Source organism: Nocardioides aromaticivorans (assembly GCF_013408525.1).
In the GTDB taxonomy this organism is placed as follows: domain Bacteria; phylum Actinomycetota; class Actinomycetes; order Propionibacteriales; family Nocardioidaceae; genus Nocardioides; species Nocardioides aromaticivorans.
Genome location: NZ_JACBZM010000001.1, coordinates 737,936 through 849,745 on the forward strand (window position 1 = coordinate 737,936; position 111,810 = coordinate 849,745).

General features: G+C 72.7%; 111 protein-coding genes and 2 tRNA genes (2 of these 113 only partly in view). 48 read left to right on the forward strand and 65 right to left on the reverse strand.

Translation table 11 applies throughout. From position 1 onward, the window contains the following. The 3 genes in view from BJ993_RS03440 to BJ993_RS03450 are tightly spaced (at most 39 nt apart) and all read right to left on the reverse strand, a layout consistent with a single transcriptional unit that may run on beyond the window. Positions 1-451 carry the 5' end (the start) of a glycosyltransferase family 2 protein gene (locus tag BJ993_RS03440; protein ID WP_179647738.1) on the reverse strand. 452 nt of this gene lie to the left of the window's left edge, so the window shows 451 of its 903 coding nt (coding positions 1-451); it begins with the start codon at positions 449-451; its stop codon lies off the left edge, out of view. After that, positions 448-1,356, reverse strand: coding sequence for a glycosyltransferase family 2 protein (locus BJ993_RS03445; protein ID WP_308645461.1), 909 nt, complete (start codon positions 1,354-1,356; stop codon positions 448-450). The genes BJ993_RS03440 and BJ993_RS03445 overlap by 4 nt, the downstream gene beginning before the upstream one ends. 39 nt (positions 1,357-1,395) lie before the next feature. Further along, on the reverse strand, positions 1,396-1,797 hold the full coding sequence (locus BJ993_RS03450; protein WP_179647740.1) for a hypothetical protein: 402 nt from the start codon (positions 1,795-1,797) through the stop codon (positions 1,396-1,398). Positions 1,798-2,014: 217 nt separating this feature from the next. Here BJ993_RS03450 and BJ993_RS03455 point away from each other — a divergent pair, with 217 nt between their 5' ends. Further along, the gene (locus BJ993_RS03455) at positions 2,015-2,779 is read left to right on the forward strand and encodes an inositol monophosphatase family protein (RefSeq protein WP_036541287.1); all 765 of its coding nucleotides are present in this window, start codon (positions 2,015-2,017) and stop codon (positions 2,777-2,779) included. 49 nt (positions 2,780-2,828) lie between these two features. On the opposite strand, the gene BJ993_RS03460 is transcribed toward BJ993_RS03455, so the two are convergent. Continuing rightward, positions 2,829-4,241: an LCP family protein gene (locus BJ993_RS03460; RefSeq protein WP_308645462.1), complete on the reverse strand. Its 1,413-nt coding sequence runs from the start codon at positions 4,239-4,241 to the stop codon at positions 2,829-2,831. A 68-nt stretch (positions 4,242-4,309) separates the two neighbouring features. Continuing rightward, positions 4,310-5,323, reverse strand: coding sequence for a threonine ammonia-lyase (locus BJ993_RS03465; RefSeq protein WP_179647742.1), 1,014 nt, complete (start codon positions 5,321-5,323; stop codon positions 4,310-4,312). 88 nt (positions 5,324-5,411) lie between these two features. Here BJ993_RS03465 and BJ993_RS03470 point away from each other — a divergent pair, with 88 nt between their 5' ends. Beyond that, complete coding sequence (locus tag BJ993_RS03470) at positions 5,412-6,287, forward strand: LysR family transcriptional regulator (protein ID WP_036541281.1); 876 nt, start codon at positions 5,412-5,414, stop codon at positions 6,285-6,287. A 10-nt stretch (positions 6,288-6,297) separates the two neighbouring features. On the opposite strand, the gene BJ993_RS03475 is transcribed toward BJ993_RS03470, so the two are convergent. Continuing rightward, positions 6,298-6,801 carry an acyl-CoA thioesterase gene (locus BJ993_RS03475; protein ID WP_179647744.1) on the reverse strand — a complete coding sequence of 168 codons (504 nt, stop codon included), beginning with the start codon at positions 6,799-6,801 and terminating at the stop codon, positions 6,298-6,300. A 23-nt stretch (positions 6,802-6,824) separates the two neighbouring features. On the opposite strand from BJ993_RS03475, the gene BJ993_RS03480 reads away from it, so the two are divergent. Together BJ993_RS03480 and BJ993_RS03485 are read left to right on the forward strand one after the other, a co-directional pair. Continuing rightward, on the forward strand, positions 6,825-8,024 hold the full coding sequence (locus BJ993_RS03480) for an LCP family protein (protein ID WP_036541276.1): 1,200 nt from the start codon (positions 6,825-6,827) through the stop codon (positions 8,022-8,024). Positions 8,025-8,060: 36 nt separating this feature from the next. Next, positions 8,061-8,924: a crotonase/enoyl-CoA hydratase family protein gene (locus BJ993_RS03485; RefSeq protein ID WP_179647746.1), complete on the forward strand. Its 864-nt coding sequence runs from the start codon at positions 8,061-8,063 to the stop codon at positions 8,922-8,924. 39 nt (positions 8,925-8,963) lie between these two features. On the opposite strand, the gene BJ993_RS03490 is transcribed toward BJ993_RS03485, so the two are convergent. From BJ993_RS03490 to BJ993_RS03510, 5 genes are all read right to left on the reverse strand, one after another. Then, complete coding sequence (locus BJ993_RS03490) at positions 8,964-9,107, reverse strand: DUF1059 domain-containing protein (protein WP_179647748.1); 144 nt, start codon at positions 9,105-9,107, stop codon at positions 8,964-8,966. A 98-nt stretch (positions 9,108-9,205) separates the two neighbouring features. Further along, on the reverse strand, positions 9,206-9,781 hold the full coding sequence (locus BJ993_RS03495) for an LPXTG cell wall anchor domain-containing protein (protein ID WP_036541272.1): 576 nt from the start codon (positions 9,779-9,781) through the stop codon (positions 9,206-9,208). A gap of 82 nt (positions 9,782-9,863) precedes the next feature. Continuing rightward, a complete protein-coding gene (locus BJ993_RS03500; protein ID WP_179647750.1) occupies positions 9,864-10,664 on the reverse strand; it encodes a class E sortase in 801 nt (266 codons plus the stop codon). Positions 10,665-10,775: 111 nt separating this feature from the next. After that, on the reverse strand, positions 10,776-11,333 hold the full coding sequence (locus BJ993_RS03505) for an LPXTG cell wall anchor domain-containing protein (protein ID WP_179647752.1): 558 nt from the start codon (positions 11,331-11,333) through the stop codon (positions 10,776-10,778). 193 nt (positions 11,334-11,526) lie between these two features. Then, positions 11,527-12,681: an acyl-CoA dehydrogenase family protein gene (locus BJ993_RS03510; protein WP_179651936.1), complete on the reverse strand. Its 1,155-nt coding sequence runs from the start codon at positions 12,679-12,681 to the stop codon at positions 11,527-11,529. 95 nt (positions 12,682-12,776) lie between these two features. Here BJ993_RS03510 and BJ993_RS03515 point away from each other — a divergent pair, with 95 nt between their 5' ends. Both BJ993_RS03515 and BJ993_RS03520 read left to right on the forward strand, forming a co-directional pair. After that, complete coding sequence (locus BJ993_RS03515) at positions 12,777-13,466, forward strand: TetR/AcrR family transcriptional regulator (protein WP_179647753.1); 690 nt, start codon at positions 12,777-12,779, stop codon at positions 13,464-13,466. Further along, complete coding sequence (locus BJ993_RS03520) at positions 13,463-13,912, forward strand: CoA-binding protein (RefSeq protein WP_218864591.1); 450 nt, start codon at positions 13,463-13,465, stop codon at positions 13,910-13,912. Before BJ993_RS03515 ends, BJ993_RS03520 begins: the two co-directional genes overlap by 4 nt. Here the strand turns inward: BJ993_RS03520 and BJ993_RS03525 are convergent. The 7 genes from BJ993_RS03525 to BJ993_RS03555 form a co-directional block, all read right to left on the reverse strand. After that, positions 13,887-15,056 carry a heparan-alpha-glucosaminide N-acetyltransferase domain-containing protein gene (locus tag BJ993_RS03525; protein ID WP_179647754.1) on the reverse strand — a complete coding sequence of 390 codons (1,170 nt, stop codon included), beginning with the start codon at positions 15,054-15,056 and terminating at the stop codon, positions 13,887-13,889. The two genes, BJ993_RS03520 and BJ993_RS03525, sit on opposite strands and share 26 nt — an antisense overlap. Next, the gene (gene purE, locus BJ993_RS03530) at positions 15,056-15,544 is read right to left on the reverse strand and encodes a 5-(carboxyamino)imidazole ribonucleotide mutase (RefSeq protein WP_036541263.1); all 489 of its coding nucleotides are present in this window, start codon (positions 15,542-15,544) and stop codon (positions 15,056-15,058) included. Before purE ends, BJ993_RS03525 begins: the two co-directional genes overlap by 1 nt. Positions 15,545-15,578: 34 nt before the next feature. Further along, positions 15,579-16,757, reverse strand: a complete 1,179-nt coding sequence (locus tag BJ993_RS03535) for a 5-(carboxyamino)imidazole ribonucleotide synthase (protein WP_179647755.1) — start codon at positions 16,755-16,757, stop codon at positions 15,579-15,581. Positions 16,758-16,820: 63 nt separating this feature from the next. Next, positions 16,821-17,147 carry a winged helix-turn-helix domain-containing protein gene (locus tag BJ993_RS03540; protein WP_051931480.1) on the reverse strand — a complete coding sequence of 109 codons (327 nt, stop codon included), beginning with the start codon at positions 17,145-17,147 and terminating at the stop codon, positions 16,821-16,823. Positions 17,148-17,252: 105 nt separating this feature from the next. Beyond that, on the reverse strand, positions 17,253-18,215 hold the full coding sequence (locus BJ993_RS03545; protein ID WP_242530303.1) for an adenylate/guanylate cyclase domain-containing protein: 963 nt from the start codon (positions 18,213-18,215) through the stop codon (positions 17,253-17,255). Further along, positions 18,208-18,729: a PH domain-containing protein gene (locus BJ993_RS03550; protein ID WP_179647756.1), complete on the reverse strand. Its 522-nt coding sequence runs from the start codon at positions 18,727-18,729 to the stop codon at positions 18,208-18,210. The genes BJ993_RS03545 and BJ993_RS03550 overlap by 8 nt, the downstream gene beginning before the upstream one ends. A 48-nt stretch (positions 18,730-18,777) precedes the next feature. After that, the gene (locus BJ993_RS03555; protein WP_308645463.1) at positions 18,778-19,602 is read right to left on the reverse strand and encodes a biotin--[acetyl-CoA-carboxylase] ligase; all 825 of its coding nucleotides are present in this window, start codon (positions 19,600-19,602) and stop codon (positions 18,778-18,780) included. A gap of 67 nt (positions 19,603-19,669) precedes the next feature. Here BJ993_RS03555 and BJ993_RS03560 point away from each other — a divergent pair, with 67 nt between their 5' ends. The 3 genes from BJ993_RS03560 (at position 19,670) to BJ993_RS03570 (ending at position 21,970) form a co-directional block, all read left to right on the forward strand. Then, positions 19,670-21,283 carry an acyl-CoA carboxylase subunit beta gene (locus tag BJ993_RS03560; protein ID WP_179647758.1) on the forward strand — a complete coding sequence of 538 codons (1,614 nt, stop codon included), beginning with the start codon at positions 19,670-19,672 and terminating at the stop codon, positions 21,281-21,283. After that, positions 21,280-21,543 (forward strand): acyl-CoA carboxylase subunit epsilon, encoded by a 264-nt coding sequence (locus BJ993_RS03565; protein WP_051931477.1) that lies wholly within the window; start codon positions 21,280-21,282, stop codon positions 21,541-21,543. Before BJ993_RS03560 ends, BJ993_RS03565 begins: the two co-directional genes overlap by 4 nt. Before the next feature lie 73 nt (positions 21,544-21,616). After that, a complete protein-coding gene (locus tag BJ993_RS03570; RefSeq protein ID WP_179647759.1) occupies positions 21,617-21,970 on the forward strand; it encodes a DUF4345 family protein in 354 nt (117 codons plus the stop codon). A gap of 31 nt (positions 21,971-22,001) precedes the next feature. Here BJ993_RS03570 and BJ993_RS03575 read toward each other — a convergent pair whose 3' ends face one another. Continuing rightward, positions 22,002-23,117 (reverse strand): epoxide hydrolase family protein, encoded by a 1,116-nt coding sequence (locus BJ993_RS03575; protein ID WP_036541254.1) that lies wholly within the window; start codon positions 23,115-23,117, stop codon positions 22,002-22,004. Positions 23,118-23,212: 95 nt separating this feature from the next. Here BJ993_RS03575 and BJ993_RS03580 point away from each other — a divergent pair, with 95 nt between their 5' ends. Genes BJ993_RS03580 through BJ993_RS03590 form a run of 3 tightly spaced genes read left to right on the forward strand, consistent with a single transcriptional unit; the run spans position 23,213 to position 26,974 of the window. Continuing rightward, positions 23,213-24,211, forward strand: coding sequence for a helix-turn-helix transcriptional regulator (locus BJ993_RS03580; RefSeq protein WP_179647760.1), 999 nt, complete (start codon positions 23,213-23,215; stop codon positions 24,209-24,211). A 10-nt stretch (positions 24,212-24,221) separates the two neighbouring features. Next, entirely contained in the window at positions 24,222-25,892 is a 1,671-nt protein-coding gene (locus BJ993_RS03585) for a DUF885 domain-containing protein (RefSeq protein ID WP_179647761.1), read from the forward strand. Beyond that, positions 25,889-26,974 (forward strand): DNA glycosylase AlkZ-like family protein, encoded by a 1,086-nt coding sequence (locus BJ993_RS03590; RefSeq protein ID WP_179647762.1) that lies wholly within the window; start codon positions 25,889-25,891, stop codon positions 26,972-26,974. Before BJ993_RS03585 ends, BJ993_RS03590 begins: the two co-directional genes overlap by 4 nt. A gap of 2 nt (positions 26,975-26,976) precedes the next feature. On the opposite strand, the gene BJ993_RS03595 is transcribed toward BJ993_RS03590, so the two are convergent. Beyond that, positions 26,977-28,218 (reverse strand): hypothetical protein, encoded by a 1,242-nt coding sequence (locus BJ993_RS03595; RefSeq protein ID WP_179647763.1) that lies wholly within the window; start codon positions 28,216-28,218, stop codon positions 26,977-26,979. Further along, entirely contained in the window at positions 28,211-28,723 is a 513-nt protein-coding gene (locus BJ993_RS03600) for a sigma-70 family RNA polymerase sigma factor (protein WP_308645464.1), read from the reverse strand. The genes BJ993_RS03595 and BJ993_RS03600 overlap by 8 nt, the downstream gene beginning before the upstream one ends. A gap of 90 nt (positions 28,724-28,813) precedes the next feature. Here BJ993_RS03600 and BJ993_RS03605 point away from each other — a divergent pair, with 90 nt between their 5' ends. Further along, positions 28,814-29,413, forward strand: a complete 600-nt coding sequence (locus BJ993_RS03605) for a Maf family protein (protein WP_179647765.1) — start codon at positions 28,814-28,816, stop codon at positions 29,411-29,413. Further along, on the forward strand, positions 29,389-30,711 hold the full coding sequence (locus BJ993_RS03610) for a hypothetical protein (RefSeq protein ID WP_179647766.1): 1,323 nt from the start codon (positions 29,389-29,391) through the stop codon (positions 30,709-30,711). The genes BJ993_RS03605 and BJ993_RS03610 overlap by 25 nt, the downstream gene beginning before the upstream one ends. Here the strand turns inward: BJ993_RS03610 and BJ993_RS03615 are convergent, their stop codons facing one another. Genes BJ993_RS03615 through BJ993_RS03630 form a run of 4 tightly spaced genes read right to left on the reverse strand, consistent with a single transcriptional unit; the run spans position 30,712 to position 34,844 of the window. Next, positions 30,712-31,911 (reverse strand): acyl-CoA dehydrogenase family protein, encoded by a 1,200-nt coding sequence (locus tag BJ993_RS03615; protein WP_036541239.1) that lies wholly within the window; start codon positions 31,909-31,911, stop codon positions 30,712-30,714. It lies immediately after the preceding gene. Positions 31,912-31,960: 49 nt separating this feature from the next. Continuing rightward, positions 31,961-33,109: a dTDP-4-amino-4,6-dideoxygalactose transaminase gene (gene rffA, locus BJ993_RS03620; protein ID WP_179647767.1), complete on the reverse strand. Its 1,149-nt coding sequence runs from the start codon at positions 33,107-33,109 to the stop codon at positions 31,961-31,963. Beyond that, positions 33,106-33,891 carry a sulfotransferase domain-containing protein gene (locus tag BJ993_RS03625; protein WP_179647768.1) on the reverse strand — a complete coding sequence of 262 codons (786 nt, stop codon included), beginning with the start codon at positions 33,889-33,891 and terminating at the stop codon, positions 33,106-33,108. The genes rffA and BJ993_RS03625 overlap by 4 nt, the downstream gene beginning before the upstream one ends. Then, positions 33,888-34,844 carry a glycosyltransferase family 2 protein gene (locus tag BJ993_RS03630; protein ID WP_179647769.1) on the reverse strand — a complete coding sequence of 319 codons (957 nt, stop codon included), beginning with the start codon at positions 34,842-34,844 and terminating at the stop codon, positions 33,888-33,890. The genes BJ993_RS03625 and BJ993_RS03630 overlap by 4 nt, the downstream gene beginning before the upstream one ends. 121 nt (positions 34,845-34,965) lie before the next feature. Here BJ993_RS03630 and BJ993_RS03635 point away from each other — a divergent pair, with 121 nt between their 5' ends. Then, positions 34,966-37,182 carry a hypothetical protein gene (locus BJ993_RS03635; RefSeq protein WP_179647770.1) on the forward strand — a complete coding sequence of 739 codons (2,217 nt, stop codon included), beginning with the start codon at positions 34,966-34,968 and terminating at the stop codon, positions 37,180-37,182. Continuing rightward, positions 37,179-38,399, forward strand: a complete 1,221-nt coding sequence (locus BJ993_RS03640; RefSeq protein WP_179647771.1) for a lipopolysaccharide biosynthesis protein — start codon at positions 37,179-37,181, stop codon at positions 38,397-38,399. Before BJ993_RS03635 ends, BJ993_RS03640 begins: the two co-directional genes overlap by 4 nt. Here the strand turns inward: BJ993_RS03640 and BJ993_RS26475 are convergent. Further along, positions 38,368-40,365 (reverse strand): acyltransferase family protein, encoded by a 1,998-nt coding sequence (locus BJ993_RS26475; protein WP_179647772.1) that lies wholly within the window; start codon positions 40,363-40,365, stop codon positions 38,368-38,370. The two genes, BJ993_RS03640 and BJ993_RS26475, sit on opposite strands and share 32 nt — an antisense overlap. A 158-nt stretch (positions 40,366-40,523) precedes the next feature. On the opposite strand from BJ993_RS26475, the gene BJ993_RS03650 reads away from it, so the two are divergent. After that, positions 40,524-42,320 (forward strand): acetyl/propionyl/methylcrotonyl-CoA carboxylase subunit alpha, encoded by a 1,797-nt coding sequence (locus tag BJ993_RS03650; protein WP_179647773.1) that lies wholly within the window; start codon positions 40,524-40,526, stop codon positions 42,318-42,320. A 25-nt stretch (positions 42,321-42,345) separates the two neighbouring features. Here BJ993_RS03650 and BJ993_RS03655 read toward each other — a convergent pair whose 3' ends face one another. Further along, positions 42,346-43,533, reverse strand: a complete 1,188-nt coding sequence (locus tag BJ993_RS03655; RefSeq protein WP_051931579.1) for a GGDEF domain-containing protein — start codon at positions 43,531-43,533, stop codon at positions 42,346-42,348. 169 nt (positions 43,534-43,702) lie between these two features. Here BJ993_RS03655 and BJ993_RS03660 point away from each other — a divergent pair, with 169 nt between their 5' ends. The 3 genes from BJ993_RS03660 to BJ993_RS03670 are packed head-to-tail and all read left to right on the forward strand — an operon-like array spanning position 43,703 to position 46,085. Further along, positions 43,703-44,185 carry a PH domain-containing protein gene (locus BJ993_RS03660; protein ID WP_242530306.1) on the forward strand — a complete coding sequence of 161 codons (483 nt, stop codon included), beginning with the start codon at positions 43,703-43,705 and terminating at the stop codon, positions 44,183-44,185. Then, complete coding sequence (locus BJ993_RS03665) at positions 44,182-45,657, forward strand: PH domain-containing protein (protein WP_179647774.1); 1,476 nt, start codon at positions 44,182-44,184, stop codon at positions 45,655-45,657. The genes BJ993_RS03660 and BJ993_RS03665 overlap by 4 nt, the downstream gene beginning before the upstream one ends. Next, positions 45,654-46,085, forward strand: coding sequence for a type II toxin-antitoxin system PemK/MazF family toxin (locus BJ993_RS03670; protein WP_179647775.1), 432 nt, complete (start codon positions 45,654-45,656; stop codon positions 46,083-46,085). The genes BJ993_RS03665 and BJ993_RS03670 overlap by 4 nt, the downstream gene beginning before the upstream one ends. 3 nt (positions 46,086-46,088) lie before the next feature. On the opposite strand, the gene BJ993_RS03675 is transcribed toward BJ993_RS03670, so the two are convergent. Next, complete coding sequence (locus BJ993_RS03675) at positions 46,089-47,003, reverse strand: AurF N-oxygenase family protein (RefSeq protein ID WP_179647776.1); 915 nt, start codon at positions 47,001-47,003, stop codon at positions 46,089-46,091. Between the two features lie 63 nt (positions 47,004-47,066). Between BJ993_RS03675 and BJ993_RS03680 the strand changes: the two genes are divergently transcribed. The 5 genes from BJ993_RS03680 (at position 47,067) to BJ993_RS03700 (ending at position 50,725) form a co-directional block, all read left to right on the forward strand. Continuing rightward, positions 47,067-47,765 (forward strand): TetR/AcrR family transcriptional regulator, encoded by a 699-nt coding sequence (locus BJ993_RS03680; protein ID WP_179647777.1) that lies wholly within the window; start codon positions 47,067-47,069, stop codon positions 47,763-47,765. Then, positions 47,762-48,046, forward strand: coding sequence for a DUF4873 domain-containing protein (locus BJ993_RS03685; RefSeq protein WP_179647778.1), 285 nt, complete (start codon positions 47,762-47,764; stop codon positions 48,044-48,046). The genes BJ993_RS03680 and BJ993_RS03685 overlap by 4 nt, the downstream gene beginning before the upstream one ends. A gap of 34 nt (positions 48,047-48,080) precedes the next feature. Then, entirely contained in the window at positions 48,081-48,482 is a 402-nt protein-coding gene (locus BJ993_RS03690) for a DMP19 family protein (RefSeq protein ID WP_179647779.1), read from the forward strand. A 125-nt stretch (positions 48,483-48,607) separates the two neighbouring features. Beyond that, entirely contained in the window at positions 48,608-50,038 is a 1,431-nt protein-coding gene (locus BJ993_RS03695; RefSeq protein ID WP_179647780.1) for a hypothetical protein, read from the forward strand. 36 nt (positions 50,039-50,074) lie between these two features. After that, complete coding sequence (locus BJ993_RS03700) at positions 50,075-50,725, forward strand: hypothetical protein (protein ID WP_179647781.1); 651 nt, start codon at positions 50,075-50,077, stop codon at positions 50,723-50,725. A gap of 18 nt (positions 50,726-50,743) precedes the next feature. Here the strand turns inward: BJ993_RS03700 and BJ993_RS03705 are convergent, their stop codons facing one another. Next, positions 50,744-51,280, reverse strand: coding sequence for a helix-turn-helix domain-containing protein (locus tag BJ993_RS03705; protein ID WP_179647782.1), 537 nt, complete (start codon positions 51,278-51,280; stop codon positions 50,744-50,746). Positions 51,281-51,357: 77 nt separating this feature from the next. On the opposite strand from BJ993_RS03705, the gene BJ993_RS03710 reads away from it, so the two are divergent. Beyond that, the gene (locus BJ993_RS03710; protein ID WP_179647783.1) at positions 51,358-52,545 is read left to right on the forward strand and encodes a benzoate/H(+) symporter BenE family transporter; all 1,188 of its coding nucleotides are present in this window, start codon (positions 51,358-51,360) and stop codon (positions 52,543-52,545) included. A gap of 6 nt (positions 52,546-52,551) precedes the next feature. On the opposite strand, the gene BJ993_RS03715 is transcribed toward BJ993_RS03710, so the two are convergent. Together BJ993_RS03715 and BJ993_RS03720 are read right to left on the reverse strand one after the other, a co-directional pair. Further along, the gene (locus BJ993_RS03715; protein ID WP_179647784.1) at positions 52,552-53,730 is read right to left on the reverse strand and encodes a calcium-binding protein; all 1,179 of its coding nucleotides are present in this window, start codon (positions 53,728-53,730) and stop codon (positions 52,552-52,554) included. A 31-nt stretch (positions 53,731-53,761) separates the two neighbouring features. Further along, positions 53,762-54,919, reverse strand: a complete 1,158-nt coding sequence (locus tag BJ993_RS03720) for a SpoIID/LytB domain-containing protein (protein ID WP_179647785.1) — start codon at positions 54,917-54,919, stop codon at positions 53,762-53,764. A gap of 59 nt (positions 54,920-54,978) precedes the next feature. On the opposite strand from BJ993_RS03720, the gene valS reads away from it, so the two are divergent. Further along, positions 54,979-57,597: a valine--tRNA ligase gene (gene valS / locus BJ993_RS03725; protein ID WP_179647786.1), complete on the forward strand. Its 2,619-nt coding sequence runs from the start codon at positions 54,979-54,981 to the stop codon at positions 57,595-57,597. Then, complete coding sequence (locus BJ993_RS03730) at positions 57,597-57,878, forward strand: hypothetical protein (RefSeq protein WP_179647787.1); 282 nt, start codon at positions 57,597-57,599, stop codon at positions 57,876-57,878. Before valS ends, BJ993_RS03730 begins: the two co-directional genes overlap by 1 nt. 25 nt (positions 57,879-57,903) lie before the next feature. Here BJ993_RS03730 and clpX read toward each other — a convergent pair whose 3' ends face one another. The 4 genes from clpX to BJ993_RS03750 all read right to left on the reverse strand — a co-directional run bounded on the left by clpX (position 57,904) and on the right by BJ993_RS03750 (position 61,141). Then, positions 57,904-59,181 (reverse strand): ATP-dependent Clp protease ATP-binding subunit ClpX, encoded by a 1,278-nt coding sequence (clpX, locus tag BJ993_RS03735; RefSeq protein WP_036541694.1) that lies wholly within the window; start codon positions 59,179-59,181, stop codon positions 57,904-57,906. Between the two features lie 135 nt (positions 59,182-59,316). Beyond that, positions 59,317-59,922 (reverse strand): ATP-dependent Clp protease proteolytic subunit, encoded by a 606-nt coding sequence (locus tag BJ993_RS03740; RefSeq protein WP_036541696.1) that lies wholly within the window; start codon positions 59,920-59,922, stop codon positions 59,317-59,319. A gap of 11 nt (positions 59,923-59,933) precedes the next feature. Continuing rightward, positions 59,934-60,539: an ATP-dependent Clp protease proteolytic subunit gene (locus BJ993_RS03745; protein WP_036541699.1), complete on the reverse strand. Its 606-nt coding sequence runs from the start codon at positions 60,537-60,539 to the stop codon at positions 59,934-59,936. Between the two features lie 128 nt (positions 60,540-60,667). After that, complete coding sequence (locus tag BJ993_RS03750; protein WP_179647788.1) at positions 60,668-61,141, reverse strand: SRPBCC family protein; 474 nt, start codon at positions 61,139-61,141, stop codon at positions 60,668-60,670. Positions 61,142-61,237: 96 nt separating this feature from the next. On the opposite strand from BJ993_RS03750, the gene BJ993_RS03755 reads away from it, so the two are divergent. Continuing rightward, complete coding sequence (locus tag BJ993_RS03755) at positions 61,238-63,736, forward strand: hypothetical protein (RefSeq protein WP_179647789.1); 2,499 nt, start codon at positions 61,238-61,240, stop codon at positions 63,734-63,736. Between the two features lie 4 nt (positions 63,737-63,740). Here BJ993_RS03755 and BJ993_RS03760 read toward each other — a convergent pair whose 3' ends face one another. From BJ993_RS03760 to lpdA, 13 genes are all read right to left on the reverse strand, one after another. After that, entirely contained in the window at positions 63,741-64,091 is a 351-nt protein-coding gene (locus BJ993_RS03760) for a hypothetical protein (RefSeq protein ID WP_036541705.1), read from the reverse strand. A gap of 53 nt (positions 64,092-64,144) precedes the next feature. Beyond that, entirely contained in the window at positions 64,145-65,341 is a 1,197-nt protein-coding gene (locus tag BJ993_RS03765; RefSeq protein ID WP_036541707.1) for an alpha/beta hydrolase, read from the reverse strand. Positions 65,342-65,406: 65 nt separating this feature from the next. Further along, entirely contained in the window at positions 65,407-66,810 is a 1,404-nt protein-coding gene (tig, locus tag BJ993_RS03770; RefSeq protein ID WP_179647790.1) for a trigger factor, read from the reverse strand. Between the two features lie 68 nt (positions 66,811-66,878). Further along, positions 66,879-66,951, reverse strand: a tRNA-Pro gene (locus BJ993_RS03775). Between the two features lie 38 nt (positions 66,952-66,989). Further along, positions 66,990-67,060: transfer RNA gene (locus tag BJ993_RS03780), tRNA-Gly, on the reverse strand. A gap of 76 nt (positions 67,061-67,136) precedes the next feature. Then, a complete protein-coding gene (locus BJ993_RS03785; protein WP_051931591.1) occupies positions 67,137-68,225 on the reverse strand; it encodes a PP2C family protein-serine/threonine phosphatase in 1,089 nt (362 codons plus the stop codon). Further along, a complete protein-coding gene (locus tag BJ993_RS03790) occupies positions 68,180-69,034 on the reverse strand; it encodes an Fpg/Nei family DNA glycosylase (RefSeq protein ID WP_179647791.1) in 855 nt (284 codons plus the stop codon). Before BJ993_RS03790 ends, BJ993_RS03785 begins: the two co-directional genes overlap by 46 nt. Further along, the gene (locus BJ993_RS03795) at positions 69,034-69,540 is read right to left on the reverse strand and encodes a ribose-5-phosphate isomerase (protein WP_179647792.1); all 507 of its coding nucleotides are present in this window, start codon (positions 69,538-69,540) and stop codon (positions 69,034-69,036) included. The genes BJ993_RS03790 and BJ993_RS03795 overlap by 1 nt, the downstream gene beginning before the upstream one ends. A gap of 20 nt (positions 69,541-69,560) precedes the next feature. Further along, positions 69,561-70,928 (reverse strand): NAD(P)H-quinone dehydrogenase, encoded by a 1,368-nt coding sequence (locus tag BJ993_RS03800; protein WP_179647793.1) that lies wholly within the window; start codon positions 70,926-70,928, stop codon positions 69,561-69,563. 53 nt (positions 70,929-70,981) lie between these two features. Beyond that, the gene (locus BJ993_RS03805; RefSeq protein ID WP_179647794.1) at positions 70,982-71,695 is read right to left on the reverse strand and encodes a hypothetical protein; all 714 of its coding nucleotides are present in this window, start codon (positions 71,693-71,695) and stop codon (positions 70,982-70,984) included. Continuing rightward, on the reverse strand, positions 71,679-73,445 hold the full coding sequence (locus tag BJ993_RS03810) for a M91 family zinc metallopeptidase (protein ID WP_179647795.1): 1,767 nt from the start codon (positions 73,443-73,445) through the stop codon (positions 71,679-71,681). The genes BJ993_RS03805 and BJ993_RS03810 overlap by 17 nt, the downstream gene beginning before the upstream one ends. A gap of 3 nt (positions 73,446-73,448) precedes the next feature. After that, a complete protein-coding gene (locus BJ993_RS03815) occupies positions 73,449-73,799 on the reverse strand; it encodes a hypothetical protein (RefSeq protein ID WP_051931593.1) in 351 nt (116 codons plus the stop codon). A 119-nt stretch (positions 73,800-73,918) separates the two neighbouring features. Next, positions 73,919-75,319, reverse strand: a complete 1,401-nt coding sequence (lpdA, locus tag BJ993_RS03820) for a dihydrolipoyl dehydrogenase (protein ID WP_036541721.1) — start codon at positions 75,317-75,319, stop codon at positions 73,919-73,921. A gap of 117 nt (positions 75,320-75,436) precedes the next feature. Here lpdA and BJ993_RS03825 point away from each other — a divergent pair, with 117 nt between their 5' ends. From BJ993_RS03825 to BJ993_RS03845, 5 genes are all read left to right on the forward strand, one after another. After that, positions 75,437-76,627, forward strand: coding sequence for a S8 family peptidase (locus BJ993_RS03825; protein ID WP_179647796.1), 1,191 nt, complete (start codon positions 75,437-75,439; stop codon positions 76,625-76,627). Between the two features lie 126 nt (positions 76,628-76,753). Further along, on the forward strand, positions 76,754-77,944 hold the full coding sequence (locus tag BJ993_RS03830; RefSeq protein ID WP_218864594.1) for a S8 family peptidase: 1,191 nt from the start codon (positions 76,754-76,756) through the stop codon (positions 77,942-77,944). 44 nt (positions 77,945-77,988) lie between these two features. Next, positions 77,989-78,441 carry a gamma-glutamylcyclotransferase family protein gene (locus tag BJ993_RS03835; RefSeq protein ID WP_036541723.1) on the forward strand — a complete coding sequence of 151 codons (453 nt, stop codon included), beginning with the start codon at positions 77,989-77,991 and terminating at the stop codon, positions 78,439-78,441. Positions 78,442-78,484: 43 nt separating this feature from the next. Then, a complete protein-coding gene (locus tag BJ993_RS03840; RefSeq protein WP_179647797.1) occupies positions 78,485-79,846 on the forward strand; it encodes a YncE family protein in 1,362 nt (453 codons plus the stop codon). Positions 79,847-79,873: 27 nt separating this feature from the next. Beyond that, the gene (locus tag BJ993_RS03845) at positions 79,874-80,698 is read left to right on the forward strand and encodes a purine-nucleoside phosphorylase (protein ID WP_179647798.1); all 825 of its coding nucleotides are present in this window, start codon (positions 79,874-79,876) and stop codon (positions 80,696-80,698) included. A 30-nt stretch (positions 80,699-80,728) separates the two neighbouring features. On the opposite strand, the gene BJ993_RS03850 is transcribed toward BJ993_RS03845, so the two are convergent. Both BJ993_RS03850 and BJ993_RS03855 read right to left on the reverse strand, forming a co-directional pair. Next, positions 80,729-81,556, reverse strand: a complete 828-nt coding sequence (locus BJ993_RS03850; protein ID WP_257026798.1) for an ABC transporter permease — start codon at positions 81,554-81,556, stop codon at positions 80,729-80,731. After that, positions 81,553-82,566 carry an ABC transporter ATP-binding protein gene (locus BJ993_RS03855; protein ID WP_179647799.1) on the reverse strand — a complete coding sequence of 338 codons (1,014 nt, stop codon included), beginning with the start codon at positions 82,564-82,566 and terminating at the stop codon, positions 81,553-81,555. Before BJ993_RS03855 ends, BJ993_RS03850 begins: the two co-directional genes overlap by 4 nt. A gap of 63 nt (positions 82,567-82,629) precedes the next feature. On the opposite strand from BJ993_RS03855, the gene BJ993_RS03860 reads away from it, so the two are divergent. Continuing rightward, entirely contained in the window at positions 82,630-83,574 is a 945-nt protein-coding gene (locus BJ993_RS03860; RefSeq protein WP_218864595.1) for a helix-turn-helix transcriptional regulator, read from the forward strand. Here the strand turns inward: BJ993_RS03860 and BJ993_RS03865 are convergent. The 5 genes from BJ993_RS03865 to BJ993_RS03885 are packed head-to-tail and all read right to left on the reverse strand — an operon-like array spanning position 83,564 to position 89,753. Beyond that, positions 83,564-85,312, reverse strand: a complete 1,749-nt coding sequence (locus BJ993_RS03865) for an N-acyl-D-amino-acid deacylase family protein (RefSeq protein WP_179647800.1) — start codon at positions 85,310-85,312, stop codon at positions 83,564-83,566. The two genes, BJ993_RS03860 and BJ993_RS03865, sit on opposite strands and share 11 nt — an antisense overlap. After that, entirely contained in the window at positions 85,309-86,898 is a 1,590-nt protein-coding gene (locus BJ993_RS03870) for an AMP-binding protein (RefSeq protein ID WP_179647801.1), read from the reverse strand. Before BJ993_RS03870 ends, BJ993_RS03865 begins: the two co-directional genes overlap by 4 nt. Further along, on the reverse strand, positions 86,891-87,802 hold the full coding sequence (locus BJ993_RS03875) for an alpha/beta hydrolase (protein ID WP_179647802.1): 912 nt from the start codon (positions 87,800-87,802) through the stop codon (positions 86,891-86,893). Before BJ993_RS03875 ends, BJ993_RS03870 begins: the two co-directional genes overlap by 8 nt. Further along, positions 87,799-88,428: a TetR/AcrR family transcriptional regulator gene (locus BJ993_RS03880; RefSeq protein ID WP_179647803.1), complete on the reverse strand. Its 630-nt coding sequence runs from the start codon at positions 88,426-88,428 to the stop codon at positions 87,799-87,801. Before BJ993_RS03880 ends, BJ993_RS03875 begins: the two co-directional genes overlap by 4 nt. After that, positions 88,425-89,753 carry a flavin-containing monooxygenase gene (locus tag BJ993_RS03885; protein WP_179647804.1) on the reverse strand — a complete coding sequence of 443 codons (1,329 nt, stop codon included), beginning with the start codon at positions 89,751-89,753 and terminating at the stop codon, positions 88,425-88,427. The genes BJ993_RS03880 and BJ993_RS03885 overlap by 4 nt, the downstream gene beginning before the upstream one ends. A 143-nt stretch (positions 89,754-89,896) precedes the next feature. On the opposite strand from BJ993_RS03885, the gene BJ993_RS03890 reads away from it, so the two are divergent. The 3 genes from BJ993_RS03890 (at position 89,897) to BJ993_RS03900 (ending at position 92,078) form a co-directional block, all read left to right on the forward strand. Continuing rightward, a complete protein-coding gene (locus tag BJ993_RS03890) occupies positions 89,897-90,625 on the forward strand; it encodes an SDR family NAD(P)-dependent oxidoreductase (RefSeq protein ID WP_179647805.1) in 729 nt (242 codons plus the stop codon). 78 nt (positions 90,626-90,703) lie between these two features. Then, positions 90,704-91,438, forward strand: coding sequence for an SDR family NAD(P)-dependent oxidoreductase (locus BJ993_RS03895; protein WP_218864596.1), 735 nt, complete (start codon positions 90,704-90,706; stop codon positions 91,436-91,438). 64 nt (positions 91,439-91,502) lie between these two features. Further along, positions 91,503-92,078 carry a VanZ family protein gene (locus tag BJ993_RS03900; RefSeq protein ID WP_179647806.1) on the forward strand — a complete coding sequence of 192 codons (576 nt, stop codon included), beginning with the start codon at positions 91,503-91,505 and terminating at the stop codon, positions 92,076-92,078. Here the strand turns inward: BJ993_RS03900 and BJ993_RS03905 are convergent. Further along, complete coding sequence (locus tag BJ993_RS03905; protein WP_179647807.1) at positions 92,061-92,501, reverse strand: SRPBCC family protein; 441 nt, start codon at positions 92,499-92,501, stop codon at positions 92,061-92,063. The genes BJ993_RS03900 and BJ993_RS03905 overlap by 18 nt on opposite strands. A 70-nt stretch (positions 92,502-92,571) precedes the next feature. Between BJ993_RS03905 and BJ993_RS03910 the strand changes: the two genes are divergently transcribed. Both BJ993_RS03910 and BJ993_RS03915 read left to right on the forward strand, forming a co-directional pair. Further along, complete coding sequence (locus tag BJ993_RS03910) at positions 92,572-92,955, forward strand: MerR family transcriptional regulator (RefSeq protein WP_036541761.1); 384 nt, start codon at positions 92,572-92,574, stop codon at positions 92,953-92,955. 34 nt (positions 92,956-92,989) lie between these two features. Then, a complete protein-coding gene (locus BJ993_RS03915) occupies positions 92,990-93,979 on the forward strand; it encodes an aldo/keto reductase (protein ID WP_179647808.1) in 990 nt (329 codons plus the stop codon). A 31-nt stretch (positions 93,980-94,010) separates the two neighbouring features. Here the strand turns inward: BJ993_RS03915 and BJ993_RS03920 are convergent, their stop codons facing one another. After that, positions 94,011-96,275 carry an FdhF/YdeP family oxidoreductase gene (locus BJ993_RS03920; RefSeq protein WP_179647809.1) on the reverse strand — a complete coding sequence of 755 codons (2,265 nt, stop codon included), beginning with the start codon at positions 96,273-96,275 and terminating at the stop codon, positions 94,011-94,013. A gap of 106 nt (positions 96,276-96,381) precedes the next feature. On the opposite strand from BJ993_RS03920, the gene BJ993_RS03925 reads away from it, so the two are divergent. Further along, the gene (locus BJ993_RS03925) at positions 96,382-98,058 is read left to right on the forward strand and encodes a phospho-sugar mutase (RefSeq protein ID WP_308645465.1); all 1,677 of its coding nucleotides are present in this window, start codon (positions 96,382-96,384) and stop codon (positions 98,056-98,058) included. A 3-nt stretch (positions 98,059-98,061) separates the two neighbouring features. Here BJ993_RS03925 and BJ993_RS03930 read toward each other — a convergent pair whose 3' ends face one another. Continuing rightward, entirely contained in the window at positions 98,062-98,622 is a 561-nt protein-coding gene (locus BJ993_RS03930) for a hypothetical protein (RefSeq protein WP_179647810.1), read from the reverse strand. 23 nt (positions 98,623-98,645) lie between these two features. On the opposite strand from BJ993_RS03930, the gene deoC reads away from it, so the two are divergent. From deoC to BJ993_RS03950, 4 genes are read left to right on the forward strand one after another with little or no spacing between them, the layout of a single operon-like run. Further along, complete coding sequence (deoC, locus tag BJ993_RS03935; protein ID WP_051931603.1) at positions 98,646-99,629, forward strand: deoxyribose-phosphate aldolase; 984 nt, start codon at positions 98,646-98,648, stop codon at positions 99,627-99,629. 12 nt (positions 99,630-99,641) lie between these two features. Further along, on the forward strand, positions 99,642-101,078 hold the full coding sequence (locus tag BJ993_RS03940; RefSeq protein ID WP_179647811.1) for an aldehyde dehydrogenase family protein: 1,437 nt from the start codon (positions 99,642-99,644) through the stop codon (positions 101,076-101,078). Beyond that, positions 101,078-101,947 (forward strand): aldehyde dehydrogenase family protein, encoded by an 870-nt coding sequence (locus BJ993_RS03945; RefSeq protein ID WP_179647812.1) that lies wholly within the window; start codon positions 101,078-101,080, stop codon positions 101,945-101,947. The genes BJ993_RS03940 and BJ993_RS03945 overlap by 1 nt, the downstream gene beginning before the upstream one ends. Before the next feature lie 3 nt (positions 101,948-101,950). Then, entirely contained in the window at positions 101,951-102,217 is a 267-nt protein-coding gene (locus tag BJ993_RS03950; RefSeq protein ID WP_179647813.1) for a hypothetical protein, read from the forward strand. A gap of 54 nt (positions 102,218-102,271) precedes the next feature. Here the strand turns inward: BJ993_RS03950 and BJ993_RS03955 are convergent, their stop codons facing one another. The 3 genes from BJ993_RS03955 to BJ993_RS03965 form a co-directional block, all read right to left on the reverse strand. Further along, entirely contained in the window at positions 102,272-103,564 is a 1,293-nt protein-coding gene (locus BJ993_RS03955; RefSeq protein WP_179647814.1) for an HNH endonuclease signature motif containing protein, read from the reverse strand. 346 nt (positions 103,565-103,910) lie between these two features. Beyond that, positions 103,911-105,104: a dipeptidase gene (locus BJ993_RS03960; protein WP_308645466.1), complete on the reverse strand. Its 1,194-nt coding sequence runs from the start codon at positions 105,102-105,104 to the stop codon at positions 103,911-103,913. Positions 105,105-105,137: 33 nt separating this feature from the next. Next, positions 105,138-106,673, reverse strand: a complete 1,536-nt coding sequence (locus tag BJ993_RS03965) for a protein kinase domain-containing protein (protein WP_179647815.1) — start codon at positions 106,671-106,673, stop codon at positions 105,138-105,140. A gap of 78 nt (positions 106,674-106,751) precedes the next feature. Between BJ993_RS03965 and BJ993_RS03970 the strand changes: the two genes are divergently transcribed. Both BJ993_RS03970 and BJ993_RS03975 read left to right on the forward strand, forming a co-directional pair. Beyond that, a complete protein-coding gene (locus BJ993_RS03970) occupies positions 106,752-107,384 on the forward strand; it encodes an AAA family ATPase (protein WP_179647816.1) in 633 nt (210 codons plus the stop codon). Next, positions 107,368-107,886, forward strand: a complete 519-nt coding sequence (locus BJ993_RS03975; RefSeq protein ID WP_179647817.1) for a hypothetical protein — start codon at positions 107,368-107,370, stop codon at positions 107,884-107,886. Before BJ993_RS03970 ends, BJ993_RS03975 begins: the two co-directional genes overlap by 17 nt. A 23-nt stretch (positions 107,887-107,909) precedes the next feature. On the opposite strand, the gene BJ993_RS03980 is transcribed toward BJ993_RS03975, so the two are convergent. Genes BJ993_RS03980 through BJ993_RS03995 form a run of 4 tightly spaced genes read right to left on the reverse strand, consistent with a single transcriptional unit; the run spans position 107,910 to position 111,233 of the window. Beyond that, complete coding sequence (locus BJ993_RS03980) at positions 107,910-108,989, reverse strand: adenosine deaminase (RefSeq protein ID WP_179647818.1); 1,080 nt, start codon at positions 108,987-108,989, stop codon at positions 107,910-107,912. Positions 108,990-109,012: 23 nt separating this feature from the next. Next, the gene (locus BJ993_RS03985) at positions 109,013-109,528 is read right to left on the reverse strand and encodes a hypothetical protein (protein ID WP_179647819.1); all 516 of its coding nucleotides are present in this window, start codon (positions 109,526-109,528) and stop codon (positions 109,013-109,015) included. Between the two features lie 5 nt (positions 109,529-109,533). Beyond that, positions 109,534-110,823 carry a thymidine phosphorylase gene (locus BJ993_RS03990; protein WP_179647820.1) on the reverse strand — a complete coding sequence of 430 codons (1,290 nt, stop codon included), beginning with the start codon at positions 110,821-110,823 and terminating at the stop codon, positions 109,534-109,536. 23 nt (positions 110,824-110,846) lie between these two features. Then, positions 110,847-111,233 carry a cytidine deaminase gene (locus BJ993_RS03995; RefSeq protein ID WP_036541793.1) on the reverse strand — a complete coding sequence of 129 codons (387 nt, stop codon included), beginning with the start codon at positions 111,231-111,233 and terminating at the stop codon, positions 110,847-110,849. A gap of 199 nt (positions 111,234-111,432) precedes the next feature. On the opposite strand from BJ993_RS03995, the gene BJ993_RS04000 reads away from it, so the two are divergent. Continuing rightward, positions 111,433-111,810 carry the 5' end (the start) of a BMP family lipoprotein gene (locus BJ993_RS04000; protein WP_036541798.1) on the forward strand. 720 nt of this gene lie beyond the right edge of the window, so only the first 378 of its 1,098 coding nucleotides appear in the window; it begins with the start codon at positions 111,433-111,435; the stop codon falls past the right edge of the window.

A 111,810-nucleotide genomic window follows, 5' to 3' on the forward strand; every position in this document is an offset into this window, starting at 1 on the left:
TCGAGTCGATGCTCGCCGTCTTCGGCCGGATCGCGAGCGGGTTGCGCAGGTCGAAGCGGACGGCGGACTTCTCCACGAGCGCGCCGGTGAGGTCCTCGCGGACTGCGATCAGGCAGGAGCCGTCGGCCTCGAGCAGCCGGGTGAGGCAGTCGGGGGCCGGGACGACGTCGTCGTCCATCAGCCACATCACGTCGAAGCCCTTGTCGTAGGCGGTCTTCAACCCGAGGTGGAAGCCACCGGCACCGCCGAGGTTCTCCGTCGTGTGGATCGCCACCAGCCCGGGCAGGGTGCTGCGCTCGAGCACCTCGCGGGTGTGGTCGGTGCTGGCGTTGTTGACGACGAACACCGCGTCGGGCGCCCGGTCCAGGCCGCCGAGGCCCGCGAGCATCCGCTCGAGGAGGTCGGCGCGGTTGAACGTGACGACGACGACCGCGACCTGCGCGGCACTCATCGCAGGTACCTCCGGTGACCGCTGAAGTCGCCCCGCAGCCCTGCCGCCGCCGCTCGGGCGCTCAGCGGGATCCGCGCCGGCTGCGGCTTCGTGAACAGGTAGAACCACACCGTCTTCAGCCAGAAGAGCAGCACGTGCACCCAGCCTCGGTAGGCCCGCAGGTTGAGGGTGTTGTTGCGCGCCATGCAGTAGTGCTTGAGGTCGCTGGGCGTGTGGTTGTACGTCGTCCGCCCGAACATCATCGGCGTCCCGAGGTCGTCGGTGGCCGGGTGCAGGAAGTGGGCGTCGACGACGGTCGCGATCCGGGCGCCGGCCCGCTCCGCGCGCCAGAGGTACTCGACGTCGTCGCCCCAGATGAAGAACTCCTCGCGCGGCAGCCCGATCCGCTCCACGAGGTCGCGGGTCACCAGCACGCCGTTGAACGGGATCACGACGTCGTCGATCAGCCCGTCGCGGGCGGCGGCCTCGACCGCGGCCATCTCGTGCACGACGCGGGTGCCGCCGGGCAGCCGGATCGGGAAGCACAGCCGCGACGGGTCCTGCTCGGCCAGCACGGCCGGCCCGCAGAACTCCAGGCCGTCGCGCTCCTGCCGCTCCAGCAGGAGCTCGAGGCAGTCCGGCGCCGGCAGGCCGTCGTCGTCCATCAGCCAGACCAGGTCGGCGCCCTCGCGCACGGCCCAGCCGAGTCCGTGGTGGAAGCCGCCCGCGCCACCGGTGTTGGTCGCGAGCGTCTCGTGCCGCACCAGGTCCTCGTCGAGACCGGCGAGCCACTCCCCCGTGCCGTCCGTCGAGGCGTTGTCGACCACCAGGATCCGCTCGAGGCCCGGGGTGGCGAGCAGCCGCGGCACGAGGCGCTGCAGCATCGCCAACCGGTTGAAGGTCACGACGACTGCCTGCACACGCACGGAGCAGACCCTACTGGCCGGAGCGCTCCCAGCCGGACTTCAGGACTCGTCGGGCAACTCGGTCAGCAATGCGTCCGGGTCGAGCCGCGGCGGCACGCTCGCCAGGGCCAGCTGGACGAGGGCCGTGCGGGCCTTGACCTCGACCGCGCGGCGCACCCGACCCTTGTCCTCCCCCAGCAGGCCGGCGACGACGTCGGCGACCACCTTGTCGTCGTACGACGGCCGGGTGCCGGGCTCGACGTCGATGTCGGGCAGGGCGACGAGGACCGGCAGGACCTGGTCGCCGAGCGCGTCGAGCATCTGGAAGCGGGCGTAGCGGTCCATCTCGGCCCACGCGGTCTCGACGTCGACGCCCTTGCGGCGCAGCTTGCGGTCGGAGGCCAGGAAGTGCTTCGCCGTCCCGGTCAGGGCCGCCGTCAGCTCGTGCTCGGTGAAGCGCATGGGCCCAGTCTCCTGTCTGCCGGAGGCGCGGGCATAGTCGGTGGTCATGGTGCGTGCATCGCAAGGCGGCTGTGTGACGCCAGACCGGGCGTCTTGCGAGCACGGCCAACGCAGCGAGGTGCGTGCCAGGGCCGCCGAATGGGACTGTGCATCCGGCAGACAGGAGGCGGGTCTCTCCGATGCGGTCCCGGCGGCGGCCATGGCCTAGCGTGGAGGTGTGGACACCGCCGCCGTGCTGACCCTCCTCCAGGACGTCGCCGCGGAGGTGATCAACCCCCGCTTCCGCGCCCTCGCCGACGAGCAGGTGTCGGAGAAGAACCCCGGTGACCTGGTCACGGTCGCGGACCACGAGTCCGAGGCGCTCATCACCGCCGCCCTCAACGCGGCCTACCCGGACGCCGTCGTGCTCGGCGAGGAGGCGATGGCGGCCGACGCATCGCTGCTCGACGCCTTCGCGGCCGCCGACCACGGCTTCACGGTCGACCCCGTCGACGGCACCAAGAACTTCGTCAACGGCTCGCCGGACCACGCCGTGATGGTGTCGGAGGTGGTCGCCGGCGAGATCACCCGCGGCTGGATCTGGCAGCCGCAGCACGAGAACGCCTATGTCGCCGAGCGCGGCGCCGGCGCCTGGCTCAACGGCGAGCGGCTCAACGTCACGACCGGCACCGGCGCGCCCTTCCGCACCGCGCGGCGGCAGTGGGTCGGCCGCGGCCTCGGCGACCTCGGCACCCTGGAGCTGACCTGGGCCTGCTGCGGCGTCGACTACCCGCACCTGATCGCCGGTGACGCGGCTGCCCTCGTCTACAGCCGCAGCATGCCGTGGGACCACCTGCCCGGCGCGCTCATCCTCACCGAGGCCGGTGGCGCCATCGGACGCCACGACGGCGGACCGCTGGTGCCCCAGCGCCTCGAGGGCGGAATCGTCGCGGCCCCCGACAAGGCGACGTACGACGCCGCGGTGGCCGCGCTCCCCGTCTGAACGCTCCTGTCCGACCGGGCCCCGTCCAACCGGCCCCAGTCCGGCCGGATCAGCAGGCGGCCGCGACGTCGTCGGTCTCGTTGGCGACGTACCCGTCGTTGCGCGAGCCGAGCGAGCCGCCCGTGACCTTGCCCTCGCCCTTCTTCTTGCGGCCCGGGGTGGGCTTCGCGTCGCCCTCGGAGCGGTCGATGGCCTTGCGAACCATCGCGCGGACCTTGTCGAGGTCAGGGTGCGCGGTGTTGACCTGCGGCGGCACGAGCGAGACGGTCGCGACCTTCTCGTCGCGGGCGCGCAGGGCCAGCTGGGCGAAGTCGGCGAGCGCTCCGCCGGGCACGTCCGTCCTGATCATCGCGCTCGACGCCTTGGCGATCTCCTGGAAGTTCGTGAGCGCCTGCTTCGGGCTGACCTGCGTGAGCAGCGCCGTCATCACGCACTTCTGGCGCGCCATGCGCGAGTAGTCGTCGCTGCCCTCGCGGGAGCGCGCGAACCACAGGGCCTGGTAGCCGTTGAGCTTGCGCTTGCCGGGCTCGATGTAGCCGGTCACGTCCTCGCCCAGGCCGCCGACCGGGATCCGCTCGCGGACGTTGAGGGTGACGCCGCCGAAGGCGTCGACGAGGCGGCGGAAGCCCTTCATGTTGACCATCACCCAGTAGTTCATCTCGAGGCCGGTGATGCCCTCGATGGCCATCACGGTGGCGTCGATGCCCGGGGTGTCGGAGTCGAAGAGGTCGGTGTGGTCCTCGGCCCAGGTGCTGACGCCGTTGAGGTAGCACCCGTCGCAGTCGAAGCCCTTCGGGAACTGCTCGTCCATCACCGAGCCCTCGCGGAACTTGAAGTTCTGCATGTTGCGCGGGAGGCCGATCATGACGGTCTTGCCGGACGTCGCGTCGATCGAGGCGATCGTCATCGAGTCCGGTCGCAGGCCCCAGCGGTCGGCACCGGAGTCGCCGCCGAGGAGCAGCACGTTGAAGCGGCCGTCGTGGGCAGCACCGATCTCGCCGTCGACGAACATGGTGAGCCAGTCCCGCTGCACGGCGGCGAGGTGGGCGCCGAACAGCATGGTGCCGGCGACGGAGAAGCAGAGCACGCCGTTGACGCCGACGACCGCCCGGCGGTGCTGCATCCGCAGGCTCAGCGGCTGGCCGATCCGCCAGGCGTCGACGAACAGCGCCGCCCACGCGATGGCTCCGCCGATGAGGTAGAGGCGCAGGAGCAGCAGGAAGGTCGGGTTGAGCGCGAGGGTCAGCGCGTAGGACCGGTCGAGCAGCAGGCGGATCCCGAGGAAGGCGAGCACCGCGAGGGTCGCGAGCCAGACCCGGACGGCGATCCGGCCGACCTGCCGGTTGCCCGCCACGAGCTGTGCCGAGCCGGGGACGACGAGGGTGAAGGCCATGAGGGTCAGGGCGCGGCGGAAGCGCACGCGGGCGGCCCGCTCGGCCACGACCATCCGATCCCCAGACACCCGCCCAGTATCACCAGTCACACGCGTCCCACCGGTGCCGACGCGCCGTCGCGCGCCGGGCGGAGCGCTCAGGCGGCCGTCGACACGGCGCCGAGCCGGGCGATCTCGTCGGCCGAGGCGTTCGCGCCCGTGCACATCACGGCGACCGGGCCGGGCCGCCCCGACCGGTCCGGACTCCGGGGGACGAGAAGGCCGGCCAGGGCGGCGGCTCCGGCACCCTCGGCGAGGGTGTGCGCCCGCGTCGCCAGGAGGCGGGCGGCGTGGTCGATCTGGTCGTCGGCCACGAGCACGAAGTCGTCGAGCCGGCCGCGCAGTACCCGCTGGGGCAGGGGGTACCCCGTGGTCGTGGCGAGCCCCGAGGCCCGCGTGGTGGCGGGCGCGGTCTCGATGGTGCCGCTGCGCCACGACCTCCAGCCGGCGGGCGCCGCCTCCGACTGGACGCCGATCACGCGGGTGCCGGGCGCCAGGGCGTCCCGCACGAGGCAGGCGCCGGCCGCGCCCGTGCCGCTGCCGATCGGGACGTAGACCGCGGCCAGGCCGCTCGGCAGGACGGCGGCCTGCCGGAACAGCTCGAGGTACGCCGTCGCGTGGCCGAGCACGATCCGCCGGTCCGTCGGGCAGATGAAGGAGGCGCCCGAGGCGGCCGCCAGCTCGCGAGCCGCGGCAGCGGACTCCCCGAGGGTGTCGCCGCGGACCAGGACCTCGGCCCCCAGCGCCGCGACTGCGTCCCGCTTGACCGCAGGGGCGGAGGACGGCATCACGATCGTGGCGCGCACGCCGGCCAGCCGGGCGCCGTACGCAACGGACTGGGCGTGGTTGCCGGTCGAGCAGGTGACCAGGCCGTGCTCCTGCTCGGCGGCGGAGAGCGTCGCGGCGAGGTGGACGCCGCCGCGGACCTTGAAGGAGCCGGTCGGCAGGACGTGCTCGTGCTTGACGAGCACCTCGGCGCCGACCGCGCTGTCGAGGAGCGGGTGGGACTGCAGGGGCGTGGCCGGGAGCTCGCGAGCGACCACCTCGGCGGCCCGCAGCACCTCGTCGAAGGTCGGGTCGTCGGGGAGGGATGCGCTGCGCTGCTCGGCCATGGCTCCATGGTCCCGGTCCGGGCATTCATCGGTCCAATAGTTCTTGTCGCAACCATCCATCGACGACATCGATCGATAGAGTGCCGTCATGATCGACCTGCGCCGCCTCGAGGCCCTCGTCGCCGTCCACCGGACCGGCTCGGTCTCCGCCGCGGCCGCCGAGCTGCACTACGGCCAGCCGACCATCTCCCACCACCTGCGCCGGCTGGAGGCCGAGACGGGCGCGGTCCTGCTGCAGCGGGTCGGGCGGGGCGTGCGGCTCACGCCCGAGGGCGTGCTGCTCGCGCGCCGCGGCGAGGAGGTGCTGGGCCTGCTCGCCCGGGCCGAGGCCGAGCTGGCCGCGGTGACCAGCCTGCAGGCCGGGCGGGTCCGGCTGGCGGCCTTCCCCTCCGGGGCGGCGACCCTCGTCCCCGACGCCCTCGCGCTCCTGGCCGGCCGGCACCCGGGCATCGAGCTGGAGCTCACCGAGGCGGAGCCGCCCGAGGCGCACGAGCTGCTGCGCGCCGGCACCGTCGACCTCGCCCTCACCTTCGCCTACCCCGACCAGCCCGAGCCGGAGCAGATCACCTCCGTGCCGATCCTCGACGACCCGCTCCACCTGGTGACGCGCGACGACGCCGCCCCGTCCGCGGGGCCGGTCGAGCTCGCGGCCTGGTCCGGGCAGCCGTGGGTCGCCGGCTGTGAGCGCTGCCGGCGCGAGCTGCTCGCGCTCTGTGCAGACGCCGGCTTCACGCCCGCGATCGCCTTCGCGAGCGACGACTACGTGGCCGTGCAGTCCCTCGTCGCCGCGGGGCTGGGCGTCACCGTGCTGCCCGGGCTCGCGCTGCGCGCCCACCAGCACCGGGGCGTCGCCACCCGGCGACTCGCGGCGCACCGCCGGATCCAGCTCTCGACGTACGGCGCTCCCCCGCGTCCCGCGGCCGTCGACGCGGTGGCCGCGGCGCTCACCGAGGTGGCCGGCTGATCGGTGCCGGTCAGCCCAGGCGGACGGCCTCGATCTCCCGGCGCTTCGCGAGCCGGTGGGCCCGGCGGATCTCCGCCTCGCGCATCCGCCGGCGGTCGTCGTCGGTCTCGGGCTCGAGCGCCGGGACCGGACGCGCGGCACCGGCGCCGTCGATGGCGACGAAGACGAAGTACGCCGAGCCGACGTGCCGCAGCTCGGTCGTCGCGTCCCACGGCTGGGTCTCGATCCGCACGCCGATCTCCATCGACGAGCTGCCCACCCAGTTGATCTGGCCGAAGGTGCGCACGATGTCGCCGACGCGCACCGGCTCGAGGAAGGCCATCTCGTCCAGCGCGGCCGTGACGGCGGGGCCACCGCTGTGCCGCTGCGCCACGACACCGGCGGTGGAGTCGGCCAGCTTGAGCACCTCGCCGCCGTGGATGTTGCCCAGGAGGTTGGCCTGCGCACGCGACGACACGGTCGCCAGCTCGATCCGGGAGTACGACGGCGTGCGTGCCGCAACGATCTCGCTCACGGCCAAACGGTAGCGTCACGGGCATGGCGGGGCGCGGCAATGGCAACGGGGACGACGGTGACTTCGACTGGATGTACGGGTCGGGAAACGAGAAGGGCGTCCCGCGACCCGAGCGGGGCGGGGACGACCCCGAGCCGACGCGACGCATCCCCGTGCAGCCCCGCCCGGGCGCGTCACCCCCGCGGATGCCCGACCGGCTGCCGCCGGCCGAGCAGTACGGCGCCACGCCCGAGCCGGCCGGCCGGCCGCCGGCGCCGCCGTGGTCGCCGCGCAGGAGCCGGTGGAAGCGGCCCGGGACCTGGGTCAGGCTGGTGCTCCTGCTGCTGGTGCTGTGGCTGGTGTTCCTCGTGGCGGTCCCGCTCTTCACGTGGAGCAAGGTCGACAAGGTCGCCTACGAGCCGTCGGGCGAGCGTCCCTCCGAGCAGCCCGGAACGACCTACCTCCTCGTGGGCAGCGACTCGCGGGCCGGCCTGTCCAAGGCGGAGCGCCGCAGGCTCCACACCGGCAACGAGACCAGCGAGCTGACCGACACGATCATGCTCCTCCACACCGGCGAGGGTCCGACGACGCTGGTCTCGATCCCGCGCGACTCGCCCCTCGACATCCCGGGCCACGGGGTGTCGAAGGTCAACTCGGCGTTCAGCAAGGGCGGCACCCCGCTCCTCGTGCAGACCCTGGAGAAGGCCACCGGCGTCCGGATCGACGGCTACGTCGAGATCGGCTTCGGCGGGCTGGTCGGTGTCGTCGACGCGGTCGGCGGGATCGAGGTGTGCCCGAAGAAGCGCATCCGCGACAAGCCGTCGGGCCTCAACATCAAGAAGGGCTGCCAGGAGGTCGACGGCGCGACGGCGCTCGCCTACGCCCGCGCCCGCAAGTACAGCCCGATCTCCGACCTGGCCCGGGTGCAGCAGCAGCGCGAGGTCGTGGCCGCCGTCGGCAAGAAGGTGCTCTCGCCCTGGTCCGTGGTCAACCCCGTGCGCTACTGGAAGCTCAACGCGGCCGTGCCCGACTTCTTCCGGTTCGGCGAGGGCATGGGCCCCTACGACGCCTCGCAGTGGGCGCTCGCGATGACCGACGCCCCGAAGTCCTGCACGGTGCCGCTCGCCAGCGCCGACGCCACGTGGGACACCAAGCGCGCGCGCAAGCTCTTCGACACCCTTGCCGAGGACCGCACCGACGACATCACCGCCGACCTGTGCACGGCCACCGGGCTCGCCCCGTGAGCCGACACCTCCTCACCACCGCAACGAAGGACTGACGTGTACGAGACCCTGACCTGGGAGGTCGACGCCGACGGCGTGGCCACCCTGACCCTGAGCCGACCCGACGCCCTCAACGCGTTCGACCTGACGATGGCCCGCGAGCTCGAGCAGGTCTTCCTCACCGACGCCCGCGACGACGCGGTGCGCGCCGTCGTGGTCACCGGCGAGGGCCGGGCGTTCTGCGCGGGGATGGACCTGAGCGCCGAGGGCAACGTCTTCGGGCTCGACGAGACGCTCTCGCCGACCCCCGAGGAGTTCCGGGCGTCGTACGACGCCGAGCCGTTCGCCTCCGGCGTGCGCGACACCGGCGGCAAGGTCACGCTGGCGATCCACGCGCTCCCCAAGCCCGTGATCGCGGCGATCAACGGTCCGGCGGTCGGCATCGGGGCCACGATGACCCTGGCCATGGACATCCGGCTGGCCTCGGAGAAGGCCCGGATCGGCTTCGTCTTCGGCCGCCTCGGGATCGTGCCGGAGGCCTGCTCGAGCTGGTTCCTGCCGCGGATCGTCGGCATCCAGCAGGCCCTGGAGTGGGTCTACTCCGCCGACATCCTCACCGCGGAGCAGGCGCTCGCCGGACGGCTGGTGCGCAGCCTGCACGCGCCGGAGGACCTGCTGCCGGCGGCGCAGGAGCTGGCCCGCTCGTTCGTGAAGGACCGCTCCCCCGTGGCGCTGGCCCTCGCGAAGCAGATGCTCTACCGCAACAGCGCGGCCGCCGAGCCGCTCGAGGCGCACCTGACCGACTCGCTGGCGATGTACTGGACGTCGATCGGGGACGGCAAGGAGGGCGTCGCGGCCTTCCTGGAGAAGCGGGCGCCCGCGTTCACCGGCAAGGCCTCCGCCCTGCCGCGCATCGTCTGACGGCCCGTTCGGGCGATGTGGGCGGTGTGGGCCTCGGGCTCACATCGCCATGAACAGGATCTCCTCGCGGGAGTACTCCCGGCCGGGGTGCTCGGCCGCGAGGTGCTCCTGGGCCTTCTCGACCAGCTCGTCGTCGGTCTCGCCGCGCAGCGTGACGGAGCAGGGGCAACGCAGGGTGGGCATCGGTACCTCCCGGGGTCGGTGTGGGATCCACTGTAGTGGCCGAAAACGACCTCCGGCCGCCCGTGGGCGGCCGGAGGATGGATCAGGGGTGCAGCAGGTCAGGCGGGGACGCCCTGCTGGCGACGCCGGCCGTAGCCGACCCCGCCGACGCCGGCGCCGACGAGGGCGGTGCCGAGCAGCAGCCACATCACGTTCGGGCCACCGGTGTTGGGCAGGTTGCCGTTGTCGTCGTCGTCACCGCCGGGTCCGGCACCGAGGCGGAAGGCCGTGGTGTCGTCGGACGGGAGGAAGAGCTCGGTGTTGTCCGGCGTCAGCGCCGCGGTCGCGATGTACTTGCCGCGCGGCAGCGAGGGGCCGGTGACCGGGACGGCGTCGTCGACGAAGTGCACCGTCGTGGTGAACAGCGGGGCCGAGGCCACGGCACGCGCACCGCGCGCGGTGCCGGACGCGGCGAGGATCTTGACCTCGATGTCGCCCTCGGGCGGCGTCGGGTAGTTGGCGCTCGCGCTCACCTCGAGCTCGACGGGCTTGCCGATCTCGGCGTCGACGACGACGATCAGCGTCTCCGTCGGGATCTGCATCCCGCTGTATCCGTCGTCAGCAGTGGCGGAGCCCACGGGCGTCACGACGACCGCAGCCGACAGTGCGGCGAGCGCAGCGATCTTCCTCAGCACAACTTCCTCCTACAGCCAGTCCCCATGCAACGACCCGGCTCGTCTCTGGGACGGGAAGTGCGTTGCACATGATCCTAGTGGGTCAGGACGCGTTCGTGGGAACAGACTCCACCAAGTGGCCGAATGCGACGGACCGGTTGTCGGTGTGGAAGATCTCCGAACAGGTCAGCAACGTGATGATGTGGGTGTTCGGATCGCCGTCGATCGTGTCCGGCGGCTGGGTGCCGCCGTCGGGGTTGACGGGCTTCGGGTCCAGGACCCAGGTCTTCGTGAACGGGATGATCAGGTCCTCGCCACCGCTGTCCAGGACATAGGTGTACGTCGCCGCGCGGGTCATCACGAAGATCTCGTCGCCCGGCTCGAGCTTCGGGAAGTCGGCGAAGGGCTCACCGTGGGTGACCCGGTGGCCGGCCAGCACGTAGTTGCCCTCCGCGCCGGCGTCCGCGGTGTTCTCCATGTGGCCGACGCCGGCAGCCAGGACCTCGTCGGAGGACCCTTCGAGCACGGGCACCTCGTAGTCCTTGCCGAAGCGCGGGATGACCAGGATGGCGCTGGCGTTGCCGAAGTCGGTGCGTACGACGTCCTGTCCGTCGGCCCAGCCGTCGCGCAGCGAGATGGCCACCTGGCCCTGGCGGCGCTCGGACACCCAGTTGGTGCCCCAGAACTGCCAGGCCACCCACGCAAGCACGGCGAGGCCGGCGGCGATCAGGCCGCAGCCGAGCCAGAACGAGACACGTCGTCCGGTCGACACCGGAGGCTTCGCGGTGGTGCTGCCCGACCCGTTGCCGGGGCGTTGACGGCGCCGGCGGACGCGGACCGTGCCCTCGCCCTCATCGCTCGTGGCGCCCTCGTCGGGTCCGTCAGGTGCGTCGACCTGCGACATGGGTGTCCCTCCTCCAGCGGCCCCACTGACCGCTCCCGCTCATCCAACGCCATGGCGGCGCAAGCGTCACGCGAACGGCCGAACCACGGGACGCCTCCGTCCCGCGGAGCGTCAGGCGAGCGCCCGGGGGCGCCGGCTGCCGCCGGCGAGGCCGCCGCCCGCGACGACCAGCCCGAGGCCGGCCAGCAGGATCCACAGGTGCGGACCACCGGTGTTGGGCAGCGTGCCGTTGTCGTCGTCCTCACCGCCGGTGCCACCGCCTCCGACCCGGAAGCCGACGGCGTTGCGGCAGCCCGTGAGCTGTCCGTCGTCGGGCGTGAACGCCATGGTGACGCGGTAGCGACCGCGCGGGAGCACCGGGCCGAGGACCTCGATCGGGCTGCCTTCGTAGCGCACCGTCTTGGTCCACACGACGCCCCGGGCCGCGGCGCGCGCGGCCTGGCGGGCGCTGGCCGTGGAGATCGTCAGCTTCACCGTGCCGACCTCGGCCACGTTCGAGTTGGACGCGACCTCGATGACGAGGTGCACCCGCTTCCCGACGGCGACGTGCGGCACGTTGATGTTGCAGCTCGTCGGGAACGTGGGCGTGTAGGTGTCGTCGGCGACCGCGCGCCCTCCCGGCACGAGCAGCGCTCCGACAATGGCAAGTGCGGTGAGCAATCGACGCATCTGGCCCCATCTCCCCATAGGTGAACACCGGCATCGGAACCGCTCCCCGAGCGGGGCGGACAGGTGTGTTCGATGATTAAACCGGAAGCGGCGCAGAGAGTTACGTCACGCACCACGGAAATCTTCTCGGATGCGATATTTCGGCGCGCGGAGGCGGCTCCGGATGTGCAAGGAGCCGCCTCGCGCGAACCGGTCAGAGCTCGCTCTGGACCCCCGCGAGGAGCTGGCGGGCCATGACGATGCGCTGCACCTGGTTGGTGCCCTCGTAGATCTGGGTGATCTTCGCGTCGCGCATCATCCGCTCCACCGGGTAGTCGCGGGTGTAGCCGTAGCCGCCGAGCACCTGGACGGCGTTGGTGGTGACCTCCATCGCGACGTCGGACGCGAAGCACTTGGCCGCGGCGCCGAAGAAGGTGAGGTCGGAGTCGCCGCGCTCCGAGCGGCCGGCGGCGGCGTAGGTCAGCTGGCGGGCGGCCTCGACCTTCATGCCCATCTCGGCGAGCAGGAACTGCAGGCCCTGGAAGTCCGCGATCGCCTTGCCGAACTGCTGGCGCTCCTTGGCGTAGCCGAGGGCGTAGTCGAGGGCGCCCTGGGCGACGCCGACGGCCTGGGCGGCGATCGTGATGCGGGTGTGGTCGAGGGTCTTCATGGCGTACTCGAAGCCCTTGCCCTCCTCGCCGATGATCCGGTCGCCGGGGATCCGGACATTGTCGAAGTAGACCTCGCGGGTGGGCGAGCCCTTGATGCCGAGCTTCTTCTCCGGGGCGCCGAAGGAGACGCCCGCGTCGGACTTCTCGACCACGAAGGCCGAGATGCCCCTGGTCCGGGCGTCGGGGTCGGTGGTCGCGAGGACGGTGTAGAACTCCGACTCCCCCGCGTTGGAGATCCAGCGCTTGGTGCCGTTGAGGATCCAGTCGTCGCCGTCGCGGACCGCACGGGTCTTCTGGTTGGCGGCGTCGGAGCCGGCGTCGGGCTCGGAGAGGCAGTACGAGAAGCCGCCCTCGCCGGCCGCGAGCTTGGTGAGGTACTTCTTCTTGATCTCCTCGCCACCGCCGATCATCACGGGCAGGGAGCCGAGCTTGTTGACGGCGGGGATGAGCGACGCGGACACGTCGGCCCGGGCGACCTCCTCGATGACGAGGACCGTGGCGAGCGCGTCGGCGCCGGCGCCGCCGTACTCCTCGGGCACGTGGGGCGCGTGGAAGTCCGCCGCCTGCAGGGCGTCGTGCGCCTCCTGCGGGTAGCGGGCCTCCTCGTCGACCGCGGCGGCGAAGGGCGCGACCTTGGCGTCGCAGATCGCGCGCACGGCCTCGCGGATGGCCTGGTGCTCCTCGGAGAGGGCGTACATCGGGTAGTCGCTCACGCGTGGCTCCTGTGCTCGGGCTCGAACGGTACTCAGTATCATAGTAGCGAGACTCCGTTCCGTCGAGCTAGCCTGAGCCGGTGCCCACCCCCACCCGCGAGCGCCTCGTCGCCGCCGCCTTCGAGCTCTTCGAGGCCCAGGGGTACGACGCCACGACCGTCGACGACATCGCGGCCCGGGCCGGCACCGGGCGGAGCACCTTCTTCCGGCACTTCCGCGGCAAGGAGGAGGTCGTGCTCCCCGACCACGAGGCGCTGCTCGGCCGCCTCGCCGACCGGCTCGCGGTGGCCTCGCCCGGCAGCGCCGGGACCGCCCTGCGCGAGGCGGCCGGCATGGTGCTCAGCCACTACCTCGCCGAGGGCGGGACCGCCCGCGCCCGCTACCGGCTCTCCAGCAGCGTCCCGGCCATCCGGGACCGGGAGACGGCGAGCGTGCAGCGCTACGTCCGGCTCTTCTCGCAGCACATCCACGGCTGGCTGGACCAGGAGCCCGACGGCCCGCTGCGCGCCGAGCTGGTCGCCTCCTCGGTCGTGATCGCCCACAACCACGTGCTGCGGCGGTGGGTGCGCGGCGAGACCGACGACCCCCGCGGCGAGCTCGACGACGCGCTGACGCTCGCCCTGCGGCTGCTGCGCGACCCCGGGGCCCCCGACCAGCCGACGATCGTCATCACCGGCGGGGTCGACGACGTCGACGACGTCGTACGACGGGTCCGCGAGGCGCTCGCGCCGGGGAAGAACCGCGGCCGTCCGGGTATTGCACCTACATGACCTCGGCACCCGCCCACCTGTCCCACGACGCCATCGACCTCATGCTCGACGACTGCGAGACCTGGGCGGTGGTCGGCCTGTCCGCCAACACCCGCCGGACGGCGTACGCGATCGCGCAGGTGCTGCAGGCCCACGGCAAGCGGATCGTGCCCATCCACCCCGTGTTCGGCACGCCCGACGGACCGGAGGAGGTGCTCGGCGAGCGCGGCTACGCGACGCTGGCCGACGTGCCCTTCCCGGTCGACGTGGTCGACGTGTTCCGGCGCTCGGAGGAGGCCGGGCAGTTCGCCGACCAGGCGGTGGCGATCGGTGCGCGCGGCGTGTGGTTCCAGGTGGGCGTGGTCGACGAGGCGGCCTTCGAGCGGACCCGTGCCGCCGGGGTGGCGATGGTGATGGACACCTGCCCGAAGATCGAGTGGGTCAACCGGTCCGTACGCCGCGCCTGAGCCGCCGACCCGGCCAGCCGACGAGCCACTCCAGCGGCCCGCGGCGCCCCAGCAGCGCGAAGACCGCGCCGACGCCGAGCACGACGGCGACGTGCCAGCCGAACGTCCGCTCCTGCTCGGCGGGCCACACGTCCGGCGTCCGCATCACCACGTGCAGCGTGTAGAGCGACAGCGGCATCGCCCCCGCCCCGGCCAGCACGGCGAGAGCGGCGCGTCCCCACCGCGGCAGGACGTCGGCGAGCGCGAGGGCGAGGCCGATCACGACCAGCGCGCTCCCGATGGTCTGCGCGAGATCGAAGGGCGTGGCCGAGTGCGGTGACACGACGAGCAGCCACTGCCAGGCGCCGTCGGTCGGCGTGGTGCCGTGCTGGCTGCCGCTGAGCATCCGCAGCAGCTCGTCCTCGGTCGTGACCCGGTGGGGCACCAGCGCCGTGCGGACCTCCAGGGACGACGTGCACAGCCGTGACACCGCGGTCGCGACCACCGCGAGGCCGAGCCCGCACGCGGCGAGCCGCAGCGGGGTCCGCCAGCCGGTGAGGTCCGTCCGGCCGATCGCCATGCCGGCCAGCAGGTAGGCCAGCCACGGCACCGCCGGGTAGTAGCCGGTCAGCAGGAGGTCGGCGAGCAGCGGTCCCGGATCCACGAACCGCGAGAAGTCGGGGCTCGCGAAGTCCCGGACGGGCAGGCTCGGGCGCACCAGGTGCGACGCCACCGGTGCCGCCACCAGCCAGACCCCCGCCAGCACCGCGAGCGGCACGGCGCGCAGGCCGATGAACGGCAGTCCCAGCAGGAAGAGCACGCCGTAGTAGGCGAGGATGATCGCCAGGCTGGTCTCCAGCCCGCCGAGGGCGAGCCCGAGCAGCGCGACCAGGACCGCCCGGGCCGCCAGGCCGAGCACGGTCCGGGTGCGCTCGCTGCCGCGGACCGGGTGCGCTCCCCCGCTCATCAGCGCGATGCTGACGCCCGCCAGGACCGCGAACAGCGCGGAGGCCCGGCCGCCGGCGAGCCACTGGACGGTGGTCAGCTCGCCGGTCGTCGTACGGCCGTCGAGGACGTGGGTCGCGATCATGCCGACCAGCGCGACGGTGCGCGCCACGTCGATCCCGACGAGGCGCCCCTCGCGCAGCGGCGCGACCCGGAGCATCAGTGGCCCCGGACGACCGCGCCCTTCGCCTCGGCGGCGGCCTTGAGCTCGGCCTGGAAGTCGCTCATCCGCTGCTGGAGCGCGGGGTCGCTCGCCGCCAGGATGCGTACGGCGAGCAGCCCGGCGTTGCGCGCACCGCCGATCGCGACGGTGGCGACCGGCACCCCGGCGGGCATCTGCACGATGGAGAGCAGGGAGTCCATGCCGTCGAGGTACTTCAGCGGCACCGGCACCCCGATGACCGGCAGCGGCGTGACCGCGGCGAGCATGCCGGGCAGGTGGGCCGCGCCGCCGGCGCCGGCGATGATCACCGACAGGCCGCGACCGGCGGCCTCCTTGCCGTAGGCGAGCATCTCCTCCGGCATCCGGTGCGCCGAGACGACGTCCGCCTCGTGGGCGATGCCGAACTCCTGCAGGGCCTCCGCCGCCAGCTGCATCACCGGCCAGTCGGAGTCCGAGCCCATCACGATGCCCACACGCGCAGTCATGGGCGGGAGCCTAGTGAGTCCGGACGACGGCGGGTCACTCGCTGTGGTTGCCGAGATCGCCCCGGAACCACGCCGCCGCGTGCCGCGCCCGCTCGAGGCAGTCCTCGAGGTCGTCGCCGAAGGTGTTGACGTGGCCGACCTTGCGGCCCGGACGCAGGTCCTTGCCGTAGAGGTGCACCCGCAGCCGCGGGTCCCGGGCCAGCGCGTGCGGGTAGCCGTCGTAGAGGCGACCGACGTCGGGGTTGTCGCCACCGAGGATGTTGACCATCACCGTCCACCGGGCGCGGGGCTCGGGCGAGCCGAGCGGCAGGTCGAGCGCGGCGCGCAGGTGGTTCTCGAACTGGCTGGTGACGGCGCCGTCCTGGGTCCAGTGGCCCGTGTTGTGCGGGCGCATCGCGAGCTCGTTGACGAGCACCTGCGGGTTGCCGTCGGCGTCCACGGCCTCGAACAGCTCCACCGCGAGGATGCCGGTCACGCCGAGCTCACCGGCGATCCGCAGCGCCAGCTCCTGGGCAGCGGTGGCCAGCGCCGGGTCGAGGTCGGGCGCCGGCGCGACGACCTCGCGGCAGATGCCGTCGACCTGCAGGCTCGCCACGACCGGGTACGCCGCCGCCTGGCCGCTCGGCGCGCGAGCGACGAGGGCCGAGAGCTCGCGCCGGAAGTCGACCAGCTCCTCGGCGAGGAGCCGGACGCCGGCCTCCTCGGCGGTGGCGAGGGCGTCGGCCGCGTCGGCGGTCGTCCGGGCGAACCAGACGCCCTTGCCGTCGTACCCGCCGCGGCTCGTCTTGAGCACGCACGGCAGGCCGAACGTCTCGACCTCCGCGACCGAGGTGACCACGGCCCAGCGCGGCTGCGGGGCGCCGAGGCGGGTCATCGCCTCGCGCATCACGATCTTGTCCTGCGCGTGCACGAGCGCCTCGGGCCCGGGGTGCGCGACCACGCCGTCGTCGGCCAGGGCGCGCAGGTGCTCGGTCGGGACGTGCTCGTGGTCGAAGGTGACGACCGAGCAGCCCTCGGTGACCGCCCGCAGCGTCGCGAGGTCGCGGTAGTCCCCCACCTGCTGGTCCGGGATGACCTGCGCGGCCGAGACACCCTCGGCCTCGGCCAGCAGCCGCAACGGCACGCCGAGCGCGATCGCGGGCTGGGCCATCATCCGGGCGAGCTGGCCGCCGCCGATGACGGCGATGCGGGGGGAACGTTCGGTCGCTGGCACGGCCGAAGCCTAGGACGCGGCCGCCGTCGGTGCGGAATCAGGCGGGTCGCTCAGGCGGGTCGGTCAGGCGGTGTCGGTCAGCCCGGCGGGCTCGCCGGCCTCGAAGCGCAGCCCCTGGCCGCGGATCGTCGTGATCAGCCGTGGCTGGCGGGTGTCGTCGCCGAGCTTGCGGCGTACCCAGCCCAGGTGCACGTCGATCGTCTTCGAGGAGGTCCAGAAGGTGACCCCCCAGACGTCGCGCATCAGCTCCTCGCGCGTCACGACCGTTCCGGCGCGGGCGATGAGGGCGTGGACGAGGTCGAATTCCTTGCGCGACAGCAGGACCTCCCGGTCCCCGCGCCACGCGCGACGGGTCGACGGATCGACCCGTACGTCCTGCACCTCGATCACAGAGGTCAAGGTAAGGACGCGGGGTGGTCACCGGAGGGGAAACGGCGAGAATTTTGCCTAGCGAATCCGTTGGACCAGATCCGGGAATTCGCCGAACGCAGTCCGTCAGGCGCGTCGTACGGCGACCGGCTCGACCACGCCGAAGCCGCGCACCGGGCGCGGCGGCAGCGGCCGCGACTCGATCTGGTCGGCCGGCAGCAGGTCCGCGGTGGCGTGGTCGACGATGATCCGGTTGCGCCGTGCGACCTGGGTGAGCCGGGCGGCGAGGTTGACCGGCGGGCCGAAGACGTCGCCGAGCCGGAGCACGACGCCGCCGCTGGCGAGGCCGACCCGGACGTCCGGCATGCGGGGGTCGCGGCCGATGACGTTGATGATCCCCTCGGCGGTGGAGAAGGCCGCCATGGGGTCGTCGTTCACGAAGAGGACCGCGTCGCCCATGCTCTTGATCAGGCGACCCTGCTCGCGGGCGATGACGTCGCCGCAACGGGACTCGAAGACCTCGACGAGCTCGCCGATCCGCTCGCGGCTGACCTCGTTGGACAGCGCCGTGAAGCCGACGATGTCGGCGAAGCCGACGCTCAGGTCGGTCGTGTGCGGGTCGGCGTCGATCGCGCGCACCGACTGCATCCGGTCGACCGCGGCGGCCAGGTGGCGGCGCCACGCGTAGACGAGCAGGTCCTCGAACCGGGCCCCGAAGCGGTCCATCACCCAGGCCGTGGAGTCGCCGTCCTCGGCGCCGCCCTGCTCGGCGAACGCCTCGTCGACGTGGTGGACCAGCTCGCCGACCTCCCAGTCGGCCAGCCGCGCCATGCTCAGCCCGACCCCACGGGCGACGTTGAGCGCGACGTCGAGGTCGATGATGCCCTCGCCGAGCAGGTCGACCACCAGCCGGAGCGCGGCGACGTCGGCCTCCGTGTAGGCGCGGGCGTCGCCGCGCTCCGGGAACCCGAGGGTGCGCCACAGCCGGCGCGCCTGCGCGAGCGGGATGCCCGCCTGGTCGGCGACCTCCGCCGCGGTGAGCTGGGGCTCCTCCCCGAGGAAGGTCAGCTCCGGGTCGGTGTCAGACACCTTCGTCGCGGCGCACGCCGGGCCCCTGGTGGAGGTCGTGCAGGAGCTCGTTGAGCTGGCGCTGCGCGGCCTCGACGTGGGGGATGTCGTTGAGCCGGACCATGCCGTGGGTCGACGCGTCGGCGATCAGCAGGCTGCCGCAGCCGAAGGGCCGGTCGATCAGGTTGATCTCGATCGAGATGTCGCTCACCCGGGCCAGCGGGATGTCGTGGCCGCGGCGGGTCAGGATGCCGTTGCGGGTGATCAGGCGCCGGTCGGTGAAGGCGTGGACCGTCGTCAGCCAGACGAGGAAGGGCCGCACCGAGAACCACAGGATGCCGAGGATCGCGAGCACCCACACGATGTAGCCGACGACCTGCTGGAAGCCGTCGTCGTCGAGGTTCGCCTCGGCGACCACCCCGATCGCGAGCAGGACGACGAGCGCGAGGATCGGCACGAACAGCGCCTTCGGGTGCTGCCGCGTGCTCAGGATCAGTCGCTCACCGGGGTTGAGCAGCTTCTTCGAGATGGCCACGGGGAGATCATCCCACCCTTCGCCCGGTTCGGCTGCGCACGCGGCGACTCAGTCGGTCGCGCGCACGTGTACGACGTCTCCGGCACCCACCCGCTCGGTCCCGGACGAGGTCTCGACGACGAGCCGGCCGTCGGGGTCGATGTCGGTGGCGCGGCCGGTCAGCTCGCCGCCACCGGGCAGGTCCACCCGGACCTCGCGACCGAGCGTGGCGCAGTGGGAGCGGTAGGAGGTGGCGAGCCGCTGGGTGCCGAGGTCGCCGCCGGCCTGCCAGACGTCGTACCCCTCCCGGATGGCGGTGACGGCCTCGATCAGCACCTGCGTCCGGTCGGGCGCGCCCGGCGCCGCGACCGCGAGGCTGGTGGCCGTCTCGACCGGCAGTTCGTCGGCCGTCATCGACACGTTGATGCCGACGCCGATGATCGCCGCCGGGCCGTCGGGGGTCTCGACCCGCTCGACGAGGATGCCGGCGACCTTGCGGTCGTCGTCGAGGAGCACGTCGTTGGGCCACTTCACCCGCGCGTCGTAGCCGAGCGCGACGAGCGCCTTGGTGACATTGTGCCCGACGAGCAGCGGGAGCCACGGCCAGGACGAGGCCGGCACGCTCGGACGCAGTACGACGGAGAAGGTCGCGGCGGTGCCGGCCGGCGTCTCCCAGGTGCGGTCGAGGCGTCCGCGGCCGGCGACCTGGTGGTCGGCCACGACGACGAGCCCCTCGGCGGCGCCCGCCCGGGCCCGCTCGGTCGCGACCTCGTTCGTCGATGGCGCCTCGGGCAGCAGCTCGAGGGCGAGGCCGGGGGTCTGCCCGAACGCCGCGGCGAGGCGCTCGCCGTCGAGGGGTCCACGGGCCGGGTGCTGGTTCGAGCCGAGAGTCACGGGCACTACCCTGTCGCAGCAGGCGCCCTGAGGAAACCCCGGGGTGCTGGAGAACGAGGAGGCCCCCTTGACCGCCCAGCCGCAGCCGGCAGAGATCGACATCCACACCACGGCCGGCAAGCTCGCCGACCTGGAGCGCCGGACAGACGAGGCCGTGCACGCTCCCGCCGCGAAGGCGCAGGAGAAGCAGCACGCCAAGGGTCGCAAGACCGCGCGTGAGCGGATCGAGCTGCTCTTCGACGAGGGCTCGTTCGTCGAGCTCGACGAGTTCGCCCGCCACCGCTCGACCGCGTTCGGGCTGGAGAAGACCCGCCCCTACGGCGACGGCGTGATCACCGGCTACGGCACGGTCGACGGCCGCCAGGTCTGCGTGTTCTCCCAGGACTTCACCGTCTTCGGTGGCTCGCTGGGCGAGGTCTACGGCGAGAAGATCACCAAGGTCATGGACCTGGCGATCAAGTCGGGCTGCCCGATCATCGGCATCAACGAGGGTGCCGGCGCCCGCATCCAGGAGGGTGTGGTCTCGCTCGGCCTGTACGGCGAGATCTTCAAGCGCAACGTCCACGCCTCGGGCGTGATCCCGCAGATCTCGCTGATCATGGGCAACTGCGCCGGCGGGCACGTCTACTCCCCCGCGGTCACCGACTTCACGATCATGGTCGACCAGACCTCGGCGATGTTCATCACCGGCCCCGACGTGATCAAGACCGTCACCGGCGAGGACGTCACCATGGAGGAGCTCGGCGGCGCCCGGGCCCACAACACCAAGTCCGGCAACGCCCACTACATGGCCTCCGACGAGGACGACGCCATCGAGTACGTCAAGGGCCTGCTGTCCTTCCTGCCGCAGAACAACCTCGACGAGGCCCCCGCCTACGACGAGCAGGCGGACCTCACCCCGACGGCCGAGGACCTCGCGCTCGACACGCTGATCCCGGACTCCCCGAACCAGCCCTACGACATGCACGACGTGATCACCACGATCGTGGACGACGGCGACTTCCTCGAGGTCCAGGCGCTGTTCGCGCCCAACATCATCACCGGCTACGGCCGCGTCGAGGGCCGCCCGGTCGGGATCGTGGCCAACCAGCCGATGCAGTTCGCCGGCACCCTCGACATCGACGCCTCCGAGAAGGCCGCACGCTTCGTGCGGTTCTGCGACGCGTTCAACATCCCCGTGCTGACCTTCGTCGACGTCCCGGGCTTCCTGCCCGGTGTCGACCAGGAGCACCTCGGCATCATCCGTCGCGGCGCGAAGCTGATCTACGCCTACGCCGAGGCCACCGTCCCGCTGGTCACGATCATCACCCGCAAGGCCTACGGCGGCGCCTACGACGTCATGGGCTCCAAGCACCTCGGCGCCGACATCAACCTGTCGTGGCCCACCGGCCAGATCGCGGTCATGGGCGCCCAGGGCGCGGCCAACATCGTCCACCGCCGCACCCTCAACGAGCTCGCGGCCGGCGGTGCCTCCGCCGAACAGGTCGAGGCCAAGCGCGCCGAGCTGATCGACGAGTACGAGACCACCCTGGCCAACCCCTACATCGCGGCCGAGCGCGGCTACGTCGACGGCGTCATCATGCCCTCGGAGACCCGCGCCGAGGTGGTCAAGGCCCTGCGCCTGCTGCGCACCAAGCGCGAGACCCTGCCGCCGAAGAAGCACGGGAACATCCCGCTGTGAGCGACGTCCAGGAGACCGTCGAGGCGGCCACGCAGCCCGAGGAGCCGGCCCAGCCGCTCCTCCGCATCGTCACGCCCGACACCACGCCGGAGGAGGTGGCCGCGATCGTCGCGGTCCTCTCCGCCCTCGGCGGTGGCGCACCCGCACCCGAGCCGCCGCGCTCGGAGTGGGCGAACCCGGCCCGCCAGGTCCGGTCCACGCCCGGACGCACCCTCGCCCAGGGGCGTGGTGCGTGGCGGGCGAGCGGCCTGCCGCGCTGACGGGTCCCCGGCCCGCGGCCGATGACCTCGCAGGTCATGGCCCCGGGCACCGGACCGGGCGCACGATGGCGCCATGAACCCGCTCATCGCGACGGGCGCGGCGGCGTACGCCGGGCTCGGCCTCGTGTCCTTCCTCAAGCCGGGCGTGGTGCCCGCCGTGATCGGCTCCACCGCCCCGAATGCGGACTCGCGCACCGAGATCCGGGCCGTGTACGGCGGCCTGCCGCTCGCCTTCGCCGCGACCCTCGCGACGAGCCCGGCCTCGGCGACGGCGATCGGCGTCGCGACGGCCGGGATGGCGGCCGGCCGGGCCGGTTCCGCCGTCTTCGAGGGCCGGCCGAGCGCGAAGATGGTCGGCTTCATCGCGCTGGAGGTGGCCGTCGCCGGTGCGCTCCTGTGGGGCGCCCGGACGCACCGCAGCGCCTGACCGGAGCGGCCAGGCGCTGCGACGGGGACCGTCAGGCGAAGAACGCCCGCAGGTCGGCAACGACGTCCTGCGGCACCTCCATCGCCGCGAAGTGCCCGCCGGCCGGCAGCTCCGACCAGTGGTCGATGCCGGTGTTGTCGCGCTCCGCGAGCGAGCGGATCGTCTGGAAGTCGTCCTTGAACACCGCGACCCCGATCCGGCCGGCGCTGACAACGGGCTCGGCACCCGAGCGCTGCTCGTCGTAGTAGTAGCGCACGGCCGAGGCGTAGGTGTTCGTCAGCCAGTAGAGGGTCGCCTGGGCCAGCACCTGCTCCGGCGTGACCAGGCTGGTGCCGTTGCCGAAGCTCTCGAGGAGCTCGCTGTAGGCCAGGACGGCGACCGGTGAGTCGGCGAGGCCGGCGGCGATCGTCTGCGGGCGGCTCGCGTTCATCGTGTTGTAGCCGCCGACCGACTGGAACCACTGCATGTGCTCGAGGGCGGCGTACTCCTTCGGGCCGAAGGCCTCGAACTCGGCCGGGTCGCCGCTCGGGAACGAGAAGAGCTGCAGCACGTGCGCGCCGCGGAAGCCCTCCGGGTCGGTGACGGCGAGCTCGCGCCCGACCATCGCGCCCATGTCGCTGCCGTGCACCCCGTAGGCGTCGTAGCCCAGGCGCCGCATCAGGACGTCGTACGCCGCTGCCGCGCGCTTCGCCGTCCATCCCGCGTCGGCGACCGGGGTCGACCAGCCGAAGCCCGGCATCGACGGGATGACCAGGTGGAAGGCGTCCTCCGCGCGACCGCCGTGGGCCTCGGGGTCGACGAGCGGCTCGATCATGTCGACGAAGTCGAGCACCGAGCCCGGGTAGGCGTGGGCCAGCAGCAGCGGGGTGGCGTCGGCGTGGCGCGAGCGGACGTGGAGGAAGTGGATCCGCTGGCCGTCGACGTCGGTGACGAAGTTGTCGTAGGCGTTGAGCCGGGCCTCGACGGCCCGCCAGTCGAAGTCCTGCCACTGCTCGACCATGGAGCGGAGGTAGGACTCCGGGGTGCCGTGGTCCCACGAGTCGCCGGGCGCGGCCGGGGCGAAGCGGGTGCGGGCGAGGCGCTCGCGCAGGTCGTCCAGGTCGGCCTGCGGGACGTCGATGACGAAGGGGGTGATCTGCTCGGTCATGGTCGTGCCTTCCGGTTCTCGGTGGGGGTTCCCTCCTTGGTGTCTCCGACGTTAGAAGCGATACCGGAACACTTCTTTCCTGTTAAAACAGGTGGGTGCAGACAACTTCCGGGCGTGTCCTCGAGCTGCTGGGCCTGCTGCAGTCGCGGGTCGAGTGGACCGCCCCCGAGCTCGCCGCGCGCCTGGGCGTCACCGAGCGCACCGTGCGCAATGACGTCACCCGGCTGCGGGAGCTGGGCTACCCCGTCGACGGCCTCCGCGGCCGGACCGGCCACTACCGGCTCGGCGTCGGTGCGAAGCTCCCGCCCCTGCTGCTCGACGACGAGGAGGCCGTGGCCGTCGCGGTCGGCCTCCGCACGCTGACCGGGGTCGCCGGCTTCGAGGAGAGCGGCGGGCGCGCCCTGACCAAGCTGGAGCACGTGCTGCCCGACCGGCTGCGCCGCCGGGTGACCGCGCTGCGCGACGCGACCGAGGCCGGCCCGGTCAACACCGACTCCAACGTCGAGGACCCCGAGGTCGACGCGGGCGTGCTCGCCGAGATCGCCGACGCGATCCGCGACCACCGCGGCCTGCGTGCGTTCTACGGCCCGCCGGGCGGCGAGGACGGGGAGGGCGAGGACGGGGACCGGGAGCGGGTGGAGATCGAGCCGTACCGCGTGGTCGCGTGGCAGCGGCGGTGGTTCGTGGTCGGCCGCTCGCCCGCGACCGGGGCGTGGGCGCCGTACCGGGTCGACTGGCTGACCCTGCGCCTGCCGGGCGGGCGCCACTTCGTACCCGCCGAGCTGCCCGGCGACCTGACCGAGCTCGTCGTGCGCGAGGTGGCCCGGACCGGCTGGGCCGTGCACGCCCGGCTGGTCATCGACGCCGCCCCCGAGGAGGTCCTCGCCCGGATCAACCCGGCGGTCGGCGTCGTCGAGCCGCTGCCCGACGGCCGGTGCGTGCTGGTGACCGGTGGCGACAGCCTCGAGATCGTCGCGGTGTGGATCGGCATGCTCGGCATCGACTTCACCGTCGAGTCGCCCGCGGCGCTCGTCGACCACCTCCGGGTCCTGGCGGAGCGATATGCCGGTGCGGTTGTCGGGAGCGCTGGCTAGGGTCGCCCGCATGACGCGACTCGTGGACGCCCGCACCGACCAGTTCGTCGAGGACCTGGCCGCGCTCGACCCGCTCACCGCGACCTACGCCGGCATCCCCGGCCACGAGGGCGAGCTGCCGGACCTCTCGCCCGACGGCTTCGCCGCCCGCGAGGAGCTGCACCGCCGCGCGCTGGCCGACGTCGCGGCCCTGGCCAGCGCCGACGAGCGCGAGGAGGTCGCGAAGAACGCCTTCCTCGAGCGGGTCGGCCTCACCGTCGAGCGGGCCGACGCCGGCGTCGAGCGCAGCGAGTTCTCCGTCATCAGCAGCGCCGCCCACGCCGTGCGCGAGATCTTCGACCTGATGCCGACCGAGACCGCCGAGCACTGGGACGCCATCGGCGACCGGCTCGCCGCCATCCCCGCAGCGCTCGAGGGCTACCGCACGACGCTCCTCGAGGAGGCCGCCGCCGGTCGCGTCTCCGCCCGGAGGCAGTACGCCGAGGTGGCGAGCCAGGTGCGCGGCTGGACCGGCCAGGAGGGCGCCGCGGGCGACTACTTCCTGCGGGCGGTGGCCGAGGCGCCGGAGTCGGCCCGTGACGCGCTGACGACGGCGGCGCAGGCCGCCTCGGCGGCGTACGCGGAGTTCGGCCGGTTCGTCGAGACCGACCTGCAGCCGAGGGGCCGCGAGACCGACGGCGTCGGCCGCGAGACCTACGCGCTGGCGTCGCGCTACTTCCTCGGCGCGGCCGTCGACCTCGAGGAGACCTACGCCTGGGGCTGGGAGGAGCTCAAGCGGATCGAGGACGACATGGCCGCCACCGCGCAGCGGATCGTCGGCGGCGGGTCCGTCGCCGACGCGGTCGCCGCCCTCGACGCCGACCCGGACCGCGACTGCGGGAGCCGCGAGGCCTTCCAGGCGTGGATGCAGGCGAAGTCCGACGAGATCCTCCGGGCCTTCGACGGCGTCCACTTCGACATCGCCGAGCCGATCCGCACCCTGCAGTGCAAGGTCGCGCCGATCAACGACGGCGGCGCCTGGTACTCCCCTCCCTCCGAGGACTTCTCGCGCCCCGGCACGATGTGGTTCTCCTTCACCGACGACCACGAGCACTACTCCACCTGGCGCGAGACCACGACCGTCTTCCACGAGGGCGTCCCCGGCCACCACCTGCAGTGCGCGCAGGTCGTGCACCAGGCCGAGCTGCTCAACCGCTGGCAGCGGCTGCTGTGCTGGGTCAGTGGCCACGGCGAGGGGTGGGCGCTCTACGCCGAGCGGCTGATGGACGAGCTCGGCTACTTCGACGACCCGGGCGACCGGCTCGGCTTCCTCGACATGCAGGGCTTCCGCGCCGCGCGCGTCATCGTCGACATCGGCGTCCACCTCGGGCTCGAGGTGCCGAAGGACAACCCGTTCGGCTGGCGACCGGGCGAGGTCTGGGACGCCGACCGCGTCCTCGAGTTCATGCGCGCGCACTCGCGGATGGACGACGGGGCGCTGAGGTTCGAGGTCAACCGCTACCTCGGCTGGCCGGGCCAGGCGCCGTCGTACAAGGTCGGCGAGCGGATCTGGCTCGACGCCCGCGCCGACGCCCAGGCCCGCCACGGCAGCGACTTCGACCTCAAGGCCTTCCACACCGCGGCGCTGAACCTCGGCTCCATCGGCCTCGACCCGCTCAAGGCGGCGCTGGGCCGGCTGTGACCCACCTCGACCCCGGCCAGGCGCGACGGATCGCGCTGCGCGCCCAGCTCCTGGACGCGCGGCGCAGCCGCTCGGTGGCCGAGGTCGTGGAGGAGCTGACCCTGCTGCAGGTCGACCCGACCGCCGCCGTGGCGCCCAGCGTGGACCTCGTGCTGTGGTCGCGCCTGGGGGACGAGTACGAGCACTCCGACCTCACCTTCGCCCTCGAGACGGAGCGCTCGCTGGTCGAGCACTCGTCCTTCGTCCGGCCCGTCGACGACATCGGACTCGTGCTCGCCACGACCACCGCCGACCTCCACCCGCGGGTCCTGGCCTGGGTGGCGGCCAACGACCGGTTCCGGGCCGACGTACTCGCCCAGCTCGCCGCCGAGGGGCCGCGGACCGCCGCCGAGATCCCCGACACCTGCCAGGAGCCGTGGGCATCCAGCGGCTGGAACAACGACAAGAACGTCAACCGGATGCTGGAGATGCTCACCCTGCTGGGGGACGTCGCGATCAGCGGCCGCCGCGGCCGGCTCCGCGTCTACGACCTCGCCGAGCGGGTCTACCCCGCCGACCTGGTCGTGCCGTCGTACGACGACGCGCGGGCCGCGCTCGACCGACGGCGGCTGGCGTCGCTCGGCATCGCCCGCGCGACCGCCAAGGGCAACGGCGGCGAGGAGCTGGGCGCGGGCGGCGCCGGCGAGCCGGCGACCGTCGAGGGGGTCGACGGCGAGTGGCGGGTCGACCCGGACGCACTGGCAGCCGCGGACGAGCCGCTCGAGGGCCGCTGCGCCTTCCTCTCGCCCTTCGACCGCCTCGTCTACGACCGCGACCGCGCCCGCGAGCTCTTCGGCTTCGACTACGTCCTGGAGATGTACAAGCCCGCGGCCCAGCGCCGCTGGGGCTACTTCGCCCTCCCCATCGTGTACGACGACCGGCTGGTCGGGAAGCTCGACGCGAAAGCCGACCGCAAGGCCGGCCTGCTCCGCGTCCACGCGGTACACGAGGACTTCCCGTGGGAGCCCGCGATCGGCGACGCCGTGGAGGCGGAGCTCGACGCACTGGCGGGGTGGCTGGGGATGGCGCTCACCCGGGCGTGAGCTCACCGGGTCGCGAAGCGCTCCCAGTGGCTCCCACCGTCGGCGCTGCGCCACACCTCGCCGTCGGCACCGGGCACCCAGAGGACGGGACCGTCGAGGTACTCGACGAGGAGCGGAGCGGCATCCGAGTTCCCAGTGACACCCGGCTGGTCGCTGGCGACCGGCTCGAGGGTGTCACCGACGACGCGCCACACTCCGGCATCGAAGCCCTGCCCGATGTCGTCCCAACGGGTGGCCAGCACGCGGACCTCCCCGTCCTGGAGCCAGGCGGCCGTCGTGGTGACGTGGCTGTCGGGCACGTCGATCGGGGTGCGGGTCCAGTCGGCCGGCGTCGCGGACGGAGCCCGGTCGACCACGTCCAGCGGGAAGAGCGTGGCGCCGTCCCCGCCCTCGATCACGGCGTGGTCCTGGCCGACGGCCGTGAGGACGAGCCCCGGCAGGAAGGAGCCGGACAGGTGGTGACGCTGCCAGGTCGTGCCGCCGTCGTCGCTCCAGTGGTAGTCGATGCCGTCCGCCGCCGAGGCGAACCCGGCCAACCGCAGGCCGAACCAGGTGACCTGCTGGAGCCCGTCGGGCGCGGTGACCGGGTGTCCCGTGCCGTCGCTGCCGACCGCGACCAGCCGGTGCTCCGCCGTGTCGGGGTCGAGCGTGTCGACCGGGACCTCCCCCGCGGCGAGCGGCCCCTCAGCCCCGCTGATGCGGACCGCTTCCTCGCGCCCGTCCGTCGAGACGAGGGCGATGCTGGAGTCGCCCCACCCCCGGCGCACGACGAACCGCCCTTCCGGACCCGCGGTGACCTGCGACCCCGACGGCAGCTCGATGAGCCGCCGGGTGGCGAACCCGTCGTCGGTCACGGCGAGCACGTCGCGCACCTCGCCGTCCTGCCACAGCGTCGCCATCGCGTCGGTGTCGCCCGGCGCCACGGCCAGGGCCAACGGCGGTCCGTCCTGTCCATCGACGAACGCGGCGAGCGCGGCCTCGGACGTGCTGTCGCTGGTCGTGGTCGGCCCGGGACCGACCGGATCGGGCGGGCCGGAGGTGTCCTCGCCACCGACGACCTGCACCACCCCCATCACGCCCGCGACCGCGAGGGCGGCGGCGCCGACGGCCGCGACCTGGCGGCGGGTACGGCGGGCTCGACCACGGCGGGCGAGGACGGCGAAGTCCGGGACGGTGGCCGCCTCGGCGGCCTGGCGGGCGACGACGGCGGCGTCGTCGCCGAAGAGCTGGTCGACGTCAGTCACGGGAGCCTCCGTGGACGAGGGGGTCGGTGGTGAGCGCCGCGGCGAGCGCGATCCGGCCGCGGCTCAGGCGCGCCTTCACGGTCCCGACCGCGACACCGAGGGTCTCGGCGACCTCCGCGACCGGGAGGTCCGCCAGGTAGTGGAGCGCGAGCGACTCGCGCTGCGCGGCCGGCAGCGTCCGCAGGGCGGCGACCAGGGCGAGCCGGTCGTCCGACAGGTCGGCGTCACGTCGTACCTCCGGACCGGGACGCCGGCCCAGTCGCTCGGCGATCGCCGACCTGCGCCGGCGGGTGCGCGCGACGTTGACGGCGACGGTGCGCAGCCACGCCTCCGGCCGCTCCACCCGCTCGAAGGTACGACGGGAGGCGACCGCCCGCGCGAACGCCTCGGCCACCACCTCCTCCGCCTCGGTCAGGTCACCGCAGACGGCGTACAGCTGGCCGACCAACCGGCGGTAGCTCGCGTCGAAGCACCGCTGGATCGGGTCCTCTGGCTCCTCGGCCACCGCACCTCCTGGATCGCTGCGCATCGTGTCATCCGTACGACCCGCACGTGCGCCGAAAGGTTGCGCCGACCCGCTGGTTAGGGTGAGCGGGTGCCGCAGCTCGTCCTCGCCTCCGCGTCCCCCGCCCGGCTGGCGACCCTCCGCAGCGCCGGCTTCGAGCCGCGGGTGGTCGTCTCCGGCGTCGACGAGTCCCAGGTCTCGGGCGTCCCGCCGGCCGAGCTCGCGCTGCGCCTGGCCCAGCTGAAGTGCCGCGCCGTCGCGGGCGGCGAGGACATCGCGTCGGACGCGCTCGTGCTCGGCTGCGACTCCGTCCTCGAGCTCGACGGTGAGGCGCTGGGCAAGCCGGAGGACGCCGACGAGGCGGTCCGGAGGTGGCAGGCGATGCGCGGGCGCTCCGGTGTGCTGCACACCGGGCACTGCCTGCGCGACGTCGCTGGCAGCAGGGAGGCCGCGGCCACGGCGTCGACCACGGTGCACTTCGCCGACGTGACCGACGACGAGGTCGAGGCGTATGTCGCGACCGGCGAGCCGCTGCACGTCGCCGGCGCGTTCACCGTCGACGGCCTCGGCGGTGGCTTCGTGACCGGCATCGAGGGCGACCACCACAACGTCGTCGGCGTGAGCCTGCCGCTGCTCCGCGGCCTGGTCAGGGAGCTCGGGCACTCGTGGACCGGTCTCTGGGCGCGCTGACGACCCTCGCCACCGTCGTCCTCCTGGCGGCGGCACCCGCGGCAGCAGCTCCGGACGACGACCCCGGGCCCGCTCTCGCCGGCACCCCGGTCAGTGGCAGCACAGGCCCCGACGGCGCGCCCGAGCTGACGACCGGTCGCTATCTCGACCACCTGCCGCCGCGGGGCGGCCTCTCCTACGTCCTGCCCCGCACCGCCGAGGGCAGCACCTTCCACGTCGCCGCGATGTTCGTCGGCGCGGGCGACTCGGTGGGCGAGGGTGTCCGGATCGAGGTCGGTACGACGCCGGGCGACAAGGGCTGCGGCAGCGGCGGCGTCTTCCGGCCGACCCTCGGTGAGACCGATCCCGTGCTCTTCACCAATGTGTCCACGTGGACCGACGTCGACGACCACCGGTGCGCGACGGCCGACCGGCTCTGGTTGACCCTCGGCGCCGCGGACGACCCGGCGGACGCCGGCCGCGACGTCGAGCTGCTCGTCTACGAGGAGCCACCGCTGTCCGACTACAACCTCGACCTGCTGCCCGAGCCCGAGCCGCTCGCGTGGGCCCCGCTCACGCCGACCGCGCCCCGCGACGTCCCCGTCGGTACGACGCCGACCAACGCCCCGGTCGTGCGCGACGGCAGCTACGCGGTGGTCCTGCGCCCCGGCCGGACCGCGGTGCTCGCCGTCCCGCTCGACTGGGACCAGTCGCTGCAGGCCCAGCTCGACGCCCGGCTCCCCGCGGGCTCTCCCACGCCCGACGGCATCACCGTCGACGTGGTCAGCCCGCTGCTCGGCACCAGCGAGGTGTCGTTCACCGCCGGCCGGCCCGACGACTGGACGGTCCCGCTCGACGGCCGCGGACCGCTGCGGATCGGGGCGCAGTCGCAGGTGGTGGCCTACGGCAACCGCGACTCCTACGACGCGACCTTCACCACCGAGGCGCTCGCCGGCATCCACTACGTCGTGGTCCGCTGGACGGGCACCGACGAGGCCGGTCCCGGCGCCGCCGGCCTGCGGGTGCCCGCGACGCTCACCCTGCACACGACCGGCGCGGCGGGCGACGGCCTGCCCGCCTACACCCCGGCGACCGGTCTGGTCGGCCCGCAGGCGACCTCCCGGCTCGTCGACGGCACGCTGCGCGAGCCCGCCGCGGTCGAGCCGGTCGCGGAGCCGGCCGAGGATCCCGTCGTACCGCTGGGCGGGCGGGGGCTGGCGGCGGCCGCGATCGCCGGCGGGCTCGCCGTGCTGGGCCTGGTCGTGCTGCGGCACCGCCGCGCGCACCCGGGTCGGGCGCGCGGCCGGCACCGCACCTGACTACTCGACCGGCAGGCCGAGGCCCCGCGCGATGAGCATCCGCTGCACCTCGGAGGTGCCCTCGCCGATCTCGAGGATCTTGGCGTCGCGGTAGAACCGGGCGACGGGGTACTCCTCCATGAAGCCGTAGCCGCCGAAGACCTGGGTGGCGATCCGGGTCGCGGTCACGGCGGACTCCGTGGCGTAGAGCTTGGCCACCGACGCGGCGTGCTTGAACTCCTTGAGCGACGGCCCGCGGCCACCCTCCATGGCGTCCTTCATCGCGGCGGCCCGGTAGGTCAGCATCCGCGAGGCGTGCAGCATGACCTCGAGGTCGGCGATCTGGAAGGCGACACCCTGCTTGCGGCCGATCGGGCCACCCATCGTCTGGCGGTCGAGGGAGTACTCGACGCAGAGGTCGACGCAGGCCTGGATCAGGCCGACGGCGAGCGCCGCGATCGCGACCCGGCCGTCGTCGAGGATGGCGAGGAACTGGGCGTAGCCGCGGCCGCGGTCGCCGACCAGGTTGTGCTCGGGGACCCGGCAGTCGGTGAACGACAGCGGGTGGGTGTCGGAGATGTGCCAGCCGAGCTTGTCGTAGGGCGGCTCGGCGACGAAGCCGGGGGTGCCGGCCGGGACGATGATCGCGGAGATCTCGGGCTTGCCGGACTCGGAGACGCCGGTGCGGGCCGTGACCGTGACCAGGCTGGTGATGTCGGAGCCGGAGTTGGTGATGAACTGCTTGCCGCCGTTGATCACCCACTCGCCGTTGTCGAGCTCGGCGCGGGTCTTCGTGGCGCCGGCGTCGGAGCCGGCACCCGGCTCGGTGAGGCCGAAGCCGGCGAGCCGCTGGCCCGTGACCAGGTCGGGCAGCCAGGTCTTCTTCTGCTCGTCGCTGCCGTAGGTGAGGATCGGGTTGATGCCCAGGCCGACACCGGCCTCGAGCGTCACGCCCATCGACTGGTCGACCCGGCCGAGCTCCTCGATCGCCAGGCACAGCGAGGTGAACGGGCCGTCCGCCGCCTCGAGCCCGGCGCCGCCGTACTCCTCGGGGGCGGTGAGGCCGAACAGCCCCAGCTCCCCCATCTTCTGGACCACGTCGGTCGGGAAGTGGTGGGCCTTGTCCCACTCCGCCACGTGCGGGCGGATGGTGGCCTCGGCGAAGTCCCGGACGGTGCGCCGGAACTCCTCGTGCTCGCGCGACAGCTCGAACTGGCTCATGCCAGCATCCTACGACGTCAGGTTAACGTTTGCTAACCCCCGAAAGAGGTCAGTCGAGCAACGATGCCCGCAGCGCCCCCACGACCCGGTCGGCCTGCTCCGCCGTGAGGTTGTTGAAGAAGGGCAGCCGCAGCAGCCGGCCCGAGACGTCCTCGGACACGGGGCACTCGCCGGGCACGTCCGCGAAGCGCCGGCCCGCGTCCGAGCTGTGCAGCGGGACGTAGTGGAAGGTCGGCTTCACCCCGCGCGCCCCCATCCCGGCCAGCGCCCTGTCGCGCAGCGCCTGGTCGGGGAAGAGCAGGTAGAACATGTGGAACGCCTGGCGCGCACCCTCCGGCACGACCGGCAGCGTCAGCCCGAACTCGTCGGCGACCGGGGCCACCAGCTCGGCGTACCGGTTCCACACCGCCGCGCGCTTGCCGAGGATCTGGTCGTGCATCTCCAGCTGGCCGTAGAGCTGCGCGGCGAGGGTGTCGGAGAGACCGAAGGAGGACCCGGTGTCCTTCCAGGAGTACTTGTCGACCTGGCCGAGGAAGAAGGCCTGCCGGTTGGTCCCCTTGTCGAAGAGCACCCGCGCCCGGTCGACGTCCGCCGGGTCGTTGATGAGCAGCGCGCCGCCCTCGCCGCAGATGAAGTTCTTCGTCTCGTGGAAGCTCAGCGTGGCGAAGCGGCCGAAGCTGCCGAGCGGCTGGCCGTGCCAGGTCCCGAAGAGACCGTGCGCGTTGTCCTCGATCAGCGTCGCACCCGGCCACTGCGCCAGCACCTTGCGGATGCCGTCGAGGTCGCACGCGACCCCCGCGTAGTGCACGGGTACGACGGCCTTCACCCGCTCGTCCATGAGCGTGGCCAGGTGCTCGGGGTCCATGCCGAGGGTCCGCGGCTCGATGTCGCAATAGCGCAGCGTGGCACCCGCCCGGGCATAGGCCAGGGCGGTCGTGGTGAAGGTGAAGTCGGGGACCACGACGACGTCGCCGGGACCGATGTCGGTGAGCATGCCGGCCAGCTCGAGGGCGGCCGTGCAGGACGTGGTCAGCAGCACCTCGGTGGCCCCGCTCGCCTCGGCGAGCAGGGCACCGACCTTCTTCGAGAACGGCCCGGAGGCGGAGGTGTGCCCGCCGTCGAGCGCGGTCCGGACGTACTCCAGCTCGCGGCCCTCGATCGCCGGGACGTTGAAGCGGATGGTGTCCTGGGCGGTCATCGTGCCTCCGTGGTGGTGCCGGTGGTGGTTCGGGTCGCCCAGGGCAGGTCCCGGTGGAGCAGCCGGGACAGGGCGAGGTCGCTGTCGACGAAGTGGTCGCGCAGGGCGGTGACCAGGTCGGCGGGGAGGTCCGGCTCGTCGCCGGAGGACGCGTTCACCGGTCCGTCGGGGGGCGGCGGAGCGCTGGCGGGGTCGACGCCGACCGCGTCGTACACGGCCGCCAGGGCGGCAGCGCCGAGGTCGGCGTCGGTCACCTCCTCGAGGAAGCAGACGTGGGAGCTGTCGGGGAACGCCTCGAGCCAGGGGGCGAGGTGGTCGACGTACCGGCCGCGCTCGAGGTAGGCGTACGGCGAGACGGAGGTGAGCGTCGGGTCCCAGGGGCGGGAGCCCTCAAGGTTGTCGCTGAGGGCCTGCTCCAGCGTGCGCTCCTCCAGGCCGAAGCCGTGCGTGAAGCGGTAGTTGGAGACGGCGCGGGCGACCGGGTCGCGCAGCTGGGCGACGACCACCGGTGTGCCGAGCAGCGCCTGGGCCCGGCCGATCGCGGACGGGTGCTCGATGTAGCTGGTGGACTTCTCGCCGAGGACCGCCTCACCGGCGGCGTGGGCGAAGAAGGTGCGCCGGTAGCCGTCGAGGCCGGCCCCGAGGATGGCGTCGTCGAGGAACACCTTCGGCTCCGGCCGCGCCGGGCGGGCCATGGTGATGTCGGGGTGCGCGTCGAGCAGGCCCGCGAGGTAGGTCGTGCCGCAGCGCTGGCCGCCGATGACGAGGAGGTGGCGGGTCATCCGGCGCTGACCCGCTTCACGACGTGGTAGCTCTCGTGGGCGCTGACGGCGTTGAGCGTGCGCACGACGTACTCCCCCAGCATCGAGAGCATCCCGATGATGAACCCGTTGAACACGGCGAGGAGGACCACCAGGGTCGTCCACCCCTGGACGTCGCTGCCGAAGAACAGGCCGCGCAGCAGGTAGACGATGCCGATGAGGAAGGCCAGCCCGGCCACCGCGAAGCCCGCCATGGCGGCGACGCGCAGCGGGAAGGACGAGTAGGAGAACAGGATCGTGAAGACCAGCTTGAGGATCCGGGCCAGCGAGTAGTTGCTCTTGCCGACCGCGCGCGGCTCGTGCCGCACCGTCACGTTGGAGCGGTTGCTGGAGTAGAGCAGCGCCTGCCCGGTGATGTAGGGGTACGCCGTCCGGGAGGCGTTGATCCGGTCGACGACGTCGCGGCGCAGGATCCGGAAGTTCGAGACCGCCAGGTCGGTGGGCTGGCCGAAGATCCTGCGGTTCATCATCGAGATCAGCTGGCTGCCGATGCGCCGGTAGCCGGCCGCCTGCTTGCGCTCGAACTCCCCGAAGACCACGTCGCGACCGGTCATCGCCTCGTCGATGAGGACCAGCGCCTGGTCGGGCGGGTTCTGCAGGTCGTCGTCGAGGGTGATGACGTAGTCGCCGGTGGCCTCGCGGAAGCCGGCGAGGTTGGCGTTGTGCTGCCCGTAGTTGCGCAGCATGTCGAGGGCGACCACCCGCGGGTTGGCACGCGCCTTCTCGGAGATGACCTCCCAGCTGCGGTCGCGGCTGCCGTCGTTGACGAGGATGACCTCGTAGTCGAGGCCCGCCCCCTCGAAGGTCTCGACGATCCGGTCGACCGTCGTCCCGACGATCGCCTCGCTGTTGAACACGGGCACGACGAGCGAGTAGCGGAACCGCCCACGGTCGAGCAGGGCCGGAGTGGTCATCGGCGGCAGCGCCATCCCTTCCAGGGGTCGAGGTCCGCACGAGGATAACCGCGTGAGCGGTCCTGCCTCGAACCGTGATCGGCCATGGCGTGCACCGGAGCCGGTGGCATACTGCCCGGCGATGACCACACCACGGACCGGACTCGCCCGCGAGGTCGCAGTGCTGGCGCCGCCCGTGCTGGCCCTGCTCGCCCTCCTCCAGATCGCCACCGGCCCCGACACCGGCCACCTGGCCCTGGCGCGGGCCGGCCTCGTCGTGGCCGTGGGACACCTGCTCCCCGGCGCGGTCGTGTGGCGGCTGGTGCGCCCCGAGCGCGGCTGGCTGGTCGAGGACGTCGTCATGGGTCTCGGGATCGGCCTCGCCCTGGCGGTCCCCGGGCACGTGCTGGCGGTCGTCGTCGGCGTCCCGGCGCTGGGGATCGCACTCCCCCTGCTGGTCGGGGCGAGCGTGCTGGCCGTCCCGGCATCCCGCGCCCGCGTCCTCTCCCGACGCTGCGAGCCGCTCCCCTGGCTGTGGGGCGCCGCGACGTCCGCGAGCGCGCTGCTGCCGGCGCTCGGAGCCTGGGACGCCTGGGCGCAGCGCCTCGACGTCCGCGGCTGGACGGTCCAGTACGTCGACCTGCCCTACCACTCCGCACTGGCCCACGCGGTCTCCGAGCGGTTCCCGCCGCACTACCCGCAGGTCGCGGCCGAGCGGCTCACCTACCACTGGTTCGCGCACGCGTGGACGGCCCAGGTCTCCGCCGTCTCGGACACCGGGGTCGACCAGCTGCTGTGGCGCTTCAACCCGGCGCTCCTCGCGGTCGTCGTCCCCCTGGCGACGGCGGTGGTGGCCGTGCGGATCACCGGGCGCGCCTGGGCCGGGCCCGCAGCCGCGGCGGTCGCCTTCCTGCTCCTCGACGTCCGCCCCTGGGGCGTGTCCGGGCTCAGCAACCCGCTCGCGTCGCCGATGTCGCCGACCCAGCAGTTCGGGCTGCTCGTGCTGCTCACCCTGCTCGCGGTCCTCGTGCTCCGCTGGCGCGGGGAGGTCGGCGCCCGGGCCAGCCTGCCGGTCCTGCTCCTGCTCCTCGTCGTGACCGGCGGCTCCAAGGGCAGCATGCTCCCCGTGCTCGTCGCCGGAGCGGTCGCGGCGGCCGGTGTGCTGCTCCTGGTGCGCCGGCGTGACGCGCTCCGGGTCGTCGGCGCCGACGCTCTCCTGGCCGGGGTGACGCTCCTGGTGCTCAACCGGCTGATGTTCGGCGGCGGCGACGGCGGCGTCAGCCTGGACCTCGGCGCGGACTACGTCGCCGCGCGCAGCCAGGGCCTGCTCGGCCGGGAGGTGGAGCTCGCCAGCGCCCTGGGCGTCCTCGTGCTCGTCCTCGCGACGCTGCCCCTCGTGCTCGCCCTCCTGGGCGGGCTCGCCCTCGCCGTCGACCGGGGCACCCGCACCGACCCGGTCACCTGGCTGCTGCTCGGCGGCGGCGTCGCCGGCGTGGGCGCCGTGGTGGCGCTGACGCACCCGGGCGGCTCCCAGGGCTACTTCTACAAGGCGGCCGAGCCGCTGCTGGCGCTCGCCGGGGTGTGGGGCACGGTCGTGCTCTGGGAGCGGGCGGGGGCCCGCCCCCGCCTGGTCCTGGCCGGGGTCGTGACCGGCCCGGTCGCGCTGCAGGCGACGCTGCTCGCCTTCGACCACGGGCGTGCGCCCGGTGCCGGCGGGGCCCTGCTGTCGGTCGCGGTCCTGCTCGCCCTCGTCGCCGCCGGCGCGTACGCCGCCAGCCGCGCCAGCGGGGCCGGCCGGGCCGGGTTCGTCGCGACGGCCGCGCTCGCGCTGCTGGCCGCCGGCGTGGTGCCCACCGCGCACGCGGTCGTCGAGTGGGAGCGCCCGACCGCGATCGCCTCCGACCGACCGATCCCCACGGGCATCAACGGCACCGACATCCGGGTCCTGCGCTGGCTGCACGACCACTCGGAGCGCGGTGACCTCGTCGCCACCAACAAGCACTGCCTCGGCCGGGTCGCGGACCCGTGCGACCGGCGGCGCTTCTTCATCGGCGCCTACAGCGGGCGCGGTGTCGTGATCGAGGGCTGGACCTACAACCGCCGCGTGGCCCCGCTCTACCCCGACTACGGGACCGCGCAGTTCCGCGACGACCAGTTCTGGGACCAGGACCTGCTCGCCCTCAACGACGGCTTCCTCACCGCACCCGGCGCCGAGGGTGCCGCGGCCCTGTGGGACCTGGGCGTGCGCTGGCTCGTCGTGTGGCGCGACGCCCCGCACGCGGCCGACCTGGCGCCGTACGCCGAGAAGGTGCGCTCGGGCCGGACCCTCGACGTCTACCGCCTGACGCCGGCCGGATGAGCGCCCGGCGCGACACGTCCGCCCTCGCGGTCGCCTCCCTCGTCTCCGGCGCCCTGGCCTATGTCGTCTTCGCCACCACCACCCGCGCCCTCGGCACCGAGCAGGCCGCCCCGGTCGCGGTGCTGTGGACCTGGTGGGGCCTGTCGGCGGCGGCGATCACCTTCCCGGTCCAGCACTGGATGGCCCGGTCGGTGGCGGCCCACGGGGGCTTCGCGGCGGTGCGGGCGGCGCTGCCCTCCGTCGCCGGCCTGAGCCTCGCGGTCGCCGGCCTGGCGGGGGTCGTGGCGTGGTTGCTGCGCGACCCGCTCTTCCACCGCGACGACGCCGGCTTCCCGGCGCTGGTCGCGGCGCTGACCTTCGGCTCCTTCGCGATGGGCGCGGTCCGCGGTGCGCTGACCGCCCACGAGCGGTTCCGGGACCTCGCCGTGACCATCGTCGCCGAGAACGGCCTGCGCACCGTCGGCGTCATCGCCCTGTGGGCGGCCGGCGTCGACTCCCCACTCGCCTACGGACTCGTCCTGGTCGCGGGGCACGCCTGCGGTCTCGCGTGGACCTCCGCGCTCGCGCTCCCGGCCACCGGCGAGCCGGGATCGGACCCACGACGTTCGGCGCTCTCGCTGCTGGCCGGCGCCTCGGCGGGCCAACTGCTGGCCCAGTTCGTGCTGACGGGCGGGCCGCTGGTGCTCGCCGTGCAGGGTGGCGCGGCCACGGACGTGACCGCGCTGTTCGTGGCTTTGGCGGTGTACCGCGCGCCGTTCATCGTCGCCCTCGGCGTGGTGCCGCAGCTGACCGGTCGCGTCACCCGCTCCGTCGTCGAGGGTCGACACGACGAGGTACGCCGCCTGCGCCGGACGCTCCTCGCCGGCACCGCTGTGCTCGGCGCGGGAGCCGTCGCCGTCGGGCTCTGGGTCGCTCCCCCGATCGTCCGGCTCGTCTTCGGCGCGGACGCCGACCTCCCCGGCCGGCCGAGCGCGCTGCTGGCGGTCGGCAGCGTGCTCGCCGTCGCGAACCTGGTCGCGACCGTGCTTGCGATCGCCCACGGGCACGCCCGGATCGCCGCGGTCGGCTGGCTGGCCGGCATGGCTGGCGCCGCCGTGGTCCTCCTGACGGACCTGGCCGCGCTCGACCGCATCGGCACCGCCTTCCTCGTCGCCGAGGCGATCGCCTTCGCGGTGCTGCTGGGCGTCAGGAGCCCTCGAACGCCCCGGTCCGGCTGAGCAGGCGCCACACCGGGCGCTGGCGCGCCTTCACGTACGCCGCCGTGTAGTGGTGGTCGTCGCGCCAGACGACCTGGCCGTCGACCACCGGCAGGCACCACGGTGCGCCCTCGCAGAAGGCCGGGTTGAGGTTGAGCAGCTCGACGTTGGGGTGCTCGGCCGCCACGGCGGAGACGTAGCCGTCCACCGGGGTGCCGCCGTCGGGGACCGGCACGGAGCACTGGCCGAGGGTCGAGGCCGAGGCCAGGCAGTCGGTCGGGTCGAAGGTCTCGGGCATCACCAGCCGGGAGACGACCAGCACGTGGGGCACCAGCGCGCTCACCTTCTCCAGGGTGGCGCTCGTGGTCTCCCAGGTGAGCCTGTCCAGCGGCTCGCGGGGGCCGTCACGGCGGGACACCACGTCGCCCCACTCCTCGACGTCGTCACGCGGGCGGGCGAGGAGGATGACGACGTCCGGGTCGAGCTGGGGCAGCACGTCGTCGTACCAGCCCTCTCGTGCCCTGCGGCAGTCCTCGGAGCCCTCGGCGCCCATCTTCGAGTTCGTGAGCTCCTCCTGCCAGGTGCAGCCGGGGAGCACGTTGAACGACATGTCCCAGTCGCGGTCGCGGGCGAGGCGGCGGAACATCGGGACCATCATCTGGGCCTGGCTGTCGCCGACGAGCAGCACCCGGGTGCCGGCGCCGCGGTGATCGCGGCAGGCGTCGACGTCGTCGACCGTGCACGACTGGACCGCTCCGTGGTCGTCGACGACCTTCTTCCAGTCGATGTCGGCGGGCACCGACGCCCGGCCACCGGGCGCGCCCGACGCCGGCCCGGCCGCGGCCGCGACCTCCGGCCGGCGGTCCTGCTCGAGCAGGCCCGGCGCGACGACGACGGCGACCAGGGTGCTCACGGCGAGACCGGCGACGACGCTGGACCACCGGAGCCGGTCGAGCACGGCCGCCTTGCGGACCGGCATCTCGAGGACCTCGTACGACAGCGCCGCGAGGCCGGTGCTGACACCGGTGGCGAGGACGGCGATGACCAGCGGACCGGAGTCGAGGACGGTCGTCAGCGCGACGATGACGGGCCAGTGCCACAGGTAGGTGCCGTAGGAGATCTTGCCGAGGAAGACCGGGATCCTCGTGCCGAGCACCCGGTTCAGGGCGGCGCCCTCGGTCTGCGCCAGCGCCCCGAGGAGCACGACGGCCGCGGCGCAGGCGCCGAGCCCGCGCCACGACGCCGACACGTCGAGCAGGCCGCTGCCGAGGACGAGCAGCGCCAGGAGTGAGAGCCACCCGGCGGCGACGGCCACGCGGCGCGGGGTCGGCTGCGGTCGCCGCTGCAGCGCCAGGGCCAGGAGCACACCGGCCAGCAGCTGGTAGAGGCGGGCGTCGGTCCCGTAGTACGCCCGGTCCACGTCGACCCCGGCCCAGTACACCTGCGCGGCCACGGAGCAGACCAGCAGCGCGCCCACGATCCAACGGAGCAGCGCGACCCGCTTGAGGACCACGAGGAGCAGCACGAGCAGCGGGAAGAAGACGTAGAACTGCTCCTCGATCGACAGCGACCAGAAGTGCAGGAAGGGGCTCTTCTCGCTGTCCGCGGCGAAGTAGTCGCCGGCGGCGTCGGCGAAGTGCCAGTTCGAGTAGTAGAGCAGGGCGGAGCGCGCGTCACCGACCAGCGAGATCCGGGCAGGCACGGACCAGAGCACCGTGAAGACACCGGCCACGGCGACCACGACGACGACCGCTGCGGGCAGCAACCGCCGGGCGCGACGGGCGTAGAAGCGACCCAGCGCGAAGGAGTCCGTGCGCTCGACCTCGGCCAGGATCACGCTCGACACCAGGAAGCCGGAGAGCACGAAGAACAGGTCGACACCGACGAACCCGCCGGTCGCGAGCGCCAGGCCGGAGTGGAAGAGCACCACCAGGTAGACCGCGACGGTGCGGAGCCCGTCGAACTCGGGCCGGTAGGTGCGGATCACGCGGGCAGGCTAAGCGCTCCCCGGCACCGGACCCAAGCCGCAGCGGACGGCGTCGGCGTCCATGTGCCGAAGGGGCGCGTCGACCCCCGGCAGGTAGCCCCTAGACTGCCCGGGCAGTCGCACAACCGTTGTTACGCCACCGAAGCAGGAGAGTCCGCGTGCCTGAGACCAAGCCGTTGCAGAAGGTCCTCGTCGCCAACCGTGGCGAGATCGCCGTCCGGGTCATCCGTGCCGCGAAGGACGCCGGCATCGGCAGCGTCGCGGTGTACGCCGAGCCCGACGCCAACGCCCTGTTCGTCCGGCTCGCCGACGAGGCCTACTCCCTCGACGGAACCACCCCGGCCGACTCCTACCTCGTGATCGACAAGATCATCGACGTCGCGAAGAAGTCGGGCGCCGACTCCGTGCACCCCGGCTACGGCTTCCTCGCCGAGAACGCCCAGTTCGCCCAGGCCGTCATCGACGCCGGGCTGACCTGGATCGGCCCCTCCCCCGAGGCCATCGACGGCCTCGGCGACAAGGCCAAGGCCAAGCAGATCGCCCTCGCCGCCGGCGCCCCCCTCGCCCCGGGCCTCAAGGACCCGGTCGAGTCCGCCGACGAGATCGTCGCGTTCGCCAAGGAGCACGGCCTCCCGGTCGCCATCAAGGCGGTCTTCGGCGGCGGCGGCCGCGGCCTCAAGGTCGCCCGCACCCTCGAGGAGATCCCCGAGCTCTACGAGTCCGCCACCCGCGAAGCCATCGCCGCCTTCGGCCGCGGCGAGTGCCTGGTCGAGAAGTTCCTCGACAAGCCCCGCCACGTCGAGACCCAGTGCCTGGCCGACAAGTACGGCAACGTCGTGGTCGTCTCCACCCGCGACTGCTCCCTGCAGCGCCGCCACCAGAAGCTGGTCGAGGAGGCCCCCGCGCCGTTCCTGACCGACGAGCAGAACAAGCGCCTCTACGAGTCCTCCAAGGCCATCCTCAAGGAGGCCGGCTACGTCGGCGCCGGCACGTGCGAGTTCCTCGTCGCCGCCGACGGCACGATCTCCTTCCTCGAGGTCAACACCCGCCTCCAGGTCGAGCACTGTGTCTCCGAGGAGGTCACCGGCATCGACCTGGTCCGCGAGATGTTCCGCATCGCGGCCGGCGAGGAGCTCGGCTACGACGACCCCGAGGTCCGCGGCCACTCCATCGAGTACCGCATCAACGCCGAGGACGGCGGCAACAACTTCATGCCCGCCCCCGGCACCCTCACCAAGTGGAACCCGCCGCAGGGCCCGGGCATCCGCGTCGACGGCGGCTACGAGAACGGCGAGACCATCCCGGGCGCGTTCGACTCGCTGATCGCCAAGCTGATCGTCACCGGCCGCGACCGCACCCAGGCCATCGAGCGCTCGCGGCGCGCGATCGCCGAGTTCGAGGTCGACGGCATGCCCACCGCGCTCACCTTCGACGAGGTCATCGTCAACGACCCCGCCTGGGTCGCCTCCTCGAACCCGACCGGCGAGGGCTCCTTCGACGTCTACACCACGTGGATCGAGACCGAGTTCGACAACCAGATCGAGCCCTACAAGGGCACCGCCGGCGAGACCGACGAGCCCGAGGAGAAGCAGAAGGTCGTCGTCGAGGTCGGCGGCAAGCGGATCGAGGTCGTCCTCCCGGCCGGCCTGGGCGGCATCGCCTCCGGTCCCGCTGCCGGTGCGAAGAAGCCCAAGCGTGCCGCCGGCAAGAAGGCCGCCGCGGCCGCGTCGGGTGACGCCGTCACCTCCCCGATGCAGGGCACCATCGTCAAGGTCGCCGTCACCGAGGGCCAGGAGGTCGCCGAGGGCGACGTCGTCGTGGTCCTCGAGGCCATGAAGATGGAGCAGCCCCTCAAGGCCCACAAGGCCGGCACCATCACCGGCCTCACCGCCGAGGTCGGCGCCACCATCGGCAACGGCGAGGTCGTCGCCGAGATCAAGGACGCCAGCGCCTGAGCCCGCTGCGCGGGGCGGACGCAGGTCACGCCGTACGACGCACGGACGGCCCGGCCTCCCCGGCCGGGTCCGTCCAGCGCACGGCGTGCGCCCGCCCGGCGGCCTTGGCGCGGTAGAGCGCCTCGTCCGCACGGGCCATGGCCTGTCCGATGTCGTCGTCCGGCTGGACCGCGGCGAGGCCGAAGCTCGCCGTCGACGGCTCCGCTCCGCCGGACGCGCGGTAGTGCTGCGCGACGTCGGCCGCGACCTGCTCGGCGCGGTCGTCGAGGGTCAGCAGCACGAACTCGTCGCCGCCCAGGCGACCGACGAGGCCGCGGGCCCCGACGACCTCCTCGCAGGCGTCGGCGAAACGGGTCAGCGCGCTGTCGCCGGCGGCGTGCCCGAACCCGTCGTTGAGCTCCTTGAACCGGTCGAGGTCGGCGACGAGGACCGCGGGCGCCTGGCCGAGGCCGCCCGTGGCGATCTCGCGTCGCGCCAGGCGCAGGAACTCGTCGCGGTTGAGCAGGCCGGTCAGGCCGTCGCGGGTCGCACGGCGGCGCAGGTCGGAGGTCTGCTGCTCGTGGCTGAGCGCGGACATGCCGAAGGTGACGACGACCAGCAGGATCATCGTGAGCAGCGTGGTCGCCTGCGACCCGAAGCCGGCGAGGAAGACGGGGTGCCGCGGCCCGACGGCGACGAAGACGCCGGTCCGGGCGAGGTAGAAGGCGCCGATCGCGGTCGACGCGACCGCCATCGACAGCACCGCGAAGTGCACCTGCGCCCGGGACTCCGCCACCAGGTCCCGCTCGCCGAGGAGGCACCACAGCTCGACGGCGGAGCGGCTGATCAGCAGCGCCATCCCGGCGAGGTAGAACGCACCACCGGCCCACACGTCGTGCGCGGGGTCGTCGAGCAGCGACGCGGGCAGCACCACGGCCGGCCCGACGGCGAGCTGCCAGCGCGGCAGGGCCCGGCCCCGCAGCGAGCGCGCTCCCGCCCACACGCAGCCCGCGCCGAGAACGCCGGTGGCATTGCCGAGCGGGTTGGCGACGGCCTGGACCGGCGTGCCGTTGAGCACGAACAGCGACGCGCTGACGATGAACAGCCCGAGGGACACGCACCACCAGCCGCTGTAGGCCGACCGGGTGGACCGGTAGGTCGCGCCCCAGAAGAGCACCAGGACGCACGCCGCGACCAACCCGAAGGCGACGCGGAGGGTCAGGGTGTCCAGCACGTCCTCAGGCTAGGCACGCCCGTGTACGACGGCAGGCCGTTGCGTGAGGAGCCCGCCGATCATGACCGGACGAGGTGGCGCAATGGTCACTTCGAGCCGGGCCGTCGGCGCCGGTGCGGGACCTAGGTCCCTGCTCACGGCGCTCGGATCCGGCTCGTAGGGTGGCCGCGTGAGCCAGCTGCGCGACCCCGCCCACCGGGTCAGTCCCCGCGCCCGCACGATGTGGCAGCTCGAGGCGGGGATCGAGGCGCTCGTCGCCGTCGTGGTCGGCGTCGTCGCCGCGCTCGTGTGGGTCCCGGGCGGCCTGCGCTGGGGGCTGGCGCTGGCGGTGGTCGTCGGGTGCGTGGGGCTCGCGGTCGTCGTACCGCTGTGGCGCTACCGGGTGCACCGCTGGGAGGTGTCCGCGACGGCGGTCTACACCCAGCGCGGCTGGTGGGCGCGCGAGCGCCGGATCGCGCCGATGTCGCGGGTGCAGACGGTCGACTTCGCGCAGGGTCCCCTCGCGCGGCTCTTCGGCCTGGCGACCGTGACGGTGACGACCGCGTCGGCGGCGGGGCCGCTGCAGATCGAGGGCCTCGACCGCGACGTGGCACTCCGGCTGGTCGACGAGCTGACCCGCAAGGCCGACCTCGTCGAGGGCGACGCGACGTGAGCCTCCCCGTCGCGGACGAGGCGCCGTGGCAGCGGCTGGACCCGCGCATGCTGCTGGTCCACCCGATCACCGAGCTCGTCAAGTTCCTTCCGGTCCTGGTCGGCCTGCTCGTCGCCGGTGGCGCGTCGGGCACCGGCCCGTGGGCCCTCCTCGGCGTCGGCTTCCCGGTCGGCCTCGGCGTGGTCCGCTACCTCACGACGACCTACCGCGTCACCGGCTCGCGCGTCGAGCTGCGCCGCGGCCTGCTGCAGCGGCACAACCTGTCGACGCCGGTCGACCGGGTCCGTACGGTCGACCTGACCGCCTCCCCGATCCACCGGGTGCTCGGCCTCGCCGCGATCGTGATCGGCACCGGCAGCGTGGCCAGCGACGACGACGAGCGGCTGCTGCTCGACGCCCTCCCCCGCGAGCAGGCGAGCGCGCTGCGCGCCCAGCTGCTGGCGTCCCCGGCGACGGGCGCGGGTGCGGGCTCGCCGGACGCGGCCGGCCTGCCGGGCGTCGTACCGGAGGCGGTGGTGGCGCGCTTCTCGCCGCGCTGGCTCTGGTACGCCCCGTTCAGCGGCGCCGTGCTGGTCGCCACCGGTGCGGTCGTCGGTACGACGGCCCCGCTCCTGCAGTCCGTCGACATCCGGATCAGCGAGGACGACCTCGACGTCTTCTCCCCCGGCGTCGTCGGCGCCCTCGCGGTCGCCGTGCTGCTGCTGGTCGCGACACTCGCGGTGGTCGGGTACCTCGTCGTCAACGGCGGCTTCCTGCTCGCCCGGCAGGGCGCGACCTGGCACGTGCGCCGCGGGTTGCTCACCCAGCGCGAGACCAGCATCGACGTCGCCCGGCTGGCCGGCGCCACGATCGGCGAGCCGGCCGCGCTCCGGCTGGCCCGCGGACGGCGCGTCAACGCGATCGTGACGGGGCTGCGCGGCAGCCAGCAGTCCTCGACCGTGCTGCTCCCCCCGGCGCCGTACCCGACCGCGGTCACCACGACGAGCGCCGTCCTCGGCGACCAGGCACCCGTGACCGGCGCGCTGCGCGGCCACGGCCGGGCCGCGACCACCCGTCGCTTCACCCGCGCCCTGCTGGGCGCGGCACCCTTCGCGGCGTTGCCGGTCCTGGCGGTGCTGGCCGGGGCATCCGCGGGACTGCTCGTCCTCCCGCTGGTCGCGGTCGCCGCCGCGCTCGCCCTCGCCGCCGACCGCGCCCGCGCCCTGGGCCACGCGCACCTGGCCGGCCACGTGGTCACCCGGTCCGGGTCGGTCCTGCGCCGACGTGACGCGCTGGCCGACGCCCACGTCATCGGCTGGAACCTCCGCGCCACCTGGTTCCAGCGCCGCGCCGGCCTGGTCACCGTCGCCGCGACCACCGCCGGCGGCACCGGCCAGGTCGCCGTGTACGACGTCCCGGCGCCCGATGCGATCGCCCTCGCCCTGGCCGCAACCCCCGGGCTGCTCGACGAGTTCCTGGAGGACGCCGGATGAGCGACACGACCGACCCGACCAGCGACCCGACCAGCGTCCCCGACGGGACCTACGCCCCCGTCCCCGACGGCCGCCCCGACCCGGGCGAGGTGGTCTGGGCGTGGGTGCCCTACGAGGACGACCCGCAGCAGGGCAAGGACCGCCCGGTGCTCGTCATCGGCACCGCAGCCGGGTCCGCCGGGGAGCAGCTGCTCAACTGCCTGGTGATGACCAGCAAGGACCACGACCGCGACGCCGCGCAGGAGGCGGCCGCCGGCCGCTTCTGGATGGACGTCGGCTCCGGGGCGTGGGACCCGCGCGGGCGCCCCAGCGAGGTCAGGCTCAACCGGCTGCTCGTGATCGCCGCCGACACGGTCCGGCGCGAGGGCGCTGCCCTTCCCGCCGACGTCTACGCGGCGGTCGTCGAGGCCCGACTGCCGTTCGCCTGAGCCTCAGCGCATCAGGAACGAGGCCCGCCACACCTTGCGGTCCCGCTCGCCGACCATGCCGTTCTCCTGCAGCACCGGCATGACCTTCTCACCCATCCAGGCGATCGTCTCGCGGTAGGCCTCGTTGCCGAGCGCCTGGCGGCGGGCCTCCTGGGGGTCGAGCCCGACGGCGGCGTACACGTCGGGGTGGACCAATGAGCGCATGGTGACATAGGCGACCTGGGCGGTCAGGGCCTGGTGCCAGCGCAGCTTCGCGCGGCTCAGCCCCTTGACGGCGGAGGCGAGCTCGTCGCGCGCGAAGGTGACGTGACGGGCCTCCTCGGTCACGTGGATCCGAGCGATCATCCGGGCCAGGGGCTGGATCCGCTCGTCGCGCATCAGGTCGCGCTGCCAGCGGTCGACCGGTTCCTCGCCGATCAGGATGCCGGCGTACGCACTCGCGCCGCGCAGCGCGACCGGGCCCAGCCGCGCGAGGCGGTACGGCGTCCGGCGCGGGCCGTAGGCGCGCACGCCCATCGCCTCGATGGCCCGCCCGAACATCACGGTGTGGCGGGTCTCGTCGCCGACCTCGGTGAGCATGAACTGGGTGCGCGCGGAGCGTGGGTCCTCACGGTAGGCGTCGCGCAGCAGGATCTGCATCAGCACGACCTCGAACCAGATCCCGACGCTGACCATGCTCGCGACCTCGTGCAGCGACAGCTCGATGCGCTGCTCCTCGCTGAGCCGGTCCCACAGCGGCGTACCGTAGAGCGACATCCGCTCCGGCTGCATCCACCACAGGCCCGGCACCGGCGGCGCGCTCCAGTCGATGTCGACGTCGGGGTCGTAGGACTGGCGGGCCGTCGAGCGCAGCAGCCGCTCGGACAGGGCCTCGGCGTTCGGGGAGGCGACCTCGGCAGCGGGGTCGAGCAGGGTCATCGCGGGAGATCCTTCGAAAACTAGATGTGACCATCGGTAACGTCTAACTGTACTGTTGTGCCCATGGCCTCCAACGTCAAGAGCGACGGGCGCACGACCCGCTGGGAGAAGCACCGGGCTGCCCGGCGCGAGGAGTTCGTCCAGGCGGCGGTCCGCGCGATCGACACCCTCGGCCCCGACGCATCGGTGGCCGACATCGCCGCCGAGGCGGGCGTCAGCAAGCCGGTGCTCTACCGCTACTTCGCCGACAAGTCCGAGCTGCACGCCGCGGTCGGCGCCTGGGGCACCGACCTGGTCCTCGAGCGGGTCATCGCCGCCGTCCTCCTGCCCGCGAGCTCCCGCGAACGGGTGACCGCGGGCGTCGAGGCCTACCTCGGCACCATCGCCGAGCACCCGCAGGCCTTCCTCCTGCTCACCCGCCAGCACGCCGGCGGCGACCCGCTGGCCGCCGGCAAGGACCTGATCGCCTCCAAGCTCTCCCGGATGCTCGGCGACGCCCTGCGCCTGCTGGGCGGCGACGCGGGCGCCGCCGAGCCGTGGTCGCACGCGATCGTCGGGCTCGGCAGCTCGGTCGGCCAGTGGTGGCTCGAGCGCCGCACCATGTCGCGCGCCGCGGCCGCCGCCTACCTCGGCGAGTTCATCTGGCACGCGCTGTCCGGAGCCGCGGCCGAGCACGGCGTCGACCTCGCCGCCCTCGACCCCCAGCTCGGCGCGGACAACGTCCGACCGCTGCGCAAGGAGCCGAAGGAGTCCGGGCGATGAGCGTCGCGCACGAGCCCCAGGAGCTGTACGACGGCCCGGCGGTCGTCCACGTCCACGGCACCGACCACGGCGTCGTCGTCACCCTGCGCGGCAGCTTCCAACCCCTCGACGGCCTGTTCCACTGGTACGGCCGCGTCGCCGCCGGCACCCCCGTCGACGACGTGCGCAGCGGCAGCACGGTGACCCTGCGTACGGAAGCCGGCGAGGCGACCGCCCGGCTGTCCGACAAGGACACGTGGGGGCGGTTCCGGATCACGGGGACGGGGACGCCTCCGTTCTGAGGCAGGGCCGTCCGCCAGCGGTAGCGTCACGTCCATGTCGACCGACGACGCGTGGAGCCAGTACGAAGCCTTCGGCGAGGGTGATCGTTCGACTCTGACGCCACGACAACGTGCGGTCTTCGCCATCTGCGACCTACGCCAGGAGATCAACTCCGGCGGGTTCGACTCCTACTTCCGCTCCTGGGGAGGAGACACCGCACCCCTTGCTCTCGCCGCCCTCCCCGAGGCACTGGGCGAGCGGTGGGCCATGCTGCTGCGGGAGGGGATGCAGGTGCTCGGCCCCGACTACCCAGCGAGCGCCGATGCGCGGTTCGACGTACTCGACTCCCACAATCTCGACGCGGTGCTGGACGGGCTCGACGAGAGGTTCTACGACCTCGAGGCCGCGACCGACGCGAACGACCTGATCGACGCCTACCTGCAAGCCGGCTCCTAGTCACCGGTCCACGAGCCCGTCCGGCCACGCCCGTCCGGCCACGCCCGTCCGGCCACGCCCATCCGGTCGTCCACAGGGACCGCTTGCCACTGGCTATCGAACGCATGTTCGCTTATCATGGATGCATGGCCGAACTCGCCTACCTCGATGCGGCAGCGTTGCTCGCTGCCGAGGAGTCCGGGGTGCGCCAGCGGCGCCAGGCCGACGTCGAGGCGATGGACCGCCTGCTCGCCTGGTGCGACCACCACTCCGAGGACCCGCAGTCCCAGCCCGGAGCGGTCCCGGGCATCGGAGGCGACCGCCTGGTCACGATCGGCGGTGAAGGAACGCCGCCGGTGGCCGAGCTGTGCTTCGAGGAGTTCGCGATCGCCGCCCACGCCGGCGTGATCGCGACCGCCAACCGGGCCGCCGACCTGCTCGACCTGCGCCACCGCCTTCCGAACGTGTACGACGCCGTGCGGGCCCTGCGCCTTGAGCTGTGGGTCGCGCGCAAGGTCGCCTCGATGTCACGCAGGCTCGACCGCGACCGGGTGACGGTCGTCGACATCGCCGTCGCAGCCGCCGCTGACGAGTCTCCGTCGCGCGTCCTCGCGCTGGCCGAGGCCAAGGTCATCGAGGCCGACGTCGAGGCCCACCGTCGGCGGATCGCCGACGACGAGGCAAGGAAGGGCGTGTGGCTGCGCCGCAAGCGCCCCGGCGAACGCGCCGGTGGCATCGCCGCCGAGGCGGACGTCCAGAGCCTGGGGATGCGGCTGTCCACCGCGGGAGCCGAGGAGCTGGCCGAGTTCATCGACCACCTCGCCGGCACCATCGCCGACCAGCACGTCCCGACCCACCCCGACGACGTGAAGACGATGGACCAGTTCCGCGCCGAGGCGGCCGAGCTGCTCGCCGACCCCGCCGCGGCGCTCGCCCTCCTCACCGGCCCGCCCGACCAGCCCGACGAGCCCGACCAGCCCGCACCCGAGTCGCTCGCGGCGAAGCGCCACCGCCGCCCCGCGACCATCAACGTCTTCCTCAGCCAGGACGTCCTGTCCGGCAACGCCGACGGTGTCGCCCGGGTCGACGGAATCGGCCCGCTGCTGCTCGACCAGCTCGCCGCCCTCCTGCACCGCCGAGACATCGCCGTCCTCCCGGTCGTGGACCTCACCATCGGGCGCGCCGTCAGCGGCTATGAGCATCCCACGTCGATGAAGCGCCGCACGCTCCTCCGCACCCGGCGCGACGTGTTCCCCCACTCACCCCGCCGCGGCACCAGCCTCCTCGACCACGACCACCCCTCGCCGTACGACCCCACCGGCCCACCCGGCCAGACAAGTGACCACAACGACGCACCCCTGGCCCGCCGCGACCATCGCGCGAAGACCCATCTCGGCTTCCGCGTGGTCCAGCTCGGCCTCGGCGCCTACCGCTGGGAGACACCCCACGGACTCGCCCGCGTCGTCACCGGCAACGGCACCACCTCCGTCGAGCTGATCCGCGACCGGAAAGGCAAGGCGATCGGCGAGATCTACCCGGCCCACCGCCGCGTCGCCTGCGCTCTCTCGACGATGTGACGCTCACGCGGCGGCAGGTCGCCGTAGGGTCACGGCATGACCGTGATCCCGGCGACCCGCCAGGAGCCTGCACGTCGCGACCGCAGGGCGGGCGTGGTCGCCACGGGGCTGTCCGTCGCCCTCTACGCCGCGTCGGTGCCGAGTGGGCTGGGGTCCGACTTCGACGGATACATCTGGGCCGCACGCTTGCTGGACCACCAGTTCCTCCTCGGCGCCCTCGGCTGCACCCTCTCGATCCTCGGCGCCGTCACGCTGCTGCGCGGTTGGCGCCTCGGCATCGGCCTCGCCGTCGCCCTCAGCCTCGGCGTGCTGTGGACGGGGTGGGGCGCGTTGGGCGCCGCCTTCGCCGACAGCCATGACGAGCGACTCTCCGGAGTCGAGAACCCGGACCGCACGCTCCGGACCCGCGTGCTCCTGTCCGGTTTCGTCGATCCGATCTACGAGATCCAGGTGGAGCAGACCGACCGCGGGTTGCTCAACCGCAGGTTCACCCTCGGCTGCATCGACGGCGACGCGCTCTCGATCGACCAGTTGCGGTGGGACGACGGCGCACTGATCGTGGACTCGTCCGCCGGGGCTGTCGCCGTCACGGTCGACGAAGGTGGACGGCCGGGCTACATCCGCCCGTTTCCCGACTCCTCGCTCGACGAAGGCTCCGTGGGTCCGGTCAGGCTCTACCCCTGCTAGCAGCGACCACCGGCGCTCTCACCCCGGCGTGACGATCACGTTGACCGCCTCGAACCCCTCGACCCCACCCCGGTAGGAGTGCGGCCGGTCGGCGGCGAACCGCACGTGGTCCCCCGGCCCGAAGGCGACCACCTCGTCGTCGTACTCCACCGACCCCGAGCCGGACAGCACGACCAGCTGCTCCTCGACGCCCGCCACGTGGGCGCCCGATCGCCGCTCAGCTCCGGGCGCGAGGCGGAGCAGGTAGACCTCGGTCGTCCGGCCCGGCTCGCGCACGACCCGCACGCGTGTCGCGAGGATGCCGTCGTCGGCGATGACCGCGCCGTCGCGGTCGTCCATCAGCGCCGCCATCGGTACGCCGAGCGGCGTCGCCACCGCGTACAGGGTGTCGAGCGTCGGGTTGCGCTGCCCGGTCTCGAGCTCCGAGAGCGTGCCCTTGCCGATGCCGGCCTCGGCGGCCAGGGCCGAGAGGGACAGCCCGCGGGCCTCGCGCAGCGCGCGGATCCGGGCGCCGACGCCGGCGCGATCGGGACCCGGGCCGTCCACTCGCGCCATCGGCGTCCCTTCACCTAGAGTGTTCCGTATACAGAACGCCGCGCAGGTGTTCGCGAGAGCCAGTCGGAGGAGGCGGCGTGTCCGAGGAGACTACCCACGGCCCGGTGCTCGCCGGTGTGGTCACGGCGGTCGTCGGGTTCAGCAGCTCGTTCGTCGTGGTGCTCGCCGGCCTCACCGCCGTCGGCGCGTCCCCCGACCAGGCCGCCTCCGGCCTGCTCACGCTGCTCGTCACCCAGGCCGCCGGGATGCTGTGGCTCTCGGTGCGGCACCGCACTCCCGTCGTCCTCGCCTGGTCCACGCCCGGCGCCGCGCTGCTCGCCTCGGCCACAGGCGTCACCGGCGGCTGGCCGGCCGCCGTCGGTGCGTTCGTCGCGACGGGGGTCCTGATCGTCCTGACCGCGCTCGTCCCCCGGCTCGGCGACCTCGTCGCAGCCATCCCGCAGAGCCTCGCCCGGGCCATGCTGGCCGGTGTCCTGCTGCCGCTGTGCATCGCGCCGGTCACCGCCGTCGTCGACGCTCCCCAGGCCGTGGCGCCCGTCGTCCTCACCTGGCTGGTCCTGCTGCGGATCGCGCCCCGCTGGGCCGTGCCGGCATCGCTCGGCGTCGCCCTGGCCACCGTCCTCGTCACCGCCGACGTCGACGCCGCCGCGCTCGCCCCGACCCTGGCCTGGACCACCCCGCACTGGTCCGTGCCGGCGCTCGTCGGCGTGGCCCTGCCCCTGTACGTCGTCACGATGGCCTCGCAGAACGTGCCCGGTGTCGCCGTCATGGGCACCTTCGGCTACCGCGTGCCGTGGCGCGAGACGCTCGCCGTCACCGGCATCGGCACCGTCGTCGGCGCCCCGACGGGTGGCCACGCGATCAACCTGGCCGCGATCAGCGCGGCCCTCGCCGCGGGCCCCGCCGCGGGGCCGGACCGCAGCCGCCGCTGGATCGCCGCCGTGAGCGCCTCGGTGACCTACCTGGTCCTCGCCGTCGCGAGCAGCGCGCTCGCCGCGATGGTCGCGGCTGCCGAGGACGGGCTGATGCAGGCCGCCGCCGGCTTGGCCCTGCTGGGCACGCTCGGCAGCTCGCTGGCCGACGCGCTCGCCGATCCCCGCGAGCGCGAGGCCGCCGCCGCGACCCTCGTCGTGGCCGCCTCCGGGGTCACCGTGCTCGGGATCGGCGCCGCGTTCTGGGCGCTCGTCGTCGGCCTCGGCTGCCGGGCCGTGCTCCACCGCCCGGCCCCCGAGCCGGACCCGGAGCCCGAGAAGGCGCCGGCCTGAGCCGGCTCAGACCTCGCAGCCCCGCCGGACCTCGGTGGAGCAGATGTCGGCCCCGGCGCCGCCGTACCCGATGTCGCGGCCCTTGCCGCCGTCGAGGATGTCGGTCCCGCTGAGCCCGTAGAGCTTGTCGCCGCGGCCGCCACCCGAGAGGTAGTCGTTGCCCGACGAGCCGGTCAGGACGTCGCTGTACGACGTGCCGTAGGCGAGGTTGATCGACCTCAGGGTCGCCAGGCCGGTGCTGTCCCAGCGCGCCTCGCCGCGGCCCAGGTTGATCCGCACGGCGCGGTCGAAGCCCTGGAAGCTGATCGAGTCGTCGCCGGTGCCGCCGTTGGCATAGGGACGCGCCTTCCTCGTCCGGACGACGAAGGTGTCGTCCCCGCCCTCGCCGTAGGCGGTCGACTTGCCGTCGCGGAGCCGGAAGAGGTCGTCGTCGGCGCCGCCGTAGCCGCGGGCGCCGAGCGAGAGCTGGACGTTGTCGGTGCCCGCGTCGCCACGGGCGACCCCGCCCTTCATGACGACGAGGTCGTTGCCGGCGCCGCCGCTCGCCGTACCGCCACCCGCGACGAGGGTGTCGTCGCCCCCGTTGCCGGTGATGGTGTCGTCGCCGGCCACACCGACGAAGCTGTCGGGGCCGGGGCCGCCGACCATCGTGTCGGCGTCCGCGGTGCCCTGCAGGGTCTCGATCTGCAGGTAGACGTCGTGCCCGTCGCCGTCGACCGTGCCGGCGGCACCGTCGACCGTGATCGGGTGCAGCGCGGTGACATAGGTCAGCAGGTCCTTGTCGCGACCGCCGTTGATGCGGTCGTCGTCGGCGCCGCCGTAGAGCGCGTCCGCACCGGTGCTGCCGAGCAGGTAGTCCTTGCCCGGGCCGCCGGAGAGCCGGTCCGCGCCGGCCTCGCCGTTGACGGTGTCGTTGCCGTAGCCACCGGAGATCGAGTCGTTGCCCGTGCCGCCGCACACGACGTCGTCGCCGGCGCCACCCTTGAACCTGTCGTTGCCCGGACCGAGCCAGACCACGTCGGCGAGCGGGGTCCCCTCGAGGTCGTCGTCACCCGTGGTGCCGACGATCGTCGCGGTCAGCCCACGGCAGGTCTGCGTCGCGGCGTCCGCCGGTCCGGCCACGACGACCGCACCGACCATGACCAGCGACGCCCCGGACAGCAGGGCCAGCAAGCTCTCGCGCATACCCCATACCTGTCACCGGGGTGGTCGCCCGTTACACGCGGCGGAAGTACGTCGACAGCAGCCCGATCCGCGACCGGAAGGTGTCGGCCGGGACGTCGACCGTCTTCAGCGTCCCGGTGACCCGCACGGTCACGGCGCGACCACCCCAGTCGCCGTGGCCGTCCCGGGCGACGACCGTCACGGCCGTGGCGGTCCCGATGCCCGGCGCCGCAGCCCGCAGCTCCGCCTGGGTGAGCGTCCAGTGCCAGGTGCGAACCGGGTCGTAGGGGTCGGCCCGCGCGACGAGATAGGGCTGCGAGCCCTTCACGGTCCACCCACCGTTGCTGGACGAGAACTGCGTGAACGCCGGCGTGCCGCCGTAGGCCCGGATCTCGCCCCGGGTGGCCGCGATCGCCGCGTCGGTCTGCGGCTGCTCGTCGCCCGCGCCGCCGTAGACCTGCGACTGGGTGGTGTCGTAGACGTCGAAGTGCCCACGGCTGCTGTTGGCGCGCTCGTAGGCGGCGTAGGAGCGGGCGGCGACCGCCTGCGCCTTGAGCGCCTCGGCCTTCCACAGCGCCGGCATCTCCCGCGGCACGACGCCGCGCAGGTAGGTCTCCAGCGACACGATGTTGACCACGTCGCGCTGCCCGCCGGCGCTCGCCGAGCGCAGCTTGCCGCGGTAGACCTTCGACCCCGACGGCAGGTAGAGCCGCATCGACGGCGCGACGAACTCGGCCTGGCCGGCGATCGAGCGGACCAGGTGCCAGCTGTCCGTGTAGACCCAGACCCTGCTGGTCGCGTTGTCGGACGACGGCGTGATCCGCCAGCGGGTCGCCCCCGCCCGGCTCAGCGGGTACGACGCCCCGCTGGACACCGAGCGCACCGACAGCCCGCTGCGGTGACCCACCACCAGGGCCTGACGGGTCTCCGCCGTGAGCAGGACGCGGATGTCGCCCGTGGCCGACCCGACGCGGGTGCCCGGGTAGTAGAAGTTGACGATCTGCCGGAAGCCCAGCCCCTTGGTCGCGGCGCCCTGCGCGCCCCACTGCGACATCCCCTTGCCGTGGCCCCAGCCGCGTCCGTCCAGCTGGAACTCGGCTGCTCCGGCCGCCGAGGCGACCGCCGGGCCCGGCGCCACCACCCCCGGCACCACCGCCAGCGGGGCGACGGTCGCGAGCGCGGTCAGGGCTGCACGGGCGAGCAGGCGCATCGTCCGAGGTTAACCCGCGGTTCAAGGCTGGAGGCCGTTGCGAACTAGGATCCTTGTCCATGAGCGAGCTCGAGAGCCAGCAGACCCCGGACCCGACCAGCGCCGACGCCAGCGCTGTCGTCGTACCGGACAAGCCGGCCCTGGAGGGGCTCGAGGCGAAGTGGGCGGAGCGCTGGAAGGCCGAGGACACCTACGGCTTCGACCGCACCCAGCCGCGCGAGAACGTCTACGCGATCGACACCCCGCCGCCGACCGTGAGCGGCAGCCTGCACGTCGGCCACGTCTTCTCCTACACGCACACCGACCTGATCGCCCGCTTCCAGCGGATGCAGGGCAAGTCGGTCTTCTACCCGATGGGCTGGGACGACAACGGCCTGCCGACCGAGCGCCGTGTCCAGAACTACTTCGGCGTGCGCTGCGACCCGTCCCTGCCCTACGACCCCGACTTCACTCCCCCGGAGAAGCCGGACCCCAAGCGCCAGGTCCCGATCAGCCGCCCGAACTTCATCGCCCTGTGCGAGCAGTTGGTCGAGGAGGACGAGAAGGTCTTCGAGGCGCTGTGGCGCACCCTGGGCCTGAGCGTCGACTGGAAGATCACCTACACGACGATCGGCAAGCACGCCCAGACCGTCAGCCAGCGCGCGTTCCTGCGCAATCTGGGCCGCGGCGAGGCCTACCTCCAGGAGGCGCCGACCCTCTGGGACGTCACCTTCCAGACCGCCGTCGCGCAGGCCGAGCTCGAGGCGCGCGACTACGCCGGCGCCTACCACCGGGTCGCGTTCCACAAGGCCGACGGCTCGCCCGTCCACATCGAGACCACCCGTCCCGAGCTGATCCCGTCCGTCGTCGCCCTGATCGCGCACCCCGACGACGAGCGGTACGCCGACCTGTTCGGCCAGACCGTCACCTCGCCGGTCTTCGGCGTGGAGATCCCCGTCCTCGCCCACCCGGCCGCCGAGAAGGACAAGGGCGCCGGCATCGCGATGTGCTGCACCTTCGGTGACCTGACCGACGTGCAGTGGTGGCGCGAGCTGCAGCTCCCGGTCCGCACGGTCATCGGTCGCGACGGCCGGTTCACCCGCGAGACCCCCGAGTGGCTCGGGTCCGAGCAGGCGTCGGCGGCGTACGAGGACCTCAAGGGCAAGACGGTCCACTCCGCCCGGGAGGCGATGGTCGCCAAGCTCAAGGAGACCGGCGACCTCGACGGCGACCCGAAGCCCACGCAGCGGATGGCGAACTTCTACGAGAAGGGCGACAAGCCGCTCGAGATCGTCTCCACCCGCCAGTGGTACATCCGCAACGGCGGCCGGGACGCGTCGATCCGCACCCAGATGCTCGACCGCGGCAACGAGATCCAGTGGCTCCCGCCGCACATGAAGCACCGCTTCGACAACTGGGTCGGCGGCCTCAACGGCGACTGGCTGATCTCGCGCCAGCGCTTCTTCGGCATCCCGTTCCCGGTCTGGTACCCCCTCGACGCCGAGGGCGAGCCCGACTACACCCGGCTGCTGCTGCCGACCGAGGCCGAGCTGCCGGTCGACCCGTCGACGCAGGCGCCCACCGGCTTCACCGAGGACCAGCGCGGCAAGCCCGGCGGCTTCATCGGCGACCCCGACGTGATGGACACCTGGGCGACCTCCTCGCTCACCCCGCAGATCGCGGGCGGCTGGGAGTCCGACCCCGACCTGTGGTCGCGCGTCTTCCCGATGGACCTCGCCACCCAGGCGCACGACATCATCCGCACCTGGCTGTTCAGCCGGGTCGTCCGCGCGCACTTCGAGAACGGTGCCGCGCCGTGGTCGCACGCGATGATCTCCGGCTTCATCGTCGACCCCGACCGCAAGAAGATGTCGAAGTCCAAGGGCAATGTCGTCGTCCCCGACGAGATCCTCGGCAAGTACGGCGCCGACGCGGTCCGCTGGCGCGCCGCGATCGCCCGCCCGGGCCTCGACTCGCCGTTCGACGAGACGCAGATGAAGGTCGGCCGACGGCTGGCGATGAAGGTCCTGAACGCGTCGAAGTTCGTCCTCGGCAGCGTCGGCGCGACCGAGTTCAGCGCCGCGCGGGTCAGCCAGCCGGTCGACACCGCCCTGCTCGGCCGCCTCGCCGGCGTGGTCGGCAAGGCCACCGAGGCGTTCGAGGCCTACGACTACACGACCGCGCTCGAGGTCACCGAGAAGTTCTTCTGGGAGTTCTGCGACGACTACCTGGAGCTGGTCAAGGAGCGCGCCTACGCCCAGGACGGCGACGCCTCCGACTCGGCCCGCGCCACCCTGGCCGCGGCCCTCCAGGTGCAGCTCCGGCTGCTCGCGCCGTTCCTGCCCTACGTGACCGAGGAGGTCTGGTCGTGGTGGCAGGAGGGCTCGGTCCACCGGGCCGCCTGGCCCACCGCCACCGAGCTCGGCTCCCCCGCCGCCTCCGACGGCACCGCGATCGACGCCGTCGCCGCCGCCCTCGCCGGCATCCGCGGCGCGAAGTCGCAGGCCAAGGTCAACATGAAGACCCCCCTGTCGCGGGTCGAGGTCAGCGGCCCCGAGAAGGCCGTGCGCGACGCCGAGGCGGCCTCCGCCGACCTCGTCGCGGCCGGCAAGATCACCGGCGACCTGGTCTTCACGGTCGACGCCGACGCCACCGAGCTGCGCGTCACCGCGGAGATCGCCGAGCAGCCCGCGGAGTGATGCGGGTCCGCACGCTGGCGGCCGCGGCCGTCGTACTGACGCTCGCGGCCGGGTGCCGCGCGACCGAGTGGCCCTCGGACGCGGACCCGGCGGAGTTCTGCGACGGCTTCACCGGCCTTCAGTTCACCGAGGACGGGATCGACGAGGGCCTGCGGCAGCTCGGCACGCCGCAGGACCTGCCGTTCGAGGCACGGCGCTACCTGCTCGACCTCGACGAGGGCAAGGACCCCGACCCGGCCGGGGAGCAGGCGTTCGAGGAGTATGTCGCCGCGTACTGCTGACGACCCGGCAGCCGTAGCAGCAGCGTCAGGCGGACTTTTTCTTCTTCGTCTCGCGCAGCACGAGCGTGGGCGCGACGTCGTCGTCGACGACCTCGCGGGTCACGACGACCTTCTCGACGTCGCCACGGCTCGGCACGTCGTACATCACGTGGAGGAGGACCTCCTCGATGATGGCGCGCAGGCCTCGGGCGCCGGTGCCCCGCTCGAGCGCCTTGTCGGCGATCGCGGCGATGGCGTCCTCGGTGAACTCGAGCTCGACGCCGTCGAGGTCGAAGAGCTTCTTGTACTGCTTCACCAACGCGTTGCGCGGCTCGGTGAGGATCTGGACGAGCGCGTCCTGGTCGAGCGGGCTGACGCTCGCGATCAGGGGAAGTCGGCCGATGAACTCGGGGATCAGGCCGAACTTGGTGAGGTCCTCCGGGCGGACCTGCGAGAGCAGGTCGTCCGCGGCCCGCTCGGCCTCGCCGCGCGGCTCGGCGGTGAAGCCCAGGGACTTCTTGCCGACGCGCTGCTCGATGATGTGCTCCAGGCCGGCGAAGGCCCCGCCGACCACGAACAGGATGTTCGTGGTGTCGATCTGGATGAACTCCTGGTGGGGGTGCTTGCGGCCACCCTGCGGCGGCACCGAGGCGGTGGTGCCCTCGATGATCTTCAGCAGCGCCTGCTGCACGCCCTCACCGGAGACGTCGCGCGTGATCGAGGGGTTCTCGGCCTTGCGGGCCACCTTGTCGATCTCGTCGATGTAGATGATGCCGGTCTCGGCCTTCTTGACGTCGTAGTCGGCGGCCTGGATCAGCTTGAGGAGGATGTTCTCGACGTCCTCGCCGACGTAGCCGGCCTCGGTGAGCGCCGTGGCGTCGGCGATCGCGAAGGGCACGTTCAGCATCCGGGCGAGGGTCTGCGCGAGATAGGTCTTGCCGCAGCCGGTCGGGCCGATCACCAGGATGTTGGACTTGGCGACCTCGACGACCTCGTCCTTGCTGTGCTTGCCCGACACCGGCTGCACGCCGGCCTGGACCCGCTTGTAGTGGTTGTAGACCGCGACCGCGAGGGACTTCTTCGCCTGCTCCTGGCCGATGACGTAGGAGTTGAGGAACTCGAAGATCTCCTTCGGCTTCGGCAGCTCCGCGAGGTCGACGTCGGAGCCCTCGGCGAGCTCCTCCTCGATGATCTCGTTGCAGAGGTCGATGCACTCGTCGCAGATGTAGACACCCGGACCAGCGATGAGCTTCTTGACCTGCTTCTGGCTCTTTCCGCAGAACGAGCACTTCAACAGGTCGCCACCGTCACCGATGCGTGCCACGGGTCCTCCTCAAGTCTGAACTCCCCGACGGTACTCCCTGCGGCGCCGCAAGTGCAGCGTGACACGGGGAGTACCGGGTCGGGTTCGGGGAGGTCATCGGTCGTACGTCGTTCTCTTCGGCAGCCCTGGTCCGGATCAGACCAGTGCGGGGGTCTTCAGCGACTCCAGGATGGAGTCGATCAGGCCGTACTCGACGGCCCCCTGCGCGGTCAGGATCTTGTCGCGCTCGATGTCGCGGCTGACCTCGTCGACCGCCTTGCCCGAGTGGTCGCTGATCATCTTCTCGAGCAGCTCACGCATGCGCAGGATCTCGTTGGCCTGGATCTCGATGTCCGAGGTCTGGCCGAAGGTGCCCTCGGTGTAGGGCTGGTGGATCAGGATCCGGCTGTTGGGCAGCGCGAGGCGCTTGCCCTTGGCACCGGAGGCGAGGAGGATCGCCGCCGCCGAGGCCGCCTGGCCGATGCACACGGTCTGCACGTCCGGCTTGATGAACTGGATCGTGTCGTAGATCGCGGTCAGCGCCGTGAACGAGCCGCCCGGGCTGTTGATGTAGATGCTGATGTCCTGGTCGGGATTCATCGACTGCAGGCACAGCAGCTGGGCGATGACGGCGTTGGCGACGTCGTCGGAGATCGGGGTTCCGAGGTAGATGATGCGGTCCTCGAAGAGCTTGGCGTAGGGGTCGATGCGACGGAAGCCGTACGACGTGCGCTCTTCCCACTGCGGGATGTAGTAGTTCATGCGTTGATCACTCAGTCCTTCTTGTGGGCCGGCCGGCCCTCGTCGGAGGCTTCCTTCGCGCTCTTGATGACCTGGTCGACCAGGCCGTACTCCAGCGCCTCCTGGGCGGTGAACCAGCGGTCGCGGTCGGCGTCCTCGGTGACCTGGTCGACGCTCTGGCCGGTGTGCTCGGCGATCAGGTCGAGCAGCACCTTCTTGATGTGCAGCGACTGCTGCGCCTGGATCTTGATGTCGGAGGCCGAGCCGCCCATGCCGGACGACGGCTGGTGCATCATGATCCGCGCGTGCGGCAGCGCGTAGCGCTTGCCCTTCGCGCCGGCGCAGAGGAGGAACTGGCCCATCGACGCGGCCAGGCCCATGCCGACCGTCGCGACGTCGTTGGGGATGTAGTTCATCGTGTCGTAGATCGCCATGCCGGCGTCGACCGAGCCGCCGGGGCTGTTGATGTGGAGGAAGATGTCCGCCTCGGGGTCCTCCGCCGACAGCAGCAGCAGCTGGGCGCAGATCGCGTTGGCGTTCTGGTCGCGCACCTCGGAGCCGAGGAACACGATCCGCTCGCGGAGCAGCCGGCTGTAGATGTTGTCGTCGAGGAAGTTGATCCCCGCGCCACCGTTCATCTCATGGCCAGCCGCGTGGCCACCGGGAAGAATCTGAGTCACGCGAGCGACACTAGCCGTCCGGGGCGGCAGAACCACGTGTTGCACGCCGCTGTTCGCCGACAGCAGATTTCACGACCCGCCGGCGGTCAGCCCTCGGCGGCGGCCTTGAGCCCGGCCACCGTCGTGGCCATCCCGTGCTCGAGCTCGTCGGCGTGCTCCTCGTTGCCGCCGAGCGCCAGCGGCGCGACGATCCGGCTGCCGAGGGTCAGCCTCGAGGGCACCGGGCGGCGGTGCACCACACGGGTGCGGCCGGCGTCGACCGGCTCGAGCTCCCACACCCACTGGGCACCGCTGGAGGGGGTGTCCCACGCCAGCCGCCGCCCGGGGACGACGTCGGCGACGACGGAGCGCGTCGGCCACACGAAGCCCTTGCGGCGGTTGATGCCGAGGTACCACTGGCCGACGCGGAGGCCACCGCGCTTGAGCGGCACCATCCGCACCGTCTCCGGGCTCCAGCTCGCCAGCTGGGCGAAGTCGGTCAGCAGCGCCCACACGTGCTCGGCGGGTGCGTCGACCTCGGCCTCGGCGCGGAGCTCGCGGGCCGCGTTCGGTGTCGCCATGGGCCCCATCTTGGCAATAACCCGGCCCGGCGTCACGGCGTTGTCCGCGGTGGGATCCGGGCCCGCCACGACGCCCTTGCGCCCAGGAGGAACCCGATGCCTGCCGGCTTCTGCACCCAGTGCGGCTCCGCCCTTCCCGCCGGCAGGAGGTTCTGTACGACGTGCGGCAGCCCGGCCCCGACGCCGGCCGCGCCCACGGTGCAGTCACCGCCTCCCCCGCCTCCCCCGGCTCCCCTGGCTCCCCCGGCTCTCCCGCCTCCCCCACCTCCTCCGTCTCCCGTCGGCCGCCGGCGCCGCGGCGCGGCACTGCTCGTCGGCGTCGGGATCGTGGTCCTCGCCCTGGTGTCGGGTGGCGTGACGGTCTGGCTGCTCAACCGCGGCGACGAGGACACGTCGGCCGGGCGCGGTGACGCCCTCGACGTGCTCCCGGCCTCGATCGGCCAAGGGGTGTCGGTGCTCGGCGAGCCCGGCGAGGTGTGGACCCTCGACGCGGACGACGTCGTCCCGGGCGGCCGGTTCTTCCCGCTGCAGACCTTCGACGACGGCCAGGACGAGACCCCCAACCTGCTCGCGTTCGGCGACGTGGTCGTCGTCCGCGCCTCTGGCGAGGGGGACTCCACCCTGGCCGGGGTCGACGCCCGCTCGGGCGAGGTCGACTGGCGCCTCGACGAGGGGCTCGGCGAGTGCCTCGGGACCGCGCGCCACCTCTACTGCCGCGACGCCGAGTGGAAGGGCCTCAGCGCCGTCGACCCCGCGGCCGGCAAGGTCACCGGCACGACCGACCAGTCACCGCAGTACAGCGTCCACCCGGTCGAGGAGGGCGACCGGCTGTTCGTGCTGGCCGGCGACGGCGACCAGGGCTACACGGCACTGGCCCTGGACCCGGTCACGCTCGCCGAGGTCTGGTCGACACCGATTCCCGGCTCCGGCGACTGGGAGTTCGAGTCCGGCGAGACCACGGGCGCCCTCGACGTCGGCGGCACCACCGTCACCATCACGCTCAACGACATCGAGGGTCCCGGCTACGTGACCCGGGTCGACCGGCGGACCGGCACGCTGCGAGGGGTCAGCGCCAGCGGTGACGACGGCGGGACCGCGGACGGCGACTGGCTCGTCGACGAGGACTGGGAGCACGAGGCCGTCACCGTCAGCCGCGACGGCGAGGTCGCCCTCACCGCCCCCGGTTCGCCGTGGCCCCGCTACAGCGAGAGTGAGTGGGGCTATGTCGTCGACGGCCGGATCGGCGTCGGCACCGCCCTCTACGACATCGCGAGCGGAGCCCCGGCCTGGGACCGCGACGACCTCCCCGACGGCTACTACCAGTGGGCCACCGACGGCGACCAGGTCGTCCACACCACCTCGTGCGACAGCTACTGCACCCCGACGACATCGGTCCTCGCCGCCGACGACGGCCACACCGAGTGGTCCACGGACGGCTCGGTCGGCAGCACCTGGACCCGGGACGCGGTGCTCGGCGTCGACACGGAGGCCGACCTGCTGACCGTCCGCGACCGCCACGACGGCACGCAGGCGTGGACCCAGCCGCTCGGCCTGTACGACGAGGACGCCGACGACGGCGGCATGGGCGGCACCTGGTGGCGGCCCGAGCTCACCGACCACGCCGTCGTCGCGATCGGCAGTGACCGGCTGCTCGGGGCGACCGACTTCCCGGCGTCGGCACCCGGCTCGGGCAGCGAGCCCGGCGGGTCCGGCGACGCCGACGACGACACGGCGTACGTCACCGCCTGCGGGCGGCCGCCGGAGTTCGTCCCCGTGGCGTCCGAGACGGCGTTCGGCGGTGTCACCATCACCTACGAGGTCCACGCGACGTGCCCCGGCGGGCAGTGGCTCAACCACAGCCAGCTCAGCGTGCCGTTCCTCGTCGACGGCTACGCCTACGCCGCCGGCTGGTTCGACTTCAGCGACGCTCCCTACTGGGTCCCCGACGACGGGGTCGAGCTCTCCCTCGTCTACCCGTTCGAGAACACCCAGGTCCCCGAGCCGCAGATCCGGCAGGCGATCGAGGAGGACGGCGGGTCCGGCGACGTGGTCGTCGTACCGTGCGAGCCGGGGCCGGACGACCAGCCGGGCTCGGTGCCGAGCGACCCGTCGTACGGCACCGACCCCGACGAGCCGGCGACGGCCGACGGCGCGCCCGACGAGGCCACCGACGAGGAGCGCGACGAGACCGCGCTGGAGGCCCTGCAGCGGATCGCCGCCGAGGACGAGTCGGCGGTCGAGGCCCTCGGCACGAGCTGGACGGCGCAGCTGTCGTCGAAGAAGCCCGGGACCGCCGACGACGGGATCGTCTACGACTCGTACGACGACATCCTCGCGCTGCACCTGCGGCACCGGGCGCGCTACCCCGACGCGCTCCTGGTGTTCAGCACCGACTGGCCCGGCAGCTTCGGGCCGTCGAGCCGCGACTACTGGGTGACGCTCGCCGGGCAGTCGGAGTCGACGACGGCGCCGGTGCTGCGCTGGTGCCGCAGCGAGGGCTGGGGCGAGGGCGACTGCTGGGCGAAGCGGCTGCGGCGCAGCGGCGACCCGGACGCCAACACCGACCGCGGCGCGCCGGACGAGCGCAACAACTGAGCCGTCAGAACGAGGGCGTGAGGAAGGACAGCCACAGCACGACCGGCGCCCCGGCGACGACCACGGCGATGATCGCGAGCACCAGGCCCGCGGTGCGCCGGGCGAGCAGCCAGCCGAGGCCGGCCAGCAACGCGCCGGCTGCGCCGGGCACCGCGATCACCAGCGCGATGAGGTAGCCGATGCCGACGAGCGGGTCGTCCGACGTGCGCGCCGCCTCATCGGTGGCGATCCACGCCCAGGCGGCGAAGCCGAGCTCGAGGACGGCGAGGACCAGGGCGACGACGGCGGTCACGACTGCCGCGCGGCGGGTGGGCGCGTCGGGGCGGGCGGGGCTGTCGGGCGTGAGCGTCGTCATGCCTCCAGCGTCGTACGACGCCCGCGGCGGCGGATGAGTAGTCGGACTCAGTTTCAGCCTGCTGCAGCCGCCGGGACGGGCTCGGCGAGCCACCGCGTGAGCGCGGTGTGGACCTCGGGGTGGTTGAGCAGGCCGAAGTGGTCCGTGCGGGCGAGGTGGAGCACCTCGGCGCCGGGGAACAGCTCGGTGCCCCGGCGGTCGCGGCCGGTGGCCGAGCGGGGGGTGACGAGCAGGTCGCCGATGGCGCTGGCCACCGGGTGGCGGGGGGACCTGGTGAGGGTCGCGGAGACCAGCCGGTAGCGGGCGTGCGGCAGCGGCGGCACGTCCTGGGCCAGGCCCTCGATGAGGTCGTGGATGCCGGGCGCCTGGCGGTCGATGATCCGACCGAAGGCGGCGCTCTCGGGGAACCGGGCCAGACGACGGCTGGCCCGGTCGGCGCCGACGGCGAACCACGAGCCGAGGTGCGGGGTGCCGAGCGTGACGACGTCGGACACCAGCCGCGTCCACGGCGCGGGGGCGTCACCGTCGGCGACCACCGCCGAGGACGCCCGGATGATCAGCCCGCCCAGCGAGTGGCCGACGAGCGCGATCCGGGTGACCTCGGTCGGCCACGCGTCGACCAGGCGCTGCAGGAGGGACGCGAGCACGACGCCGTTCTCGCGCAGGGGCAGGCCGGTGTTGGCGCGGAGGTAGACAGGCGTCCAGCCGCGGCGGGCCAGCGTCTCGCCGTACGTCGAGCCGAGGCGGTCGCGGTGCCGGCGCCAGTAGTCCTCGGTCTCGCAGAGGCCGTGGAGGAAGACCACGAGCTGGCCGGTCGCGTCCCGGAAGTCGGCGGCGACCTGGCCCGGCGTCAGGACCACGTCGCGCCCGTCGCGGCGCACGGCCATCTCGATCGCCAGCTGCGGGCGTTCGCGGCGCAGCTCCTCCCCGATCAGGCCGTTGACGGCTGCGCTGACGAAGCGGCCGCGCGGGCCGTCCTCCAGGCGCGGCCCGAGGCCGGTCTCGGCGAGGCGGGACAGCCCGGCGCTCGCCCCGCGCAGCGAGACGCCCAGGGCGCCGTACACGGTGGCGGCGATGCCGCGGTGGAGCACCTCGGCGGGACGTCCGGCCGGCCCGAGGCCGAGGCCGACCGTGCCGTGCACGCGGCGGGAGATGGCCTCGTGGGTGTCACGCGCGGTCGCGACGACCAGGTCGTCGAGGACCGCCGTGGCCAGCGCTGCGGCGTCGACGAGGGTCGGTTGCTGCCTCATGAAAACGGAGACTACCCCGTTGAGTGCACAGTCGTACACTCAACGGGGTAGCGAAGCGACGAGGCTCAGGCCTCGGTGGTCTCCTCGGCGGCGGCCTCCGGGGCCTCCTCCGACGCCTCGGCGGCCTCGGCCTCCGGGTCGCCGATGCTGCCGTCGGCCTTGAGGTTCTTCAGCTCGAGGACGTTGCCGGCAGCGTCCTTGACCTCGGCACCCTCGACGAGCAGCTGCAGCGCCTTGCCGCGGCGGATCTCCTGGACCAGCTCGGGCACGTGGTTGTGCTCGAACATGTGGTTGACGAACTCCTGCGGGTCCTGGCCGGACTGCTGGGCGCGGCGGATCATGTGCTGGGTCAGCTCGCCCTGGTCGACACCGAGCTCCTCCTTGTCCGCGATCTCGTCGAGGAGGAACTGCGCGGCCACGGCGTCCCGGACCCGGCGCTCGAGGTCGGCCTCGAACTCCTCCTGGGTCTGGTTCTCCTCCTCGAGGTACTTCTCGAGGGTCAGGCCGGAGAACTGCAGCTGCTGCTCCAGGTTGGCGCGACGGGCGTTGAGCTCCTCGGTCACCATCGTCTCGGGCAGCGGGACCTCGACCTTCTCCAGCAGCGCCTCGAGGACGGCGTCGCGGGCGGCAGCGGCCTGCTCGAGGCGCTTGCCGCGGGTGAGCCGCTCGCGCACGTCCTCGCGGAGCTCCTCCAGAGTGTCGAACTCCGAGGCCTCCTGGGCGAAGTCGTCGTCCAGCTCGGGGAGCTCCTGCTCCTGGACCTGGGTGACCTTGACCTTGACCTCGACGTCCTGGCCGACGAGCTCGCCGCTGACCAGCTGCGTGGTGAAGGTCTTCTCCTCGTCGACCGCCATGCCGACCAGCGCGTCGTCGAGGCCGTCGATCATGCCGCCGTTGCCGACCTTGTAGGAGAAGCCGGCGATCTCGGCGCCGTCGACGACCTCGCCGTCGTTGGTGGCGACGAGGTCGATGACCACGAAGTCACCGTCCTGCACGGCGCGCTCGACGTCGCTCAGGGTGCCGAAGCGCTCGCGCAGGGCGTCGACCTGCTCGGCGACGTCCTCGTCGGTGACCGCCAGGTCGTCGACCGACGCCTCGAGGCCCTCGTACGACGGGAGGTCGATCTCGGGCTTGACGTCGACCTCGGCGGTGAACTCCAGGCCGTCGTTGTCCTCGAACTTCGTGACCTCGATGTCGGGCTGCGCCAGCGGGGTCAGGTTGTTCTCCTGCAGCGCCTCGACGTAGGCCTTCGGGAGGACCTCGTTGACGGCCTCGTCGAGGACGACGCCGCGGCCGACCTGGCGGTCGATGACCTGCGGCGGGACCTTGCCACGGCGGAAGCCGGGGACGTTGATCTGCTTCGCGATCTTCTGGTACGCCGCGTCGAGGCTCGGCTTGAGCTCCTCGAAGGGCACCTCGACGGTCAGCTTGGCCCGGGTCGGGCTCAAGGTCTCGACGGCGCTCTTCACAGGTGTTCTCCTACTGTCTGATGAATGGGGCGCGGGCCGGGGCCCGCTGGTGCGATCGGGGTGATCTGTCGGGGCGACAGGACTCGAACCTGCGGTCTCCTGCTCCCAAAGCAGGCGCGCTAGCCACTACGCTACGCCCCGTCGAGCGGACCGCTGACGGGCAGCCGACCGCAACTTCGAGGGGATGACGGGAATCGAACCCGCGTAATCAGTTTGGAAGACTGAGGCTCTACCATTGAGCTACATCCCCGGATGCTCACGGCTCGCCCGCTGGCGCGCCGAAAGACCCGGGCAATCGTGCCACACGGCACCTACCGGGCCCCAACTCAGGGGCGTCGGTGGACGAGCAGCAGCGCGCGGTCGTCGTCCGGCGATCCGACGGCACCGACCAGCCGGTCGGCGAGCCCGTCCCACGACTTGCGCAGTAGCGACTCCGCCGCCCCCAGCATGTGGTCGATGCCGAGCTCGATGTCGCGCCGCGGCTCCTCGACCATCCCGTCGGTGTAGAGCAGCAGGCTGTCGCCCTGGTCGAGCTGGCCCCGGATGCAGGCGTACTCGACGTCCTCGACGATGCCGAGCACCGGCCCCTCCGCCTGCAGCATCTCCCACCGGCCCGAGCCCGCGTGCCGCTGGACCGCGGGCGGGTGCCCGGCGCTGCGCAGCTCGAAGACGCCCGTGGCGAGGTCGACGGAGACGTGGACGGCCGTGGCGAAGCCCTCCTCCCAGGCGCGCTGGAGGAGGTAGTCGTTGGCCGCGGGGAGGAAGCCCGCCGGAGGCAGCGCGCCGACGAGGCCACCCATCGCGCCGGACAGCTGCAGCGCCCGGGTCCCGGCCGCCTCGCCCTTGCCGGAGACGTCGACCACGACCAGCTCCAGGCTCTCGCGCCAACGGGTCGTCGCCACCACGAAGTCGCCGGCGAAGGGCGAGCCGCCGGCGGAGGACAGCGCCGACTCCACGAGCCACTCGCGCGGCAGGGTCGGGATCTCGCCCTGGGCGAGGATCCGGTCGCGCAGGTCGACCAGCATCGACTGGCCCCGCAGCGGCCCGACGCCGATCTGCCCGCGACGCAGGGACATCACGATGACCAGCACCGAGATCGTCGCCATCACGCCGAGCGCGGTCGCGATCCGGATCGTGTACTCCTCCTGCAGGACACCCGCGGTCACCAGCGTGAGGAGGATGTAGCCCGCGAACCACGGCAGCATCCGGCTGCTCAGGAACAGGATCCCGAGCACCAGCGGCAGGAAGATCAGGTTGATCGGGACGTCGACGGGCTCGAGCCAGATGCCGACGACCACGAGGGCGGCGAAGAGGGCCAGCACGGACGCGATCCCGAGGTCGCTCAGCACCCACCGCCGGAGGACGCGGATCATCGCGCCGCCCGGGAGCGGAAGGTGGGCTGGCAGCGGGCGCACCAGAAGAGGTTGCGCCCGCCCAGGACCTCGGTGCGGACGGCGCGCCCGCAGACGTGGCACGGCTGCCCCGCGCGCCGGTAGACGTAGACCTCGCCACCGTGGTCGTCCACGCGCGGCGGGCGCCCCATGGCCTCGGGCAGGTGGGCAGGCCGGACGGTGTCGATCCGCCCGGTGCGCACTCCCTCCCGCATCAGCACGACCAGATCGTCCCAGATCGCGCGCCATTGCGAGACGCGAAGCGTCCGGCCGGGCCGCATCGGGTGGATCCGGTGCCGGAAGAGCACCTCGGCGCGGTAGACGTTCCCGACGCCCGCGAGGACGGCCTGGTCCATCAGCAGCGACCCGATCGGGGCGCTGCTGCGACCGATCCGCTCCCACGCCCGGTCCGGCTCCGCGTCCTCCCGCAACGGGTCCGGCCCGATCCGCGCGGTGACGGCGTCGCGCTCCGCGGCGGTGACCAGCTCGCACCGGGTCGGGCCGCGCAGGTCCGCGTACGCCGCCTGCTCCCCCGCACCGGCCGGGCGGACCAGGCGCAGCCGCACCTGGCCGACGGGCTCGGGGACGGCCGGCACGTCGTCGTACACGTCGAAGGTGCCGTAGAGGCCGAGGTGGACGTGCACGAAGCGCTCGCCCTCGAACCGGACGAACAGCTGCTTGCCCCACGCCTCGGCATCGAGCAGGCGGCTGCCGTCGACCTGGCGGGCGCCGGCGTCGAAGCGTCCCTGCGGGCTGCCGACACGGACGAGGCGGCGGCCGAAGACGGTCGTGATCTCGCCGGCCAGGCGATGGAGGGTGTGCCCCTCGGGCATCAGGCCTGGCCGTGCCCGAGAGCGGACTCGGGCAGCGGCGGGAGCTCACCCGTCGTCTCGTAGGACGCCATCTGGCCGATCCGGCGCACGTGGCGCTCGTCGCCGGGGAACGGCGTGCTGAGGAAGACCTCGACCAGCCGGGTCATCTCGTCGATGGTGTGCATGCGGCCACCGACGGCGACGACCCACGCGTCGTTGTGCTCGCGGGCCAGGCTGGCGGTCTCCTCCGACCACGCGAGCGCGGCGCGGATGCCCTTGACCTTGTTGGCGGCGATCTGCTCGCCGTTGCCCGAGCCGCCGATCACGACGCCCAGGCTGTCGAGCCCGGCCTCGCGGTCGGCGCGCACGCCCTCGGCGGCGCGCAGGCAGAAGACGGGGTAGTCGTCGAGCGCGTCGTAGACGAAGGGACCGTGGTCGACCGGCTCGTAGCCGTTGTCGGTCAGCCAGCTGGTGAGGTGGGACTTCAGCTCCAGGCCGGCGTGGTCGCAGCCGAGGTGAACGCGCATGGCCGCCATTCTCTCAGGCATCACGCCTGGTGGAGTCGGCGGGCCGCCTCCGCGATCGAGCCGCTGATCGACGGGTAGACGGTGAAGGTGTTGGCGAACTCGTCGGCCGTCAGCCGCTCCTTGACCGCGAGCGTCACCGGGTGGATCAGCTCGGAGGCCCGCGGGCCGACGACGACGCCGCCGAGCAGCACCCCGGAGCCCGGGCTGATGAAGAGCTTCACGAAGCCGTCGGTGATGCCCTGCATCTTGGCGCGCGCGTTGGTGGCGAGCGGCTGCAGGACGACCTCGGCGGCGGTCTTGCCCGCGTCGACCTGCTGCTGCGTCACGCCGACCGTCGCGATCTCCGGCGAGGTGAAGACGTTGGACGAGACGTCGCGCAGGTCGAGCGGCGCCACGGCGTCGCCGAGGAAGTGCCACATCGCGATCCGCCCCTGCATGGCGGCGACGGAGGCCAGCATGAACACGCCGGTGCAGTCGCCGGCGGCGTAGACACCGCGGGCCGAGGTGCGCGAGACCCGATCGACCTCGATGAAGCCGCCGTCGTCGAGCCGGACCCCGGCCTCCTCGAGCCCGAGTCCGGTCGTGTTGGGCACCGAGCCGAGGGCCAGGATGCAGTGCGAACCGGTGACCTCGCGGCCGTCGGCGAGCGTCACCGTGACCACGTCGCCGTCGCGGGCCACCGACTGCATGCGCGACTGGCCGAGCACGGTCATGCCGCGGCGGGTGGCGACGTCCTCGAGCACCTGGGCGGCGTCCTGGTCCTCGCCCGGCAGGATCCGCTCCCGCGAGGAGACGAGGGTGACCGGGATGCCGAGCGCCTGGTAGGCGCTGGCGAACTCGGCTCCGGTGACACCCGAGCCGACGACGATCATGTGCTCGGGCACCACGTCGAGGTCGTAGACCTGCTCCCAGGTGAGGATCCGCTCGCCGTCGGGCTGGGCGCTGGGGAGGGTCCGCGGCGCGGCGCCGGTCGCGACGAGGATCGCGTCGGCGTCGTACGACGACTCGGTGCCGTCGTCGTGGGTCGCGACCACCCGGGCGGGGCCGTCGAGCCGGCCCCGACCGTGGACGACGGTCACCCCCTCGCGGGCGAGCCGGCTCTCGATGTCGGCCGACTGGGCGAGCGCGAGCAGCTTCACCCGCGCGTTGACCTTCGCCAGGTCGACGCGCGGCGAGTCCACCTCGATGCCGAGCTGGCCCGCCTCGAGCAGGTCGGTCATCACCTCGGCGGTGGCGATCAGCGTCTTGCTCGGCACGCAGTCGGTCAGCACGGCCGAGCCGCCGATGCCGTCGGAGTCGACGACCACGACCTCCGCCCCGAGCTGCGCGGCGACCAGCGCCGACTCGTAGCCACCGGGTCCGCCGCCGACGATCACCACTCGGGTCATGGCCGTCATTCTTGCAGCCGGTGCCGGACGCCGGGACGCCGCCGGGGCGCCGGTCAGGGCAGGGCGACCGGCTCGGAGCACCGGGTCGTCTGGCCCTCGGCGGCCCGGCCGTGGTTGACCCGGGCGATGCCGCCGTCGTCCTTGAACCCCCAGGCGGGCTCGCGCCCCGAGAGCACCCCGACGCAGAACACGACCGACGTGGCCGGTTCGGGCAGCCGGACGTCGTCGCCGCCCGGCGCCGGGGGCGCGTAGGCCCGCAGGGGCAGCGGCATCCGCACGGTCTCGCCCAGCTCGCGACCGTCGCCGAGCTCGGTCACCCCGATCCACGGGAACGCGTCGCCGACCGCGTCGGCGGCCACCGGCAGCACGCGCTTGGCGAGCTCGACCCGGCCCGGCTCGTCCCCCGGCAGCACGTAGGTCTGGTCGGGACCGTCGGAGAGCCGGCCGGAGTCGTCGGGCACCCGGTTCGTGACCAGGACGGGCGCGCCCGAGCGGTTGGTCACCGACCACGTCACCACCACCGCGTCGGCGTCGACCTCGACCGACGCCTCGACGGCGAGCCGGGTGCTGTCGAGCGTCGCGGTCGGCGTCGGCGTCGTCGGGGCCGCCGGTCCGGCGCCCGGCCCCGTCGGGTCGCGGTCGTCCCGGTCGTCACGGTCGGTGCGGTCGCCACCACAGGCGGCGAGGGCACCGAGGACGACCGGGAGGAGCGCCGCGAGCGCCACCCTCCGGCGCGCCCGCCGCGGCCGGTCAGCTGTAGGACTCACGGCGGTCCCAGCCGAGCTCGTCACGCAGCCCGTTCTCGGTCAGGACCGCGGGGTGGTCCGGGTCGACGCGCTCGGGGGTCGACGGGTCGTGGTCGTGGTCGACCGGCAGCCCCACGGCGGTGCGCTCGCCCTGCGCGACGCCGTGGTCCACCGTCGCGTCACCGTCGTACGGCGTGCCGTCGAAGTTCTCGCTGAAGAAGTCGTAGATGTGCGCCATCTCGTGGTACAGCCCGGCGATCGGGGGCCGCCCCTCCCCCGAGCCCTGCCGGTGCGGGTTGTACTCGATGGTGCCGTCCTCGTGGGCGTAGTTGTTGTCCTCGCCGAGCTCGCGAATGGTGACGGTGTCGCGACCGATGCCCAGGAAGCCGGAGTCGTCGTGCTCCGCCTTGAGCCGGGCGAGCATCTCCTGGCCGGTCGGCGACGCGGCGAGCAGGTCCAGGTCGGCCTGGGTGCGCGCGACGAACTCCGGCGAGCCCTCGATCCGGATGAAGTCCGACAGGTCGTCCAGCTCGATCCGCACACGGGTCCGTGTCTCGACGTCGCCGGCGTGGGTGTCGCCGTCCTCGCCGTAGGCCGTGTCGCTGCCGCTGCCGCCGTACGTCGTGTCGTCGCCCCGGCCGGCGTAGGCGACGTCGTCGCCGGCCCCGCCGACGAGGGTGTCGTCGTCACGGCCGCCGGAGACCACGTCGTCACCGGCTCCGCCGAGGACCAGGTCGTCGCCCCGCGCGCCCTCGAGGTAGTCCTTCCCCTCGCCGCCCGCGACCGTGTCGTCGCCGTCGGTCCCGTAGACGGTGTCGTCGCCGTGCCCGCCGTAGAGCTGGTCGTCGCCACCCTCGCCGTCGAGGTAGTCGCGGTCGGCGCCACCGGAGACGTAGCTGTCGCCGCCGCCGGCGTCGACGCTGTCCTGGCCGTCGCCGCCGAGGACCGTGGTGTCGCCGTCGCTCGTGCTCCGGACCGTGTCGTTGCCCTCGCCACCGACGACGGTGACGTCGACGTCCGCGCTCGAGGAGACGGTGATCGTGTCGTTGCCGTCGCCGGCGCGGACGACGACCGTCTGCCCGACCGGCACGCGGTAAGGCACGCCGTTGACGATCACGAAGGTCACCCCGGTGGCCGGGTTGGTCCACACGGTGACCCGGTCGTCGCCGCTGCCCGTGTTGACGATCGTCTGGCCGCCGACGTTGAGGACGCCGACGCCGTCGGCGCCGGCGGGCACGTCGAAGCCGTCCTCCTGGCCCGAGGCGACGCGCTGCCAGGTGGCCGCGATCGCCTCCCACTGGCCGGTGAGCTCCTTGAGCGCGGCATCGCACCGGCCGAGCTCGCCGTCGAGTGCCGAACGGATCTGGGTCGCCTCCGCCTCGGCGTCCTTGACCCGCTTCTCCTCGGCATCGTCGGCCGGGTAGAAGGTCACCCAGCCCAGGAGGCCGAAGTGGCGGATGCCCGCGACCTTCGCCCACGACGCGTCCAGCTGCGACTCCGCCGCGCGCACGCTGCCCGCACCGTCGCGCAGGACCCGCGCGGCGTTCCGCGCGATCTCGCTCGCGGTGTCGAGGGACGCCACGATGCGCTGGCGGTGGCCGGCGTAGGAGTCGGCGGTCGCTCCCTCCCAGCCGGCGGCGTACACGGAGCGCGCGCCCTCGTTCACCCGGTCGCCGGAACCGGCGAGCAGGCCGTCCAGGTCCTCCCAGCCGGCGGCGGCCGCGTCCAGGTCGGGGGCGTCCTCACCCAGTCGCCAGATCCCCAGTGCCATCGCCTACACCAGCCCCAGCAGGCCCTGCAGGAACGGGTTCGTGGTGACCTCGTCGCGCGTGGCCCGGCTGAGCCGGGCGGCCTCCTCGTCCTGTGCGGTCAGGTCGAACGCGGTCGTGTAGAGGTCGTCCATGTCGCCCTCGAGGACGGCCGCGAGTCGTCCGACCGCGAGGTCACCGGCGTCGACGCACGCGACGTGGCTGGCGACGAGGGCGGGACCGCCCGCGGAGTTGCCGGCCGCACCGGCGTCGACCTGCAGGGCGACCGCGCCGCTGCTCCAGCCCTTGTTGATGCCCTTCGACTCCGCAAGGCAGATGTCGGCCAGCTTGCAGAGGTCCTGTGGTGTGACCTGCATGGTCGCCTCCCGTCCGAGAACGTCGGGGTGGCGTCGTCTCCCCGACCGGACGGGACCTACCCCGGGAGTCCCGGGGCCAATCCCGTCCGGCCGGCGGAAGGTGTCGAGCCGGGCCGGCCCTACAGGTTGATCATGTGGCCGGCGATCCCGTGGATCGCCTCCTTGACGGCCTCGGACAGCGTCGGGTGGGCGAACACGTTGCGGCCCACCTCGTCGGCGGTCAGGTCCCACTTCTGCGCCAGGGTCAGCGCCGGCAGGAGCTCGGTCACGTCGGGGCCGATCATGTGGGCACCGAGGATCTCGTTGTGCTCGGCGTCCGCGACGATCTTCACGAAGCCGACGCCCTCGCCGAGGCCTTGGGCCTTGCCGTTGGCCGAGAACGGGAACGAGGCCGTCTTGACGTCGTACCCCTTGTCCTTGGCCTGCTGCTCGCTGTAGCCGAACGAGCCGATCTGGGGCTGGCAGTACGTCGCCCGCGGGACGAAGTCGTACTCGACCGGCATGGTCTCCGCACCCGCGAGGGTCTCGGCGGCGACGATGCCCATCGCCTCGGCGACGTGGGCGAGCATGAACTTCCCGGTGACGTCGCCGATGGCGTAGACGCCGTCGACGTTGGTGCGGCAGTACTCGTCGATCGCGATCGCGCCGCGGTCGGTCAGCGCGACACCGGCGGCCTCGAGGCCGTAGCCCTCGACGCGCGGGGCGAAGCCGAAGGCCGCGAGGAACTTGTCGGCCTCCAGGACCTGCTCGTCGCCACCGGCGGCCGGAGCGATGCGGACCTTGACGCCGGAGCCGGTGTCCTCGACGCCCTTGACGGCGGTCGAGGTCAGCACCTTCACGCCGAGCTTCTTGTAGTGCTTGGCGAGCTCCTTGGACACGTCGGCGTCCTCGGTCGGGACCATCCGGTCGAGGAACTCGACGATGGTCACGTCGACGCCGAAGTTCTTCAGCACGTAGGCGAACTCGACACCGATCGCACCCGAGCCGCCGATGACGATCGACGACGGGAGGTTCTCGTCGAGGATCTGCTCCTCGTAGGTGACGATGTTCTTGCCGTTGGGCTCCACGCCCGGGACCGACCGGACGGTCGCGCCGGTGGCGAGGATCAGGTCGTCGCAGGTGTACTCGGCGGTCGAGCCGTCGTTGAGCGCCACCGAGATCGTCTTCGGACCGGTCAGGGTGCCCCAGCCGTCGACCTCGGTGATCTTGTTCTTCTTCATCAGGTAGTGGACGCCCTTGACGATGCCGGCGCTCACCTGGCGGGAGCGGGCGTGCGTCGGGCCGTAGGCCATCGTCGCGTCGCCCTCGATGCCGTACTTGGCCTTCTCGTGCGTCAGCGTGTGCGCCAGCTCGGCGTTCTTGAGCAGTGCCTTGGACGGGATGCAGCCCACGTTGAGGCACACACCGCCCCAGTACTTCTTCTCGATCACGGCAACGGACTTGCCGAGCTGGGCGGCGCGGATCGCGGCGACATACCCACCGGGGCCGGCACCGAGGACGAGGACATCGAAGTGGGTCACGACCCAAGCCTAGTAGGGGGTGTGCTTGTGTCTCACATCACGCTGGGGCAGAGTGCGGGCTACTCACCGGTACGGCGGCTGAAGGGGTCGCCGACCACGATCGAGGAGTGCTCCCCCATGTCTCGGATTCCCGGATTCCTTGCTGCCTGCGCGCTCGCGTGCGCGGGCCTCGCGGCCGTCCCGTCAGCCACCCAGGCCGCCCCCGCGGCCACGGAGGCGAGCGGGCCGGTCAAGGTGATCGTCACGCTCGAGCCGGGGGCCGACGCCCCCGCCGCGGCCCGCGCCCTCGCCACCCGGAGGGGCGGCAAGGTCACCCACGTCTACTCGCACGCCCTCAGGGGCTTCTCGGCGACCGTGCCGGACGCCCTGCTCACGCAGCTGAAGGGCGACCCGCGGGTCCGCTCGGTCGAGCTCGACCTGCCGGTGCGGATCAGCGACACCCAGACCCCCACGCCGAGCTGGGGTCTGGACCGCGTCGACCAGCGCAACCTCCCGCTCGACAGCTCCTACTCGTCGACGGCCACCGGGCAGGGCGTCGACGTGTACGTCGTCGACACCGGCATCCTGACCACCCACCCCGACTTCGGCGGTCGCGCGGTCTCCGGCACCGACACGGTCGACAACGACGGCAACGCCACCGACTGCAACGGTCACGGGACCCACGTGTCGGGCACGATCGGCGGCTCGTCGTACGGCCTCGCCAAGAGCGCGCACCTGATCGGCGTGCGCGTCCTCGACTGCAACGGCTCGGGCGCCACCTCGGGCGTCGTCGCCGGCCTCGACTGGGTCGTCGCCCACCACCAGGCCGGCCAGCCGGCCGCGGCCAACATGAGCCTCGGCGGTGGCGCCTCGACCGCGCTGGACGCCGCCGTCGACCGGGTCATCGCCGACGGGGTGACCATGGCGGTCGCCGCGGGCAACGAGAACACCGACGCGTGCACGAAGTCGCCCGCCCGGGTCCCGAACGCGCTCACCGTCGCCGCCAGCGACCGCAACGACGCCCGCGCCAGCTTCTCCAACCGCGGCACCTGCGTCGACCTGTTCGCGCCCGGCGTCGACATCACCTCCGCGTGGCTGGCCAATGGCACCAACACGATCAGCGGTACGTCGATGGCGACCCCGCACGTGGCCGGCGCCGCCGCGCTCTACCTGGAGTCCCACCCGTCCGCGACGCCGGCGGCCGTCGGCACCGCCATCGTCGGGGCGAGCACGAAGAACAAGGTCACCGGGACCGCGCGCACGTGCGTGCTGCTGGTCGTCTGCTCCCCCGCCACGCCGGCCAACCACCTGCTGTACACCGGCAGCTGAGGGTCGTCGAGGTACCGGATCACGACACGCGTCTCCCGGCCCGACCGTCACGTCGGGCCGGGAGGCGCGTTGTTCCTGCGGGGGACGTCGTGGGGGCGCGCCCGGACAGGAGTTGGTCCGACGATGATGCGCATCGGCAGTGTGGTTCTCGCGAGCGTGCTCGCGCTCGGCGTTCAGGCGGTGGCCGCACCGGCTCCCGCACCGGCCCGGGCGCCCGCGACGGCGGCGCCGGCGGGGCTGCTCGACGTGGTCGTCACGCTGCAGCCCGGCACCGACCCGGCCGCGGCCGCCCGTTCGCTGGTGACCAGCCGCGGTGGGCAGGTCACGGCCCTGTTCTCCAGCGCCGTCGACGGCTTCGCCGCCACGCTGACCGACTCGCTCCTGACGCTCCTGCGCGGTGACGCCCGGGTCCGCTCGGTGGAGCTCGAGAAGACCTACCGCACCACCGCCACCCAGACCCCGACGCCGAGCTGGGGCCTGGACCGGATCGACCAGCGCTCGCTGCCCCTGAACCGCGCCTACACCTACGCCCGCACCGGCTCCCGGGTGAACGTCTACGTGGTCGACACCGGGCTCCAGACCGGTCATCCCGACTTCGGCGGCCGGGCCGTGTCCGGCACCGACACCGTCGACCGCGACCGGACCGCCCAGGACTGCAACGGCCACGGCACCCACGTCGCGGGGACGGCCGGCGGATCGCGGTACGGCGTCGCGAAGCGGGTGCGCCTGATCGGCGTACGGGTGCTCGACTGCGCGGGCAGCGGCGAGACCTCGCAGGTCGTCGCGGGCCTCGACTGGGTGGTGCGCCACCACCGCGCGGGCCAGCCGGCGGTCGTGAACATGAGCCTCAGCGGGCCGGTGTCGGCGGCGATGGACACCGCCGTGCGCAACGTGATCGCCGACGGGGTGAGCGTCGTCGTGGCGGCCGGCAACGACAACGTCGACGCGTGCAAGACCTCACCCGCCCGGGTGCCCGGCGTGCTGACCGTCGCGGCCTCCGACCGCACCGACGCGCGGGCGACCTTCTCCAATTGGGGCACCTGCGTCGACCTCTTCGCCCCCGGCGTCGAGATCACCTCGGACTGGAAGGGCAGCACGACCCGGACGATCAGCGGCACCTCGATGGCCACGCCGCACGTCGTCGGCGCGGCCGCCCTCTACCTCGACGCGCACCCGAGCGCGTCGCCGGCGACGGTGCACTCCGCCATCGTCGGTGCGACGAGCAAGGGCAAGGTCACGGGCGCGGAGAGGCAGTGCCTGCTGCTCCTCTGCTCGGCCGGCACCCCGAACAGCGGACTGCTCTACGTGCCGCGCTGATCCGGCTGCCCGGGACGGCGTGCTCCACGCACTAACCTGACCGGGTGACGACGTACGCCGCCTACGGGACCAACCTCGATCCCCTCCGGATGGGCGAGCGGTGCCCGCACTCCCCGTTGCAGACGACGGGGTGGCTGACCGGGTGGCGGCTGACCTTCGGCGGCGAGGAGCACGGCTGGGACGGCGCGCTCGCGACGATCGTCCAGGACCCGACCACCGCCGTGTACGTCGCCGTGTACGACGTCAGCCCGCTCGACGAGCCGAACCTCGACCAGTGGGAGTCGGCCGACTCCGGCCTCTACCGCAAGACGAAGGTCCGGGTCTCGACCATGGTCGGCGAGATCGTGGCGTGGACCTACGTGCTCGACGCCTACGAGGGCGGGCTGCCCTCGGCGTCGTACCTCGGGGTGATCGCGGACGCCGCCGAGTCGGCCGATGCCCCGGCCGACTACGTCGAGGCGCTGCGCCGGCGCGACTGCCGCTCCACCGGCCTCTGACGGGGAGGCCGTACCCCCGGCGAACCTGAATCGTTGTCAGGTAATGCTGCGTCGTCTCACCCTGGCCACGACCGCCACCGCCCTGTGCGTCGCCTCGCTCGCCCTCGTGCCCGGCGCGGCCCCCGCGCAGGAGCCGCCCACGCGGCTGCGTGACGTGATGTGGGTCGGCAACAACTGGGCCGGCACGGCCAGCATCGTCGACGCCGACGACTTCACCGTGCTGAAGCGGGGCGTGGACCTGATCCCGGACAAGGCGCAGGAGCTCGCCGACATCCGCAAGGACCTGGTCGCGCAGGCCTACTTCCTGCTGATCCGCTACGGCCCCGGCGAGGGCCACGACCAGTTCGTCGACGACATGTTCACCACCCGCGACGGCCGCTACCTCGCCGTGTCGCGGCCGAGCTTCGCCGACGTCGTGTGGATCGACATCGCGAAGGCGACGGCCGGCGACCCGGACTCGATCGTGCGCGAGCAGCCGATGGACGGGCACCGCAGCGACCACATGGCCGTCTCCCCCGACGGCCGGCGGCTGCTGGTGTCGGACTCGACCGAGCGCCAGGTCATCGAGTTCTCGATGGTCGACGAGGTCCTCCCCGACGGGACCGTGGTCACGATGGGCGACCGGATGCGCACCTTCGCCTCGGGCGAGACGCCCCACGAGAGCAACTACACCCGCGACGGCGAGCAGATCTTCCACGCCTCGATCGGGCTGGTCTACACGCCGGGTGACCTGCCGCTGCTCGACGGCCTCAAGGGCGACCGCTGGTTCCAGGTGGTGCGCAGCTCGGACTTCTCGGTCCAGCGCCGCTGGGGCATCGGGCGCGAGCTGGCCGAGGCCGGCTACCCGGACATGAGCAGCGCCGTACGACCGATGGCGGTCTCGCCCGACGAGCGCTACGTCTACTTCCAGGTCTCCTTCTTCCACGGGTTCGTCGAGTTCGACACCCAGGCGCCCGACCTCAACGGCAGGACCGACTACAAGCTCGGCGGCGTCCCCGAGCCGGCGGTCGGTGCCGTCACCCGGCTGGTGCCGCTGCCCAACCGCGTGCCCAAGATGCCGCGCGAGCAGTACGTGAACGACTCGGCCCACCACGGCCTGTCGATCAACGCCGACGGCGACACGCTGTGCGTCGCCGGGACGATGGACGACTACGCGGCCCTGGTCGACCGGGAGTCGGGCCGCTACCGGATCTTCGACGAGGCGACCACCGGTCACACCTACCTGAAGCCGTACTGGACCACCGAGGGCCTCCACGACACCTGCTGGGTCTCGCTGTCCGGCAGCGACGCCGTCGCCGTGATCGACACCGAGACCGGCGAGGAGCTCGCCTACCGCGAGGTCGGCGACCACCCCCAGCGGGTGCGGCACGGGTTCGTGCCGGAGGCCCTCGTCGACACGTGGTGACGGGCCGTTGACGAGTAGTCTCGCCGCGTGAACGACACGCCCTCGCCGTACGCCCTGGCCGAAGAGGCCGCCGCCCGCCTCGCCGAGCTGACGGGGGTCGCCCGCCACGACGTCGCGCTGGTCCTCGGCTCCGGCTGGCTGCCGGCCGCCGAGGCGCTGGACCCGACGGGCGAGAACACGACCGAGATCTCCGTGACGGACCTCCCCGGCTTCGGTGCGTCGGCCGTCGTCGGCCACTCCGGCAAGGTCCGCTCGATCCGGCTGCCCGGCGAGGACGGCGACCGGCACCTGCTCGCCTTCCTGAGCCGCACGCACTACTACGAGGGCAAGGGCGTCCCGGCCGTCGTCCACGGCGTCCGTACGGCGGCCGCCGCGGGCTGCCGCGCGATCGTGCTCACCAACGGCTGCGGCGGCCTCAAGGAGACCTGGACGCCCGGCACCCCGGTGCTGATCAGCGACCACATCAACCTCACCGGCCAGTCCCCCATCGTCGGCGCCAACTTCGTCGACCTCACCGACCTGTACTCCCCGCGGCTGCGCGAGCTGTGCCGCGAGGTCGAGCCGAGCCTCGACGAGGGCGTCTACGTCCAGTTCACCGGCCCTCACTACGAGACCCCGGCCGAGGTGCGGATGGCCGGCATCCTCGGCGGGCACCTGGTCGGCATGAGCACGACGCTCGAGGCGATCGCGGCCCGGGAGGCCGGGATGGAGATCCTCGGCATCAGCCTGGTCACCAACCTCGCCGCCGGCCTGAGCGGCGAGCCGCTCGACCACGCCGAGGTGCTCGAGGCCGGTCGCGCCGCGGCCACCCGGATGGGGGCACTGCTCGGCGAGGTCGTCCCGCGGATCTGAGACCCGCGGGACGACCTGGGGAGCCGGCGCTCAGCTGGCGCGATCCATCGTCCGCACGCCTGCCCACAGCCCGAGCGCACCCACCACGAACGACGCGGCGAAGCCGGAGACGATCGTGTCCACCGGGAACGAGCCGGCGAACAGCGCGCGCTCGGCGTCCACGAGGTACTTCAGCGGGTTGAGGTCGGACGCGGTCTGCAGCCAGCCGGGGGCGCCGTCGAGCGGGAGCAGCACGCCGGCGAGCAGCAGGAGCGGGAAGATCACGGTCTGCTGGACGGTCCAGAAGATCCACGCCTGCTCCTTCGCGGCGATCGCGAGCGCGAGGCTCAGCGCGCCGAGGCCGACGCTGAAGGGCACCAGCACGACGATGCCGAGAAGCACGCCGCCCAGGTGCAGGTCGAAGGCGAAGGGCGTCACGACCGCGACGATGATCGCGGTCTGAAGGACGAGCGGCACCATCTCCCGCAGCGCCTTGCCGATCATCAGCGAGGAGCGGCGCACCGGCGAGACGAGCAGCCGCTCGAACGAGCCGCTGATGATCTCCTCCGACAGGTTCGCGCCCGTGAAGGACGCGCTCATCAGCGCCGTCATCGCGACGATGCCCGGCACGAACCACTGCAGCGCGGAGCCGTCCGGGCTCTCCGGCAGCAGCGGCGCGAACAGGCCGAGGAACACCAGCGGCTGCACCATGGCGAACAGGACGGACGCCGGCTGGCGCAGCACCGGCTGGAGCTCACGGAGCAGGACGTTCCAGATGTCGGCGGCGAGGCCGACGGGCCGCGCCGCGACAGGGGTACGACGGCGGGCGGGCACGGTGGGGGCGGCGCCGCCCAGGTCGGTGGTCATCTCGATGGTCATGCCGCTGCTCCTTCGCTGGGGGTGGACTGGTTCTCGCGCAGGCTGCGCCCGGTGAGGTTGAGGAAGACGTCGTCGAGGGTCGGCCCGACGACCTCGAGGCGGGTGACCGGCGTACCGGCGGCCGCCAGGTCGGCGACCAGGCCGGGGGCGGCGTCGCGCCCGAAGGCGGCCCGCAGCTCGACGTGGCTGCCGGTCACCACCACCTGTGCGCCGGCGACGCGGTCGGCCCGCTCCGCGGCGGCCCGGGCGGCGTCGGCGGAGGCGAAGTCCATCGCGACCAGGTCGCCGAGCGCCGACTTGAGCGCGGCGGCCGAGTCGTCGGCGATGACCTGTCCGTGGTCGATGACGATGACGCGGCCGGCGAGCGCGTCGGCCTCCTCGAGGTAGTGCGTGGTCAGCACGATCGTGGTCCCGAGCTCGGCGTTCAGGCGGCGCACCTGCTCCTGGAGGTTGACCCGGTTCTGCGGGTCGAGGCCCGTGGAGGGCTCGTCGAGGAACAGGATCGGCGGCTCCTGGACGAGGCCGATGGCGACGTCGAGCCGGCGGCGCTGGCCGCCGGAGAGCCGGGCGACCGGGCGGTCGGCGTGCTCGGTCAGGTCGAACGCCTCCAGTAGCTCCTCGGTCCGCACGCGGGCGTCCTGCCGCGAGAGGCCGTGCGCCCGGGCCTGGCTCATCACCTCGTCGCGGCCGCGGAACTGGTGGCCGGCGGCGTTGCCCTGGCCGACGTACCCGATCGAGCGGCGGACCGCGGCGCGCTCGCGGACGACGTCGTGGCCGGCGACCTCGGCGGTGCCGGAGGTGGGGGCGATGAGCGTCGTCAGCATCCGCAGGGTCGTCGACTTGCCGGCGCCGTTGGGGCCGAGGAAGGCGACCAGCTCGCCGGCCGCCACCTCCAGATCGAGGCCGCGCACGGCCTCGATCGTCTGCTTGTTGCGCGTGTAGTGGCGGGTCAGTCCGGAGGTGCGGATGACCGGGCCACTGCTGCCTGTCCTGCTCGTGTTCTTCTCCATGACCACCACGCTAGGATCGATTTAGGTCAACTTCTGTCCTGATTCCGATCTAATCTCGGAGACATGTCGACGAGCGCCCGGATGCTCCGCCTCCTGTCCCTCCTCCAGACCCACCGGTTCTGGACCGGCGGCGAGCTCGCCGGGCGGCTGGAGGTCTCCGAGCGCACGCTGCGCCGCGACGTGGAGCGCCTGCGTGACCTCGGGTACGACGTCGACGCGGTCCGCGGGGCCGCCGGCGGCTACCAGCTGCGTGCCGGCGGGGCGATGGCGCCGCTGCTGCTCGAGGAGGACGAGGCGGTCGCGGTCGCGGTCGGCCTGCGCGCCGCGGCCAACGGCGGCGTCCCCGGCTTCGAGGACACCACGCTGCAGGCGCTCACCAAGGTGATCGCGCTGATGCCGCCACGGCTGCGCCGGCGGATGGCCGCACTGCAGACGCAGACCGAGGGCATGGCCTGGGCCGGCGGGCCGGCCCTCGACCCGGCCGTGCTGACCACGCTGGCCCAGGCCTGCCGGGACGACGAGGCGGTCTCGTTCGCCTACACGGCCGCCGACGGCAGCGCCACCGTGCGGCGGGTGGAGCCGCACCGCCTGGTCAACCTGGGGCGGCGGTGGTACCTGGCGGCGTACGACCGCGACCGGCAGGACTGGCGCTCCTTCCGGGTCGACCGGGTGGAGGGCACGCCCACGACCTCGGGCCAGCGGTTCCGCCCGCGGGAGATCCCGGGCGGCGATGCTGCGGCGTACGTCAGCCAGGGCCTGCGCACCCGGCCGCGCCAGCACCGGGTCGTGGTCACGATGGCCGTGCCCGCGGCGACGGCCGAGGCGAGCGTCGGGCGGTGGGCGAGCATCGAACCGCTCGGCGAGGACCGCTGCCGGATGACGATGGACACCGACACCCTGGACTGGCCGGTGCTGGTCCTCGCCGGGCTGGACTGCGACTTCGAGGTGGAGGCGCCGGACGAGCTGCACGCGCTGCTCGCCCGGTTCGCCGCCCGGATCAGCCGGTAGCCCGCAGGAAGCTCCCGGTACGGCGGGCGCCGACGACGTCGGTCGGCACGCCCTCGGCCACGACCAGCTCCCCGCCGACGAGCACCGCGGCGACCGTGGCGTCGTTGCGGTTGACCATCCGCGAGAGGTTGCCGAAGGCCGGGACCGGCGCCTCGGCGTACTCGTCGAGCGACTCGTCGAGGCGCTCGGGGTCGATCACGACGAGGTCGGCCCGGTCGCCGACGCGCAGGTGCCCGGCATCGAGGCCGTACCAGTCGGCGAGCTCTCCGGTCAGCCGGTGCACGGCGTGCTCGACGCTCATGAAGGGCCGCGGCGTCGACTCCGCGTCGCGGACCCGCCGCAGCAGCCGCAGGCCGAAGTTGTAGAAGGCCATGTTGCGCAGGTGCGCGCCCGCGTCGGAGAAGCCGAGCTGCACACCCGGGTCGGCCGTGAGCTTGTCGAGCACCTTCGGCCGGTGGTTGGAGATCGTCGTGCGCCAGCGCACCTTCTCGCCGTGCTCCACGACGAGGTCGAGGAAGGCGTCGACGGGGTGGATCCCGCCCCGCTCGACACCGACCTGGCCGAAGGTCCTGCCCACGACGTCGGCGTCGGGGCACTCGGTGATCTCGGCGTCGAAGAAGTCGCGGTGCCACACACGGGGCCCGTACTTCTTGTCGTAGTCCTTGCGGAACCAGCGGCGGTAGTCCTCGTCGGCGAGCAGCGCCCGCTGCTCCTCGATCTGGTTCGACAGGTGCAGGGCGGCAGCGCCCGAGCCGAACTCCTCGAAGACGGGCAGCGCGATGCCGTCGGAGTAGACCTCGAAGGGCACCGGCAGGTGCTGGAAGCGCAGGTCGCCGCCGCAGCGGTTCACCGTGCGGGCGATCAGTGGGAACAGGTGCGCGACCATCGGGATCGCCTTGATGTCGGCGGCCGACAGCAGGCTCACCTTGAGCGCGGGCTTGCGGCCCCAGCCGGCGCTGCTGAACGCCATCCGGGCCAGGCTCTGCGGCTTCGCGACGTCGGGTCCGCCCTGCAGCGCGCGCCCCCTCCTGCGCAGGACCCGGTTCAGCCGCCGCCGCTCCTTGCCCTTCGCGTACGTCGACGGCAGGGTCCGCGAGCGGCAGGTCTCCCCGTCCAGCTTGTCGAACATCAGCTCCTGCGAGGACATCCCGATGAAGCCCTCGTCCAGCGCATCGACCAGGTCCGCCTCCATCCGGGCCAGCTCGGCCGCGGTCGGCCTCACCGCGGGGTCGGTCGAGCGGGCCAGCCCCATCCGCGCGGAGCGGATGTCGGAGTGGCCGATGAACGCGGCGACATTGGGTCCGAGCGGCAGTTGCTCCAGCGCGGCGACGTACTCCCCCGCGGTGGTCCAGGTCTTCAGCTGCTCGAGCGCGCCGACGACGTAGGGGCGCGGGATCGCCTCGACGCGGCCGAACAGGTCGCCGGCGTCCTCGGGCGCGGCGTGCACGGTGGAGAGCGAGCAGGACCCGAGGAAGGTCGTGGTGATGCCGTGGCGCAGCGACTCCGACAGGCCGGGCTGGACGAGCACCTCGACGTCGTAGTGCGTGTGGATGTCGACCATGCCCGGCAGCACCCAGTGCCCGGTGGCGTCGATGACCCGCGGGCAGCCGGTCTCGTCGAGGGGCTCCTCGCTGACCGCGACCACGCGGCCGGCACGGATCCCGAGGTGGCGCACCGCGGACGGCGCGCCCGTCCCGTCGAACCAGCGGCCGCCGCGGACGATCGTGTCGAAGCTCATGCGTCGCTCCTGACCAGCTCGGCGTAGTGGTGGTCCCGCTCGCCCCGCGACCAGAGCAGGTCGTCGGTGTCGAGGGCCTGGGCCCGCAGCTCACGCTTGAGCACCTTGTTGGTCGCCGTGCTCGGCAGGGCGGCGGCGATCCGCACGTGCCGCGGCCACGCCTTCGGCGACAGGTCGGGCTGCTGGGCCAGGAACGCCGCGAAGTCCTCCGGCGCGAGCGAGGCCCCGTCGCGCAGCACCAGCGCACACATCACCTGGTCGCCGACCCGCTCGTCGGCGACGGCGTACACGGCCGCCTGGGAGACCGCGGGGTGCCGCAGCAGCAGCTGCTCGACGGGCGCGGCGGCGAGGTTCTCGCCGTCGACGCGGAGCCAGTCGTCGGTGCGGCCGGCGAGGAAGACGAAGCCGTCCTCGTCGCGGTAGGCGAGGTCGCCGGACCAGTACATCCCTCCGTCCAGCCGCTCCGCCGTCGCCCGCTGGTCGTTGTAGTAGCCGGCGAAGAAGCCCGCACCCTGGGTGTTGACCAGCTCACCGACGGCCTCGTCGAGGTTCGTCACAAGGCCGTCCGCGTCCCGCACCGCGCGCGGGCACTCCTGCCGGGTGAGCCTGTCGTAGACCGCCACCCCGTCGAAGGGGACGCCGATCGAGCCGGCCGGGGTGTCCTCGGTGCGGGTGATGATCACCGCCGACTCGGTCGAGCCGAAGCCGTCCCACACCGAGCAGCCGAAGCGCGCCGCGAACTCGCGGATGTCGCGGTCGGAGGCCTCGTTGCCGAACGCGAACCGCAGCGGGTTGTCCGCGTCGTCGGGGCGCTCGGGCGTGGCCAGCACGTAGGCGAGCGGCTTGCCGACGTAGTTGAGGTAGGTCGCCCCGTAGCGCCGGACGTCGTCGATGAAGTGCCGCGCGGAGAACTCCGCGAGGGCCAGGGCAGCGCCGGAGGCCGCACTCACCGCGAAGCCCGCCATCACCGCATTGCTGTGGAACAACGGCATCGAGCAGTAGACGACGTCGGTGGCGTCGAGGCCGTACTTGTCGACGAGCACGCTGCCCGCCATGACGACCATGAAGTTCGCGACCTGCACGGCCTTCGGCTCACCGCTCGTGCCCGAGGTGAAGATGAGCATGAAGGTGTCCGTCGTCGAGGCCACCCGGAAGCCGTCGGTCGTCGTCGGCGCGGCCGCGACCTCCTCCCGCCAGTCCGGCCGGTCGGTGTCGACGACGACCGCGCCACCGAGGTCGAGACCCTCCAGCAGCGGCAGGTGGGTCCCGTCGGTGAGCAGCACCCGGCAGTCGGCCCGTCGTACGTCGGCGGCCAGCGCCTCGCCGCGGCGGGTCCGGTTGATGCCGACCGTGACGTGCCCACCGACCGCACCGGCGGCGATGGCGAACGCCATCTCGGCGCTGTTGGGCAGCAGGACGCCGACGTGGAGCGGGTCGCCGTCGCGGGCGAGCGCGTGCAGCACGTGCGCGCGGGCGGCGCTCCCGGCGACGACCTCGCGCCAGGTCCACGTGTCGTCGCCGTGCCGGAAGCCGGGGGTGTCGCGGTCGGCGTGCGCGAGCAGCAGGCCCTGGACGGTGTCAGCCATTGACCGGCTCCAGCTCGGGTGCGGGCACGGAGACGTGGCGGCGCAGGAAGTGGAGCGCGTGCTCGAGGGCCGCCTCGTGGAAGGGCTTGCCGGCGAACAGGTCGAAGTGGTCGCCCGGGTAGTGCCGGACCTCGGCCCGGCCCGCATAGGCCGCCTTCATCGCGGCCTGCAGCGGGGCGCTCCGGTCGAAGTCGGCGACCTGCACCAGCCACGGCACCTCCAGCGACGCCGCGGCCTTCGCGGGCGCGCGGGTGCCGAGCTCCAGCACCACGTCGGCCGCGATCTCGTTGCGCCAGGTCGGACCCGCGATCGAGAGGTAGTCCTCGTAGGCGCCCTCCAGCGTCAGCGCGCCGGGCTCACCGGGGCGGGCCACGACGGGGATCATCGAGGGACCGCGGCCGGCCCTGCGTCGTACGGCGCTCGCGAGGCCGCGACCTGTCGACGCCAACAGCTGACCGGGCGCGTGGTGCTTCGTCGCGAGCCTGGCCGCCGCCAGCCCGTCCACCATGGGTACGACGGACACCACCGCGGCGACGTCGTCCCGCTCGGCAGCGGCGGAGACGACGTGGCCGCCCCCGAGCGAGACGCCCCACAGCACGACGCGACCCGCGTCGACACCGGGCAGGCGCTTCGCGGCGTCGACCGCCGCGTGGAGGTCGGCGACCTGGCCGGCGAGCGAGACGACCTGGCGCGGCGAGCCGTCGCTCGCGCCGAAGCCGCGGTAGTCGAAGGTGACCGCGTGCAGCCCGGCCGCCGCGAAGGCCTCGGCGAACGGGAACATCCCGGCGTCCTGGGTGCCGGCCAGGCCGTGCGCGAGGACGACGACCGGCGCGCCGTCGGCACCGGCGAAGTGGGTCGCGGCGCAGCGCACGCCCGCCGAGGTGAAGTCGAAGGTGGTGCTCATCGCGTGCTCCCGTAGATGCTCTGGATCCAGATGTGGGTGATCGCGTCGATGTGGGCCTCGCGCTCGGGCCCGACGCCCATCGCGTGCCGCTCGACGGCGTGGTCGTTGAGGTCGAGGAGGACGGCGGCGAGCACGTGCGCGTCGCCGCCCGCGGGCGCGTGCCCGACGGCCCGCTCGCGCTCGATCATCTCCGCGGCCATCTCCGCGAACTCGGCCCGGCCGGCCTCCCACAGCTCGCGCACCGCGGGGCTGGTGGCGCGCGCCTCGAGGAGGGCGCGATAGGTGTGCGGGGTGCGGTCGACCGAGTCGAAGAGGGTCGCGACGACCGTGCGGATCCGGGCCCGTGGCTCGCCCTCGGCCTTGACCAGCAGGTCGGTGGCGTCCGACGCGTCGTCGTACAGCTCGGCCATGAGGGCCAGGACCGCGGTCGCCTTGCTCTCGAAGTAGAAGTAGAACGCCGAGCGCGTCACGCCGGCGCGGCGCGAGATCTCCGCGACGTTGACCTCCTCGAGGGTCTGCTCGCGGAGCAGCTCGTCGAGGGCCTCCAGCAGGGCCGCCCGACGCTGGTCGCCCCGGTTGACGCTGCGCCGGTCGACCATCCGTGCCCAGAGCCGCTCGTCGCTCATCGCGCGGCCCCCTGGCCCGCCCGGGCGAGTCCGGCCGGGATCTCCTTGACCCGCAGGTCGTGCTCGTAGATGAAGTAGTCGAGCTGCTGGGTGTGCCGTGCGGTCTGGACCATGTGGCCGGTGTACTTCTGCGTGTCCTCGTCGATCACCCGCTCCATCTCCGCGACCGACGGCGTCGCGTAGCGGCCGACCAGCCAGGCCGCGACCATCCGGGTCTGGCACTCGACGAACGGGAACAGCGTCGGCGTCGCCTGGGCGAAGCCGATGAAGGCGAGGTCGTCGAAGCCCGGCTTGAAGACCCGCTTGTAGAGGCGGATCTCGTTGTCGGGCGCGCTGATCAGCTCGGGGTCGAAGAAGGGGAAGGTGATGTTGTAGCCGGTCGCGTAGATGATCACGTCGAAGTCCGCGCTCGTGCCGTCCTCGAAGTGGACGGTCTCCCCGTCGAGGCGGGTGACATTGCCCTTCGGGGTGACGTCACCGGACTTCAGCCGCAGGGGCAGCTCACCGGACTGCGTCGGGTGCGCCTCGAAGAACTTGTGGTTGGGCGCGGGCAGGCCGTAGAGCGTGGGGTCCGAGGCAGTGAGGACCTGGCCCATCTGCATCAGCTTGCGCTGCCACGCCAGTGGGAGGTGCGGCGTGGTGCGGAAGTTCATGTCCGCCGCCTTGCCGTACATCAGCTTCGGCACGATCCACGCACTGCTGCGCGTGGACAGGGTGACCTGGTTGCGCATCGCCTTCTGCGACAGCTCCACGGTGATGTCCGCGGCGCTGTTGCCGATCCCGACCACGAGGATCCGCTTGTCCATCAGGTGCAGGGGCGTCCACGGGTCGATGTAGGCGTGGGAGTGGATCGTCTCGCCGGTGAACTCGCCGGGGAACTCCGCGAAGCGGGGGTCCCAGTGGTGGCCGTTCGCGACGAGGAGCACGTCGAACGGACGCGTGCGGCCGGCCTGGTCGGTGATGTCCCAGCCGCCGCCGGGGCGGCGCTCGGCGCTGACCACGCCGTTCTCGAACTCGATGCGCCGGCGGATGTCGAAGGCGTCCGCGTAGGCGTCGAGGTAGTCCTTGATCTGGGTGTGGTGGGGGAAGTCGGGGTAGCTGTCCGGCATCGGGAAGTCCCGGAAGGACAGCTGGTGCTTCGAGGTGTCGATGTGCAGCGAGCGGTAGGCGCTGCTGTGCCCGTTCGGGTTCCCGAAGGCCCAGTTGCCACCGACCCGGTCCGACGACTCGAAGGTCGTGAACTCCAGGCCGTAGTCGGCGAGCATCTTGCTCATCGTGAGGCCGCTGATGCCCGCGCCGATCACGGCGACGGTGGGACCACTCATCGGTACTTCCTTCCGGTGTGGCTCCGGGCGGAGCCTCGACGAAGCCTTGACAAAGCCAGGTGACGGGCGTCACGTTAGGCCTGTCATTTGACACGTGTCAACAGATTCAGACGAATGTCAGCAACGAGTCAGCGGAGGGCAGCATGCAGGTAACCGTCGTCGTCGGAGGCGCCTCGGGCATCGGGGCGGCCACCGCCCGGGTGCTGGCGGAGGCCGGTCACGAGGTGGTCGTCGCCGACCTGCCGGGCACGCCTGCGGACACCTTCGTGGACGTGACCGACGAGACCTCGGTGGCGGCGCTGCTCGACCAGGTGGTGGCCGACCACGGCGCGTTCCACGGCGTCGTCAACTGCGCCGGCGTGAGCACCCTGGCCCGGGTCGTCGACCACGACGAGGCCGAATGGCGACGGGTCGTCGACGTCTGCCTCACCGGCGCCTTCCTCGTCCTCAAGCACGCCGGCCAGCGGGTGGCCGACGGCGGCTCGCTGGTGTCGCTGTCCTCGCTCAACGCACGGCAGCCCGGCACGGGGCTGGCGGCGTACTGCGCGGCGAAGGCGGGCCTGGTCGCGCTGACCGAGGTCACCGCGCTCGAGCTCGGACCGCGCGGCGTACGGGTCAACGCGGTCGCCCCCGGCCTGGTGGTCACGCCGCTGACCGCGCCGGCGATGGACATCCCCGGCGTGCGCGACGACTACCTCGACAACACGGCGCTGGGGCGCTCGGGCGAGCCGGACGAGGTCGCCGCCGCGATCCGCTTCCTGCTGTCCGACGACTCGCGCTGGATCACCGGCGAGACGCTCGACATCAACGGGGGCGCCCACCTGAAGCGCTATCCCGACCTGGTCGGCCTCGTCGAGAAGGCCTTCGCATGAGCACCCTGGGCGGCAGCACCGCGATCGTCACCGGGGGCGGCTCCGGCATCGGCGCCGCGCTGACCCGTGCCCTGGTCCGTGAGGGCGCGCACGTCCTCTGCGGACCTCGACCTCGCGGCCGCGGAGTCCGTCGCCGCCGGCGTCTCCGGACCCGGTACGGCGACCCCACGCCAGGTCGACGTGACCTCCGCGCAGGACCTCGTGGACGCCGCGGACGCCGTCGTCGCGGAGCACGGCCGGCTCGACCTGATGTTCAACAACGCCGGCATCACCTTCCTCGGGAACACCGAGGACCTGACGCTCGAGCAGTGGAACGCGATCATCGACGTGAACGTGCGCGGCGTCGTGCACGGCGTGCATGCGGCGTACCCGCGGATGATCGCCCAGGGCGGCGGGCACATCGTGAACACCGCGTCGATGGGCGGACTGATGGCCGCCGGCCTGATGACGTCGTACGTCACGACCAAGCACGCGGTCGTCGGGCTGTCCCTCGCCCTGCGCACCGAGGCCGCGGCCCACGGCGTCGGCGTCACCGTCGTGTGCCCCGCGGCCGTCGACACCCCGATCCTCGACAAGGGCGAGATCGGGCGGTTCAAGGGTCGCGACTTCTACCTCGAGGGGCAGGGTGTCAAGCACCCCGTCGACCCCGGCGTGCTCGCGCGGCGGGTGCTCGCGGCGGTCGCCGACGACGAGGCGTACGTCGTCGAGCCGCGCCAGGCGCGGATCGCGTGGCGCGTCGGCCGGCTCTCCCCCACCTTCGTCAACAAGATGGCGACGAGGTTCATCGCGAAGCAGCGCGCGCAGGCCGGCTGAGCCGCGATCGGCGGGCCGGCGTCGAATCGGTGGCGTTGGGCCGGGGTCGATAGCCTCTGGCCCCATGGTCGGGTTCGGGGGCACCGGGGTGATGCTGCTCGGCGTCGTCGTCGCGGGTGCCGCCTGCGGCCTGCTGGGCCTGCTCCTGGTCCGCCCGCTCGGCTGGGTCTCGGCGGCCGCGATCGCAGGCTTCGTGTGGTCGGTCGCGGTGATCGGCCTGGTCACGCTCGTGCCCGCCGAGGCCAACCCCGGCATCGTCCCGGCCGAGGGCCGGCTGACCTCCTGCTCGTGGGACATCGGCGGGCCGGCACCCGACGGCTTCTGGATCTTCCAGTCCGGCCAGCGGGCGCTCAACACGGTGCTCTTCGTGCCGGCCGGCGCCCTGCTCGTGCTGGCCGTGGGCCGCTGGCGGGCCGGCTGGCTGCTCGCGCCCCTGGGCGTGGCCGCGCTGGCCGGCTACTCCGTGGTGATCGAGAAGACGCAGCTCGAGCTCGCCCGGATCGACCGCGCCTGCGACGTCACCGACATCATCGACAACTCCACGGGCGCCGCGCTCGGCGCCCTCATCGGGCTCGTCCTGCTCGTGGTGCTCCAGCCCTGGCGGCACCGGCGGCGCAAGCTCTCAGGCGCCCACCACTGACAGGCGCCGGGCGAGGCCGTCGCGACAGCCCGCCATCATCCGGGCGTGGTTCCAGGCCAGCACCGGCCTGCCGGCGTACGACGCCAGCGCGAGCAGGCCGTGGACGACGACCTCCTGCCGGAACTCCAGCCGGGTGCCCGTCGCCGTCGGCGTGAGCCCGAACCGGGCGTAGCCGTCGAGGTCGCCGCTCAGCGCGACCTCCACGACCGGCGGCGTCCGCGAGACCGCGTCGAGGACGAGGTCGAGGGTGTAGGGCAGCGCCGAGCGGCAGCGCACCCAGGCCGTGTCCGGCCCGAGCTTCGCGACCGCGCGCACCTGCGGCCACCACCGCGGGTAGTGCTCCAGGTCCGTGAGCACGCCCGCCACGTCGTCGACGGACGCGGCGACCTCCCAGGCGTCGGCGAACTCGTAGGCGCGGACCATGCGTCCATCATGCCGTGGTCGTCCGCGGCGGCCTTGACCTGGAGCACGCTCCAAGGGGGAAGATCGGGACATGACGGGACTCACCATCGCCGAGGCGTCCGGCCAGCTCGGCCTGAGCGCCGACACGCTGCGCTACTACGAGAAGGACGGGCTGCTGCTGCGCCCGGTCCCCCGCTCGTCCAGCGGGCACCGGCAGTACGACGAGCCCGACCTGCGCTGGATCAAGCTGGTCACCTGCCTGCGCGCCACCGGCATGCCGATCCGCGACGTCCGTCGCTACGCCGCGCTCGTGCGCGAGGGCGACGGCAACGAGGAGGAGCGGCTCGCGCTGCTGCACGCCCACCGCGAGAGCGTGCTGCGCGAGCTCGCCGAGGTCACCGCCCACCTGGGCGCGATCGACCACAAGATCGGCATCTACGAGCACAAGCTGGAATTGCTCGAGCAGAGCGCTTGACCTGGAGCGCGCTCCAAGGAGTTGGCTGGTGGTCATGACGATCCCCACCCGCACCCTCGGTACGACGTCCCCCCTCACCGTCTCCGCCCTCGGCCTCGGCTGCATGGGCATGTCGGAGTTCTACGGCTCCCCCGACGAGGCTGGCGGCATCGCGACCATCCACCGCGCGCTCGACCTCGGTGTCACCTTCCTCGACACCGCGGACATGTACGGCCCGTTCACCAACGAGCGCCTCGTCGGCAAGGCGCTGGCCGGGCGCCGCGACGGCGTCCAGCTCGCGACGAAGTTCGGCAACGAGCGGCTGCCCGACGGCACCCGCCTCGGCGTCAACGGTCGCCCGGAGTACGTCCGCAAGGCCGCCGACGCCTCCCTGGAGCGGCTCGGCGTCGACCACATCGACCTCTACTACCAGCACCGCGTCGACAAGACCGTGCCGATCGAGGAGACCGTCGGCGCGATGAAGGAGCTGGTCGAGGCCGGCAAGGTCCGCCACCTCGGGCTGTCCGAGGCGTCGCCGGAGACCATCCGCCGCGCGCACGCCGTGCACCCGATCACCGCGCTGCAGACCGAGTACTCGCTCTTCACCCGCGACCTCGAGGACGAGATCCTGCCGACCCTGCGCGAGCTGGGCATCGGCCTGGTCCCCTACTCCCCGCTCGGCCGTGGGCTGCTGACGGGTGCGATCGGCGCGACCCCCGACACCGGCGACAGCCGCGCGACGGCGTACTTCCCGCGCTTCCAGGGCGACAACCTCGCCACCAACCTCGCGCTGGTCGACAGGATCAAGCAGCTCGCGGCGGAGCACGGCTGCACGCCCGGCCAGCTCGCCCTGGCGTGGGTGCTCGCCCAGGGCGAGGACATCGCCCCGATCCCGGGCACGAAGCGGGTGCGCTACCTGGAGGAGAACGTCGGCGCGGTCGCCGTCGAGCTCACCGCCGACGACCTGGCCGCCCTCGAGGCCGCGGTGCCGCGCGACGCCGTCGCCGGTGAGCGGTACGGCGACATGAGCACCATCGACGCCTGAGGATCGCGAGGATCCCGAGGAGCCCGAGGAGTCAGCGTGCGGGTGCGATCCGCACCCGCACGTTCTTCATCAGCGGCTGGTCGCTCTGCTCGCTGTAGTCGCCGGCGCCGATGAGCACGTTCATCTCCGGCATGTAGCCGGCGGCGCTGCCGCGGGGCAGGTCGTAGCGCAGTGCCGTGTAGTTGCGCAGCTCGCGCGTCGACCCGTCCTTGCAGGTGGCGACGATGTCGACGAGCCCGCCCTGCTCGATGCCGCGCGCCTTCATGTCGTCCTTGTGCAGGAGGACCAGGGTGCGCAGGTTCTTCACGCCGCGGTAGCGGTCGTCGTCGGAGTAGATCGTGGTGTTCCACTGGTCGTGGGAGCGCATGGTCTGGAGCACGAGCACGTCGGGGTCGTCGGGGACCACGTCGGTCAGCGGCGCCGACGAGAACTCCGCGCGGCCCGACGGCGTCTGGAAGACGAGCTCGCGGGCCGGCTGCTTGAGCCGGAAGCCGAGCGGCAGCCGGACCCGCCGGTTGAAGTCCTCGAAGCCGATCAGCGCCTTCGCCATCGTGTCGCGGATCCGGTCGTAGTCGTCGACGTACCACTCCCACGGCGTCGCGCTGTCCGGCAGCGCCGCCCTCGCCATCCCGGCGATGATCGCCGGCTCGGACAGCAGGTGCGGCGACGGCGGCCTCCGCCTGCCGCGCGAGAGGTGCACCATGCTCATCGAGTCCTCGACGGAGGTCTCCATGAGCCCGTGCTTCTGCTGGTCCTTCTCGGTGCGCGCCAGGCAGGGCAGGATCAGCGCCTTGCGGCCGTGGACGAGGTGGCTGCGGTTGAGCTTGGTGCTCACCTGGACGGTCAGCTCGCAGCTGCGCAGCCCCGCCGCCGTGTACGGCGTGTCGGGAGCCGCCATGACGAAGTTGCCGCCCATGCCGACGAACACCTTCACGGTGCCGTCGTGCATGCCGGCGATCGTGGAGACCGTGTCGCGTCCGTGCTCGCGCGGCGCGGTGATCCCGGTGGCCGCGTCGAGCCGGTCGAGGAACTCCGGCGAGGGCCGGTGGTCGATGCCGCAGGTCCGGTTGCCCTGCACGTTGCTGTGCCCACGGACCGGGGACGGACCGGCGCCCTCGCGGCCGAGGTTGCCGCGCAGCAGGAGCACGTTGACGATCTCGCGGATCGCGTCGGGACCGTGCTCGTGCTGGGTGACCCCGAGGCACCAGCTGATCAGGGTCCGGTCGGACTCGGAGTAGATCCGCGCCGCCTTGCGGATCTCCTTCTCCTTCAGCCCCGACTGCTCGACCAGCTCGGACCACGGCGTCGCCTCGACGACGGCCCGGTAGTCCTCGAAGCCGTGCGTGTAGCGCTCGATGAACTCCATGTCGAGCGCCTTGGGGTCGGAGCGGTACTCCTCCAGGAGCGCCTTGGCCATCCCGCGCATCAGCGCCATGTCCCCGCCGGGACGGACCTGCAGGTTGAGGGTTCCGGTGCGCGTGGCCTTGAACAGCGCCATGTCGACCATCTCGTGCGGGATGATCGCCTTGCGCGACGCGGCCTCGATGAGCGGGTTGACGTGCACGATCTGCGCGCCGCGGTCGAACGCCTCGGTGAGCGCGGTCAGCATCCGCGGCGCGTTCGACGCCGCGTTGACGCCCATGATGAAGAGCGCGTCGGCGGCCTCCCAGTCCTTGAGATCCGCCGTCCCCTTGCCCGTGCCGAGCGAGGCCTGCAGCGCCCGGCCGGACGCCTCGTGACACATGTTCGAGCAGTCGGGCAGGTTGTTGGTGCCGAGCTCCCGCGCCATGAGCTGGTAGAGGAAGGTGGCCTCGTTGCCGAGCCGGCCGGAGGTGTAGAAGGCCGCCTGGTCGGGGCTGTCGAGGGCACGCAGCTCCGCACCGACGAGGGCGAACGCCTCGGCCCAGCCGATCGGGACGTACTTGTCCGACTCCGCGTCGTAGACCATCGGCTCGGTCAGCCGGCCCTGGTCCTCGAGGGCGAAGTCCGACCAGCCCTCCAGCTCGGTGACCGTGTGCTGCGCGAAGAACTCGCGGCCGACGCGCTTCGAGGTCATCTCCCAGACGACGTGCTTGATGCCGTTCTCGCAGATGTCGAGCTTCAGGCCCTTGAGATCGTCGGGCCAGGCGCAGCCCGGACAGTCGAAGCCGTCGTTCTCGTGGTTCATGCGGAACATCGCGGCGCTCCCCCGGCCGAACGCGTGCTCCTTCGCGAGCACCTTGTTCACCGAGATCGCGGCACCCCAGCCTGCTGCGGGGTGGTGGTAGTCCTTCTGCGACCAGCTCTCGTCCGCCATGGTGCGAACCTAGTCCGGAGGGCACGTCGCGCGACAGAGCGTCACGGACAATCGCCGGGCGTCGGGTTGGGCGCGGTGCACTGGCCGGGGCGGCTACCGTGGCCCGGTGACCACGCCCGACACCGACGTCCTGATCACCCGGGCCCAGGCCTGGCTCGCCGAGGACCCCGACGAGCACACCCGCGACGAGATGACCCGTGTGGTCGCCGCCGTCCAGGCCGGGGACGCGGATGCGCGCGACGACCTCGCCGACCGGTTCCGGGGCACGCTCGAGTTCGGCACCGCGGGCCTGCGTGGCGCGCTCGGTGCGGGGCCGAACCGGATGAACCGCGTCGTCGTCATCCGCGCCGCGGCCGGCCTGGCGTCGTACCTCCTGCAGGAGGGGACGGACCCGGGCACCCCCGTCGTCATCGGGTACGACGCCCGCCACAACTCCGACGTCTTCGCGCGTGACACGGCCGAGGTCATGGCGGGCGCCGGGCTCAAGCCGCTGCTCCTGCCGCGGCCGCTCCCCACCCCGCTGCTGGCCTTCGCCATCCGCGAGCTCGGGTGCGCCGCCGGCGTGATGGTCACCGCCAGCCACAACCCGCCGCAGGACAACGGCTACAAGGTCTACCTCGGCGACGGCAGCCAGATCGTGCCGCCCGCCGACAGCGGCATCGCCGAGCGGATCGCCGCCGTCGGCAACCTCGCCTCCGTGCGGCGGGTGCCGCTCGACACGACCGGCGGTCGGGTGCTCGATGAGGGCATCGTCGACGCCTACCTCGACACGGTCGCCGCGATCGCCGGCGACGGCCCGCGCGACCTCGCGATCGTCTACACCCCGCTCCACGGCGTGGGCGGCGGCGCCCTGCCGGCGGTGCTGGAGACCGCCGGCTTCTCCGCCCCGACGATCGTCGCCGAGCAGGAGCAGCCGGACCCCGACTTCCCGACGGTCGCCTTCCCCAACCCGGAGGAGCCCGGCGCCATCGACCGCGCGGTCGCCCTGGCCCAGCGCACCGGCGCCGACCTGGTGGTCGCCAACGACCCCGACGCCGACCGGTGCGCGCTGGCCGTGCCCGATGCCGGCGCCGACGGTGGGTGGCGGATGCTGCGCGGCGACGAGGTCGGCGCGCTGCTGGCCGACCACCTGCTCAAGGCCGGCCGCGCCGGGGTCTACGCCACCTCGATCGTGTCGTCGTCCCTGCTCGGCACGATGGCGAGGGCCGCGGGCCAGCGCTACGCCGAGACCCTCACCGGCTTCAAGTGGATCGGCCGCCTGCCCGACCTGGTCTTCGGCTACGAGGAGGCGCTGGGCTACTGCGTCGACCCGACCCATGTCGCCGACAAGGACGGGGTCTCGGCGGCGCTGATGCTCTGCGAGATCGCCGCCGAGGCGAAGGCCGCCGGCCGCTCGCTCACCGACCTGCTCGACGACATCGCGGTCGCGCACGGGCTGCACGCCACGGACCAGCTGTCGGTGCGGGTCACCGACCTGTCGCTGATCGCGGCCGCGATGGAGCGGCTGCGCACGCAGCCGCCGGCCGTGCTCGGCGGCTCCGAGGTCACCGCCGCCGACGACCTCACCCGGGGCTCCGCCGACCTCCCGCCGACCGACGGCCTGCGCTACCGCACCGCCGACGGCAGCCGGGTCGTCGTCCGACCGAGCGGCACGGAGCCGAAGCTCAAGTGCTATCTGGAGGTCGTCGTCCCGGTCGTCGACGGCGTCGACGGTGCCCGCGAGGTCGCCACGGCCAAGCTCGCCGCGCTGCGCGCGGACATCGCGGCCGCAGCGGGGATCTGACGGTCAGCCGACGAGCAGGGCGACGAGGGTCGCGACCCCGAGCACGGCCAGCGCCACGATCTCGGGCAGCGCCCAGACCCGGCGCACCTCACCGCGTTCGGTGAACGCGTCGTGCGGCTTCATCCGCCGCCGTACCTTCTCCTCGACCAGCCAGCCGACCGAGTGCTCCTCGGGCCGCGCGCCCGGGCCGGCCTTCGCGTCGCGGTTGATGGTGAGCCGGCTGCGCCCGAAGCCGCTGCCGACGAACCGGTCCTCGTCGACCACGACGACGGTCATCTGGTTGATCTGCACCGAGGTGATGCGGGCGAAGGGGATGAACCGGCTGTGCAGCACGTTGCGCAGCTCCACCTCGTCGCGGTGCAGGAGGACCGCCGGCCGCAGCAGGACCGCCCAGACCAGCACGCCCGCGAAAAGGAGCGCGGGATAGGCCCAGGGCGCGAAGCCGTCGCGGTCCGACACCAGTCCGTAGCCCAGCATCGCCGCCACCGCGACCAGCCCGACCACACCCGAGACCAGCCCGCCCGAGCTGTACCGCTCGGCCTTCTCGCCACCTTCGCTCTGCACCCTGCGAACTCTATGCTGGGCCAATGCCGACCTCCGCCCCCACCGATCCCGTTCCGGGACTCGCGGCGTACTCCGAAGTGACGGCCAGCGACGCCTCGCTGCGCCGGTTCCTCCACGGCCTGCCCGGTGTCGACCAGGTCGGCGCGGAGGCCCGCGCCGCCGGGCTCGGGACCCGCTCGATCAAGACCACCGCCAAGGCGTGGGCGCTCGACCTCGCGATCCGGATGGTCGACCTCACCACGCTCGAGGGTCAGGACACCCCCGGCAAGGTCCGCGCGCTCGCCAACAAGGCGCTGCGGCCCGACCCCGCCGACCCGACCTGCCCGTCGGTCGCCGCCGTCTGCGTCTACGGCGACCTGGTCGGCGAGGTGAAGGCGATCGTCGGCGACCAGGTCAACGTCGCGGCCGTCGCCACCGCGTTCCCGAGCGGCCGCGCGTCGATGGACGTCAAGCTCGCCGACACCCGCGACGCCGTCGCCAACGGTGCCGACGAGATCGACATGGTGATCGACCGCGGGGCCTTCCTCGCCGGGCGCTACCTGCAGGTCTTCGAGGAGATCGTCGCCACCCGGGAGGCCTGCGTGCGTCCCGACGGCACGCACGCCCACCTCAAGGTGATCTTCGAGACCGGTGAGCTGCAGACCTACGACAACGTCCGCCGCGCCTCGTGGCTGGCGATGCTCGCCGGCACCGACTTCATCAAGACCTCCACCGGCAAGGTGCAGCCGGCCGCGACCCTGCCGGTCACGCTGGTGATGCTCGAAGCCGTCCGCGACTTCCGCGAGGCCACCGGCGTCCAGATCGGCGTGAAGCCGGCCGGCGGCATCCGCACCGCCAAGGACGCGATCAAGTACCTCGTCATGGTCAACGAGATCGCCGGCGACGACTGGCTCGACCCGGACTGGTTCCGCTTCGGCGCCTCGACGCTGCTCAACGACCTGCTGATGCAGCGCACGAAGATGACCACCGGCCGCTACAGCGGCCCCGACTACTTCACCCTGGACTGAGGGACTCAGACAATGGCGTTCGAGTACGCACCGGCTCCGGAGTCGCGGAGCATCGTCGACATCAAGCCGTCCTACGGCCTGTTCATCGACGGGGAGTTCGTCGACGGGCGGGGCTCGTCGTTCAAGACGATCAACCCGGCCACCGAAGAGACGCTCGCCGAGATCGCCGAGGCGTCCGACGCCGACGTCGACCTCGCCGTCCGCGCTGCCCGACGGGCCTTCCGGGGCTGGTCGCGGCTCTCCGGCAAGGAGCGGGCGAAGTACCTCTTCCGGATCGCCCGGATCATCCAGGAGCGCGGCCGTGAGCTCGCCGTCCTGGAGTCCATCGACAACGGCAAGCCGATCAAGGAGAGCCGCGACGTCGACGTCCCGATCGTCGCCGCGCACTTCTTCTACTACGCCGGGTGGGCGGACAAGCTCGAGTACGCCGGTCTCGGCCCCGCCCCCCAGCCGCTGGGCGTCGCCGGGCAGGTCATCCCGTGGAACTTCCCGCTGCTGATGCTGGCATGGAAGGTCGCGCCCGCCCTGGCGTGCGGCAACACGGTCGTCCTCAAGCCGGCCGAGACCACTCCCCTGACCGCTCTGCTCTTCGCCGAGATCTGCCAGCAGGCCGACCTCCCGCCGGGCGTCGTCAACATCGTGACCGGCGCCGGGGCGACCGGCCAGGCCGTCGTCGCGCACCCCGACGTCGACAAGGTCGCCTTCACCGGCTCCACCGCCGTCGGCAAGGCGATCGCCCGCGCGATCGCCGGCACCGACAAGAAGGCCACCCTCGAGCTCGGCGGCAAGGCCGCCAACATCGTCTTCGACGACGCCCCCATCGACCAGGCGGTCGAGGGCATCGTGGGCGGCATCTTCTTCAACCAGGGCCACGTCTGCTGCGCCGGCTCCCGCCTCCTGGTGCAGGAGTCGGTCGCCGACGAGGTGCTCGCGAAGCTCAAGCGCCGGATGGGCACGCTGCGCGTCGGCGACCCCCTGGACAAGAACACCGACATCGGCGCGATCAACTCGGCCGAGCAGCTGGCCCGGATCCGGGAGCTCTCCGAGATCGGCGAGTCCGAGGGTGCCGAGCGCTGGTCGCCCGCCTGCGACCTGCCGTCGTCGGGCTTCTGGTTCCCGCCGACGATCTTCACCGGCGTCACCCAGGCCCACCGGATCGCCCGCGAGGAGGTCTTCGGACCGGTCCTGTCGGTGCTCACCTTCCGCACGCCTGCCGAGGCGATCGAGAAGGCCAACAACACGCCCTACGGCCTCTCCGCCGGCGTGTGGACCGAGAAGGGCTCGCGCATCCTGCACATGGCCTCGCAGCTGCGGGCCGGCGTGGTGTGGGCCAACACGTTCAACAAGTTCGACCCGGCCAGCCCCTTCGGCGGCTACAAGGAGTCCGGCTACGGCCGCGAGGGCGGACGCCAAGGTCTCGCCGCCTACCTCAAGGGAGCCGACCTCTGATGGCCCGCATCGACGTGCGCAAGACCTACAAGCTCTACATCGGCGGCGCGTTCCCGCGCTCCGAGTCGGGCCACTCCTACGAGGTGACCGACAGCAAGGGGAAGTTCGTGGCCAACGCCGCCCTCGCCTCCCGCAAGGACGTCCGCGACGCCGTCGTCGCCGCCCGCAAGGCCTTCGGGTCGTGGTCGGGCCGCACGGCCTACAACCGCGGGCAGATCCTCTACCGGATCGCCGAGGTCATGGAGGACCGCCGCCCGCAGTTCGAGGAGGCCGTGCGGCAGTCCGAGGGCGGTACGGCCGCCGCCGCCCGCGCGCAGGTGGACGCCGCCGTCGACCGCCTCGTCTGGTACGCCGGCTGGGCCGACAAGCTCGCCCAGGTCGTCGGCAACGCCAACCCGGTCGCGGGTCCGTTCTTCAACCACTCCGCCCCCGAGCCCACCGGCGTCGTGGGCGTCCTCGCCCCGCAGGGCTCCTCGCTGCTCGGGCTGGTGTCCGTGGTCGCCCCCGTGATCGTCACCGGCAACGTCGCGGTCGTCGTGTCGTCGTACACGCGTCCGCTGCCGGCGGTCACCTTCTCCGAGGTGCTCGCGACCTCCGACGTCCCCGGTGGTGTCGTCAACATCCTGACCGGCGACGCCGCGACCCTCGGGCCGTGGCTCGCCGCGCACATGGACGTCAACGCCATCGACCTCGCCGGCGTCGCGGGCTCGGCCGAGCTCGCGACCTCCCTCGAGGTCGCAGCCGCCGACAACCTCAAGCGGGTACGACGCGCGCCCGACGCCGAGCCGGACTGGTCGGCCGACCCCGGCCTCGGCGCGATGACGGCCTTCGTCGAGACGAAGACCGTCTGGCACCCGATCGGCGTCTGAGGCATGGGCTTCTGGTCCCTGCGCCCCGAGACCGGACTGGGATGGGCGCTCTGGTCGGCCTGTCTGGCCGTCCAGCTCCTGGCGGTCGTGGCCATCGTCCGGGAAGTCCGCGAGCGGAGGATCAACGGCTGGGACGTCGTGGCGCTGCTCTTCGTGACCGTCGGCGGACCGGGCCCGGCGCTCGCCTTCCTGGCGGTGCACGCCTTCCTCGAACGCCGCGCCATCCGCAAGGAGCGGAGCGCCATCGCGCGCGCAGCCCGAGCGCACTGACACCCGGACATGCCACAGGCCCCGCCGGGTCTGGCGGGGTGTGGGGCTCGATGGTCAGTAGCCGTCGAGTGGTGTTGTGCCGGCGGGGCCGACGTGGAAGTGGTGGCCGTGGGGGCTGGTCCACAGGTAGTGGCCGGGGCTGGTGACCTGGTAGCGCCAGGCGGAGTGGGTCTTCGCACGGTGATGCCGTCGGCAGAGCGGGACGAGGTTGCACGGACAGGTCTTGCCGCCATCTGCGTGGGGCTTGGCGTGGTCGAGGTCGCAGCGGACTGCCTGGTGGGGGCAGTTGGGGAACCGGCAGGTGTGGTCGCGGAGCCGGACGCGTCGCTGGTGGCGGTCGGGGACCTCGTAGGAGTCGACCGGAACGCAGTCGGCCAGGTTGATGACCGGTCGCACGATCACGGTCGTGCCGGGGACCTGCAGCCACTCCTTCACCTGCGTCACCTGGACGGGTGACCTGGTCTCCTCACACCGCCCGACGTTGTTGTCGCCGGTGAAGGCGGTGTCGGTGATGTGGACATTCAGCTCCACCCGCCGTCCGGGGGCTTGGGCGATGACCTCGCCGGTGGTCTCGTCGGCGATCAACAGATCAAGGGCCAGGTCGCGGCGGGCGATCGCACCCACGGCCTTCCCACGCCGCACGTCCAACGAGTCGGTGTCGCCGAGCTGGCCCCGTAGTGCTGCTTCCCGGGAGATGGCCTGGTTGAAGTCGTGGCCGTCGGCCGCGTCGAGGTACGCGTCGAGGTGCACGCCGCCGCGCTCATCGGTGTCGGTGATGTTGCAGTGACGGTGCTCGTTCGCGGCCTGCCGCTCGGCCTCGGCGCGTTCGGGGTCGAACCGCAGGATCGCCTCGGTCACAAGACGTTCGAGCTGCGCCCAGCCGACCCCGCCGACGGCGGCGTTGAGGTGCCGGTCCACGAACTCCGCCGCCTGCTCGGGAAGGGAGCGGGTGAGGTCGGCGATCCTCTGAGCCCGCCACGGCGTGACCCGGCCCTCGAGGACGGCGGCGTAGAGAAGCGGGAGGCGCCAGGCGCACTCGATGACCTGCCCGACATACGACCGGCCACCGTCAGGTGAGCGGCCGAGCACCGCGATCAGCTCCATCAGCTGGAACTCCGACACGAGCGGGGCACCCGGGCCGGCGATCGGGACACCGGTGTCGAGGTAGCCCTCGGTCAACGTCGCGGCACCCTCGGGACTGTCGACGATGTTGGCCTCAGCCCAGGCGACGATGTTCATCCACTCCCGGATCAGGAGGTGGTCACGGACCTCGGCGTCGTCAGCGATCCACGACAGCAACGACGCTGTCGAGACCGCCGTCGCGGTGCCGCTGGTTCCGAGATCCATGACTGGATTCTCCCATCGACCTCCGACACAACGAAGCGACGGAAAACCGCCTGTGGACAGGGGAAACTCCATCCGGGGCATGTGCAGAACAAGTGGCGCAACGAGTGATCACGAGGCTGCCGGACCGCACCCGACCGCGCGACCCAGCCCCGCACCCACGCCGCTCGTCGCTGCGCTTGAAGACCCGACCACAGGGAAACCGAAAGCCACAGCACGTGCACCGGAGCCAGAGGTCTCGAGACGGTCGCTGCGCGACCTCCTCGACCACCGGCGGGCGGGGCACAGCAGGTGCACCGGAGCCAGGGGTCTCGTGACGGTCGCTGCGCGACCTCCTCGACCACCGAGGTCACTCCGCGGGCAGCACCGCCCGCAGCACCCGCAGCGTGTTGCCACCCATGATCGCGGCGATCTCCGTGTCGTCGTACCCGCGGTCGACGAGCTCCTGGGTGATGGCGGCGAGGTGGGTGGTGTCCCAGCCGACGGTGGTCGCGCCGTCGTAGTCGCTGCCGAGCGCGGCGGTCTCGACGCCGGCGATCTCGACGACGTGGTCGATGGCGTCCACGACCGCGTCGACGGTCAGGTCGCAGACGGCGGCGTCCCAGTAGCCGACGCCGACCACCCCGCCGGTCGCGGCGACGCCACGGACCTCCTCGTCGGTGAGGTTGCGGTTGACGTCGCAGGTGGCCTGTACGCCGCCGTGGGACAGCACCACCGGCTTCGTGGCCAGGTCGAGCATCTCGGCGACGGCGTCGTGGCTGGCGTGCGCGATGTCGACGACGATGCCGCGCTCCTCCATCTCGGCGAACACCTCGCGGCCGAGGTCGGTCAGCCCGCCCTTGTCCTCACCGTGCATGGACCCGGCGACCTCGTTGTCGAAGAAGTGGGTGAAGCCGGCCATCCGCATGCCTGCGTCGTAGAGCTTGTCGAGGTTGTCGATGTCGCCCTCGAGGTTGTGCAGGCCCTCCACGGAGAAGAGCGCTCCGGTGACCTGCTCGCCGTCGACGCGGTCCGCGATCAGCCGGTCGAGGTCGGCCCGGGAGCGGATCAGGCGCAGCGCACCGTCGGAGTCGTCGGCGGCGTTGCGCAGCTTCTCGGCGTGGTAGAGCGAGCGCTCCAGCAGCGAGCCCCAGGTGCGGAAGGGCTGGAGCTGCGCGATGGCCAGCAGGGTGATGTTGTCGCCGGCGTCGGTGGGGTTGCTGTCGTAGTTCTGCCCCTTCGGCGACTTCGACACCGACGAGAAGACCTGGAGCGCGACGTTGCCGTCCTCGAGCCGCGGCAGGTCCATGTGCCCGCGGTCGCCACGGTCGAGGAGGTCGCGGTCCCACATGAGCGTGTCGGAGTGCATGTCGACGACCTGCAGCGAGTCGTGCAGCCGCTGGGTGTCGGCGGTGACCTCGGGGAGCTCGGCGGGCTCGATCCGGTTCCGCATCCGCTCGATCTTGCCGGGCGCATAGCTGAAGAAGGCGACCGCCAGCACGACGACGAGGGCCAGCAGGGACAGTCCGGTGATCTTCACCCGGCGGCGGTTGATCCAGCTCACCCGCGGACGCTACCAACGCGACGAGGGTCCGGCTCAGCCGCCACGGCGGACCTCACCGATCACGGCGGCGCACAGCTCCTCGACGTCCGACGCGAACCCGTCGGCACCGGCCGCGTCGTCGGCGGTCGCGAGCGCCCGGGTGCCGCCGCAGGCCAGCGCCTGGTCGGCCGTGGTGGCCACCAGCACGACCCGGACGACGCCGGGGTGCACCGGCTTCCTCGGGATCGCGACCGGCGGCGCCGTGCAGGTGAAGGCGGCGTCGTACCCGTGCGGCTCGAGGTCGTGGCACTGCGCCGCGTACGACGCCTGCCAGGTCGCCCCCGCCTGTCGCAGCGCGTCCTGGCCGGACCCGTCGAGCAGCCCGCGAAGTCGCTCGGCCGTGGTCACGCCGGACGCCTCGAGGTCGGCCTTCGCGCCGACCGAGATGCTGACGACGGTCCCGGACGCGCCCCCTCCCCACCAGCACGACGCGGACGCACGTGCGCCGGCGGCCGCGCCCGTCGGCGCACCCTGCGCCCCCGACGAGTCGAAGCTGGACCGGGTGTCGGAGCCGGCGACGTCGGCCACGGCGTCCCCGAGCTCGTTGCAGAACTGGTCGGTCCGGAAGTACGACGGCCTCGGCGGCGCCTCGTCGTCCAGCACCGCGACCGCCGCGGCAGCCCCACCCGCGACCACCGCGGCCGCGGCCACCCCCACGAGCACGCGCCGACCACGGCGGGCCCGGCGGGGCGGTTCGGCCGGGGGCGGCGCGGGTGCGAGGGCGACGACCGGGGGCACCGAGGGTGCCGCGAGCGCGGCCAGTCCCGCCTCGGTCCACCAGGTCGTCCCGTAGGCGCGCTTCGCGGCCCGGCCGAGCGCGTTGAGGAGGGCGTGCGCGTCGGACTGGCGGTCGGCGGGCACCTTCGACAGCGCCTTGCCCAGGACCGTGCGCAGCGTGGCGTCGACCGCCTTGAGGTGCCGCTTCTGCTCGGAGAGCGGCTGCCCGGTCAGCAGGTGCACGAGGAGCGCCGCGACGGCGTACACGTCGGCGACGCGGGTCGTCGCGGAGCCGGGGTGGTGCACGGCCTCGGGGGCCAGGTAGGCGGGATCCGGCCGGCCGATCCCGAAGTCGGTCAGGCGCACCCGGCCGTCGCTGCCGAGCAGCACGGCCGACGGCGAGACCCGCCCGTGCACGACCCCGTGCTCGTGCGCGTGGGCGAGACCCTGGAGGACGCCGTGGGCGACGCCGAGCACCTGCCCGACGATGAGCGCCTGGCCACGGTCGAGAACGTCGGCGAGGGTGGCGCCCTCCACCCGCTCCGTCACGAGGTACGACGCCGCGGAGCCCTCGACGAGCCCCCGGACGCCCACGAGGTGGGCATCGGCGAGCCCCACCAGCGCCTCGACCCGGCCCTCGAGCACCTCGGCCTCGTCGGCAGCGAGGCGGCGCAGCGCCACGGTCTCGTCGTCACCCGTGCGGTGCCCCTCGAACAGGACCCCCGCGGGGTCGGCGCCGATCCGGCCGGTGACCTCGTAGCCGCTGACGTCCGGAGCGGTCTCCGGCTCCTGCGACTCCGTGTCGTTGCCCATGGGCCGATCCTGCCGTGCGCGGCGGCCCGCCGCTGCGGAATCCGCGATGCCCGTGGCGCTGCGGCAGAATGGGCCCCCATGACCGCCCGTGTGATCGTCCTCGCCGGTCCGTCGGGCTCGGGCAAGTCGCGGCTCGCGGAGCGGCTGCAGAGGGCCCACGGCTGGCCCACCCTCCGCCTCGACGACTTCTACCGCGACGGCGACGAGCCGGGCCTCCCGACCATCACCACGGGCAAGAACGCCGGGCTCGTCGACTGGGACCACCCCGGCACGTGGCACCACGAGGACGCACTGGCCGCGCTGCGCTCGCTGTGCACCACCGGAGCGGCCGACATCCCGGTCTACTCGATCGCGGAGAGCCGCCGCACGGGCTCCCAGCACCTCGACCTCGGCGGCGCCACCCGCTTCTGCGCGGAGGGCATCTTCGCCGCGGAGATCGTCGAGGAGTGCCGCGCGCAGGGGCTGCTGGCGGCGGCGTACTGCATCACGCAGCACCCGATGGTGACCTTCTGGCGCCGGCTGACCCGCGACCTGCGCGAGCACCGCAAGCCGCCCCTGGTGCTCGTCCGCCGCGGTCTGGCCCTGGCCCGCGAGCAGCGGCAGGTCGTGCGCCGCGCCGTGGCCGTCGGCTGCAGGGTCGCGAGCGGCGAGCGCGCCTTCGCCGAGCTCGGCTCCCCCTCGACGGAGGACGACCATGCGGTGGCCCACTGACCTCACGCCGCACGCCCTGAAGCAGCCCGACCAGGTCAGCTGCGGCGCCGCCTCGGTCGTCGCCGCGCGGGTGCTGCTGACGCCCTGGCGCCCCGGCGACGCCGAGACCGACATCCGCGAGGAGCACCGGCTGCTCACGTCGAGCCGGAGCCCCCGCGACCGCTTCCAGCTGCCCTGGCCGCGCCGCTTCGGTACGCCGCCGTGGGCGGTCGCCAACGCGCTGCGTGCCCTGACCGGCCAGCGGATCGCGACCGTCAACGCACGCCCGCGCCCGGTGATCGGCTACGAGGTGCTGCGGGAGAGCCTCGCCACCCGCCCGGTCGCCGTCTACGTCGGCAGCCGCTGGCTCCCCCGCCACGTCGCGCTGGCCGTGCGGGCGGTCGACGACGCGGTCGAGGTCTTCGACCCCGCCGCCGGCGCGGTGCTCACCATCGGGAAGGCCCGCTGGACGGGCCACCAGGTCGGCATCGGCGGCTGGAGCCACTTCTGGTTCGTGGTCTGAGGCTGCTGGCTCGGACCCGTGGCTCAGCGCAGCCGCTCGGCGTACCAGGGCTTGATGGTCTCGGTGATCAGCCGGTAGCGCTCGTCGTAGGGGATGAACGCGGACTTCATCGCGTTGACCGTCAGCCACTCCATCTCGCGCCAGCCGTAGCCGAAGGTGACGTTGAGGAGCCCGAACTCCTTGCTGAGCGAGGTGCCGCTCATCAGTCGGTTGTCGGTGTTGACGGTGACCCGGAAGCGCAGCGAGGCGAGCAGCTTGATCGGGTGCTCGGCGATCGACGGCGCCGCCCCGGTCTGCACGTTGGAGGACGGGCACATCTCGAGCGGGATGCGCTTGTCCCGGACGTACGACGCCAGGCGGCCCAGCTTCGCCGTCCCGTCCTCGGCGACGGCGATGTCGTCGACGATCCGCACGCCGTGGCCGAGCCGGTCGGCGCCGCACCACTGCACCGCCTCCCAGATGGACGGCAGGCCGAAGCCCTCGCCGGCGTGGATCGTGAAGTGGGAGTTCTCGCGCTGGAGGTACTCGAAGGCGTCGATGAAGCGGGTGGGCGGGTAGCCCGCCTCGGGGCCGGCGATGTCGAAGCCGACGACACCGCGGTCGCGCCACTGGATGGCGAGGCCGGCGATCTCCATGCCGCTCGCGGCCTGGCGCATCGCGGTGAGCAGGTGGCGGACCGTGATCCGGCCACCTGCGGCGGCCATGCCCTCCTCGAAGCCCTGCTGCACCGCGGCCACCACCTCGTCGAGCCCGAGGCCGGCCTCGACGTGCAGCTCCGGCGCGTAGCGGATCTCCGCGTAGACCACGCCGTCGGCGGCCAGGTCCTCGACGCACTCGCGGGCGACCCGGGTCAGCGCGTCGGCGGTCTGCATGACGCCGACGGTGTGCGCGAAGGTCTCGAGGTAGCGCTCAAGCGAGCCCGAGTCGGCCGCCTCGGCGAACCAGGTCGCCAGCTCGTCCGGGTCCGTCGTCGGCAGCTCGTGTCCCACGGCCGCCGCGAGGTCGACGATCGTCGCGGGCCGCAGGCCCCCGTCGAGGTGGTCGTGCAGGAGGACCTTGGGGGCGGCCTGGATGTCGGCGGCGTCGAGGACGGGGTGTTCCATGACCCATTCCTACCGCAGCGCCGTCAGCCGCGTCCGAACCAGCGCCGCTTCCTCCGCTCGGGCACGGGCGAGCTGAACGCCAGCGACCGTGCCGTGCCCGTCGCCAGGTCGGCGAGGCGGAGGCCGGTGCGGGCCTCCAGCAGCCGGCGCAGGCCGCGCTCGTCGAGCACGCGCAGGGTGCCCTCCTCCGGCAGCGGGTCGCCCTCGTCGACGACCACCTCCCCCTCGCCGCACGACCAGGAGCGCCGGCCGCCGGCGTGCGCGACCGTCCACGTGTAGTAGTCGACCGTGCTCATGAAGAAGGCGTGCGCGACCTCCACGTCGAGGGCCGCGTGGAGGGTGCCGGCGAGGTCGGGGTCGGTGCCCCGTCCGATCAGCACGAGGTCGTCGCCGTGCACCACGACCGAGAGGTGGTCGCCCAGTCCCTCGGCGATCGCCTCGTCGGGGGTGCTGGTGCCGCCGTCGGGCATGTAGCCGGCCTTCGCGAGGTCCTCGACCGAGGCACCGCGGACGACGGTCAGTGCCGTCTTCCAGCCCACCGGGCTCAGCCGATCCGGTCGATCACCAGGGGGCGCGGCTCGAAGGGCGTGCCGGCCGGCGCGACGTCGTACCCACCCTCGAGGGCGGCCAGCGCCCGGTCGAAGCGGTCGGGGGTGTCGGTCAGCAGGGTGAAGAGCGGCGCGCCGGCGCGGACCTCGTCGCCGGGGCGGGCGTGCCAGACGACTCCGGCACCGGCCTGCACCGGGTCCTCCTTGCGCTCGCGACCGGCGCCCAGCCGCCAGGCGGCGATGCCGACGGAGAGGGCGTCGAGGCGGGTCAGCACGCCGTCGGCGGGCGCGGTCACCACGTGGCTCTCCCGCGCCACCGGGAGCGGGGCGTCCGGGTCGCCACCCTGCGCGGCGATCATCGCCCGCCACGCGTCCATCGCCGAGCCGTCGGCCAGCTTCTCCGCCGGGTCGACGTCGTCGCGTCCGGCCGCGGCGAGCATCTCGCGGGCCAGCGCGACGGTCAGCTCGACCACGTCGGCCGGCCCGCCACCGGCGAGCACCTCGACCGACTCGGTGACCTCGATCGCGTTGCCCGCGGTCAGGCCGAGCGGGGTGTCCATGTCCGTGAGCAGGGCGACGGTGTTGACGCCCGCGTCGGTGCCGAGACCGACCATCACCTCGGCGAGCTCGCGGGCCCGGTCGACCGACTTCATGAAGGCCCCGCTGCCGACCTTCACGTCGAGCACCAGCGCGCCCGTGCCCTCGGCGATCTTCTTGCTCATGATCGACGACGCGATGAGCGGGATCGCCTCGACGGTGCCGGTGACGTCGCGCAGCGCGTAGAGCTTCTTGTCGGCCGGCGCGAGCCCGTCGCCGGCCGCGCAGATGACCGCGCCGACGTCGTCGAGCTGCGCCAGCATCTCCTCGTTGGACAGCAGCGCGCGCCAGCCCGGGATCGACTCGAGCTTGTCGAGGGTGCCGCCGGTGTGGCCCAGCCCGCGCCCGGACAGCTGGGGCACGGCGACGCCGCACGCCGCGACGAGGGGCGCCAGCGGCAGGGTGATCTTGTCGCCGACGCCGCCGGTCGAGTGCTTGTCCGCCGTCGGCCGCGAGAGGGACGAGAAGTCCATCCGCTCGCCGGAGGCGATCATCGCGGCGGTCCAGTCGGCGATCTCGCGCCGGTCCATGCCGTTGAGGAGGATGGCCATCGCCATCGCGGACATCTGCTCGTCGGCCACCACGCCGCGCGTGTAGGCGTCGACCATCCAGTCGATCTGACTCGTGGTCAGGGTGCCGTGGTCACGCTTGGTGTGGATGACCTCGACGGCGTCGTGCGATTCAGCCATGCGGGAACACTAGTCGGCAGCCGTCAGAGGCCGAGGTTCTCGGGCCCGAACGCCTGCGGCAGCACCTGGTCCATGGTGAGGACGCCCTCGGGGGTCAGCACCTCCAGCGGGGCGCCGCCGTTCTCCCACAGCAGCTGGCGGCACCGGCCGCACGGCATGATCACCTCGCCGGTGCCGTTGACGCACACGAAGTGGGTCAGCCGGCCGCCGCCCGTGGCGTGCAGCTGCGAGACGAGCCCGCACTCGGCGCACAGCGTCACGCCGTACGCCGCGTTCTCGACGTTGCAGCCGACGACCAGGCGGCCGTCGTCGGCCAGCGCGGCGGCACCGACCCGGTAGCCGGAGTACGGCGCGTAGGCGCGCTCGGCGATCTCCGACGCGGATCGCTGAAGGGAGTCCCAATCGACCACGGGGACAACCTACTCGTCGTACCCTGCGTCTGCGCGAGGATCGTCGGCGAGAGCGCCCTGCCGGTGCAAATGTCCCAAGTTGGTAACCGTTTCACCGAAGGTGCTTCCCGCCACGCGGTCGTTGGGTGAGGATGCACCGAGCATTCCCGCCATCCCCCTGCCCGGCCTGCGTGCCCGGGCGCCGATCTGGAGGACATTTGTGAAGACCTGGAAGAGGACCTCGGCGATCACCGCCGCCGCTCTCGTCGCGGCCGCGAGCCTGGCCGCGTGCGGCGACGCCCCGGAGGAGGGCGCGGAGAAGAAGAACGACTACCTGCCCTGCATCCTCTCGGACGCCGGCGGCTTCAACGACAAGTCGTTCAACCAGCTCAGCTACGAGGGCGTGAAGGAGGCGGCCGCCAAGCTCGGGAGCGAGTACAAGGAGTTCGAGTCCAAGAACGAGAACGACTACGCGGGCGCGCTCGAGGGCTTCGTCAGCGCGGGCTGCGACACGATCGTCACGGTCGGCTTCGCGCTCGCTGCGGCCACCAAGGAGTCGGCCAAGGCCAACCCCGACATCGAGTACATCCTGATCGAC

Bases quoted from the DNA above. Each gene is read 5' to 3' on its own strand.
- BJ993_RS03450 (WP_179647740.1), bottom strand. From the start codon at position 1,797: ATGCGCTTCACCGAGCACGAGCTGACGGCGGCCCTGACCGGGACGGCG.
- BJ993_RS03465 (WP_179647742.1), bottom strand. From the start codon at position 5,323: ATGGCCGAGCAGCGCAGCGCATCCCTCCCCGACGACCCGACCTTCGAC.
- BJ993_RS03470 (WP_036541281.1), top strand. From the start codon at position 5,412: ATGATCGACCTGCGCCGCCTCGAGGCCCTCGTCGCCGTCCACCGGACC.
- BJ993_RS03480 (WP_036541276.1), top strand. From the start codon at position 6,825: ATGGCGGGGCGCGGCAATGGCAACGGGGACGACGGTGACTTCGACTGG.
- BJ993_RS03490 (WP_179647748.1), bottom strand. From the start codon at position 9,107: ATGCCCACCCTGCGTTGCCCCTGCTCCGTCACGCTGCGCGGCGAGACC.
- BJ993_RS03500 (WP_179647750.1), bottom strand. From the start codon at position 10,664: ATGTCGCAGGTCGACGCACCTGACGGACCCGACGAGGGCGCCACGAGC.
- BJ993_RS03505 (WP_179647752.1), bottom strand. From the start codon at position 11,333: ATGCGTCGATTGCTCACCGCACTTGCCATTGTCGGAGCGCTGCTCGTG.
- BJ993_RS03510 (WP_179651936.1), bottom strand. From the start codon at position 12,681: ATGTACGCCCTCTCCGAGGAGCACCAGGCCATCCGCGAGGCCGTGCGC.
- BJ993_RS03520 (WP_218864591.1), top strand. From the start codon at position 13,463: ATGACCTCGGCACCCGCCCACCTGTCCCACGACGCCATCGACCTCATG.
- BJ993_RS03525 (WP_179647754.1), bottom strand. From the start codon at position 15,056: ATGCTCCGGGTCGCGCCGCTGCGCGAGGGGCGCCTCGTCGGGATCGAC.
- purE (WP_036541263.1), bottom strand. From the start codon at position 15,544: ATGACTGCGCGTGTGGGCATCGTGATGGGCTCGGACTCCGACTGGCCG.
- BJ993_RS03570 (WP_179647759.1), top strand. From the start codon at position 21,617: ATGAACCCGCTCATCGCGACGGGCGCGGCGGCGTACGCCGGGCTCGGC.
- BJ993_RS03575 (WP_036541254.1), bottom strand. From the start codon at position 23,117: ATGACCGAGCAGATCACCCCCTTCGTCATCGACGTCCCGCAGGCCGAC.
- BJ993_RS03585 (WP_179647761.1), top strand. From the start codon at position 24,222: ATGACGCGACTCGTGGACGCCCGCACCGACCAGTTCGTCGAGGACCTG.
- BJ993_RS03615 (WP_036541239.1), bottom strand. From the start codon at position 31,911: ATGAGCCAGTTCGAGCTGTCGCGCGAGCACGAGGAGTTCCGGCGCACC.
- rffA (WP_179647767.1), bottom strand. From the start codon at position 33,109: ATGACCGCCCAGGACACCATCCGCTTCAACGTCCCGGCGATCGAGGGC.
- BJ993_RS03625 (WP_179647768.1), bottom strand. From the start codon at position 33,891: ATGACCCGCCACCTCCTCGTCATCGGCGGCCAGCGCTGCGGCACGACC.
- BJ993_RS03630 (WP_179647769.1), bottom strand. From the start codon at position 34,844: ATGACCACTCCGGCCCTGCTCGACCGTGGGCGGTTCCGCTACTCGCTC.
- BJ993_RS03635 (WP_179647770.1), top strand. From the start codon at position 34,966: ATGACCACACCACGGACCGGACTCGCCCGCGAGGTCGCAGTGCTGGCG.
- BJ993_RS03640 (WP_179647771.1), top strand. From the start codon at position 37,179: ATGAGCGCCCGGCGCGACACGTCCGCCCTCGCGGTCGCCTCCCTCGTC.
- BJ993_RS03670 (WP_179647775.1), top strand. From the start codon at position 45,654: ATGAGCGACACGACCGACCCGACCAGCGACCCGACCAGCGTCCCCGAC.
- BJ993_RS03675 (WP_179647776.1), bottom strand. From the start codon at position 47,003: ATGACCCTGCTCGACCCCGCTGCCGAGGTCGCCTCCCCGAACGCCGAG.
- BJ993_RS03680 (WP_179647777.1), top strand. From the start codon at position 47,067: ATGGCCTCCAACGTCAAGAGCGACGGGCGCACGACCCGCTGGGAGAAG.
- BJ993_RS03685 (WP_179647778.1), top strand. From the start codon at position 47,762: ATGAGCGTCGCGCACGAGCCCCAGGAGCTGTACGACGGCCCGGCGGTC.
- BJ993_RS03690 (WP_179647779.1), top strand. From the start codon at position 48,081: ATGTCGACCGACGACGCGTGGAGCCAGTACGAAGCCTTCGGCGAGGGT.
- BJ993_RS03695 (WP_179647780.1), top strand. From the start codon at position 48,608: ATGGCCGAACTCGCCTACCTCGATGCGGCAGCGTTGCTCGCTGCCGAG.
- BJ993_RS03700 (WP_179647781.1), top strand. From the start codon at position 50,075: ATGACCGTGATCCCGGCGACCCGCCAGGAGCCTGCACGTCGCGACCGC.
- BJ993_RS03705 (WP_179647782.1), bottom strand. From the start codon at position 51,280: ATGGCGCGAGTGGACGGCCCGGGTCCCGATCGCGCCGGCGTCGGCGCC.
- BJ993_RS03715 (WP_179647784.1), bottom strand. From the start codon at position 53,730: ATGCGCGAGAGCTTGCTGGCCCTGCTGTCCGGGGCGTCGCTGGTCATG.
- BJ993_RS03720 (WP_179647785.1), bottom strand. From the start codon at position 54,919: ATGCGCCTGCTCGCCCGTGCAGCCCTGACCGCGCTCGCGACCGTCGCC.
- valS (WP_179647786.1), top strand. From the start codon at position 54,979: ATGAGCGAGCTCGAGAGCCAGCAGACCCCGGACCCGACCAGCGCCGAC.
- BJ993_RS03730 (WP_179647787.1), top strand. From the start codon at position 57,597: ATGCGGGTCCGCACGCTGGCGGCCGCGGCCGTCGTACTGACGCTCGCG.
- BJ993_RS03740 (WP_036541696.1), bottom strand. From the start codon at position 59,922: ATGAACTACTACATCCCGCAGTGGGAAGAGCGCACGTCGTACGGCTTC.
- BJ993_RS03745 (WP_036541699.1), bottom strand. From the start codon at position 60,539: ATGAACGGTGGCGCGGGGATCAACTTCCTCGACGACAACATCTACAGC.
- BJ993_RS03750 (WP_179647788.1), bottom strand. From the start codon at position 61,141: ATGGCGACACCGAACGCGGCCCGCGAGCTCCGCGCCGAGGCCGAGGTC.
- BJ993_RS03755 (WP_179647789.1), top strand. From the start codon at position 61,238: ATGCCTGCCGGCTTCTGCACCCAGTGCGGCTCCGCCCTTCCCGCCGGC.
- BJ993_RS03760 (WP_036541705.1), bottom strand. From the start codon at position 64,091: ATGACGACGCTCACGCCCGACAGCCCCGCCCGCCCCGACGCGCCCACC.
- BJ993_RS03765 (WP_036541707.1), bottom strand. From the start codon at position 65,341: ATGAGGCAGCAACCGACCCTCGTCGACGCCGCAGCGCTGGCCACGGCG.
- BJ993_RS03790 (WP_179647791.1), bottom strand. From the start codon at position 69,034: ATGCCCGAGGGGCACACCCTCCATCGCCTGGCCGGCGAGATCACGACC.
- BJ993_RS03795 (WP_179647792.1), bottom strand. From the start codon at position 69,540: ATGCGCGTTCACCTCGGCTGCGACCACGCCGGCCTGGAGCTGAAGTCC.
- BJ993_RS03800 (WP_179647793.1), bottom strand. From the start codon at position 70,928: ATGACCCGAGTGGTGATCGTCGGCGGCGGACCCGGTGGCTACGAGTCG.
- BJ993_RS03810 (WP_179647795.1), bottom strand. From the start codon at position 73,445: ATGGCACTGGGGATCTGGCGACTGGGTGAGGACGCCCCCGACCTGGAC.
- BJ993_RS03815 (WP_051931593.1), bottom strand. From the start codon at position 73,799: ATGCAGGTCACACCACAGGACCTCTGCAAGCTGGCCGACATCTGCCTT.
- BJ993_RS03825 (WP_179647796.1), top strand. From the start codon at position 75,437: ATGTCTCGGATTCCCGGATTCCTTGCTGCCTGCGCGCTCGCGTGCGCG.
- BJ993_RS03830 (WP_218864594.1), top strand. From the start codon at position 76,754: ATGCGCATCGGCAGTGTGGTTCTCGCGAGCGTGCTCGCGCTCGGCGTT.
- BJ993_RS03840 (WP_179647797.1), top strand. From the start codon at position 78,485: ATGCTGCGTCGTCTCACCCTGGCCACGACCGCCACCGCCCTGTGCGTC.
- BJ993_RS03850 (WP_257026798.1), bottom strand. From the start codon at position 81,556: ATGACCATCGAGATGACCACCGACCTGGGCGGCGCCGCCCCCACCGTG.
- BJ993_RS03855 (WP_179647799.1), bottom strand. From the start codon at position 82,566: ATGGAGAAGAACACGAGCAGGACAGGCAGCAGTGGCCCGGTCATCCGC.
- BJ993_RS03860 (WP_218864595.1), top strand. From the start codon at position 82,630: ATGTCGACGAGCGCCCGGATGCTCCGCCTCCTGTCCCTCCTCCAGACC.
- BJ993_RS03865 (WP_179647800.1), bottom strand. From the start codon at position 85,312: ATGAGCTTCGACACGATCGTCCGCGGCGGCCGCTGGTTCGACGGGACG.
- BJ993_RS03870 (WP_179647801.1), bottom strand. From the start codon at position 86,898: ATGGCTGACACCGTCCAGGGCCTGCTGCTCGCGCACGCCGACCGCGAC.
- BJ993_RS03875 (WP_179647802.1), bottom strand. From the start codon at position 87,802: ATGAGCACCACCTTCGACTTCACCTCGGCGGGCGTGCGCTGCGCCGCG.
- BJ993_RS03880 (WP_179647803.1), bottom strand. From the start codon at position 88,428: ATGAGCGACGAGCGGCTCTGGGCACGGATGGTCGACCGGCGCAGCGTC.
- BJ993_RS03885 (WP_179647804.1), bottom strand. From the start codon at position 89,753: ATGAGTGGTCCCACCGTCGCCGTGATCGGCGCGGGCATCAGCGGCCTC.
- BJ993_RS03890 (WP_179647805.1), top strand. From the start codon at position 89,897: ATGCAGGTAACCGTCGTCGTCGGAGGCGCCTCGGGCATCGGGGCGGCC.
- BJ993_RS03900 (WP_179647806.1), top strand. From the start codon at position 91,503: ATGGTCGGGTTCGGGGGCACCGGGGTGATGCTGCTCGGCGTCGTCGTC.
- BJ993_RS03905 (WP_179647807.1), bottom strand. From the start codon at position 92,501: ATGGTCCGCGCCTACGAGTTCGCCGACGCCTGGGAGGTCGCCGCGTCC.
- BJ993_RS03910 (WP_036541761.1), top strand. From the start codon at position 92,572: ATGACGGGACTCACCATCGCCGAGGCGTCCGGCCAGCTCGGCCTGAGC.
- BJ993_RS03915 (WP_179647808.1), top strand. From the start codon at position 92,990: ATGACGATCCCCACCCGCACCCTCGGTACGACGTCCCCCCTCACCGTC.
- BJ993_RS03920 (WP_179647809.1), bottom strand. From the start codon at position 96,275: ATGGCGGACGAGAGCTGGTCGCAGAAGGACTACCACCACCCCGCAGCA.
- deoC (WP_051931603.1), top strand. From the start codon at position 98,646: ATGCCGACCTCCGCCCCCACCGATCCCGTTCCGGGACTCGCGGCGTAC.
- BJ993_RS03940 (WP_179647811.1), top strand. From the start codon at position 99,642: ATGGCGTTCGAGTACGCACCGGCTCCGGAGTCGCGGAGCATCGTCGAC.
- BJ993_RS03945 (WP_179647812.1), top strand. From the start codon at position 101,078: ATGGCCCGCATCGACGTGCGCAAGACCTACAAGCTCTACATCGGCGGC.
- BJ993_RS03950 (WP_179647813.1), top strand. From the start codon at position 101,951: ATGGGCTTCTGGTCCCTGCGCCCCGAGACCGGACTGGGATGGGCGCTC.
- BJ993_RS03955 (WP_179647814.1), bottom strand. From the start codon at position 103,564: ATGGATCTCGGAACCAGCGGCACCGCGACGGCGGTCTCGACAGCGTCG.
- BJ993_RS03965 (WP_179647815.1), bottom strand. From the start codon at position 106,673: ATGGGCAACGACACGGAGTCGCAGGAGCCGGAGACCGCTCCGGACGTC.
- BJ993_RS03970 (WP_179647816.1), top strand. From the start codon at position 106,752: ATGACCGCCCGTGTGATCGTCCTCGCCGGTCCGTCGGGCTCGGGCAAG.
- BJ993_RS03975 (WP_179647817.1), top strand. From the start codon at position 107,368: ATGCGGTGGCCCACTGACCTCACGCCGCACGCCCTGAAGCAGCCCGAC.
- BJ993_RS03980 (WP_179647818.1), bottom strand. From the start codon at position 108,989: ATGGAACACCCCGTCCTCGACGCCGCCGACATCCAGGCCGCCCCCAAG.
- BJ993_RS03990 (WP_179647820.1), bottom strand. From the start codon at position 110,823: ATGGCTGAATCGCACGACGCCGTCGAGGTCATCCACACCAAGCGTGAC.